This is a genomic window from Rhizobacter terrae, assembly GCF_003852895.1.
Taxonomy (GTDB): domain Bacteria; phylum Pseudomonadota; class Gammaproteobacteria; order Burkholderiales; family Burkholderiaceae_C; genus Albitalea; species Albitalea terrae.
Genome location: NZ_QUSW01000007.1, coordinates 110266 through 225608, shown reverse-complemented (window position 1 = coordinate 225608; position 115343 = coordinate 110266). Strand labels below are relative to the sequence as shown.

Here is a 115343-nt window from a genome sequence, read left to right as displayed (position 1 = left end):
TTCGTCGACGAAGACGATGCCGCGCTCGGCCCTTATGCGCACTACCTGATCCACCACGGCGTCTCGCGCGACGCCGCCGTGGCGGCGGCAAAGCGGGTGGACCGCTCGGCAACGCGCGTGGACGAGGTGTCGTCGCGCGAGGTGTCGCTGAGCCCGGTCGAGCTGTATCGCCGCGCCGTGCTCAAGGGCTGAACGCCCGCGCGCTCAGGCGCGCAGCGCGGCCGGAAAGTTCGTGGATGCCGAGAGCGATTCCCACGTCGCCATCTCGCGCTCCACGAAGGCATGCTTGTCGCGGATGGTCTGCAAGGTGTCGGTTCCCAAGGGGAGCCGCATCGCAGGCGCCTGCGATTCCACCAGCGTGATCAAGGCCTGAGCAAGACGCTCGGGATCGCCGGGCTGGTTGTGATTGATGCGCGTGGCCGCTTCGCGCACCGCTCCGCTGCTGGGCGCATAGTCGGCCAGCACCCGAGGCGATACCTCGAGCGAGCGGCCATCCAGAAAGTCGGTGCGGAAGTAGCCCGGTTGCACCGTGGTCGCATGGATGCCCAGCGGCGCCAACTCGGCGTGCAGTGCCTCGGTGATGCCTTCGACTGCAAACTTGGTCGAGCAGTACAGGCCGAAACCTGCGGACGACTGGTAGCCGCCCAGTGACGACACGTTGACCACATGGCCGCGGCGCCGCTGGCGCATCGATGGCAGCACGGCACGCGTCACGTTGAGCAGGCCGAACACGTTGGTCTCGTAGAGCCGGCGCACTTCGTCGGCGGTCGATTCCTCCACCGCGCCCAGCAAGCCGTAGCCAGCGTTGTTCACCAGCACATCGATGCGGCCGAAGCGCGCCAGCGCAGTCTCGACGGCGTGCGCCGCCTGGGCCTCGTCGGTCACGTCCAGCGTGACGGCCAGGAACGACGGATGCTCGCTGCTGAAGCGTTGCATGAGCGGCCGGGTGTCGCGTGCCGTGGCCACGACGATGTCGCCGTGGGCGAGCACGGCCTGGGCGATGCGCTGGCCGATGCCGCGCGATGCGCCGGTGATCATCCAGACACGCGGCGAGTGGGTTGGTGAAGCTGTCATGGCAGCCGGTTCCTTGGTGGTGGTCGATGGCCGTCAATGTAGGCATCGGATTGATCGTCGACTAGCCCATAATCGATTCATTGATCATCAAGTGAATCGTGACAATGGCCTTCAACGAACTGCGTGCGATCGCCACCTTCGCGAAGGCCGCGGAGCTGGGCAGCCTGCGGCGCGCCGCCGTCGCGCAGGGCATCACGCCGCAGGCCGCCAGCCAGGCGCTGTCGCAGCTCGAAGCACACCTGAACGTGCGGCTGTTCCATCGCACCACGCGCAGCCTGAGCCTCACCGAGGAGGGCAGCCGCTTCCTGGAAGCCGCGCAGCCGGGCCTGGCCGCATTGCATCGCGCGTTGCACGTGGTGCGTCGCGATCGGGAAGCCATCGCAGGGCCGCTTCGCATCACGGCGCCGCGCTCGGTCATGATCCCCGTGATCTGGCCGGTGCTCGACGAGTTCTGCCGCAGGCATCCGGGAATCGAACCCGACGTGCATCTTGACGACCGCATCGGCAACTGGGTGGACGACCGCATCGACGTCGGCTTCCGGGCCGGGTCGCCGCCGAGCGAGGGCGTGATCTCGCGTGAGCTGCTGCCCTTGCAGCTGGTGGTGTGTGCTTCGCCGTCCTATCTGAAGCAGCACGGCACCCCGCGCAGCATCGATGACCTGTCTCGCCACCGCTGCAGCGGCTTTCGGCACCCCGGCACCGGCAAGCTGATGCCCTGGGAATTCAAGGTGGGCCAGGAGGTCGTCGCCGTCGATGTCGCGTCGGCGGTGAACGTGAATGACGTGGACCTCGAGGCGGATGCCATCGTCGCGGGCCACTGCATCGGGCAACTGGTGGGCGTCACCGCGGCGCCGCTGGTGCGCAGCGGCAAGCTCGTACCCGTGCTCGCCGCGCACGTCACAGACCACCTGCGCTTGCACCTGTACTACGGCAGTCGCGTGGCGCAGCCCGCGCGCGTGAGGGCGTTCATCGACCTGGTGGTCGAGCAGGTGGCTGGCCGTGCAGGGTTGTTCGTGCTGGCGGACAAGGAGTTGTCGGTGCGCCGCGGCCGGGCGGGCGCGAGGAACTGAAGCCTGCGTGCCTCGTCCTCATGCATGATGGGCGGCGTTGCGAATCCTGCGAAGGACATCCGATGCCCTACGAACTCCTGGCCAACGCGGTGCTCACGCTGCACACCGCGCTGGTCCTCTTCGTCGTCGCCGGCCTGGTGATCATCGTTGCCGGCAACCTGCTGGGCTGGCGCTGGGTCAACGCGCTGTGGTTCCGGCTGCTGCACATCGGCACCATCGGCATCGTCGTCGCTGAATCGTGGCTGGGCATCGAATGCCCGCTCACGACGCTGGAGAGGTGGCTGCGCGTCCAGGCCCATGCCACTAGCTACCAAGGCAGCTTCATCGAGCACTGGCTGCAGGCGGTGCTGTTCTGGTCGGCACCGGCGTGGGTGTTCACGGTGGCGTACACGGTCTTCGCGCTGGCGGTCGCGGCCGCCTGGTGGTTCTTCCCGCCTCGGGTGGGGTTGCGCGCACCTCGCGCCGCCGTTGATGCCGAGTGCTGATCCTGGCCGCCCACCGCCTCCTGTCCGCGACCACGCAACGCGGCGTCAACACAACTTCACATCCGGAGACAGTGACCTGATAGCCTGCGCGTCCAAATCAAACCACCAGGAGGACCTGCATGCATCCCATCATCCAGAAGACGTTCGGCGGTCTGGCGCCGAGCTACTACTTCCGGCATTTCGTTTTCGGACTCATCTTTCCGGCGATGTTCTTCTTCGCCATGTCCAGGTCGCCGAACCCGCAACCGTTGGCGGCCTACGTGATCCTCGTCGTCAACACGCTGCTGTATCCGTATGCACGCTTCGTCTATGAAGGCGTGGTCGGCTTCTTCATGGGCGACACCGTGCTCATCGTGAACCTGTTCCTGATGCTGTTCGTGAAGGTCATGACCATGGCAGTCTGCTGGGGCGGGGCGCTGTTCATCGCGCCCATCGGCTTGCTGTACTTGTTCATCCACCACAGCCGCGCCGCCAGGGGCTAGCACGTCACGCGGTGATCTGGCCACCCAAGCCGAAGGCCTGCCTCATCCGATCGAGATAGCCAGCGTCGTCTGTCCCCGCGCGCATCGCCAGCAGGGCTTCGGCGTCTGCACCCGCGACATAGCGGACTTGCCGTGTGCCATCGGTCGCAGCGGTGAAGATCACTTCGGCGGTTTGCTCCGGCGAGGAATACCCGCCGCGGCGGCTGCCCCAGGCGGCCATGGCCTTGGCGACATTCGCGGCATAGGGGTGGCTGTCATCGGCGAAGGTCACCGACAGCGAGCGGCCAGCGAAGTCGGTGGCAACACCGCCGGGCGCGACGAACTTGGCGCGCACGCCGAAGTCCGCCAGCTCGTGATTGAGGGCCTCGGTGAAGCCGACCACGGCGTACTTCGCCGAGTGGTACAGCGAGTTGAACGGCAGCGTCGTGAGGCCACCGACCGAAGCGATGTTGACGATGACGCCAGCCCCCTGGGCACGCAGCGTCGGAAGCACCGCCCGGGTGACATTGAAGACGCCGAAGACATTGGTGGCGAACTGCCGCTCGATCACCGCATCGCTGGCCGGCTCGAAGGGCCCGAACAGGCCGAACCCGGCGTTGTTGATGACGACATCGAGGCGACCGAAGCGCGACAAGGTGGCGTCGACCGCCGCCTTGATCGAGCCCTGGTCCGTGACGTCAAGGGCGTGGACCAGGACCTTGGGCAGTCCGGCGAGATCGCCCGCTTGGTTGGGGTCGCGCATCGTGGCGACCACCTGCCAGCCCGCCTGGGCAAAGCGATGGGCGGCGGCTCGTCCGATGCCGGAGGAACAGCCCGTGATCAGCACAGTCTTGGGAGAGGAACGATCGGTGGTTTGCATTTACGCCTCCTTTTGGCGAAAAACAATTCGGTTAAAGATCAAAAAAAGCAGGGCTCAGGCCCTGATGGCATCCCAGCAGATCTGGAAGCCGCTCGCGCGAGTGTCTTCATCATCCGGCAGATGGCCTCTGCTGACGAGGACTGCCGTCTCCTTCGCCAGGCCCATGACCGTTGCCGCCAGCAAGGGCGGCGGCACCTGCTTGAGCTGCTCGCTCTTCTGTCCTCCGACGAGGAGTTCGAGGAACGGCGCCGTCATGCGCTGGCCGAGCGCACAGCTGGTTTCGCTGAGGTATTCGGAGTGGTAGTACTGCTCGAGGAACGCCACCTGCTGCTGGTTCTCGATGCGGTTGTCGACGATGTTGTTCCAGATCAGGCGCAGCCTGGACTTCAGAGAGGCCGCCGGATCGTCATTTCGGCTGTAGCGGGTGACGGTGGCGGTCTTCGCCTTCTGGTACACGTCGTCCAGCAGGTCTTCACGGGACTTGTAGTAGACGTACAGCGTGCTGGTGGCCACACCGGCCTCGCGGGCGATGTCGGCCAGGGTCACGGCCGCCAAGCCGTGGCGCGCTGCCAGCAGGTAGACCGCTGCAGCGATGGCCTCGACCTTTTTCTCGTCCTTGGGCTTCATGATGAGGTCATCATACATGAATTTTTATTCGGTTAAAAGCAATGCTGCTTTGCGCAGCGATGAAACCCGAAAGATGAGTGAGCCTGGGCGCAGTTCGTCGCCAGGCAAAGGCAGGCCAGAAATGCAAAGGCCAACCGACAATCGGTTGGCCTTGAAACTGGTGGCCAAGGGCGGAATCGAACCACCGACACGCGGATTTTCAATCCGCTGCTCTACCAACTGAGCTACTTGGCCGTGAGCCGGCGATTCTAGCAGGCTTTTTAGGCGATCCTTTTCAGCCCCCGCCGCGCTTGTTGCGGGACAAGTCCACGCCCAGCTGCTTGAGCTTGCGGTACAGGTGGGTGCGCTCCAGGCCGGTCTTCTCAGCCACGCGGGTCATGCTGCCGTTTTCCTGGGCCAGGTGGAACTCGAAGTAGCTCTTCTCGAAGGCGTCTCGCGCCTCGCGCAGCGGCCGGTCGAGGTCGAAGCTCTGCTCGGCCTGCGGGCCCAGCGACAGGGGAACCACCGGCGGCGTGGGCAGGCTGCCCACCAGCACGTTGTCCATGGGGTGGTGGTTGTCCAGCCGCGAGAGGCTGCCGGGCGCCGCAGGTGCCGGCCGCGCGCTGGGCTTGGCCAGGCCTTGCTCCACAGCGCGCAACAGCTTCTGCAGGGTGATGGGCTTTTCCAGGAAGGCCATGGCACCGTGCTTGGTGGCTTCCACCGCGGTGTCGATGGTGCCGTGGCCGCTCATCATGATGACGGGCATCGTCAAGAGGCCGCCCGCGCTCCATTCCTTCAGCAGCGAGATGCCGTCGACATCGGGCATCCAGATGTCGAGCAGGACGAGGTCGGGGCGCACCCGTTCGCGGCAGGCGCGGGCTTGCGCGGCATCTTCGGCAAGCTCGACGCTGTGGCCTTCGTCGGTGAGGATTTCCGACAAGAGGGCACGAATGCCCAGTTCATCGTCGACAACAAGAATGTTGGCCATGGACCTTTTCGTGGACTCAGTGCGCCGGGGCTTGCGCCCCCGGTGCGGCGGCCTGCGGCGCGGAGACGGCGGCGTCGGCAGGCGCGAATTTTGCGAATGATAGCGAGACTTGCGCCCCTGCCACCGCCGCCTCGGTGGGCTCCCCCTCCGAACGTGGGGCGCTGACGTTGGCCAGGCGCACCCGGGCACCGTGCTCGTCGGCGATCTTCTTGACCACCGCAAGCCCCAGGCCCGTACCCTTAGACTTGGTGGTGACGTAGGGTTCGAACGCGCGCTTGAGCACCTTGTCGGCGAAGCCAGGGCCGTTGTCCACCACCTGCAGGCGCACGGCGCGCACGTCGCCGCTCTCGGTGCGGGCGACCTCGGTGCGCACCAGCACGCGGCCCACCGGCTTGTCGGCCACGGCGTCCAGCGCGTTCTGCACGAGGTTGTGGATGACCTGGCGCAGCTGCGAGCCGTCGCCGAGGATGGCCGGCAGCCCCTGCCCCAGCTCGCAGTGCAGCACGCCCGACTCCTGCGCGGCGGCGTACAGCTGCAGCACCTCGCGCACCAGGGCGTTGAGGTCCAGCGGGCGCAGCTGGGCGGCCGGCAGGCGGGCGTAATCGCGGAATTCGTTGACCAGCGTCTTCATGGCCTGCACCTGCGCGACGATGGTGCCCACCGAACGCACGAGCATGGCCTGGTCGGTGCCTTCGAGCTTGGGTTCGAGCTTCTGCTGCATGCGCTCGGCCGACAGCTGGATGGGCGTGAGCGGGTTCTTGATCTCATGCGCCAGCCGGCGCGCCACCTCGCTCCACGCCGCGCTGCGCTGGGCGGACACGACCTCGGTGATGTCGTCGAACACCATCAGCCGGGCATGCTGCGGCATGGCCGCGCCGCGCACCAGCAGCGTCAGCGTGTCGCGGTCGGAGGCGGTCTGCAGCTCGAAGGAGTCCTGCCACTGGTCGCGCTCACCGGCCTCGGGACTGGCGGCATGCAGCTCGAAGCGCTGCTGGATGGACTGGGCGAAAGCCTCCAGGCCAGGCACCTCTTCCAGCCGCCTGCCGCGGTAGGCCGACAGCGGCAGCTTGAGGATGCGCGTGGCGCCCGGGTTCACCGTGTCGATGGCGCCCTCACGGTCGAACACGATCACGCCGGCGGTCAGGTTGTCGAGGATGGTCTGCAGGTTCGAGCGGGCGCTTTCCACCTGCGCCACGCTGCGCTCGACCATCACCCGCGCTTCCGAGAGCTGCTCGGTCATGTCCGCGAAGGACCGCGTGAGGCCGCCCAGCTCGTCGCGCGAGGCGAACACCGGCTTGGCACTCAGGTCGCCTTGCGCCACCTCGCGCACGCCCTGGGCCAGCAGCAAGAGCGGCCGGGCGAGCTGGTTCGACAGCGTCACCGCCAGCAGCAAGGCGCCGAACACCGCGAGGATGAGCGTGAGCGTGAGCGTGCCGATGTACATCTTGCGCAGGCCTTCGCGGCCCAGCGCGCGCTGCTGGTACTCGCGGTAGGCCGACTGCACCGCCAGCGCATTGGTGGACAGGGCCGCGGGCAGCGGCTGGGTGACCATGAGGTAGCGGTCCTGCTGCGCCAGGACGAAGTTGGTGCTGGGAATGAAGGCCAGCGCGCGGATTCGCGCACCGCCGGGCTGCGCATCGTCTTCCAGGCCTTCGAGCTGGCTCACGACGCGGGTGGTGCGTGCATTGCGCAGGAGCAGGCCGGACGGACGATCGGGCAGCAGCGACCCGGTGGCGCTGCCCGCCGAGAGGATGATCTGCCCGCCCGCGCCGACGATGGCCACGTCCTGCGCCGAGAGCTGCTCGCGCAGCCGTTCCAGCGCCAGCGGTGCGATGTCGCGCTGCTCGCTGCTGGGCCGGTCGGCCAGGCGTTCGGCGGCGATGCGGGTCTTGTTGGCCAGGTCGTTGACCATCGTGTCCAGCGTGCCGCGGCCCAGGTTCAGGCCGGCATCCAGCGCGCCTTCCACCTTCACGTCGAACCAGCTCTCGATGCTGCGCGACACGAACTGGTAGCTCACGGTGTAGATGAGCACGCCCGGCAGAACCCCCACGAGCGCGAAGATGGCTGCCAGCTTGAGCAGCATGCGGCTGCCGAACTTGCCGCGCTGCACCCGCACCAGGAGGCGCACGGCAGCGATGCCGATGACCAGCACCAGGAAGCCGGCCACCGTCACGTTCACCCAGAACAGCCACGGATAGTGCCGCTCGTAGAAGGCGCGGTTGTTGGTGGCGATGGACAGCAGGAACGACAGCACCAGCACTGCGCCGGTGATCGCGACCAGCGAAATGATCCAGGCCCAGCGGTTGGCTTTGGTCATTTCAATCCCGCTTCAGCGGAAGCGCTGCGTCTTCTCGACAAGAAGCGTCCATTCGGGCTGCCCGCCGATGCCGATCTGCATCGGCCGCGGCAGCAAGGTGGTGTCCAGGCGGTAGGTGAACTCGACGTAATGCCGTCCATCGTCGATGTCGCGCACGTCGGCGATCTTCCAGCCGCTGACCCGTCGCACGCTCAGCAAGGCATCGCCCAGGGAATCGAAGCTCTGGTTCAGGCCGCCGAAGCTCACCCGGTACTTGCGGGTGAGCGGCTGGTAGGCCAGGCGCCAGACGCGGTTGACGCTGACCACCTTGCGGTCGCGCCAGTACCAGCGGTCGCGGAAGACCTCGGCCTCGGCCACGAAATACAGGGGCACGCCCTTGAGCAGCGCGTCTTCCACGCCCTTGGGCAGATCGAACTTCACGCCGAAGCTGAGGGTCAGGCCCTCTTCGTTGTGGACAAGTTCGAATTCGCTGACCTCGGGCTGGTCGGCCCGGGCGGCTTGCGGCAGCAGCCAGGCCATGACGGCCAGCAGCAGCACGGAAAGCCACCACGCCCAGCCCGTGCGCATCGCACGGGGCCGGGTGCAGGTGACCGGTTCGAGGCGGTGCACGTCCAAGGCAGGCAATTCAGCGTTTCTGAAGGAGAGCGTAGAAGAAGCCGTCGGGTGACGCACCGAGGAGGGGCGTCGCGGCCTTGGAGCCATTGTCGGGCAGAGGCAGCAGGTGTCCGGGAGAAGGCGGGTGCTTCGCGAGGATGGCATCACTGCGGCGTTGCAAAAAAGCGTCGATCTGATGCTGGCCTTCGGCCTTGAACACGGAGCAGGTGCAGTACAGCAGCCGCCCGCCGGGCGCCAGGATCGGCCACAGGGCATCCAGCAGCCGTGCCTGGGTGTCGGACAGCGTGGTGATGTCGCTCGGGCGGCGCAGCCAGCGCACGTCCGGATGCCGGCGCACGATGCCCGAGGCGCTGCACGGTGCGTCCAGCAGGATGGCGTCGAAAGCCTGCCCATCCCACCAGGCCGCCGTGTCGCCGGCATCGGCAGCGACGGTGCGGGCTTTCAGCGAGAGGCGGCCAAGGGTGTCGTCGATCCGTGCCAGCCGCGCCGGGTCGCTGTCCAGGGCCAGCACGTCCAGGTCGGCCAGCTCCAGCAGGTGGGCGGTCTTGCCGCCGGGGGCGGCGCAGGCGTCGAGCACCCGGGCGCCCGCGGGCAGGCCATCGCCAATGAGCAGCGGCGCGGCGAGCTGGGCGGCGGCGTCCTGCACGGAGACATCGCCCTCGGCGAACCCGGGCAGGCGTGTGACGGGCACGGGCAGGTCCAGCACCACGGTGTGCGTGCCGAAGGCCTGGCCGCCCAGGCCGGCCTCGCGCAGCCGCTCCAGGTACTGCGCGGCGGTGCTGCGGCGGGCGTTGACCCGCAAGGTCATGGGCGCCCGGTGGTTGTTGGCTTCCAGCAGGGCCTGCCACTGTTCCGGCCAGTCGACCTTGAGCCGCTTGATCCACCAAGCCGGATGGTTGTGGGCCGCCGCCAAGTCGCGTCCCGCCGCTTCGACGATGGCGTCGCGCTCGCGCAGGAAGCGCCGCAGCACCGCGTTGATGAAGGGCGCGCTGGCCTTGTGGCGCTGGCGGGCGGCGCTCACCGCCTGGTCCACCAGGGTGTGCGCGGCATACGGCGCCTCGCCGCCGGGCCACAGCAGGGCCAGGGCGGACAGCACCAGCGCATCCACCGGCGGCGGTGGTGCCTTGGGCGCGAGCCAGGCACGGGCGGCCTGGGCGCAGCCCAGCCAGCGCAGCACCTGGAAGCTCAGCGCCTGGGTGCCGGGACGGGCGTCGGCCGGACAGCGGTCCAGCGCGTCGTTGAGCGAATGGCCCTGCCGCACCGCCTGGACGGCATCGGCGGTGTGGGACAGGAGTTCGGCCAGGGGCAGGGAAAGGTTGGCAGTCACGGACGGCAGTCTAGGCGCTCGCGGCCTCACCCCCGGCTCAGGCCCAGGCCGGCACCGGAATTGCCCGTCCTGTTACGCTCACGGACCCGAGGTCCGGGAGTCCGCAATGCTTCGAGAAACCACCCACCCCATCTTCAAGAGCGAGGAAGAACTCGCCGGCATGCGCGCGTCCGAGCGCATCCGCTACCGGCTGGTCGGCGCCAACTGCCGCTACCACGCCAACGACAACATCGCCGACTTCATCGCCGATGGCGAGCTCGACGAGCTCAAGGCAGAAGTCGAGGCCAAGATGCACGAGGTGCTCAAGTCGCTGGTGATCGACACCGACAGCGACCACAACACCAACGACACCGCCTCGCGCGTGGCCAAGATGTTCATCCACGAGGTGTTCAAGGGCCGCTACGTGCCCATGCCCTCGGTCACCGAGTTCCCGAACTTCTCGCGCCTGAACGAGCTGATGATCGTCGGCCCGGTGAAGGTGCGCAGCGCCTGCTCGCACCACCTGTGCCCCATCCTCGGCAAGGTGTGGATCGGCGTGCTGCCCAACGAGCACTCCAACCTCATCGGCCTGTCCAAGTACGCCCGCATCTGCGACTGGATCATGAGCCGCCCGCAGATCCAGGAAGAGGCCGTCACCATGCTGGCCAACGAGCTGCAGGAACGCGTCAAGCCCGACGGCCTGGCCATCGTGATGGAGGCCGACCACTTCTGCATGCACTGGCGCGGCGTGAAGGACGACGAATCGATGATGACCAACAGCGTGATGCGCGGCGCCTTCCTGAAAGATGCGAACCTGCGGCGCGAATTCCTCTCGCTGCTGAGCAAGAAGAACGGCTGAGGAGACGGCCATGCTGGTACGACTGATCTACGCAAGCCGGGCCGCCGAAGCGGTCACGCCCGAGAGCCTCGCGGCCATCACCAAGACGTCGCGCAACCACAACCTCGTGCAGGGCATCACCGGCGTGTTGATCTTCTCCGACGGTGTCTTCCTGCAGTTGCTCGAGGGCGGACGCGATGCGGTGAGTGCGCTCTACAACGCCATCACGCACGACAAGCGGCACAAGGACGTGGTGCTGCTCAGCTACGACGAGATCGGCGAGCGCCGCTTCGCCGGCTGGGCCATGGGCCAGGCCAACCTGTCGCGCCTGAACCCGGGCGTGCTGCTGAAATACTCCGACCGGCCTGTGCTGGACCCGTACACCATGTCCGCCAGAGCCACCATCGCGCTCTTCGACGAGCTGGTGGCCACCGCGGTGATCTCCTGCCCCGGGCAGTGATCTGGCTGGTTGCGTCGCGTTTCCTTGACGGTTTTTGGTGTCTGACCATCGATGGGATGGGCAAAGGCGCGGGTGGGCTGGCTGGGGCGCGCGGCGGAAGCGGTCGGCCGTTGGCCGACTCCGCTGCGGTGCTCGGGCTTGTGGTCCGGCGAGAAACTCGCTTCAGGCCCCTGCGGTGCGCTGCGCTCAAACAGCTGCGGCAAGTCAGATGACGAAGCGCGCTGCGCGCGCGACCACAAGCCCTGGCCTTGCAGGCCGCGCCGGGCCAAGGCCCGGCCGTTCGCAAGGCACAAGAGGTCTGGACCTCTTGTGTCCGTGCTCACCTCCTCGCCGCTTCCTGATGCGCGCCCCAGCCAGCCCACCCACGCCTTTGCTGTTGCAGCATTGGGTTTTCTCGTCGAGCACACCCATCGGTTGTTGAGCGGCAGGCGGCATGGGCCAGGGGCTGCGTCTGTGGCGGCGAGCAGCGCAGCACCGAGGGGTGGCGTGCGCAGCACGCTTCGTCCTCATACTCACGGGGACTGTCTGACCAGAGCGCACCGCAGGCGCGCGGCGGGAGTTTCCCCGTGCACCCCTCGGTGCGAGCAGCACAGCGCAGTCGGCCGCAGGCCGACCGCCACAGCCGCAGCCCCTGGCCCATGCCGCCTGCCGCGGAACCACCAGAACGAGGCGAAAGAAGAAAGAAAAAGGGCGCCCCAACGGACGCCCTTCCCAATCACACCAGCCCGTCTTACTTGAACTGGTACCCCAGCGACGCGTAGAAGAAGCGCTTGCGGGGATCCACGAACGAGGCCGCATAACCGGCGGCATGCGAGCCGTACGACGGCACCGCGGTGAACGGCGGCTCCTTGTCGAAGAGGTTGCGGATGCCCACGCGCACGGTCAGGTTCTTCACGCCGTTGTACATGCCCGAGATATTCCAGCGGCTGGAGTCCTTGACGTGGTAGTCCGTCGCGACGCCGATGTTGGCGTCCACCAGCGATGCGGCTTCCGTCCAGCCCTTCACGAACTGGTTCTCCAGCGTCACGCCCCAGGGGCCTTGCTGCAGGTCGAAGCTCAGCGTGTGCTGCCAGCGCGGATGCGGCTGCACGCTGCCGCCGTCGCCGGCGGTGCCCACGTAGCTGGTGTACGGGCCGTCCTTGTAGTTCTGCAGCTTGTACGTGTTGACGTAGGTGCCGGCCAGGCCAATGGTCAGGCGGCCCAGCGACTCCAGGTTCCAGCGCGTCTTGACGTCGATGTCGATGCCCGAGGTCTTGAGGTCGCCCAGGTTCTCGATCGGCGTGTCGATGTAGCTGATGAAGCCGTCCGGCGTGCGGTGGATGCGGCTGCCGAACTTGGCCAGCAGCGCCGGGTCCGTCAGGATGGCGTCACCGGTGATCACGCTGATCTGGTCCTTCTTGGCGATGTACCAGTAGTCCACCGCAGCGGAGATGCTCGGCGTGGGTTCGAACACCAGGCCCAGCGTGAACTGCTGCGACTTCTCGGGCTTGAGGTTGGGCGACGAGGCGAAGCGCTCGTTGAACTGGCTCTCGCAGCGCGAGTCGTCGGCGATCGGGCAGGCCGGGTCCACCAGCGAGTTCGCGGTGTTGGTCATCGACGGCGGGCTGTTCACGTCCCACAGCGACGGCGCCCGGAAGCCGGTGCCGGCCGAAGCGCGCAGCAGCATGGTCTTGTCCGGCTGCCAGCGCAGGCTGGCGCGCGGGTTGAAGGTCGAGCCGAAGTCGCTGTAGCGGTCGAAGCGCGCGGCAAGGCCGGCCTCGAAGCCCTTGGCGAAGGGCGCGCTCAACTCGCCGAACACGCCGATGACATTGCGGCTGGCGTTGGTCTCGGGCACCGAGCCTTCGCCGCCGATGTGCAGGCCGGCGCTGTAGTCGGCGTTCACCGGATGGTCGTTGGCCTGCTCGCGGCGCAGGTCGAAGCCCGCGGCCACGGCCAGGTTGCCGCCGGCCATGGGCATCAGCTCGCGGCTGGCCTTGCCGTCCAGCACGGTGGTGGTGCTGGTGGACTGGCGCATCGGACCTTCCATCAGCGTCGTGCGAAGCAGCGCATCACCAGCCGCGTCGTTCGGGCCGAAGGGGTTGATGTTGCCGGTGGCCAGCGCCGCGATGAACTTGGGCTCGTTGATGTAGCCGAAGTATTTCAGGTCGCCGGTGCCGCGGGCGTAGGTCAGCGCGGTGTCGTAGTCCCAGCCGCTGAAGGTGCCCTTGAAGCCGCCCTGCAGGCGCGTCTGCTGGTTGGTGTTGTCGTTGATGCGGTTGCCCACGGGCACGGCGCGCATCGAGACTTCGGCCATGCCGGTGGTGGGCACGGTGTAGCCCAGGCTGGTCAGCAGCGCGGCCGGGAAGTACTTGCTCGTGACCGGAATCGCGAAGCTCGGGTACAGCGCCGTCGTCGGGTCCAGGTGGCCGGCGGTGGAGTCGATGGGCACCGGCGCCACGCGGCCGATGTTGTGGTTCTGCGCGAAGGAAGCCTCCGCGAAGAACTCCATGTCGTTGCTGATCTTCTTGGTGAAGCGGCCGAAGATGTCGTACTTGTCCTGGTCGGGCAGGTTGTCCAGCGTGGCCGAGTAGATGAAGCGGCAGCGCTTGAGCGGAGCACCACTGGGCGTGGGTGCGGCTGCGGTCACGACCACGGTGTTCACCGGATCGCAAGGCGCGAAGGTGGGGTCGGTGAAGGTGGCGTCGCGGTAGGCACCAGGGCTCAGGTTGTAGTCCACCAGGCGGCCCGGGAAGGCGCGGCCCGAGGTCGGGGGATCGGAACCCGGGATCTCCTGGATGCCGCGGTTGTAGTAGCCCTGGTCCACCGCGCGGATGCGGGTGTTCTTCTGGTAGTTGCCGGTGAGCAGCAGGTTGTAGCCGTCGGAGGCGATGTCGCCCATGCCGTAGGACAGCGTGACGCCGCTTTCCTTGCCGCCGATGTTCTGCTGCGGCGCGCCGTAGCGCACGCTGAGTTCACCCTTGGTGTAGTCGCGGCGCGTGATGAAGTTGATCACCCCACCCACCGCGTCGGTGCCGTACACCGCCGAGGCGCCGTCGCGCAGCACTTCGATGCGCTCGATGGCGGCGAAGGGAATGCTGTTCAGGTCCACCGCCACCGTGCCGCCGATGCTGCCGAACGGATGGTTGGCCAGGCGGCGGCCGTTGAGCAGGACGAGGGTGGAGTTCGCGCCCAGGCCGCGCATGTTCGCGTTGGAGGTCGCGTAGCCCGCGCCCTGCGTGGTGTCGGACTGCATCGCCGCGCTGGCCGTGACGCGCTGCAGGAGGGCTTCGACGTTGGTGGCGCCGCTGCGCTCGATCTGCTCGCGCGTGATGACGGTGACGGGCAGTGCGGTCTCGGACTCGACCCGCTTGATGGAGGAGCCCGTCACTTCGACGCGCCCCAGCTGCTGTTCCTGTGCCGAGGCGCCCAGCGCGCACAGCGCGAGGCACCCTCCGAATGCGAGCGCAAGCCCGCGACACAGACGTGTCGTCTGGAACATGTATTCCTCCTGCTCCCTCGTGGGGAAGTGTCAGTTGATCGGTGGACCAGGCCGCGGTGCGCGTTCGTCTCGCCCGTGTCGAACGGTCGAAAGCTGCACCGAATCCCTGCGCGGGCGATTCTTGATGCAAGCCGCGTGCCGCGCAGGAAGGGTATTCCTTGATGTCGCGAGAAGGCGACTTCAACCGGCCTAGACCAGTTGTCGCCTGGGTGACAACTGGTCTAGGCTAGTTCGGCATTCAGGGCAGCCAGCACCGCGGAGCCGGGGCACAGCTCGGCTTCCGCCAGGCGGTTCAGCGGTGTATCCACGGTGCGCAAGTGGGCATGCAGGTCCTGCGAGTCGCCGCGCACGTAGAGCAGTCCGGTGAGGATCTCGCCGCGCGCCTCGTGCGCGTGGATGTGCGTCATCGCCGCGAGGCGGTCGCCGGCGTCGTAGCCCTCGGCCAGCTTGCGAAGGCGCAGCACGCTGCCATCGTGCTGCGTGACTTCGATGACCTCGCCCGGTGCGTAGCTCGCACTGACGGGGTCGCGCCTGGGCATGAAGTCCAGCCGGTTCACCGCTTCGTTGTGGGCCCGCACGTAGTCGTAACTCTTGGTGCTGCCCGCGTGGTTGTTGAAGGCGACGCACGGGCTGATGACGTCGATGAACGCCGCGCCGCGGTGCCTGAGCGCCCCCTTGATGAGCGGCACCAGCTGGTCCTTGTCGCCCGAGAAGCTGCGCCCCACATAGGTCGCGCCGAGCTGCAATGCAAGCGCCACGAGATCGATGGGCGCGTCGCTGTTGATCACGCCCTTCTTGGACTTGCTGCCCTGGTCCGCGGTGGCGGAGAACTGGCCCTTGGTGAGGCCGTACACGCCGTTGTTCTCCACGATGTAGGTCATGTTCACGCCGCGCCGCATGGCGTGCGCGAACTGGCCCAGGCCAATGGACGCGGAATCGCCGTCGCCCGACACCCCCAGGTACAACAGTTCGCGATTGGCCAGGTTGGCGCCGGTGAGCACCGAAGGCATGCGGCCATGCACCGTGTTGAAGCCATGCGAGTTGCCCAGGAAGTAGTCCGGCGTCTTGGACGAACAGCCAATGCCCGACAGCTTGGCCATGCGGTGCGGCTCGATGTCCAGTTCCCAGCAGGCCTGGATGAGCGCGGCCGAGATCGAGTCATGCCCGCAGCCGGCGCACAGCGTGGAGACCTTGCCTTCATAGTCGCGGCGCGTGAAGCCGAGGGTGTTCTTCGGCAGAGTGGGGTGGTGCAGCTTGGGTTTCGCAAGATACGTCATGCCACCAGCCCCTTCTTGATCGACTCCACGTTCGCGCCCGGCATGCGCTTGGCAATCGCATCCGTGATGAAGCGCGCGGTGATCGGCGTCCCATCGAAGTGCAGGATGGGAATGAGCCGCGCCGGATCGACCTCCTGCTCGGTCATCAACATCGTGCGCAGCTGCGCATCGCGGTTCTGCTCGATCACGAACACGCTGTCGTGTTCGGCGATGAAGCGATCCACCGCCTCGCTGAACGGAAAGGCGCGGATGCGCATCAGGTCCACATGCAGCCCCTTGGCCTGCAAGGCATCGAAGGCCTCGCTCATTGCGGGACTGGTCGAGCCGAAGTACAGCACCCCATGCCGCGTCGGCCTGGCCGCCTTGCGCTCCAGTGGCTGCGGCACCAGCTTCTTGGCGGTCTCGAACTTTCGAAGCAGGCGCTCGACGTTGTAGACGTAGTCCGGCCCTGCCTCCGAGTAGCGCGCATAGGCATCGCGCGTCGTGCCGCGGGTGAAGTAGGCACCGCGTTCCGGATGCGTGCCCGGCAGCGTGCGGTAGGGGATACCGTCGCCGTCCACGTCCAGGTAGCGCCCGAAGTCGCGTCCGCTGTCCAGGTCCTCGCGCGACATCACCTTGCCGCGGTCGTAGCGGCGGCTGTCGTCCCATTGCAGCGGCTCGCACAGGCGATGGTTCATGCCGATGTCCAGGTCGGTCATCAGGAACACCGGGGTCTGCAGGCGGTCCGCCAGGTCCAGCGCGGCGGCACCGAACTCGAAGCATTCGTGCGGGTCTTCGGGGAACAGCAGCACGTGCTTGGTGTCACCGTGCGACGCATACGCGCAGCTCAGCAGGTCAGCCTGCTGCGTGCGCGTGGGCATGCCGGTGGATGGCCCACCGCGCTGCACGTTGATGATGGTGGCCGGAATCTCGGCGAAATAGGCCAGGCCGATGAACTCGGTCATCAGCGACACGCCCGGCCCCGAGGTGCAGGTGAAGGCGCGCGAACCGTTCCATCCCGCACCGGTCACGATGCCGATGGAGGCGATCTCGTCTTCCGCCTGCACGATGGCGAAGCGGTTCTGGCCCGTCGCCTTGTCCACGCGGTAGCGGCTGCAGTACTTTTGGAAAGCCTCCGCCACCGAGGACGACGGCGTGATGGGATACCAGGCGCACACCGTCGCGCCGCCGTACACGCAGCCCAGTGCCGCGGCGGCATTGCCTTCCATGAAGATGCGCTTGCCCACCGCATCGCGGCGTTCCACCTTCAGCTCGATCACGTCGTCCAGCACGTCGCGGCCATGGTGCAGGCCCAGCATGAAGGCATCGAGGTTGGGCTCGATGAGCTTGGCCTTGCCCTTGTACTGCTCGCCCAGCAGCGTGGCGATGACCTCCGGCTCGATGCCCAGCAGCGACGACAGCACGCCCACGTAGACGATGTTCTTGAGCAGCTGCCGCTCGCGCGGGTCGGTGTAGCGGGTCGCGCACATCTCGGTGAGCGGCACGCCGATGAGGTTCAGGTCCTCGCGGAATTTCGAGGCCGGCATGGGCTTGCTGCTGTCGTACAGCAGGTAGCCGCCCGGCTCGATCTCGGCCACGTCCTTGTCCCAGGTCTGCGGGTTCATGGCGACCATCAGGTCCACGCCGCCGCGCCGGCCGAGGTAGCCGCGCTCGTTCACTCGCACCTCGTACCAGGTGGGCAGGCCCTGGATGTTGGACGGGAAGATGTTGCGCGGACTCACGGGCACGCCCATGCGCAGCAGCGACCGCGCGAACAGCTCGTTGGCCGAGGCCGAGCCCGAGCCGTTCACGTTGGCGAACTTGACGACGAAGTCGTTGACGGCGGCGATGCGATGCTTCTTCATCTCATGCCACCTTGCGCGGTTGATGCTGCCGGCAGGCGTGGCCCGCCTTCGCGGTGTCCAGCGCGAACTTCTGCATGTCCCAGGCGCCGGTCGGGCAGCGCTCGGCGCACAGGCCGCAGTGCAGGCACACGTCTTCGTCCTTGACCATCACGCGGCCGGTCTTGAGCAGGTCCGACACGTACAGCGCCTGATCCGCCTGCCGGGCCGGTGCCCGCAATCGCGTTCGCAGCTCGGGCTCCTCGCCGTTCTTGGTGAAGGTGATGCAGTCCATCGGGCAGATGTCCACGCAGGCGTCGCATTCGATGCACTGGCCGGTGGCGAACACCGTCTGCACGTCGCAGTTGAGGCAGCGCTGCGCTTCCTTGAACGCGGTCTTCGCGTCGAAGCCCAGCTCCACTTCCACCTTGATGTTGCGCAGCACCTGGTTCACGTCGCGCCACGGCACCTTGTAGCGCAGGTCGGGCGCCACCTCGTTGTCATAGCTCCATTCGTGGATGCCCATCTTCTGCGACACCAGCGTCACGCCCGGCGGCGGGCGCTGCGCCACGTCTTCGCCATGCAGGAACTTGTCGATGGAGATGGCCGCCGCATGGCCTTGCGCCACCGCCCAGATGATGTTCTTCGGGCCCAGCGCCGCATCGCCACCGAAGAAGACATCGGGCCGGCTGGCCTGCAGCGTCACCGCATTCAGCGCCGGCATGCCGTGCTCATCGAAGTGAATGCCGATGTCGCGCTCGATCCAGGGGAAGGCGTTCTCCTGCCCCACCGCCACCAGCACCTCGTCGCACTCGACCAACTGCTCGGGTTCGCCAGTGGGCACGAGCTGCCGGCGGCCCTTGTCGTCGCGCACGGCCTTCACCTTCTCGAAGCGCATGCCGGTGAGCTTGCCGTTGTCGTGCACGAAGGCCTTGGGCACGAGGCAGTCGAGGATGGGGATGCCCTCGTGCATCGCGTCTTCCTTCTCCCAGGGCGAGGCCTTCATCTCGTCGAAGGGCGAGCGCACGATGACCTTCACCTCCTCGCCGCCCAGGCGCCGGGAGGTGCGGCAGCAGTCCATGGCCGTGTTGCCGCCACCCAGCACGATGACGCGACGGCCGATGTGCGTGGTGTGGCCGAACGAGACGGAGGCCAGCCAGTCGATGCCGATGTGGATGTGCGCTGCGGCTTCCTGCCGGCCGGGCAGCGACAGGTCGCGTCCGCGCGGCGCACCGGAGCCCACGAACACCGCGTCCCAGTTCTCGTCGAGCAGCTGCTTCATCGACTCGATGCGCACGCCGCCACGGAATTCAACGCCCAGCCGCAACACGTGCTGCGTCTCTTCGTCAATGACTTCTTCGGGCAATCGAAAGCGCGGGATCTGCGAGCGGATCATGCCGCCGGCCTTCGGGTCCGCATCGAACACCGTCACGCTGTAGCCCAGCGGTGCCAGGTCGCGCGCGACCGTGAGCGCGGCAGGTCCCGCGCCCACGCAGGCCACGCGCTTGCCGTTCTTGTGCAGCGCCAGGCGCGGCATGCGCTCGGAGACATCGCCCTTCAAGTCGGCCGCCACGCGCTTGAGCCGGCAGATGGCCACGGGCTCGGGCTTGCTGGCCTGCGCTTCTTCGACACGGCCACGCCGGCAGGCCGGCTCGCAGGGCCGGTCGCACGTTCGTCCGAGGATGCCTGGGAACACGTTGGATTCCCAGTTCACCATGTACGCATCCGCGTAGCGCCCCGCGGCGATCAGGCGGATGTATTCGGGCACCGGCGTGTGCGCCGGGCATGCCCACTGGCAATCGACCACCTTGTGAAAGTAGTCGGGATGACGAATGTCCGTCGGCTGCAAAAGAGGCCCCCTTTCGTGCACGCAGACCTCGTGGGCCGCGGCGCGGGTTGTTTCGCTGGCAGTGCGGACGATGCTACTGCCGAGCGCCTCAGGTCACGCGAGGGTTTGTGCGAAGCCACCAGACGCAGCGGTGGATTTCAAAAGTCATGATGCGACGCAACATGACGTGGATGCGCTGCTTCCCTACTTCCAATCGACTTCGGTGAAGTGGCGCGCCAGCTCCGGTGGCAATGGGGAATCAAGCAGGTCCGCCACGATGCGCAGCGCATCGGCGGCCAGGGGCATGAGGCGCACGCGGCCACTGGTGTTGATGGCCGCATCCACCCATCCGCGCATCAGCACCGGCCGAAGCATCAAGGGCAAGGCCTCGACTTCATCCAGGGCATGTGCCAGTCCATCGCCATCGGGCGCCTTGCATGGCGGCACGTCGCCGGAATGGTCCAGCTGCGACATCACGTGCGCATACCAGGACAACCCGGCCTGCGCGTCCGGCCCCGGCACCATGCGCGCGAGGTAGGCGGTGACGCTCGCGATGCGGCCGATCATGTACTTCGACAGTTCGGCCAGGTCGTTGCGGGCCTGTGGCGGCAGTGGGATCGGCGGGCGGTCGCCCAGCCTGCGGCGCATCAGCAGCCAGTGCAGGCGGTCCAGCGGACGCAAGGGCGTGTGCACCGCCACCAGCCGCCGCGTGGCCTGCAGCAGGCCGCGACGCTCTTCCTTCGGATTCACGCGCATGCGGTCCAGGAAGACTTCGAGCACCGGCACGCGAAGCTCGTCAGGCAGCTTGGTGATGTCCTGCCGGATCAGCGAGGCATCGGGCGAGAACACCGTCTCGTGCGTCCACACGATGAAGGACTCGGCACTCTCGCGCGGCGAAATGAGCGCAAGGATGGCGGCATGCAACTCGCCCGGCCCGTTCAGGCGCGACAGGCGGTCCAGCGCCTCGCGCAGTTCCAGCGCGTCGAACACGCGCGTGGTGATCTCGGAGTCGCGGGAGGCGGCAGCGTTCACAGCGTCCCCGCGTTGCGAAAGCGAAAGAGCCCGGCGATGAGCCAGGTGGGGAACTGGTCCAGCGCGTCGTTGTAGGTCTGCGTGGCCTCATTGAACTGGCGGCGCGCAAAGCCCAGCGTGCTGTCGGCCGCCGCGAGTTCCTCGCCGAACACCGCCACGCCCAGGCCGGCCAGCATCTCGGGCTTGGCGGGCAGCTCGTTCTTCAGGCGGGTGCGGGCATCGGCCAGCGTCTCTTCGGCCATGCGCAGGCTGGCCATGGGGCGTGCGGCACTGGGCCGGGTGCGCACCACGTCGCAGGCGGCCTGCAACTGGCCGCAGGCAGCGAGCACGGCATCGAGCACCTGGCGGTTGTGTTCGAGCAGGGGGCGCAGGCCTTCGACCCATTGCTCCAGCAGCATGTGGCGCTGGCGGATCTGCGCGTCCACCGGGACGAAGGCCTTGGAGATGTCGTTGCGCAGGCTCACGAGGCGGTTGTAGGCGCCCACGGCCCAGAACACCAGGACCGCGGCAATGACCCACCCCACGATTTGCGCCGTCGTCATGGGAGCGAAGTCTACGAGAGGCGTGCGAGCCGGCCGCACGTGGCGCGACGAACGCGTCGCGCAAATGCGTCAACGGCAGGCGTCTTCGGCCGGTGTCAGCGTGGATTCAGAGATCGCCGCGATGGGTGTCGGCGAAAGAGGAGCCGTGCTCCTTCCAGCCGCGGTAGCCGCGCGCCCGCAGCGCGCAGGCCGGGCACTGGCCGCAGCCGTAGCCCCACTCGTGCTTCTGCCCCCGGTCGCCGAGGTAGCAGGTGTGCGTGTGCTCGACGATCAGCGCGTTGAGCTCCTCGCCGCCCAGCTGCGCGCTGAGGGCCCAGGTCTGGGCCTTGTCCAGCCACATCAGCGGCGTCTCGACGGTCATCTTCGCGTCCATGCCCAGGCTGAGCGCCACCTGCAAGGCCTTGAGCGTGTTGTCGCGGCAGTCGGGGTAGCCTGAGAAATCGGTCTCGCACATGCCGCCGACCAGCACGTTCAGTCCGCGCCTGTAAGCAATGGTTGCAGCGAAGGTGAAGAACAACAGGTTGCGGCCGGGCACGAAGGTGTTGGGCAGGCCGTTGGCGTTCATTTCGATCTCGCGCTTCTCGGTGAGCGCGGTGTCGGAAATCTGGCCCAGCAGCGACAGGTCCAGCAGGTGGTCGGGGCCGAGGCGGTCGCGCCACTGGGGGAAGTTCTCGTGGATCTGCGCCCGCACGTTGAGCCGGCACTCCAGCTCCACCACGTGCCGCTGCCCGTAGTCGAAGCCGATGGTCTCCACATGCTGGTAGCGCTCGAGCGCCCAGGCGAGGCAGGCGGTGGAGTCTTGGCCACCGGAAAACAGGACGAGGGCGTGTCGTGCGTCAGGCATCGGGCGATGGTAACGAAAGGTCAATGGAATCCAATGCGATGATCTTCACACGATGACCGTTTCCGATGCCCTGTTCGATGAAGTCCTGCCCCTGCTGGCCCAGGCCAGCGAGCAGGCAGTGATGCCGCGCTTTCGCCGGCTCCGCGAGGGCGAGGTGATCGAGAAGGCCAAGGACGAGCTGGTGACGGTGGCCGACAGGGAGGCCGAGCAGATCATCGAGCGGGGATTGCTGGCGCTGCTGCCAGGGTCGCGGGTGGTGGGAGAAGAGGCCTGTGCGGCCGACCCCTCCTTGTTGCAAGGGCTGGACCAGGGCCGGGTGTGGCTGGTCGATCCGCTGGACGGCACCGCCAACTTCGTGGCCGGCCGCGAGACCTTTGCGCTGATGGCCGCCCTGCTGCAGGACGGCGAAGCGATCGGGGCGTGGGTGCTGAACCCGGTAGCGGCCGAACGCTGGATGGCGGTTCGCGGCGGCGGCTGCCATCGCGACGGCCAGCGCATGCAGGTGCCTTCCCCTGCCGTGCCGCTGGATGAGGCCCGTGGCGCCGTGCTCACCAAGTTCCTGCCGCCCGACCTGCGCAGCGCTGTCGAGTCGCGCATGCCGCGCATCGGCGAATGCCTGCCGGGCCTGCGATGCGCGGGCATCGAGTACCCGGCCATCATCACGGGCGCACAGCACTTCGCCATGTTCTACCGCACCCTGCCCTGGGACCATGTGCCCGGCACCTTGCTGCTGCAGGAGGCGGGCGGGCATGTGGCGCGGTATGACGGGTCGCCCTACCTTGCGGACGATGGTGGCGTGGGCGTGCTCTCGGCACGCAGCGAGGCCCTGTGGCAGGAGATCCGCGACGCGCTGCTGCGCGATTGACGCGCCTCAGCCCCGCACTTCCCCCTGCCCCAGCACTACCCACTTCATCGATGTCAGCCCCTCGAGCCCCACCGGCCCGCGGGCGTGGAACTTGTCGGTGCTGATGCCGATTTCCGCGCCCAGCCCGTACTCGAAGCCGTCGGCGAAGCGGGTCGAGGCATTGACCATCACGCTGGCCGAATCCACCTCGCGCAGGAAGCGCATGGCGTTCGGATGGTTCTCGGTGAGGATGGCGTCGGTGTGGTGCGAGCCGTAGCGGTTGATGTGGGCAATGGCTTCGTCCAGCGAGTCGACCACCTTCAGGCTGACGATGGGCGCGAGGTATTCCTCGCTCCAGTCCTGCTCGGTGGCGGGCACGACCTGCAATTGCGGCACGTCCTTCAAGAGGGCCTGCCCGCGCGGATCGCAGCGCATCTCCACGCCCTTGGCGGCCCACATCGCGCCGATCTTCGGCAGGAATTCGCCGGCCACGGCGGCATGCACCAGCAGCGACTCGGCCGCATTGCAGGGGCTGTACTTCTGCGTCTTGGCGTTGTCGGTGACCTTCAGCGCCAGCGCCATGTCGACCTGCGCGTCGACGTACACGTGGCAGTTGCCGTCCAGGTGCTTGATGACCGGCACCTTCGCCTCGCGGCTGATGCGCTCGATCAGGCCCTTGCCGCCGCGCGGAATGATCACGTCCACCGCCTCGGGCGAGGCGATGAGGTGGCCCACGGCGGCGCGGTCGGTGGTCTGCACGAGCTGCACGGCATCGGCCGGCAGGCCGGCTTCCACCAGCGCAGCCTGCACCAGCTTCCACAGCGCGAGGTTGGAATGGATGGCCTCGGAGCCGCCGCGCAGGATGCAGGCGTTGCCGCTCTTGATGGCCAGCGACGCGGCCTCGATGGTCACGTTCGGGCGGCTCTCGTAGATCATGCCGAACACGCCCAGCGGCACGCGCATCTGGCCCACGCTGATGCCGGTGGGCCGGCGCCGCAGGTTGGTGATCTCGCCGATCGGGTCGGGCATGGCGGCGATCTGCTCGCAGCCTTCGGCCACCGTCTCGATGATCTTGGGGGTGAGCTTCAGGCGGTCCACCATCGGGGCCGACAGGCCGGCCGCCTGGGCGGCCTCCACGTCCTTGGCGTTGGCCGGCTGCAGGGCGGCGGCTTCGCTGCGCAGCAGGCGGGCGAGCGCCAGCAGGGCCTGGTTCTTGGCCGCCGTCGGGGCGGCGGCCATCTTCGTGCTGGCCGCGCGCGCGGCTGCGCCCATGTGGGCGACGACGGCCTGGAGATCGGTGGAAGTCATAGGCGCGATTGTCGCAAATCGGCCCTTCCACCGCTCCCGGCGGGCCGGCTCAGGCCAGCGCCGCCGGCTCTCGCCCGAGCTTGAAGACCGACACCGCTTCGACGAGCTGCTGCGCCTGCGACTTCAGGCTGCCCGCGGCCGCGGCGCTGTGCTGCACGAGCGACGCGTTCTGCTGGGTCGCACGGTCCATCTCCGTCACCGCCTGGCCGACCTGCGCGACGCCCGCGCTCTGCTCGGCGCTGGCGGTGCTGATCTCGCCCATGATGGCCGTGACCCGCGAGATGGCGGCCACCACCTCCTGCATGGTCTCGCCGGCCTGGTCGACCAGGGCGCTGCCCTGCTCCACCCGTTCCACGCTCGCGCCGATCAGCGCCTTGATTTCCTTGGCCGCCTGCGCCGAGCGCTGGGCGAGGTTGCGCACCTCGCTGGCCACCACCGCGAAGCCGCGGCCCTGCTCGCCCGCGCGGGCGGCCTCGACGGCCGCGTTCAGCGCCAGGATGTTGGTCTGGAACGCGATGCCGTCGATCACGCCGATGATGTCCGCGATCTGGCGCGAGCTGTCGTTGATGCCCTTCATGGTGTCCACCACCTGCGCGACCACCTCGCCGCCGCGCACCGCCACGGTGGATGCGCCCAGCGCGAGCCGGTTGGCCTGCTCTGCATTGCCGGCGTTCTGGCGCACCGTTGCCCCCAGCTGCTCCATGGACGACGCGGTCTGTTCCAGCGCGGCGGCCTGCTGCTCGGTGCGGGCGTTCAGGTCGTTGTTGCCGTTGGAGATCTGCGTGCCGGCCATGGCGACCTGCTCGGCATTCGTGCGCACGCTGGCCACCGTGGCGGCCAGGCTGGACTGCATGTCGCGCAAGGCCGCCAGCAGGTGGCGCATGGGGCCCTCCTCCACCTCGATGTGGTTGGACAGGTGGCCTTGCGCAATGCTGTGGGCCAGCTCGGTCGCGCGAGCCACCGGTGCAGTCAGCACACGGATGATCCAGGCCGCCAGCCACGCCGCGGCGCCCAGTGCGATGGCGCACACGCCGATCACCAGGCTGCGCACGCGCATCGCGCCGGCATCGAGCTCCTGGTGGGTGAGCGCTGCGGCCCGCGTCTGCAGGTCGATCTGGGCGCCAATGGCCTTGACCAGCGCGGCGCCGGCCGGTGTGGTGTTGGCCGCGCGGTAGGCCTTGGCCTCGTCGTCCTTGCCTTGCAGCCGCAGCTCGAACCACTGCGGCCTGACGGCGGCATAGCCCTTCACCCGGTCGCGCAACTCCACGAGCGCCTGCGCCTCGCTGGCATCCAGGTCGGTGCCGGCGTACCGGTCCAGCGCCTCGTTCAGCGCCTTGAAGTGCCGCGCCTCGTCAGCCGCGGCCTTGCGGACACCCGCTTCATCCGCCGTCGCGGCCATGGCCAGCGAGTAGCGCAGCTGCCACAGCGCGCTGTCGGCCTTGCCGAGCTCGCCCGAGCCCAGCGTGTTTCCGTAGAGATTGCGGAAGTCCCTCTGCGTCTTCCAGGTGAACCATCCTGCGACGCTGCCCACGGTGGCAACGAGCACGATGATGAGGGCGAAGGCGGCCAGCAGGCGCCGGTTCAAGGCGTTCTTCATGACAAGCTCCCTTTGTTGGTTCGAACCGCTGCTATCGGCAGGATCGAACGCAACTGCAGGGCTTTTGAAAGCGCTTGATCGCTAATCGCATCGACAGCAAATGCCGCACGGACGTGCGGCGCGCCTCACAGCGGCAGGCGCATCTGCATCTGGTGAATGTCCAGCGCGACGAATCCGGCACGCCGCCAGGCCTCGGCCGCGCAGTCGTCACGCATGAGCTGGGGCACACGCACGTGGTGCTGTGGATGGCGATGCAGCAAGGTGTTCACGAGGCGCAGGGCGTCGGCCTGTGCCGGATTGGCATCAACCAGCAAGGGCACCGACAGCCGCTGCGGCGAGGTCTCGGTGAATCCCATCAAGGCATCGCCCAGACGCCAGAACGTGAGGCCCGGATCGGCATGCTGCAACGCATAGCCGCTGGTCTGGTAGGGCAAGCCGGGCTGGCCGTGAGTGATCAGCCAGTCGGCCGCCTGCGAGGTGGTGAGGGTCTGCGGCGAGTCCGCATCACCCGCGAGCTTTCCGCCGGGTTCGCGTGTGAAGCCCCACAAAGGCGGGCCGTCGATGAAGCCTGTCTTGCGGTACAGCGCCACGGCTGGCGCATTCTGAACGAACACCTCCAGCTCCATCGCAGCGATGCCTGCCGCACGCGCATCCTCGATCACGCGCGACAGCAGCAGGCGCGACGCCCCCGTGCCCCGCGCCGAAGGCAGCACGCCCATGCCACCGATGCGGCGACGCCGCTCGTACTCGCCCACGAAGGTCAGGCCCGCCAGGGCCCCGTCGCTCACCACGCAACGGCTGAGCGCGAGGTCCGCGCCCTGCCGCGCGAGGAAGCGTGGCAGGGTCGCTTCGGTCAGAAGCATCGACCCCGCGAGGTAGCCTTCGAATGCCTGAGTGAAGCAGCCGGCGATGTCCTCGTGCGAGAACGCGGTGGCGGGAACGATGCGCAGCGTCAAGTGTGTCCTCAGTAGGTGTTGCCCGTGAGCCAGGCCTTGCGGATGAGCCGGCCGCACTTGACCGATTCGATGGCCGCGCCGCCGACGGACTCGCGTGCCACGATGCCGTAGTAGGTCTTGCTCGCGTCGACCCACGGGTAGAAGCCGAAGGCACCCGGGCTGCTGAAGGCGCCGTCGCCCACGGTGGGGTCGTCCTCCACCCAGTGGCCCAGCGAGTAGTGCCAGCTCTCGTCGGTGGGGATGGGGGTGCTCACCGCGGTCGCGCAGGTGGTGGGGTTGGTGCACACCGCCTGCGTGCCGAGCACGCTGCCCATGCGCAGGTCGCCGGTGATGATCTTGCGCAGGAACTTGGCGTACTCGTCGGCATTGGTGCGCACGCCGCCAGCCGGCTGCGGCTGCGTGTAGGTCATGGCGATCTCGGTGCCGATCTGGCTTTTCACCTCGGTGACGAGTGCCGCGTTGTCGGCGCCGTCCAGGCCCATGAGGCTGGCCTGCTTCTCCATGTGGCCGCCGTTGTAGAAGAACTTGCCGTCGGTGGCGGAGGTGTAGGTGCCGTTGCTGCCGCTGGCCAGGCAGCTGCCCACGGTGTCGCCCACCGCGCAGGTGTCGAAGCTGCTGTAGCCGCTGGTGAAGGTGAGGTGCTTGATGTCGGTCGAGTTCAGGATGCCGTTGCGCTTTTCCACCACGTAGGCCCCCCACATCCACTTCGAGGCCGAGGCAATGCTCAGGTTGGTGGACGAGGTGTAGGTGAGGATCGCGCCCGACTGGTGCACCGAGCCGCTGGCGATGCGCGCAGCCCGGTCGCCGATCTCCCAGTAGAACGAGGGCAGCGAGGCGCAGGCGTTGGTGGTGCTCTGCGCGGTGGCGGTGGCGGCGGCCGTTCGGGCGGCGTCGTTCAGGCCGGGGGCCGGGGCGGGAGGCGGAGGTGGCGGTGTTCCTGCGCTGCCACCACCGCCTCCGCAGGCGGTGACGATCGCGCAGGCGCCCATGAGCGCAGCGATGTGGCGAAGCGTCGTGGCGGTGTCTTGTTCCCTCGGCATGTTCATTCCTTTGAAGCCTTGTATGCCCTTATTTGGCGGCAGCTTCGAAGAGACAGTGTGTCGAGTTGGTAAACAAATACAAACGCCTAGGCGATGGTCTCCGCGAAGTGGCAGGCCACCAGGCCGATGGTCTTGCCGTCCGTCGGCTGCCGCAATGTCGGCACTTCGACCTTGCAGCGCTCCTGCGCGTAGGGGCACCGCTTGTGGAAGGCACAGCCGGGCGGCGGGGCCAGCGGCGACGGCAATTCGCCCGACAGCACCTGCCGAGTCTGCCGCGCCGACTTGTCGATGCGCGGCGTGCTCGCCAGCAGGGCCCGGGTGTACGGATGCCGCGGCATCGCGAACAACTCCTTCTTGCTCGCCTGCTCCACCACCTTGCCCAGGTACATCACCAGCACGTCGTCGGCGATGAGCTCCACCACCGCGAGGTTGTGCGAGATGAACACGTAGGCGACCCGGGTCTCCTCCTGCAGGTCCATCAGCAGGTTGAGCACCTGGGCCTGGATGGACACGTCCAGCGCGGACACCGGTTCGTCGGCCACCACGATCTTGGGCTGGAGCATGAGCGCGCGGGCAATGGCCACGCGCTGGCGCTGGCCGCCGGAGAACATGTGCGGGTAGCGCTGGTGGTGCTCGGGCCGCAGGCCGACGCGGGCCATCATCGCGCGCGCCTTCTCCTCGCGCTCGGCCTTGCCCAGCGTGGTGTTGATGACCAGCGGCTCCTCCAGCGCGTGGCCGATCTTCTTGCGCGGGTTCAGGCTGCCGAACGGATTCTGGAAGACCATCTGCACTTCCTGGCGCAGGCGCTTCTTCGCGGCGTCATCGGCGGTGGCGGCATCGACGCCGCCCAGGTGCAGCTGGCCCGAGGTCGGCGTCTCGATCATCGTGATCTGCCGCGCCAGCGTGCTCTTGCCGCAGCCGGATTCGCCCACCACCGCCAGCGTCTTGCCGGCGTGCAGCTGGAACGACACGCCATCGAGCGCGCGGGCCACGGCCTTGGGCTTCATGAAGCCCTGGGACACGCTGTAGTGCTTGGCGAGCTCGCGTGCGTCGAGGACGATGTCGGTGTTGGACGTGCTCATGCCTTCACCTCCATCGACTCATGCTTGACCAGCGGGAAGAAGCAGCGCGCCTGCGCGCCTTCCACGCCGAAGAGATCGGGTTTCATCTGGCGGCACTTGTCCTGCACGTAGGGGCAGCGCGGCGACAGCAGGCAGCCACTGGGCCGGTCGTAGGCGCCCGGCACCACGCCCGGCAGCGAGCGCATGCGGCGCTGGCCGATGTTGTGCTCGGGCAGGGCCGACAGCAGCGCTTCGGTATAGGGGTGGTGCGGCGCCTCGAAGATGTCGGGCACGCGCGAGGTCTCCACCACCTGGCCGGCATACATCACCATCACCCGCTGCGCGATCTCGGCCACCACGCCCAGGTCGTGGGTGATGAGCATGAGCGCCATGCCGCGGTCGCGCTGCAGCTTGAGCAGCAGTTGCAGCATCTGCGCCTGGATGGTCACGTCCAGCGCGGTGGTGGGCTCGTCGGCGATGAGCAGGCGCGGGTTGCAGGCGATGGCCATCGCGACCATCACGCGCTGGCTCATGCCGCCGGAGAGCTGGTGCGGGTAGGCGTCGAGCCGGCGCTCGGCGTCGGGAATCTCCACCAGCTTGAGCAGCTCCAGGGCGCGCGAGCGCAAGGCCTTGCGCGAACCGCCTTCGTGAATCCGCAGCGTCTCGGTGAGCTGGTACTCCACCGTGAAGCACGGGTTGAGGCTGGTCATCGGGTCCTGGAAGATCATCGCGATGTCGCGGCCGAGCATGGCGCGGCGCTCCTTCACGGGCATCTTCAGCAGGTCGCGGCCATCGAACTCGAGCTTGTCGGCGGTGACGCGGCCGGGTTCGTCGATGAGGCCCATCAGCGCGAGCGAGGTCACGCTCTTGCCGGAGCCGGATTCGCCCACGATGCCGACGACTTCGCCGGCATCGATGCTGAGGTCGACGCCATCGACGGCGCGAAAGGGCGACGCGGTGCTGCCGAATTCGACAGCGAGTTTCTTGACTTCGAGCAGTGCCATGGTCAGCCGCCGATCTGCGGGCAGGAATGCGACGTGGAGGTCGACATGTCTTATCTCTTGAGCTTGGGGTCCAGCGCATCGCGCAGGCCGTCGCCCATCAGGTTGAAGGCCAGCACGGAGACCAGGATCGCGAGGCCCGGCAGCGTGACCACCCACCAGGCGCTCTGGATGTACTCGGTGGCGCTCGACAGCATCGACCCCCACTCCGGCGTCGGCGGCTGCGCGCCCAGGCCGAGGAAGCCGAGCGCTGCCGCGTCGAGGATGGATGACGAAAAGCCCAGCGTGCCCTGCACGATCAGCGGCGCCGCGCAGTTGGGCAGCACGGTGTTGAACATCAGGCGCAACGGCCCGGCGCCGGCGATGCGCGAGGCCTGCACGTAGTCCTTCGACAGCTCGGAGATGACGGACGCCCGCGTGAGGCGCACGAAGTGCGGCAGCATCACGATGGCGATGGCGTACATCGCGTTCATCAGGCCGGGGCCGAGGATGGCCACGATGGCGACTGCCAGCAGCAGGCTCGGCAGCGCGAGCATGATGTCCATCAGCCGCATGACGAACACCTCGAGCATGCCGCGGTAGAAGCCCGAGAGCAGCCCCAGCAGCACGCCCACGCTCATTGACAGTCCCACCGACACGAGGCCGATGAGAAGGTCCAGCCGCGTGCCGTGGATGAGCCGCGAGAGGATGTCCCGGCCCACCGGGTCGGTGCCCAGCAGGAAGCGATGCCCGTCCTGCGGCTGCCATGACGGCGCACGCAGGAAGGCGTCGCGGTATTGCTCCGACGGCGAGTAGGGCGCGATCACGTCGGCGAACACCGCGATGAACACCAGCAGCGCGACGATGGCCAGGCCGATCACCGCGCCGCGGTTGCGGCGGAAGTCACGCCACAGCTCCACGGCCGGGGACGGAGGCGTCTGCAATTCAAAGGTGGCACTCATGATGGATCAATGCCGGATGCGGGGGTTGATCGCGCCGTACAGGACGTCCACGACGAGGTTCACGACGATGATGATCGTGGCGGTCATGAGGATGCCGCCTTGCACGATCGGGTAGTCGCGCTGGTGGATGGCTTCCACCAGCCACTTGCCCACGCCGGGCCAGGCGAAGGTGTTCTCGGTGAGCACCGCGCCCGCCATCAGCGTGCCGACCTGCAGGCCGATGGTCGTCACCACGGGAATCAGCGCGTTGCGCAGCGCGTGGATGCCCACCACGCGGAAGGTCGAGGCCCCCTTGGCACGCGCGGTGCGCACGTAGTCTTCGCGCAGCACTTCGAGCATCGACGAGCGCGTCATCCGCGCGATCACCGCGAGCGGGATGGTGCCCAGCACGATGGCCGGCAGGATCAGGTGGCGCAGCGCACTCTTGAAGGCACCGGCATCGGACGACAACAGCGAGTCGATCAGCATGAAGCCGGTGACGCTGGGCACGTCGTACTCGATGGCGATGCGCCCGGCCACCGGCGTCCAGCCGAGGTTGACCGAGAAGAAGAGGATGAGCAGCAGGCCCCACCAGAAGATCGGCATCGAATAGCCGGTGAGCGACGCCCCCATCACCGAATAGTCGGCGATGGTGTTGCGCCTCACAGCCGCGAGGATGCCGGCGGGAATGCCCACCACGAGCGCGAACAGCATCGCGACGATGGACAGCTCCATCGTGGCCGGAAAGCGGCCGATGAATTCCGCGAAGACCGGCTCGCGCGTCTTGATCGATTGCCCGAGGTCGCCGTGCAGCGCCTTCCAGACGTACTCGCCGTACTGCACGTACATCGGCCGGTCCAGGCCGAATTCATGCACGAGCCGCTCGTAGCGTTCCTGCGTCATGCCGCGCTCGCCCGACATCGCTTCCACCGGGTCGCCGGGGATGAGGCGGATGAGCCCGAACACGAGCAGCGTGATGCCCAGGAAGGTCGGGATGACCAGCGCGAGGCGTTTGAAGATGAACGAAAACATGGTGCCTGGGCCGCAGCAAAAAGAATGGGGGCGCCCGCCCCCATTGCGCGCTGTGCAGCGCCCTTTCTCTTACTTGCCGGCCATGTCCACTTTGTGGAAGAAATGGTGCGCCGTCGCATCCATCTTGTAGCCGATCACTTCCTTGCGCACCGGGTCGAAGCGCACGCTGTGGGCGATGGGAATCCACGGCGCTTCTTCATGCGCGATCTCCTGCGCCTTCTGGTAGAGCGCTGCGCGGTCCGCCTGCTTGGTGGCGAGCTTGGCCTTCTGGACGGCGTCCTCGAAGCCCTTGTCGCACCAGCGCGAGACGTTGCCGCCGCCCTTCACCGCGGCGCAGCCGAGCAAGGGCACGAAGAAGTTGTCGGGGTCGCCGTTGTCGCCGGACCAGCCGAACATCATCGAATGCTGCTCGCCGGTCTTGCTGCGCTTGCGGTACTCGCCCCACTCGAAGGTGATGAGCTTGGTCTTCACGCCGATCTTTTCCCAGTCGGCCTGGATGAGCTCGGCCATGCGCTTGCCGTCAGGGTTGTACGGGCGGGTCACGGGCAGGTACCACAGCTCGACTTCCGTGCCGTTGGGGTAGCCGCCCTTGGCGAGCAGCTCCTTGGCCTTGGCCGGGTCATAGGCGTACTCGGCCACCTTGTCGTTGTAGCCCCACAGCGTCGGCGGGATCGGGTTCTTGGCCGGCTGGCCCGCGCCCTGGAACACCGAGTCGAGGATGGCCTTCTTGTTGACGGCCATGTTCAGCGCCTGGCGCACCAGCTTGTTGTCGAAGGGCTTCTTCTCGACGTTGAACGCGATGTAGCCGACGTTCAGGCCGTTCTGCTGGATGAGGTTGATGTTCGGATCCGCCTTCATCGACGCCACGTCCGCAGGCTTCGGGAAGGCCATCACGTGGCACTCGCCCGTCTTGAGCTTGGCGTAGCGCACCGACGCGTCGGTGGTGATGGCGTAGACCAGGTTGTCGATCTTCGGGCGGCCGCCCCAGAAGTGGTCGAAGGCCTTGTAGCGGATGATCGCGTCCTTCTGGTAGGACACGAACTGGAACGGGCCGGTACCGATGGGTTCCTTGTCGATCACGTCCACCGTGCCGGCGGCCTTCATCTTCTCGGCGTACTCGGCCGACAGGATGGAGGCGAAGTCCATCGCCATGTTGGCGAGGAAGGGCGCCTCGGGCTTCTTCAGCACGAACTTCACCGTCATCGGGTCGACCTTCTCGACGTGGTCGACGATGTCCTTCATGCCCATGTCTTCGAAGTACGCGTAGGTCTGGCCCGGCGTCGTCGTGCGGAACGGGTGGTTCGGGTCGGCCTGGCGGTTGTACGAGAAGAGCACGTCGTCGGCATTGAAGTCGCGCGAAGGCGTGAACTTCGCGCTGCTGTGCCACTTCACGCCCTTGCGCAGCTTGAAGGTGTAGCTCAGGCCGTCGGGAGCGGCCGTCCAGCTTTCGGCAAGGCCGGGGACGATGTTCGTGCTGCCGAGTTCGAATTCCACGAGGCGGTTGAACATCGGGACCGAGCCCGCGTCAGCCGTGGTGCCGGTGGTGTAGTACTGGGGGTTGAAGCCTTCGGGGCTGCCCTCGGAGCAGTACACGAGGGTCTTGGCCGCGAAGCTGGTGCCGGCGCAGGCGATGAGCGCGGTGGCCGCCAGGGTCTTGAGGGTGAAGCCGCGAGTCGTCATTGGTGTTCGTCCTCGGAGTTGCGTGGCGAGTGATCAGTCAGCCGCCTTGTGGGCAGCGAGCGCGGCATGATATCTCCGCGGTCCTTCGATTTTCTTCGGTAAAACGCCGGGTTAACGCGTAGTTTCCAAAGTGGTCTAGGTCACTGCGTCACCGTGGTGACATCACAAGGCTTAACACCGCCAGCCACAGTGGTGCAGTGAGCACGAAAGCGAAGGTGGAGAACACGATGGCCGCGGTGGCCTCGGCCTCCTGCGTCTCGTAGCGCTGCGCGAAGATGAGTGCGTTGGAACCGACAGGCAGCGAGGCGGCCATCACCACCACCGCGAGCGGCGTGCCGGACAGGCCCATGCCCCAATGTCCGGCAACCAGCACCACGGCGGGGAGCACCAGCAGCTTGAGCACCGAAATGGCGATCGCGCCCTTGGCCGCGCCGCGCACGCCGTAGTAGGCCAACGACATGCCGATGAGCACCAGGCACAGCGGCACCACGGCCTGCGACATGGTCTGCAGGGTTTCATCCACCACTGCCGGCAGCGGCGGGAAGAGCGCGTTCCACACCAGCCCGGCCAGCACCGGCAGCACCACGGGGTGGATGATGGTGTTGCGCGCCGTCTTGGCCACCGTCTGCAGCAAGTGCGTGTTCGAATGACCCTGCTGGCGCTTCTCACGCGCCAGGTCCAGCTCCACCAGCGCGGTCAGCACGCTCAGCAGCGTGAGCGCATGCAGGCTGATGATGGTGATGTGGATGGACAGCCCCGCCTCGCCGAAGAGCGCGGCCATCATCGGCACGCCGATCTGCAAGGTGTTGCCGAAGGTGCAGGAGATGGCGCGCACGCTGGGCGCGGCCACCGGCAGGCGGCCGGTGCGGTTCCAGCGGCGCTGCCAGAGGTAGACCAGGCCCATCATCGCCAGCACCGGCACGAAGAAGGCGGCGAGGATCCCCCAGGGCAGGGTCGAGAACTGCACCCGCGCCGTGGTGCGAAACAGCAAGGCTGGTATGAAGATGTAGAAGGCCGCGTTCGACAGGGTGCGGGCGGGGTCGTTGTCGCCCAGCCACCGCAGCCGGCCTGCCACCCAGCCCAGCGCGACGATCAGGAAGATCGCCACCAGCTTGAGGAACACCAGGGTGGTCATGCGGGGGGCCTCGGGTGGACAGGGGCCGGGCGCACGGCTTGCTGCATGGGGCCTGTGGGGGTGAGGAAGCGGCCAAGGATAGCCGTCCGCCGCGGCACTTCCCTTCAAAAACAAACACAAAAGCGAACAGACACCTACATGGGAGGCGACTTAAGCTGAGTCAGCAGTAGGGATTCCGAGCCATGAACCATCCACGTCCCCCCTGGGCAGATCCGCCCATCCCGTCCGGCGCCCGGCCTTCTTTCGAGGCTGCGGGCGATATGCGCGCGTCTGCGCCATCCGGCATGGGGGCGACGCCTGTGGAACCGGCCGGTCTTGAGGCCAACCGGGCAGACGCGCTGGCCGAGGGCTCGCGGCTGGACATCTACGAGATCGAGCGCGTGCTGGGCGCCAGCGGCTTCGGCTTCGTCTATCTGGCCTACGACCCGAGCACGCGGCAGCGGGTGGCGATCAAGGAATACCTGCCCGACACGCTGGCCGTGCGCGACGAGGACGGCATGCAGGTGCTGGTGCGGGCGGATTCGCACATCGAGGCCTTCGAGCGCGGGCGCTCGGCCTTCATCGAGGAATCGAATCTGCTGGCGAAGTGTGAGCATCCGTCACTGGTGCGGGTGCTGCGCAGCTGGCAGGCCAAGGGCACGGCGTACCGCGTGATGCCGTACTACCCGGGCAACTCGCTGTTCAGCCTGCGCGAGGCGATGGAGGCGCCGCCGGACGAGGCGTCGCTGCGTGCGCTGCTGGATGGGTTGATGGGTGCGCTAGAGACGCTGCACAAGGCCGGTGCGGTGCACCGCGAGGTGTCGCCGTGGAACATCCTGCTGCTGCCGGATGACACGCCCATCCTGCTGGACTTCAATGCGGCGCGGCGGGCGATGGTGGGGGATCGGGCGAGGGCCTTGATGTCGCTGCTGTCGCCGACGTTTGCACCGCCGGAGCTGATGGACCCGTCGTCGGAGAAGCCGGTGGGGCCGTGGACGGATGTGCATGCGCTGGCGCAGGTGGTGGTGTATTGCTTGACCGGGCAGATGCCGCGGTCGTCGACGTCGTCGTCTTCGCAGCGTGAGCCGATGGCGGTGCTGGTGCGGCGGATGCAGGCGCGGTTTCCGACGCTGCACTTCAGCGACTCGTTCATGCGCGCCATCGATGCGGCGCTGTCGCCGGATCCGGCGCATCGGCCGAAGGTGATGGCGGAGTTGAGGAAGCGGCTGGATGATCATCCGGTGCCGATGGTGGTTGGGATCCGGGAGGATGAGCCGGTGGTGTCGGCTTCATCTGACGAGGCTCCTTCGGTGGAGGCTGTGCAGACACCGTCTGCAGACGCTGATTCGTTGACAAAGGACGTGCCGGTGAAGAAGTACACGCAACCGCATGGGCCTGCGGCGCCCGACGAATCAGCATCGGCCTCCGAAGGGTCGGCGCAGGATGCGCCTGGTGCCGACGATCGTCCCTTGATGGACTTGTTCCGTGAAGCCGTGGCGCGGGCGGATGCGACGTCCAGTCGGGCGGAGCCTGCACGGCCGAAGGATGCTGGCTCGGTCGCAGGCGAGTCTCGGTCTGAGGAGCCGTTCTATTCGGTGCTGTCGGCGAGTGAGGGGCGTGACGCGGCGAGCCCGCCTGTCGTGCCCTCTAGCAAACCGGTGGTGACGTCGCGCTCGCCGAGCAGCTTCGCGATGTATCCCGAGGAGAGGGTACCGACCTTTGACTTTGCTGCGCGCAATCGCCGTGTGAGGCGTCGCTGGACCGCGGCGACGGTGGTGCTGGCGGTGAGTGCGATGGCGGGTGCTGCGTGGTGGGTGCTGCAGGAGCGATCGGCGACGGAACTGAGGTCGGCGTTCGAGCAGGCGGTGTCGCGGGAGGTGGGTGTCAAGGCGCCGGTGGCGGATGCGTCGCCTGCGCCAATTGCCGAACATGCTGCGGCCGCCTCGGCCGTGCCTGCAGCGACCAATCCGCCTGCGCCGACCGCATCGGTGCCTTCGGTAGTTTCCGTCCCTGCGAACGAGCCGCCAAATGCGTCAACCCGTCCGGGTCCTGCGAACGTGACGGCCGTGGCGCCAGAACCCACGGCTGCGCTGAGCTCAGGCACGAGCGCCCAGGCCGCTACTGCGGCGACAGCACCGGTCGATGCCGATCAGCACAACGAAGCCCCGGCACCAAAGAAGCCCGTCAAGCAGACTCACGCCAGCGTCAAACCCACCATCACCAGCCCTCGCGAAGCCTGCGGCGCCCGCACCGATTTCTCGCTCTACCGCTGCATGCAGAACCAGTGCGCCCAGGCGCAGTGGAAGCAGCATCCGGCCTGCAAGCGTCTCAAGGCAACTGACGAAATCAGCTAAGACGATGACAGTACGAGTCAATGTTGCGAGCCATACGTACACATTTCGGCCTATTCAAGGTTGAACCGTTAATCCTTATCTTTCCGTGGCTCGTTCGTTCAAACTAGCCATTCGACTTTTGAGATGCATAAATTGTCAATTTACTGAGCATGGCCTTTTGCTCTGCATCGAACATCTCCGACAGCTCCTCGAAATCCGCATCCAAGGAGAACTTAGAAAGATTCCTTAGGCATGCGCCTAGGAGGGCCAGCATCCCGTTAGCGTCGTACACGAATTCATCCCCGTTGACCGAGCGCCACTCCTCGAGAAATAAGAGTAGCTGATCCAACGTCTCTACTTGATCCAGGCTCATACCAAAACTCCTCACTAAGGCTTGCTCGATTTGTGGCGCGAGATCCTATCAAAGGCAATCGATAGAAGTTCACGCCCAGCCTCATCAAATTCACTGTCAGCTGCGACTATTCGAGCGTGGAAAATGTTCTTTTCAGTGGGTGCATATAGAATGTCAAAACCCGCAGCCCGAATGTCTTCAACAAAAGAGCCTGACAGCGTATCGCCCCGCACCATAGCACGCTGAGCGCCAAACATCTTTTTAAATTCACCCGAGATCTCCAAGTCAGTAGCAATAGAAACAGACTTACCAGGAGCACTCACTTCCCCTATCGGCCGATCATCAATCCCGGGTCTTAGTATGAAATTCCCTGGCTTGTTCGTGTTGCCCAGCACAACAATTTCCAGTCCATCTGGAATAGGCTGACCAGGGACCAAGCCCTCCAATTGCGGTGGCAACGCTTTGACCGGCTCTGCATAACGTCGAACTACTGACGCAAAAGTCCCATCTTGTCCAGATAGTACGGTCCGATAGTCAAATGCCGGCCCAGCCTTTGCCAGAATCGGATCAAGTTCCGTTGCGATACTGAATGCACCTCGCTCAGCCGTCCAAAGAGGAAACTGACTTGTGGCAGTGCCACGGGTGACTCCAGCCCCGAAGAGTCCCTTGGCCGCCATGACCAAGGTCAGACCATCGAACGTTGCAGCTCCCGAGCGTTCCGCTCCATTGATGTTTGTTCGGATGTAACTCCAGTCTGTTTTTGGCTCGAATGCACGAAACAGCGTCTCTCCCGTGTCGACCAAAAGGGTGTTGTAGGCCCTTTTCAAGAATCCAATGGTCGGCGCATCGTTGCCTGCAGTTGAGGGAGTGTCGGAGCCGAGGCTGTTGTAGTACAGGCTACCCGTACCCGATACCTTGTCCCTAAAGCTGCGATCGCTCGCCCACAGCGCTTGCAGCGGCGATGGCATGCGAGCAGCCGCCAGCTCGGCTAAGGCCTGCGGGTTGTACGGCGGCACGATGTAGCGCGATTGCTGTGCCGCAAAATCCTTCTGCGCACGATCCAGAGCCATGGCCTCATCTAAGGTCATGCCAGTGCCGCCTGCGAAGCTTCCGCCACCTCGACTTGCATTGAAGTTCGCAGGTACCAACTCAATGCCTTGTGATTTTCGAAGAGACAGGGCCTTGCCATATGCGTCGGCTCGTGCGTTCTGCTGCACCAGCGCCGCCTTGGCACTCACGGCTGCCTGCGCATCCTCTGCCCCCCACACCCTGCCCGCCGTGGCGTTGAAGTTCTCCCAAGCACGCGCCCTGTCCTCGGACCGATTGAGCCGTGCGCTCTCAGCCGTCGTCTGGTCGGGCATAGGCCTGCGGTAGTAGTCCACATCGGCCGCCATGTTGGCCTCGTTGAGCGCCGTGCGATTGTTCGCCCTCCCGTACTGCTGCACGTGCTCCGATTCACCACCGACTGGCCACGGCTCGGGCTCATGCATCGCACGTTCGTAGGCACTGCTCGACTGCGCAGTCAGGCTTTCGCCCAACGCATTGCCAAACGCATCAGCCGCAACTCTGCCGAGCGACACCCGTCCCGATTTCGCCAACGATGTCGTTACCCCGCTGGAGATTCCGGTCACACTCTTCCTGGCAAAGTCAGCGCCGAAATTGCCCAGTTCCTTGAAGGCTCCCGCCTTGTCCAGTCCGTCACCGATCTGCTGCCCGACAAGTGATCCCAAGCCAGCAGCCGCAACAGCCTTCCAGTTGAAGTCGTCCTGCAAGCCCAGGGCGATGCTCATGCCCTGGCTCACGGCATTGTTGATGACTCCTCGAATGATGGTGTTGGCGATCGGACTCCCAGTCAGAGGATTCAGCTGCAGGCCCGACCCAACTGCCCCCGTGACTGCCGCCAACGCCACCTGCCTCCAGTCGAACTTGTCGATGATTCCAAGTTCCTTGCCGACGACCTGGCTGGTGATCGAGCCCAGGACTGCACCGAGGGCGCCACCGCCGGTATAGGCGGCCACCGCCACGGCAATGACCACCATGACCAGTTGGCCAAGCGCCCCGCAGTCATCCTTCTTCAACGCCGGCAGATTCGGCGTCGTGTCGCCAATCACCGAACTCACATCAAAGGGCTTGAACGTCCCGCTGTTGTTGTGGATCGTGCCGACCTTGCTCGGGATGCTGATCGTCTGCCCCACGCGCAGGTCACGGTCGCCGGTCAGGCCGTTGGCCTGGGCGATCTGGAACCACAGCGATTCGTCGCCGAAGGCACTGCCGGCGATGCTGCGCAGCGTGTCGCCGGTACGCACGGTGTACATGCCCACCGATGCCGCCGGGTAGTTGCCGGTGATGCTCTGGAAGCCGAAGTTGAAGTCGGCCACCGGCGCGAAGCGCGGGCTGCCGTCGCCGTTCTTCGGCGTCACGCGGTCGACGCCCACGCCGTAGGTGGCCAGCACCTCGCCGTTGACCACCATCTCTCGCTGCACGTTGGTGTTCTGGGTCACCATCAGTGCGCGGCCGTTGGCGTCGTTGATGAAGGTGCGGTTGTTCGCCGCCATCGTGCTGTCGGTGATGCCAACCAGGAAACCGTTGGCATCGTAGGTCTCCGTCGTGGTGCCCGGCGAAGAACCAGAGGACGCGTAGCCCGAGATGGTCGACTCCTTGTACCCGTCGAACTTCTTCAGTGTGTAGTTGTAGGTGTAGTTGATGCCGCTGGCAGCGTCCAACATGCGGTAGTTCAGTACGTTGCCGGCGGCGTCATACGATGCAGCCGCGTCGTAGTACAAGTCCGCCTTCGCGCCGTTGTCGCTCTTGAGCAGCTTCTTGTGCACCAGCCGGCCGGTGGTGGCGTCGTACTGGTTCCGCTGGGTTTCCAGGCCGATGGCTTGACCCGAAGGCGTGTTGGCATTGAGCGCAGCGGAGTAGCCCGTGGGCAGCGTGCCATTGGGGCCGCTTTGCACCACGCGATTGTCGGCCGCGTACATGCGCAGGTCCAGGGTCACGTAGGCTTCGTTGCTGTCGTTCGGACCTTGCAGCAGCCGATCCACGCGCGTGAGCCGGTCCAGCGCGTCGTACTTGTAGGTCTCGGTAACGTATCCCGGATCGGTGGTGTAGGTGGGCGGTACGTCGTATTGATAGGTCGGATTGCCAGAGTCGTCGTAGTTGACGATGGTGTATCCCGCCGTGGTCTTGATTCTGTTGCCCCAGAACTGGTCGCTGGTCCGGTTGCCATTCTTGTCATAGGTGATCTTGTGCCCTTGGGCAATCACCTTGGCCCCGTCCGCCGGGTCCACCACGGTGCCGATGGTTCCAGCCGGGTTCAAGCCGTCCACCACCGTCTGCCGGTTCATCTCGTCGTACTGGAACCAGCGCTCCGCATCGCGCGACGTGTCTGCGTCCTGCCGCGTCGTGCCCGAATTGACCAGGCCGGTGTTCACGTGCGTCTTGATGGACCTGCGGTTGCCCACGCTGTCGTAGGTGATGGCGATGCGTGCGCGCTCGTCGGTCACCAGGGCCAGGCGGCCCAGGGTGTCGTAGGCGAGGTGGTCGTCCTGCGCGACCGTCGAGCCCTGCATCGTCTTTTCACGTGTGTGGTGACCGGCCATGTCCCAGTCGTAGGTGGTGACCTTCGTGCTGGCCGGATCGCTGGCATCGACGATCTTCACCAGTTGGCCCGCGGCGTCGTAGGTGTTGGTCAGGTTCTGGCCGCGTGCGTTTGGCCGCACGCTGGTCTGCGCGGTCAGTTGCTTGGCGTTGTCATAGTTGTAGAGGCAGAGAGCGCCACCGATGTCCGTAGACGCCAGCACCCGGCCGAAGTAGTCGTAAGTCCACAGCGAAGCATTGGTGTTCGCGTCGATCTCACTGATCTTGTGGCCGAAGGAGTCGTAGGTGGTGCGGGTTGTGGCACCCAGCTGCACCGTCTCGATGACGTGCCCGGCCAGATCCAGCTTGTACTTGGTCTGATGGCCCGCAGCATCGGTCTGCTTGATCTTGCGGCCGGCCCAGTCGTATTCGATGGTCTCGCGCAGCGTCTGCTTCGAGCCGATGACAGCCGACATGTCGGCATTGAGCGAATACACGTCCACGCCGGTGTGCTGGGTGGCCGACAAGCGGTCCAGCTTGTCGTACTCGTAGACGGTGGTGTGAAGCGCCTTGAATGCCGCGCTCGAGGATGCGTCGTTGCCCATCGCATCGACCATGCTGGTACGGTCGCCAAAGGCGTTGTAGCGGTAGGTCACCACGCCGCGGTCTGCGTGCATCTCGCTGATCACGTTGCCGGAGCTGTCGTACTGCTGGGCATTGATGTGGCCGTTCGCATCCTGCACCGCCACCTGCCTGCCCAGGCGGTCGTAGTAGGTGAGCGTCATCGGGCTGCTGCCGTCGAAGCCACCGGCACTACCGGGCTTGAGTTCGGAGATGCGCTGGTTGTTGGCGTTGTAGGTGGAACGGGTGATCCAGTTCAACGAGCGCGGGTCGTTCACCTCCAGCACGTTGCCCCAGCGATCGAGCAGTTGTCGGATCATCGGCCGCGGCGACACGATATCGGTGGTCGAGTTCGTGGGCGTGCCGGTGTTGAAGCTCAGCGTGGGGCCTGGGACTTCCTGACCGTCCTGCCCAGTCGTCAGCACCTGGTATTCGTAGGTGGTGTTGGCCGACAACGGGATGCGGCTGCCATCCACGCGCACGGCGTCGCCAAAGTTGACGAGGTTGTCCGTGGCAACTGCGGTCCATCCAGTGCCCCCCTGCACGCGGTACTTGAAGCCGGTGATGCGGCTCACCCCGTCACGCGGCGTTCCGGCCTCGATGCCGATGCCGTACGCAACGCCGAAGCCTGCGGCATACCGCTCCATCACCGGCTGCCAATTGCCCTCCGCGTCCTGCTTGTAGACGACGATGTGGTTGATCTTGGAGATGCCGTCCGCGCCCGCCGGGTATGTCACGGGGGTGTACCAGCTCACCGTGGCACCCGAGAGCGCCTCTTCGTTGGTGAGGATCTGCGTGGCCGTGCGCGACACCGATTGCTTGCTGGTGTAGTCGACCTGCACCTTCACGCCACCCGCGCCCAGGCCTTGCAGCGTGGTCCAGCTGACGGAGATCTTGTCTTTCGCTCCGGTGGTTGTGCCGACTTCAAGGATCGAGGCCGTCAGCGACAGGGAACGCGTGGCCACGCCGGTGCGCAGCTGGTTGCGGGTGGGGTCCAGCCGCTCCACCAGGCGTCCCGCAGAGTCGTAGCGCATGTCGACGCGGCGGGTATCGGTCCAACCCGCCACAGTGGCGATGTCGTTCAGGTTGAAAGCGTAGTGGCCGAAGTCGCGATTGCTGGCACTGGCCGAGCCGGCGCTGCGGATGTCAGCGGTCTGGTGATCCTGCAGGTCGTACAGGAACACCTTGTCGATGCCGTCACCGCTGTTGGTGTGCCACAGGCGACCGGCGTTGTCGTACTCGAAATACTCCTGCTGCCCTTCATTGATGCCCTTGGAGGTCATCTCGCCGAAGGCGTTGTATTCGTAGTTGGTTCGGGTCGTGCCGGCAGCGCTCTGCGTCATGAGCGTGACACCATTGCCGACCGCCTGCGACGCGGTGCCACTCCAGCGAACCACCCAGGAACCGGCCACCAGCTGCCGGATCTGCACGTTCTTCAACTGCTGGATGTATTGCGCGGTCACAGCCACGCCAGCGGCCGCGTCAGCCGCTGTGTAGGTGTAGGTGGAGTTCGCCGGGGAGAGCTGGTAGACGCCCGTTCCGGGGACGGTCTGCCCCTGCATGTAGTCGACGCTGACTTCGACAGTGCCGCCCGCGCGATCGATCAACCCAGCCCAGGACAAGTTCACCACCGAGGTACCCAGCGTGGCCAGCACCCCGGCCTGGTATGTGGTCGTTGGTGCCGGGTCTTCGGTCTTGATCAGGCGGCCTAGCTTGTCGTACTGGTTGATCTGGAACAGAGTGCTGACGCCACCGTCGTTGCTGTTGACAGACTGCCAGGTGCGGGCCAACTGGCCGCGCTGGTTGTACGAGTTGAAGCGGAAGACACCGTTGGCGTCCATCGTCTGGGTCGCGTGCCCCAGGCTGTCATAGATCGTGTAGGTGGATCGGTCGGCGCCATCGGCCACGATGGCCGGATACCCCCAGGATCCCGCCTGCGAGACGTCCTTGTATTCGGCGGCCGCGCTGGCGCCCTTGGCGTAGTCGATCTTGACGACCACGTTCCCCAGCGCGTCGCGGCGGAAGACCGTCAAGGGCGTCAGGTCGGCTTCGGTCGATGTCCCGGAACCTGCACGCGTCGGCGCTGCGACAGCCGTGACGCGCCCCATGGCGTCGTAGTAGCTGTAGGTCGAATTGCCGTAGGTGTCTGTCGTGCGGGTGAGGTTGCCCACGGCGTCGTAGCCGTAGTAGGTGGTGACTGCACCGCGGACGGTGGTCACGGAGGTGACTTGCGGATTCTCGGTGTACCCAACGTTCAGCCGCGACTCGGAGACCTTGCGGCCCATCGCGTCGTAGGTCGTGTCGGTGCGGCGGTCGTCGCTGCTCGTCGATGGATTGCCGTAGTTGGGATCCGCGAAGTTGCTCGTCTCGCTGTACGAGTTCACCGCCTGCGCATTGGCGTACTCCAGCACGCTCACCTGCTCACCGAACGCGCTGAAGCTGCGACGCGTCAGGTAGCCCAGTTCATCGATGCTGGCCACCTGGTGACCGGCGCGGTCGTAATAGTTGTAGACGTAAGTCCACGGATTGACCGTCGCATTTGGATTGCGCAGGCGCGCCACCTTGATGAGCTGGCCAAAGGCATCGTAGGTGTTGCAGGTCGTCTTGCCCGCCGTGGCGTTGCCCTGCTTCGTGTCACCGTCGAAGGTGTAGGCGGCTGATTCGCGCGCCTGGGTCAGCAGGCCCCGTCCGTCGTAGGTGTTGGTGATGGTGCGGTCTTTGCTGTGGTCGCCAGCGTTCACGATGGCCGCGATCTGCGCCACCGTCGGCGCCTGCCCGGCGTTCGCCGGCGTGCTGTTTGCCAGCGACGTGCCCACCCAGTAGCGCGTCACGGTCAATGCCTGGCCGAAGACGTCGCGGTCGTAGCCGGTAACGAAGCCCATGGCATCGACTTCATAGCGCACGCGGCCCAGCACGTCGTAGGCCTTGTAGCTTGTGCTGCCTGCAACGTCGATGTTCGCCACCGCGTTGCCGAAGGCGTCGTAGAAGGTCTGGGTCGTCAGCGGGAGGTCGTCTTCCTGCACGACCGACAGCGTGGATGCGGTGGCGTTGTAGTACTTGACCTTCGGATAGGTCACCTTCGTCTGGCGACCCAGCGCGTCATAGGCGTAGCTGGTGGTGCGCTCGTTGGCGGTGCCAGTGGCTTCGGTGCGAGAGAGCAGATTGCCGAAGGCGTCATAGCGCAGCGTGGTGACGATGGCGGCCGTCTTGCTGGCAACGTCATCGACGACGAGGTTGCCTTGGTCCATTTTCAGGACTGTGAGCGCGACCGTAGGTGAGATCTCGGTGACCATCCGGCCCAGCCTGTCATAGGCGTAGGTCCAGACGCTGCCCTTCTCGTTGGTGAAGGTCAGCTTGTCGCCGAAGGCGTCGTAGGTGAAGGATTGGTTCTTGCCGGCTGCGTCGGTGGTTTGGGCGACTCGGCCGAGGTGGTCGTAGGTCGTCTGGGTGGTTCGATCAACACCCGGCTGGAGTTGGACCCGGGCGGCAATGTCCGATGCGCGGACGACCGAAGGCAGGTCCTGCAGCGAGATTGTTTTGGCGTAGGCCGTGGCCGCGGCAACCTGGCCGGCCTGGTTGTATTGGCTCTGGGTGATCGTGAAGGCCTTGGCCGTTCCGTTGATCGACACCGACATCGCCTTGTAGATCACTCGCCCGTCCTGGTCACGGGCATAGATGGTCTCGTGGGCATTCAGGGTCGAGGCCGGCAGCAGGTTGCGAACGTCGCTGGGGCGGGTTGTCGACGTCACGCTCGACGCATTGATGACCGTGTCGTAGGCAACCGTCCGAGCGACTTGGCCGTAGGCGTCATAGATCGTTTCGACCACCGCACCGGCTGCATCGACGGCGAACCGGACCAACCCGTCCAGGTCTCTCACCAGCTTCGTGCTGCGGTCTTGCGCCGTCTGGTTCGCGGCCTGGTCATAGAAGGCGTTCATGGACACGTTGTCCACGGCACCGGTGTATCGCAGCCCATACTGGATGGTCTCGGATACCCGGTCGAATGCGTCGTAGCGCTGGCGGGTGACTGCGCCGGAGGCATCGATGGCGTAGGTCTGGCGGCCGTCTGCGTCGTAGACCATGCGCGAGACCTGCGCGTCCGGCCCGCTCTCCACCAGGTTGTCCACGTACGCCGTGGTCTCGCTGGGAACGCTTGGGTAGCGTTGCGTCGCAAAGAACGTGTGGAAGCTCGTCCAGGCAAACTGCTGGTCGCTGCTCTTGTACACATACCCGCTCGTGCGTGCACTGCCCTTGGCATAGAAGTACAGCGTCGCTCCCGCCTGCTCCGTGGTGATCTCCACCACGTACGTCGTGCCCGGCGTGTACACCCCAAGATCCACCAGCTGCCCATCGTTGAGCAGCCCGTACGTCAGCGCGTACACGTGGCCGTCCGGCTGCAGCAGCGCCACCAGGCGCGAGTACTTGCCCCCGGCCACCATCTCGATGCCCGCGTGCAGCGTGTTCTGCAGTTGCGTGGGCGTCAGCTCGAACTTCACCGAGCTGCCTGTCGCCAGCGTGCGCGTGCCCACCGTCGTGGCCCACGAGTTGCCCGCCTCCGGACGACTGATCAGCTTCAGCCGGCCGCCCTCCCACACCCCCGCGTTCCCGCTGACACCCTCCAGCCCGCTGTCGAACGTCGTCGTCGTGCTCTGCGTGGCCGCTGCCAGCTCGGCTTCCGTCGGACTCGCGCTCACGCTGATGCGTCGCTCGTACCTCAGCGTGGACACCACTTGCCCCAGCGCGTCGTACTTCGTCTCGCTCACGTACCCTTCAGCATCCACGCTGTACCGCGCCCGGCCTGCCTTGTCGTACACCACCCGCGTGGTCTGTGCATCCGGTGCGCTCTCCACCAGGTTGTCCACGTAGGCCGTGGTCTCGCTGGGAACGCTGGGGTAGCGTTGCGTCGCAAAGAACGTGTGGAAGCTCGTCCAGGCAAACTGCTGGTCGCTGCTCTTGTACACGTACCCGCTCGTGCGTGCACTGCCCTTGGCATAGAAGTACAGCGTCGCTCCCGCCTGCTCCGTGGTGATCTCCACCACGTACGTCGTGCCCGGCGTGTACACCCCAAGATCCACCTGCCCATCGTTGAGCAGCCCGTACGTCTGCGCANCTTCCGTCGGCGCCGCGCTCACGCTGATCCGACGCTCGTACCTCAGCGTGCTCACCACCTGCCCCAGCGCGTCGTACTTCGTCTCGCTCACGTACCCTTCAGCATCCACGCTGTACCGCGCCCGGCCTGCCTTGTCGTACACCACCCGCGTGGTCTGTGCATCCGGTGCGCTCTCCACCAGGTTGTCCACGTAGGCCGTGGTCTCCGCAGCCACCGTGGGTTCGCGGTGCGTGCAGAAGTACGTGCGGAAGCTCGTCCACGCGAAGTCCTGGTCGCTCTTGAACACGTACCCGCTCGTGCGCGCACTGCCCTTGGCGTAGAAGTACAGCGTCGCCCCGGCCTGCTCGGTGGTGATCTCCACCGTGTACGTCGTGCCCGGCGTGTACACCCCCAGGTCCACCAGACCGCCGTTGCTCACCAGCCCATACGTCTGCGCGTACACGTGCCCGTTGGGCTGCAGCAGCGCCACGATGCGCGAGTACTTGCTGCCACCCACCATCTCGATGCCTGCGTGCAGCGTGTCCTGCATCTGGTTGGGCGTCAGGTCGAACTTCACCGAGCTGCCGGGCACCAGCACCCGCGCGCCCACCGAAGCCGCCCATGTCCCGCCCGACTCGGCCTTGCTCACCAGCTTGAACCGCCCCGCATCCCACACCCCAGCGTTGGCCGTGAACCCGTCCAGCCCGCTGTCGAACGTCGCCGTCGTGCTCTGCGTGGCCGCTGCCAGCTCGGCCTCCGTCGGCGCCGCGCTCACGCTGATGCGACGCTCGTACCTCTGCGTGGACACCGCCTGCCCCAGCGCGTCGTACTTCGTCTCGCTCACGTACCCTTCGGCATCCACGCTGTACCGTGCCCGCCCAGCCTTGTCGTACACCACTCGCGTGGTGTGGTCCGCACCTGCCGTCGGCGTGATCCACGCATAGTTGTTGGAGACGATGCCATTGGCCTGGACGGCAGTGTTGATACCCATCTGCCTGGCGGCATAGCGGATGGTCTGCGTGACGTGTCCAGCCGCGTCGTAGATGTTCTCCGTGAGGCCGTATTCCGGATCAAGGCTGTACTTCAGCCGGTTCCCCCGGTCGTAGGTGTAGCGCGTGTGCTGCAGGTTCGCATCGATGATCCGCGCGAGGTTGCCGCCGGCGTCGTAGGCGTACTGCGTGACCTGGTTCAGCCCCGCCGGGTCCACCGTCTGGGTGCTCTTGCGCCCCGCCTTGTCATAGGTGAAGACGGTGACCTGATCCACGGCAGGATTGGCGCTCACGATCGCTGCCACACCTGCCTTGCCGACGATCATGTCGGCCGGCGTCGTCGCATCCGCCAGCAAGGCGCGGTTGACCGCCGTGCCGTAGACGATCGTGCGCTCTACATTGCCCGCGTAGTCGTAGCGCGTCTCGTTCACGCTGCCGTTGGCGTCGATGGTGAAGCGCAGCCGGTTCAGCGCGTCGTATACAAACCTCGTGCTTCGGTCGGCCGTCGTACTGGCCGTGATCGCAGACGCCACGTTCTCCGGCTTGAGCGCCGCCGGCACCACAATCGTGTTGGCGTAGCGGATCGTCTCCACCACCCGACCCAGCGCGTCGTAGCGCTGCTGCGTCACCGCATTCGTCGGGTCGATCGTGTAGACCACCCGACCGTCCTTGTCATAGGCGTAGCTGGTGACCTGGTCCTTGTCCGCGTTCGGCGTGAAGTACGCGAAGCTGTTGGCGATGGTCCCGTTGGCCTGCGGGAAGGTCTGGATGCCCATCTGCCGCTCGGCGTAGCGGATGGTCTGCTTGACCTGCCCGAGCTGGTTGTAGACGTTCTCCGTCAGCCCGTACTCCGCATCCAACGTGTAGCGCAGGTGGTTGTCCGCGTCGTACAGGTAGCGCGTGTGGTTGCCAGCCGCATCGATCGTGCGCGCCAGGTTGCCCGCCGCATCGTAGAAATACTGCGTGGTCAGGTTCAGCCCCGTGGGGTCCACCTGCACGCTGGCCTTGCGGCCCAGCGCGTCGTAATTGAACCTGGTGACCGTGCCGTTGGCATCGGTGGTGGTCAGCACCCGTCCGGCGTTGTCGTAAGTACTGCTGGACTGAATATTCAGGCCCGACGGGTCCAGCGTCACGTTGAGCACCTGCCCCTTCAAGTCAAAGGTGGTCACGCTCACCGTGCCCGCCGCATCGGTCACCGTCAGCTTGTTGTTGACGTCGTCATAGACGCTGCTGGTGGTGATATTCAGCCCCGCCGGATCGATGCGCTTGGTCAGCACCCGGTTGATGGCGTCGTAGGTGTAGCGCACCAGTTCTTCGGACGACCCCGGCCGCACGTTGGCCAGGCTCGCACCGGCGTTCACCGGGTTGCTCACGCGGGTGGCGTAGCGCAGGCTGCGGTCCACGTTGCCGTTGGCGTCGTACACCGTCTCGGTGAGATAGCCCTCAGCGTCCAGCGCGGCTACCGCCTGGCCCTTCGCGTTGTAGAAGAACACCGTGCGGCTGTCGCCGGCGGCGTCCTGCGGACGGACCTGTCCCAGCAGGGCGCCTGAACCCGCTGCGGCGTTCGCATGACGCACGCTGCCGGTCAGCTCGCCGGCCGCGTCGTATTGGTTCTCGGTGAGGCTGCCGGCGGCATCCAGCGTGCCCAGCAGGCGACCGTCGTTGTCGTAGAAGCTGCGCTCGGTGCGGTCCCAGGCAGTACGCGCCGGGGCAATGGAAGCCGGGGACGGGTTGGACCCCAGGCCGCTCACATCGATGGTGGCGGAGTAGCGCGTGGTGGCCACCACGCGCGAGGCGGCGTCATAGCTCAGTTCGGTGACTTCGCCCAGCGCGCTGATCGTCTTGACCAGCCGGTTGGCACTGTCATACGCCTTCCAGCTCTTGCGGTCGGTGGACGAGCCCGCCGGGCGGATGCTCGCCAGGCTCACGTTCAGCGGATTGCCGGAGCCGTCGACCAATGCACTCACGCTCACGGCGTTGGTGTAGCCGATGATCTGCGTGACCTGGTTGTTCTTGTCATAGACGTACTCGGTGAGCTGCCCGAGTGCATCCACCTCGGCCACCATGCGGTCAGCCTCGTCGTAGATGAACCAGTGCCGCACGCCGGTGGCGTCCACGCTCATGCGCAGGCGGTTGTCCGCATCGTAGTAAGACTTGGCCTCGCCCAGGTTGGTGCCGCCAGCGTTGGACTGCAGCACCGACACCAGCCGTCCGGCCCGGTCGTAGGTGCTGGTGGTCACCAGGCCATTGGCCGCCGTGATCTTGGTCTTGTTGTTGGCGTCGTCGTACTCGGTGGTGGTGGTCTCGCCCAGGGCGAGGTTGCTCACCGTGCGCACGCGACCCAGGCCATCGTAGGTGTACTGCGTCGTCGCGCCCTTGGGCGTGATCGTGCTCAGCAGGCGGCCGCGCGGGTCGTACACGTACTGCGTGAGCGATTGCGTGCCGTCGGTCACCCCGACACCGTTCACGTCCACGCTGGCATAGGTGGTCGTGCTCGACAGTTGGCCGATGGCGTCGTAGGCGTAGTCCTGGCGCAGCGTCTTGCTGCGGTCCTGTCCTGCCGCCCAGGCGGCCATCTGCGCCTCGGTGGGGACGTCAGCCTCGCGCAGGCGGTTCACCGCATACAGGCTGGCGGCGTACTGGATGCTCGCCGTGCGCTCGCCGCGGCTGTTGTAGACGTACTCCGTCACCCGGCCTTCGGGGCTGATCGTGTAGCGCAGTTGGTTCTTGCCGGAGGCGTCGTAGACGTAGCGGCTTCTGGCAGCCGGCAATGCGCCGAACTTCAGGTCGGTGACTTTCGAACCGATCTGGTAGAAAGACGCGTCCGCATACAAAGGCTGGGTGATCGTCGCCGCCACCGTGCGCAGCACCACGCCATTCTTGATGTAGCGCACATTGGCGCCGTCATAGGTCACAGCGAGCGAGTCTCCGGCGGCATAGCTGCCAAGCTCCTGCGCCGGGTTGCCGTTCTCGTAGGCGCACAGCGAACCTCCGGCACGGCAATACATCGCCCAGTCCAGCGATGCGTAGCTGTTGTCGGCCAGGGGGTCGGTGTTCAGACCCACCATCAGGTACCGGTCGTTCTGCGGCGTGACGAAGCTGACCGCGGCGCTGCCCACGGAGCTGGTCGCACTGTGGAAGCCTGCATCCCACACGTACTCCGAGCCGGACACCTTCGTGGCCGAGCCACCCACCAGCAGCACGTTGGCATCGCCAATGAACGGCGTCGCGCCGAATTGGAGCCCGATGACCTTGGCGCCCAAGCTGTAGAAGGCTGAATCCGCGTACAAAGGCTGGGAGATGGTCGCGGTCACCGAGTAGACGATCGCCCCGTTCTTCAGGTAATAGACCGTCGACCCGTCATAGGTCACCGAGAACCGGTCGCCAGCGGCGTAGCTGCCTAGCTCCAGCAATGCCGACCCATTGCGCGTGGCGCAGGCCGTTCCGTTTCCGCGCAGGTAGATGCCCCAGTCAACGTTGTTGGAGTCCTTGGGCGCGCCTGGATCGGTGTTCAGGCCGACCATGAGGTACTTGTCAGCCTGTGCAGCCACGAAGCTCACGTAAGCTCCGCCGGCATACCCTTCCTTGCTGTTGAAACCGGAGTCCCAGACAGCCGTGGCGCCACCGACCTTGACTGCGGTGTCGCCCATGAGCAGCATGCCAGCACCGTTGCTGAACTGCGTGCCGCCAAACGCCAGGTTCGTCACCTTGGCGCCCATGCTGTAGAACGACGCGTCCGCGTACAGCGGTTGGGCAATGGTGGCCGCGACCGTCCGCACCACCGTGCCGTTCTTGACGTAGTAGACCGTCGCACCGTCGTAGGTGACGGCAAAGGAATCGCCGGCTGCGTAGCTGCCCAGCTCCTGTGTAGGATTGCCGGACTGGACGGTGCAGGCTGTTCCGTCGCCTCGCAGATAGATGCCCCAGTCGACCAGATTCGAATCCTTGGTCGACCACGGGTCTGTGTTCAAGCCAACGATGGCGTACTTGTTGTTCTGCGTGGCGGTGAAACTCACCGACGCACCACCCGAGTAGCCCGTCTTGCTGTGGAAACCGGCGTTCCAGGAATCACCTCCAGCCGTCTTGGACGCAGTCGTTCCCAGCAGGCTGATGCCGGCGTCGTTGACGAACTTGCAGTCGCCGTATTCCAGGTTGGAGATCTTTCCTCCGACATGGAAGAACGAGGAATCCGCATACAACGGCTGGGTGATCGTGGCCGCCACCGTACGGATGACCACGCCGTTCTTCATGTAGACGACATTGGTGCCGTCATAGGCCACTGACAGCACATCGCCCGCCGAATAGCTGGCCAGGGAGCTGTACGCCACGCCGTTCTCGAAGGCGTCGATGATGCCGTCGGCCCGCGCGTAGATCGCGTAGTCGATGGTGGCGTAACCACTGTCGGTTCCCGGGTCGGTGTTCAGACCGACCATCAAGTACTTGTTGTTCTGCGCCGGTACGAAGCTGACGTACGCGCCGCTGGTGAAGCCTTCTCGGCTGCTGAAGCCGGCGTTCCAGCCGTCCACGCCACCGGTCTTGGTCACCGTGTCGGCCACCACGCTGATGCTGTTGTCCGCAATCAACCCGCCCGGCGCTGGCGCAATGCCGCTGCTGTCCCCATTGCTCGGCACCGACTCGGTCAACAGCTGATTCGCAGCGTTATAGGTCCGCACGAGCGTATTGCCCGCCGAGTCGCGCTGCAGCGTGAGGTTGCCGCGCGCGTCGTACTGCATGTCGACCGTGCGGCCTTCCGCATCCATCACCTGCGTCACGTCGCCGTTGGCGTTGTAGGTGTAGCGGGTGATGGCGGACACGCCGTTGACAGCCGGCCCCGTCACCTGGGTGAGCTGCCCTTGCGCGTCGTAGCTGTACACCGTCGCCTGGGTCAACGCATCGGTCACCGTCGTCTTGCGGTTGACGGTGTCATAGCTGAAGCTGGTGGTGTTGCCCAGCGCATCGGTCAGGGTCCGAACGCGGTAGTCGGAGCCCACCAACTGGTAGGTGATGCCCAGGCTGGTGCCGTCGCTCTGGGTGATGGTCGCGACCCGCGCGCTACCGCCTTCGTAGGTGTAGGTGGTGGTGTAGACCTTGCCGTCGGCGATGCTGCCGTCTTCGGGCGTGAGGTCCACCGTCACGTGGTACAGCCGGTTGCTGGTGTCGTAGTCGTAGCGCACGCGCACCACGTTCGCGCCACCGGCCACCACCGTGCGCACCTGCGTGAGCTTGGTCCCGCTGTAGTCATAGAACGTGCGGCGATCGCCGTTGGGGTCGACGATGCTTTCAATGCTGCCGCTGGCGCCGTAGGTGTACTGCAGCGTGTTGCCCGAGGCGTCCTTGGTAACCATCAACCGGCCGGTGGCGGCGTCGTAGCGCTCGGTCAGGCCGGTGCTCCCGTCCGTCCAGACGTAGGGGTAGGTGGTGCCGCTTTCGTAGCCGAAGCTGTCGTAGGCGCCGGCACCGGCAGTGCTCAGGTACTTGCCGCTCGCCGCATCCCAGGCATAGGTCGCCTGGGCGCCGTCGCGCTCGGTGCGAACGATGGTGCTGCCCGCCGTGTTCAGCGTGCCCGTGAGCCGCATCTGGTTGACGTAGGTGCCCAGCGACCAGTTGTCTCCGTTGTCGTCGGTGAGTTGCCCCAGGCTGTTGTAGGTGCGCAGCGTCTGGGTGGTCAAGCCGTGACCGGCCCAGCTCTCGTCAAGGTCCTGCAGCACCAGGTTGCCGGTGGCTGTGTTCACATAGGCGGATTCGCCTGAGCGGCCATTGCCCGCGTTGCCGATCGCCCCGCGTTGGCCCAGCGTCGTCAACGAACTCAAGCTCACGCCCAGGCTGTTGCCGCTGACGATTGCCACCATGTCTCTTTCTCCCGGAGTTCTCTCTGATGCCCGGTCGCCACCTCTGGCAAACCTTCGAGCCACAAGACAATCTGTCCGAGGGAAACGCCGGCGGTTTAGCCGGGCTGTGCGCATTGCGCGCAAGTCACATTGAGTTACATCGGGGTTGGTGGGTGAGGAGCATTAATCCGGGGCCTGGGCACTAGCGCGAACCAAACATCATCTGCCTTGCCAGCGCCGACTTCACCGGCTTCAGCGCCTGCAGGGCAACCATGCCCAGGCCCCGCGCCGCCCCCGCCCCCGGCAGATGCCAGGTGAAGCTGCGCGCCAGGAAATCCGTCGCGGCAATCATGGCCCAGCGGTCAGGCCCGCGGGTCCATTCGAGCCGGCGCAAGACCGCATCCACATCTGCCGACTTCGACAAGGCCCGCACCAGCTCGAACGCATCGCGCAGGCCCAGGTTCAGCCCCTGCCCCGCCACCGGGTGCAAGGTCTGCGCCGCGTTGCCGATGCGCACGGTTCGCCCCTGGGTGAGCGTGCGCTCGGCGTTCAATCCCAGCGCAAATCGCTTGAGAGGCGACACCGCTGCAATCGCACCGACCTCCGGATGGAAGAGGGTATTGAGCACCACCAGCCGCTGCTCGTCCGACAAGGGATCGACCGGATCGTCGTCGCTGTTGACGCACCACACCAGGCCCGCCTTGCCGTCCTTCAAGGGCAGCAGCGCGGCCGGCCCGTGGCGGGTGAAGCGCTCGAAAGCGACGCCCGGCTTCGGGTCGGCCAGCGTCACCGTGCCCACCCAGGCGGTCTGCCGGTAGTCGTGCGTCACCGACTTGCGCACCTGGTCGGAAAACACCCCGCCTTCGGCCACCACGGCCAAGTCGAAGATCTCCGCAATGCCCGCATCCACCTCCACCCCGCCAGCCACCGGCTTGAGCGCCTTCACCGGCGACCCGAAACGCGTGAACAACCGCTGCGGCGCCTGCGCCACCGCCTCGAACCACGCCTTCTGCAAGGGCGCGACGATGGCGCCGTAACTCAGCACCGCCCCCAGCATCGGCACCGCCTCGTCGATGGCCCGGATGCGCACTTCCGGCTCCGGCACCAGCCCGCCCAGGATGGCCGGCAGCGACGGCGGCTGCTGCGACACATGCACCTCCAGGATGCGTTGCGCCGCCGCGTCGTTCCAGGCGCCCACGCGCTGCAGCATTTGCACACTGCCCAGCGACAGCGCCAGCGTGCGCGGATCGCCCGAGACGTCCTTGTCGGCCGGGCGGGCGTCGAAGACGGAGATGCGCGCCCCGGGCAGGGCACGGGCTGCATGCAGGGCCAGCGCCAGCCCCACGGGGCCGGCGCCGATCACCGCCAGGTTCAGGTTTTTCGCCGCCGCCGATTCCAGCACGGCACTTCCGCTCGCATTCGCGGTCAACTCACACCTCCGGGGGTATTCATTTCAATGGCGCGTCGTATTATTCGCCGCACCCGGGGTTCCGGGGTCATTTGGAAGGGAAATCGCCATGGGGCTGATGGATTTCATCAAGAAGCAGTTCATCGACGTTCTGGAGTGGACGGAATCCGGCGACGGCACCCTCGCCTGGCGCTACCCGATGGCCGGCAACGAGATCCAGTACGGCGGCTCGCTCACGGTGCGCGATTCACAGATGGCCGTGTTCGTCAACGAAGGCAAGATCGCCGACGTCTTCGGCCCGGGCCGCTACACGCTCAACACCAGCACCCTGCCGGTGCTCACCTACCTGCAGAACTGGGACAAGCTCTTCCAGAGCCCGTTCAAGAGCGACGTCTACTTCTTCAGCACGCGAATGCAGATCGACCAGCGCTGGGGCACCACCCAGCCGGTCACCATCCGCGACAAGGACTTCGGCGCCGTGCGCCTGCGCGCCTTCGGCAACTACAGCTATCGCATCGTCGACCCGAAGCTCTTCTACCAGCAGATCTCCGGCACGCGCGACATCTACACCACCGCCGACCTCGACGGCCAACTGCGCGCGCTGATGCTGCAGCACATCTCCGATGCCGTCGCTTCCAGCGGCCTGGCCTTCCTGGACCTCGCGGCCAACCAGGTCGAGTTCGCCAACCAGCTGCGCCTGGCCACCGGGCCGGCCTTCGAGGCCATCGGCCTGAAACTCGAAGGCGTCACGCTGCAAAGCGTGTCGCTGCCTGAAGAGCTGCAGAAGATCCTCGACCAGAAGATCGGCATGGGCATGGTCGGCAACGACATGGGCAAGTTCATGCAATACCAGACGGCACAAGCCATGCCCCAGCTGGCCGCCGGTGCGGGCGGTGGCGGCATGGCCGGCGACGCCATGGGCCTGGGCGCCGGCGTGGCCCTGGGCCAGGTGATGGCCAGCCAGCTCGCGCAAGGCCTGCAAGGCAGCATGCATCCCCAGCAGGCGGCACCTGTTGCTGCCGCCGCGGCCGCGGGCGTGAAGCCCGAGGACGTGATGGCCACGCTGGAAAAGCTGGGCGACCTCAAGGCCAAGGGCATCCTCACGCAGGAAGAGTTCGATGCGAAGAAGGCCGAGCTTCTGAAGAAGCTGGTCTGACGTCACCGGGCGGGCTTCGGCCCCGCGCGGCGCGCCTGAGCAGGACGCGCGCCGCGTGGTGCTGACGCCCCCCCCGACGAGAGCTCGCATCGCCTTGGCGACCGAACCCACCTCCCAGCGCGTCTACCGCGCCGCCTGCCCCAACTGCGGCGCGCCCGTCGAGTTCCGATCGGCGGCATCGGCATTTGCTGTTTGCAGCTTCTGCAAGAGCACCATCGTCCGCGAGGGCGATGCGCTGCGCAAGACCGGCCAGAGTGCCGAGCTCTTCGACGACCACTCGCCGCTGCAGCTGGGCGCCGGCGGCAAGTACCAGGGCGCGGCCTTCACGCTGGTGGGCCGCCTGCAGTACCGCTACAACGAAGGCACCTGGAACGAATGGCATGCGCTGTTCGACAACGGGCGCAGCGGCTGGCTGTCGGAGGACAACGGCCGCTACGTGATGGCCTTCGACGCGCCTCTGTCGTCCGCACCGCCGGCCCCGGCGAACCTGAAGGTCGGCACACAGGAAATCATCAACGGCCTGGGCTTCGTCGTCGCCTCGGTCACCGTCGCCAAGCTGATCGCTGCGCAGGGCGAGCTGCCCCGCCCGCCCGAGACGCAGCGCGGCTTCGTCGTCTCCGACCTGCGCAGCACGCGCGGCGAAGTCGGCACGCTCGACTACAGCGACCCGAAGTCGCCCACCTGGTCGGTGGGCCGGCCGGTGGCCATCAGCGAGCTGGCGATGAGCGGCCTGGCCGACTCGCCGGAGAAGTCGCTCCAGGCGCGCAGCATCGAGTGCCCGAGCTGCGGCACCTCGCTGGAGGTCACGCTCTCGACCACGCAGTCCATCGTCTGCCGCCAGTGCCATGCGGTGGTGGACGTGTCCCAGGGCGTGGGCGGCGACCTGAAGCACTATGCCCAGGAAAACGGCATGGAGCCGCAGCTGCCGCTCGGCCGCGTGGGCACGCTGGCGCTCACGCGCGGCCAGGCACTGCCCTGGCAGGTGGTGGGTTACGCCGAGCGTTGCGAGGTGCCCGGCAGCTCCGACGACGAGCAGAGCTTCTGGCGCGAGTACCTGCTCTACAACCGCATGGAGGGCTTCGCCTTCCTCGTGGATGCCGAGGACGGCTGGAGCTGGACTGCGCCCATCACCGGCGTGCCGCAGAAGTCCGGCAGCGGCGTCACGCTGGACGGCGTGAGCTACAAGAAGCTCTACGACTACACCGGCCAGATCACCTACGTGCTGGGCGAGTTCTACTGGCAGCTCACGCGCAACCAGAAGACGGCCAACACCGACTACATCGGCACCGGCGGCAACAGCAAGAAGCGGCTGAACCGCGAGTCCACCAGCGGCAGCGACACGCAGGAGATCGTCTGGTCGGCCGGCGAAACGCTGAATGCCGACGACGTCGTGAAGGCCTTCCGCCTCGCGCCCGAGCAGCGTGCGGCGCTGCAGCGCGACGCGTCGCCAAGTTCGACATCCTCGTCGATGGTGGTGAAAATCTTCGTGGTGCTGGCCGTCATCATCATCATCTTGCTCATCGCGCGCTGCAGCCGCAGCGATCGTGAACAATGCGAGCAGCTTCGCGCCCAGTACGGCGACACGTCCACCGAGTACCAGAATTGCCTGTCCAGCGGCAGCGGCAGCGGTTCCCGCACCGGCGGCGGTTCGTACGGCGGGTTTTCCAGCGGCGGCGGCCACAAGTAGCCGCCGTGCACACAAGGAGAGAGCATCATGATGGGCATCGAATGGCTCAAGCCGGCCATCTTCTTCGGGTCGATCCTCTACGCGCTGATCGGCGTGTTCGTGTTCTGGATCTCCTTCCTCATCGTCGACAAGATCACGCCCTACGACCTGTGGGGTGAAATCGTCGAAAAGAAGAACGTGGCGCTGGCCATCGTGGTGGGTGCGATGGCGATCGCCATCGGGCTCATCGTGTCGGCGGCCATCCACGGGTAGCGGCTTGCTCACGGCCTGCCTGCGTCGCTTCGGCCTGTGGCCGGTGGTGGCCGGCGTCACGATCATCTCCGTCGTGGTGTCGGTCCTCATCGGGCTGGCCGTGCACGCCTTCGCGCTGGGCATCGCGATGCCGCCGGCGGCATGGGCGATGTGCGTGGGCTGCCCGCTGGTCATCGCGCCGCTCATGTCCACCCACAGCTTCCGGCTGCTCATCAAGCTCGATGAAGCGCACCGGCAGCTTCGCATCGTGAGCAACACCGACCACCTCACGGGCGCATCGAACCGCCGGCATTTCATGGAGCAGCTGCAATCCGAGGTGGAGCGCAGCCTGCGCAGCGGCCGCAGCTTCTCGGTGGCGCTGATCGACATCGACAACTTCAAGACCGTGAACGACCGCCACGGCCACCTCGCGGGCGACATGGTGCTGGTGCGCCTGGCCCACGCGTGCATGGCACAGGTGCGCGAGGGCGACCTCTTCGCGCGCTTCGGCGGCGAGGAGTTCGCCGTGCTGCTGCCCGAAACCGGCGTGGACGACGCGCTGCACTGGCTGGAGCGGCTGCGCCAGCAGGTGGCCGACCTGCGCGTGGACCTGCCCGACACCACCTTGTCCATCACCGTCAGCATCGGCCTGGCGGCGCCGGCCGTGGTGTCGCACCACGCGCCCACCCACATCAACACCGCGCTGCGCCTGGCCGATGAGGCGCTGTACCGCGCCAAGCGCGAAGGAAAGAACCGCGTGAGCCTGCCCGTGCCGGTGGCGGCCTGAGCGATGACTGACGACGACACCCCGGGCGGCATCCGCCCCGCCGAAGTCGCGCTTCTCGCCTCGGTCTTCGTGGTCGCCGCCTGCGGGCTGGTCTACGAACTCGCGGCCGGTGCACTGGCCAGCGTGCTGCTGGGCGACTCCATCCTGCAGTTCTCCACCGTCATCGGCACCTACCTCTTCGCGATGGGCGTGGGCTCCTACCTGTCGCGCTTCTTCGAGCGGCAGCTGGTGGCGCACTTCCTGCGCATCGAGCTGCTGGTGGGCGTCGTCGGCGGGCTGATGCCCGCGGCCCTGTTCGCGCTGAACACCGTGGCGGCCCCCTCGTTCCGCTTCACGCTGTACCTGCTGGTGCTGGCGGTGGGCGTGCTGGTGGGGCTGGAGATTCCGCTGGTCATGCGCATCCTCAAGCGGCATTTCCAGCATCGCTATGCGCTCAAGGACCTGGTGTCGCAGGTGCTCACCTTCGACTACCTCGGCGCGCTGGCCGTGGCGGTCGCGTTTCCGCTGCTGCTCGTGCCTCACCTCGGGCTGATCCGCACCGGCGTGTTCTTCGGGCTCTTGAATGCGGCCGTGGCGCTGTGGGCGCTGTGGCTGTTCCGCGCCGAGCTGCGCCGCTTCAAGTCGCATGCCGTGGCCTGCGCCGGAACCGTGCTGGTGCTGCTGGCCGCCTTGCTGGGCGCCGACCGCGTCACCACCTGGGCGGAAGACCGCTTCTATGGCGACCACATCGTCTATGCCGAATCGAGCCCGTACCAGCGCGTGGTCATCACCGCGAGCAAGGTGGGCGTGCGGCTCTTCCTCAACGGCAACCTGCAGTTCCACTCGCGCGACGAATACCGCTACCACGAGGCGCTGGTGCATCCGGCGATGTCAGCGCACGGCGCGCCGCGACACGTGCTCATCCTGGGCGGCGGCGACGGCATGGCCGCCCGCGAGGTGCTCAAGTACCCGAGCGTGCAGGACGTGACGCTGGTGGAGCTGGACCCGCACATGACGCAGCTCTTCTCGCAGGAACCGATGCTGCGGCAGCTCAACGCCGATTCGCTTCGGTCACCGAAGCTGCGCATCGTCAATGCGGATGCCTTCTCCTGGCTGGAGAAGAGCGAGACGCACTTCGACGTCGTCATCGTCGACTTCCCCGACCCGACCAACTTCTCCATCGGCAAGCTCTACACCACGAGCTTCTACCAACTGGTCGACGAGCACCTGAGCGCCGGCGGCTTCGCGGTGGTGCAGACCACCTCGCCGTTGATCGCGCGCCAGAGCTTCTGGACAGTGGCCACCACGCTGGAGGCGGTGGGCCTGGGGACCACGCCGTATCACGCGCACGTGCCGAGCTTCGGCGAATGGGGCTTCATCCTCGCCAGCCGTCGGCCATTCCAGCCGCCGGCCACGCTGCCTTCGGGGCTGCGCTTCCTCGATGCCGGCACCGTGAAGTCCATGTTCGAGTTCCCGCCCGACATGTCGCGCATTCCCGCGGAGGTGAACCGCCTGTCCAACCAGGTGCTGGTGCAGACCTTCGAGCGCGAATGGGGCAAGGTGCACCAGTGAACGAGGCACGCCGCCGGCTGCTGGCTGCAGCAGCGTGGGCGCCGCTGGCTGGTTGCAGCCGCCGCGAGCCCACCTACGACGGCGGCTGGGTCGGCGCGCAGCATGAGCGAGGGCATCGGCTTCACGAGCTCAAGAGCGGTTCGCTGCCTGCACCGGCCGTCGAGCGGCGTGCGGGTGTGCTCATCGTCGGCGCGGGCATCGCCGGCCTGAGCTGTGCTCGCACGCTGGCCCGGCAGGGTGTGGATGACGTGCACCTGCTGGAACTCGAAGACGTGGCCGGCGGCAACAGCCGCGGCCACCGCATCGCCGGCATGGGCTGCCCGCTGGGCGCGCACTACCTGCCCGTGCCCGGCGAGCATGCCGAGGAAGTCTCGGCGCTGATGGACGAGTTCGGGTTGCGCCGCCAAGCCGCCGGCCAGTGGGTCTACGACGAGCGCCACCTGTGCCACAGCCCGCAGGAGCGCCTGTTCATCCACGGCCAATGGCACGAGGGCCTGCTGCCCCCGGTGGACGCACTGCCCGCAGCCGAGCGCGACCCGACCCTCGCGCATTACCGCCGGTTCGCGCAACTGGTGAATGAGGCCGGTGCCAACCAGGCGTTCACCATGCCGACCTGGCGATCACGCTGGACGGACGCACTGGCTGCGCTGGATGCCCTGACATTCGCGGCGTGGCTGGACCAGCATCAACTCACCGCCCCCGCATTGCGCTGGTACCTCGACTACTGCTGCCGCGACGACTACGGCGGCAGCGCAAGCGACGTCTCCGCCTGGGCCGGCCTGCACTACTTCGCCAGCCGCCATGGCTTCCACGCGCCGGGCATGGATCACGAAGAGCGCGACGGCATCCTCACCTGGCCGGAAGGCAATGCCTGGCTCGCGCAGCGTCTCATCCAGCCGCTGGGCGATCGAGTCCACGCGGGCATGCTGGCGATGAGGGTGAGCCCGGGACGAGAGGAGGTCGTGGTGGATGCCTGGAATGCCAGGCAGAACCACATGGAGCGATGGACTGCCCGGCACGTGGTGATGGCCGTCCCGCTCTTCCTCGCCGTTCGCCTCATCGACGCGCCGCCACCGGCTCTGGCCCAGATCGCGCCGCGCATGCGCTACGCCCCCTGGCTGGTGGCCAACCTGCACATCGACCGCGCACTGGATGACCATCCTGGCCCCGAGCTGTCCTGGGACAACGTGCTCTACGGCTCGGCCAGCCTGGGTTATGTCGACGACATGCACCAGAGCACACGGCCCTACCCCGATGCCACGGTGCTGACCTCCTACTGGTCCTGGAGCGACCAGCGTGCGCACCGCGAGACCTTGCTGGCGATGCCCTGGCGCGAACGCAGCGCGCGGGTCATCGCCGAACTCGCGACGGCCCACCCCGACCTGCCGGGCAAGGTGCGACGCGTCGACCTGATGCGCTACGGCCATGCGATGAGCATCCCCGCGCCGGGCATCCGCAGCCATCCCGCCTTGCGCGCGCTGCAATCGCCCGCAGGTCGCCTCTCATTCGCTCATGCCGACCTGTCGAGCTACTCGGTGTTCGAGGAAGCCTGCTTCCACGGCGTGCGGGCCGCCAAGGCCCTGAGATCCTGAAACAGGCTCGGCTACAGGTGCTTGTAGAAGAAGGTCGTGCCGCAGAAAGCACCGTCAGGCATCAACGCGTACTTGGGCACCACGCCCACCCGCTGCCATCCGCCGCGCTCGTACAGGCGCTCGGCATCGCCACCGGTCACCGTGTCCAGCACCAGCACCGTCTTGCCTTCCTTGCGGGCCTGCTCATCGATGGCCGCCATCAGCCGCTGCGCGATGCCTTGGCGCCGCGCCTTTCGATGCACCAGCATCTTGGCGATGTCGCCGCGGTGCGGCTGGTTGTCGGGCATGGACATGATGAGCTGCACCGTGCCGACGATCTGCCCCTCGCTGTCCTCGGCCACCAGCAGGACGCGCTCATGGCGGGCCACGCCCTCGGCCACGCCGCGCCAGAAAGCCACTGCACGTTCGCGAGTGAGATCGGCCATGAAGCTCACCGAGGCGCCGCCGCGCACGCAGTCCAGCAGCACGTCGGCCAGCGCCTCGGCACACACGGCGGCTTCGTTGGCGCCCAGCCTGCGGATGCTCACATCCTTGCTCATCAGGTCCTCCGGTTCGGAATGAAAGGCAGCGACACCAGCGCGACCATGTAGCGCGCCGGCTTGCGGGTGGGGTTGCGGTAGACGATGGGACGGTCCAGCCGCATGGCGAGGCAGTCGCCGGTCTCCAGGCGCCATTGCTCCTGGCCGAGGGTGAGCTCCATGGTCCCGTCGATCATCCACACCTGCTGATGGATCTCGACCTCGCGGGCCACGCCGTCATAGGCCACGCGCTGGCCGGCCGGGAAGATCACGTCGACGAGCTGGATGGGCGAGCGCGCCGCGGGCGAGAGGTTGCGGCGGATGTAGCCCGAGGCGGGGTCGGTCCACACCGGCTGGTCGGCCACGCGCGCCATGGGCGAGGGCTCGGCCGCCTGCGTGGACTCGTCCTCGAACAGCGAGGCCAGCGTGACGCCCAGGCCCGCGGCCAGCTTGTCCAGCACGGCGGCGGTGGGGCTGCTCTGGCCGCGCTCGATGAGCGAGATGTTGGAGCGGCTCACGCCGCTGCGTTCAGCGAGCGCATCGAGCGTGAAGCCTTGCGCGTCGCGCAAGTCGCGCACGCGCTTGGCAATTCGGGCGGTGATGTCCATTCATCCAGTTTAATGGAAAAGTCATCCATAAAACAAGACGAATGATCGGCAAGGTTCAGGACATCAGTTCGTACGGCCCGCCCTTGTCCAGCGCCCGCTTGTAAGCCGGCCGCTCGTGGATGCGCTTGAGGAAGTCCATCAGCCGCGGCCGGCTGTCATTCAGGCCGGCCCGCGCCGCCGAGGCCTCGACGGGAAAGCTCATCTGGATGTCCGCCGCAGTGAACTCCTTGCCCGCGAACCACGGTCCATCGGCCAGCGAGGACTCCATGAAGTCCAGGTGACGTTCGATGTTGGGCGTGATGAACGCCCCCTTCACCTTGGCCGAGATGCCGCGGGTGATGGGCTTCACGAAGAAGGGCACGCGTGTGTTCTCGATGCGGTCGAACACCAGCTTCATCAACAGTGGAGACATGGCCGAGCCTTCGGCGAAGTGCATCCAGTAGCGGTAGCGCAGCTGCTCGGGCGTACCCACCGGCGGCGCGAAGCGGCCATTGCCGTAGCGCTCCACCAGGTACTCGAGGATGGCCCCCGATTCGGCGAGCGTCGCGCCGCCATCGGTGATCACCGGCGACTTGCCCAGCGGATGCACCGCCAGCAGCGAGGCCGGCGCCAGGCCGCTCTTCTCGCGCTGGTAGTGCTTGATCTCGTAGGGCAGGCCCAGTTCTTCGAGCAGCCACAGCACGCGCTGCGAACGGGAGTTGTTGAGGTGGTGGACGGTGATCATCGCAGCCCGCGGTTGAGGTGGTACCGCACAGTATCACCGTCACGAAGGTGTGACGAATTGAAAGTCAACGAGTGTTGCTGGCGCATTGCCTTCGTGTTGCGCTCCCTCTGGAGGACTCGCATCGGCGGTCAACCGCACGGCGCTGACCGCACAGTCACGCCCCCTCCTGTGGGGGATGCAGCCCGGCAGGTCTCCCCCTAGCATCCGCCCCGCGTCACAGACGCCATCACATCACAGGGAGTCCTCGAGATGAATTCAATCCGCAGGTGGAGCCTGGCGGCAGGCATGGCCATCGCTTCTTTCTTGTCGGGATGCGGCGGGTCCGATCCTGACCCCATCGTTGAACCGCCCGTGGTGTTCGCCACGGTGCAAGGCACGGTCCGCGGCACCGACGGCACGGCGGTGTCCGGCGTGCACGTGGACATCGCCGGCGTGACCGCCGACACCGATGCCAGCGGGCACTACAGCGTGCAAGTGGACAACGCCACGCCGAACACCACCGCGCGATTCACCAAGTCCGGCTTCGCGTCTCAAGTGCGCCCGGTGCGCTCGCTGCAATCGCAAGGCCAGCAGGTGGTGGACGCCACGCTGAATGCCGTCACCGCGACCACCAGCTTCAACCCGGCCGCATCGGCGACGCTGACCGTCACGGGCAGCACGGCACAGGTGACGCTGGCCGCGAACGCCCTGGTGCGAAGCAACGGCACGGCCGCGACCGGCCCGGCCAACGCGCAGATCACCCTCCTCGACGCCAGCCAGGCCACCGGCGTGATGCCCGGCGACTACCTCGCCAGCAATGGCAACGCCACGCAGCCCATCGAATCCAACGGCGCCATCCAGGTCGAGTTCAGCGACGCCGACGGCAGCAAGCTGCAACTGGCCAGCGGGCAGACGGCCACCATCCGCATTCCCGCGGTCAAGCGTGGGTTGTCGACGCTGCCGGCCACCATCGCGCTGTACTACCTCGACGAGACCAGCGGCCTGTGGGTTCAGGACGGCAGCGCCACACTCCAGGGAACGGCGCCTTCGCAGTACTACGAAGGCACGGTCACGCACTTCACTGCGTGGAACGCCGACAAGCCCTACGACACCGTCTACATCAACGGCTGCGTGCAGGATTCGGGCGGAACCCGCATCACCTCTGGCGCCTTCGTGCTGGGCGAAGGCGTGGACTACATCGGCAAGTCCTACGCCACCGTGGACAGCGCCGGCAACTTCCGCATGGCGGTCAAGAAGAGCGCCACCACCCGACTGTTCGGCCAGCAGATGATCCCGGCGCGCTACAGCGCAACGGCGGATGTGGCGGTGGCCGATGTGGACATCACCATGTCCGGCTGCCTGGTGCTGAACAAGGACGGCTTCGCGCCCGTGCTGGGCTTCCCGCCGGTGTCCGAACCGCCGCCTCCTCCGCCGGTGGGCGCCTACGCGGGCCACTACACCGGCACCTTCAGCGGCACCGAGACCGGCACCTTTGACGTGAACATCAGCGACACCGGACGCGTGTCGGGCAGCGGCCACAGCACCACCTACAACCTGGACTTCGTCGTCAATGGCACGGTGGCCGCCGGCGGCGCCCTGTCGCTGGATGCGGCCAGCGGCACGGCGGGTGCGTCGCTGTTCAGCGGCAACATCGACGTGACCACAGGGGTGGTGACCGGGACGTGGCGGTATGTGACGACCCCGGTGAGCAGCACCAACGGCACGTTCTCTGGAAACAAGGTGCCCCCCAGTCGCTGACGCTCCTGCCCCAGGGGCCACGCAGGGGCCCCTTCGTGGCCCTTGGGCGCCACCCTGCGGGCTGGCAAAGCCAGTCCCGCGGGCGTTGCTTGATGGGATGCCTACCTTGCGGAGGCATCGCTCTTTCAGCCTCGCATCAGCGCTTCGATTTCTGTGGCCTCCACGGGCACGCCGCGCGAGATCAGCTCGCAGCCGTTGGCGGTGATGACCGCGTCGTCCTCGATGCGGATGCCGATGTTCCAGTACTTCTGCGGAACGCCTTCGGCCGGGCGCACGTAGATGCCGGGTTCGATGGTCACGGCCATGCCCGGCTCCAGGATGCGCGAGGGCTTCTTGACGATGGTGCCGCCCATGCCGTCGGCATGTTCGAAGGGCTGCTCGCCCAGCGAGAGGTACTCGCCTACATCGTGCACGTCGCGGCCAATCCAGTGGCCGGTGCCGTGCATGTAGAACTGGCGGTAGGCCGCGGTGCGGATCACGTTGTCGACGTCGCCGACCTTGTTGCGATCGAGCAGGCCGAGGTCCAGCATGCCTTGCGCGAGCACGGCCACCGCGGCCTTGTGCGCATCGCGCTGGCGTGCGCCGGGCCGCGTGGCGGCAACAGCCGCCACCTGCGCCTGCACCACCAGCTCGTACAGCTCACGCTGCGCGGTGGTGAAGCGGCCATCGGCCGGGAAGGTGCGCGTCACGTCGCTCGCGTAGCCGTCGAACTCGCAGCCCGCGTCGATGAGGCACAGTTCGCCGCGGCGCAGCAGCGCGTCGGCGGCCGCGTAGTGCAGCACGCAGGCATTGGCGCCCGCCGCGACGATGCTGGTGTAGGCCGGACCGTGCGCACCATGGCGGCGGAATTCATGCAGCAGCTCGGCCTCGATCTCGTACTCGCGCACACCGGGTGCGCCATGGCGGAAGCGGTCAGCGCAAAAGCGCATCGCGCGGGCATGCGCACCGGCGCTGATCTGCGCCGCGCGGCGCATGGTGGCGATCTCCACCTCGTCCTTCACGAGGCGCATCTCGTCGAGCAGCAGGTTCAGGTCGCGCTGGACGAACGGGCATTCGACACCGTCGCGTGAACGTCCACGCACCGTGGCCAGCCAATGCTCGATGCGCTGCGGCAGTGGTGCGTGGATGCCGAACGGAAACCACACGGCCGGCTGGTTGCCCAGCAGGCCGGGCATGCGCGCATCGAGTTCACCCACGGGCCAGGCCTCGTCCACGCACAGCACCGCGGGCGCGGCCTGCGGGCCCAGGCGGAAGCCGTCCCAGATCTCGCGCTCCATGTCCTTGTCGCGGCAGAACAGGGTGCTGCGCCCGTCGCTGCGCAACACGAGCCAGGCGTCGGGCTCGGCGAAGCCGGTGAGGTGGTGGAAGTGGCTGTCGAAGCGGTAGGGATATTCGCTGTCACCATTGCGAAGCTGCTCGCTCGCGGTGGGAATGATGGCGACGCCACCACCCATGCCGGCCATGGCTTGCGCCAGGCGCGAACGCCGCTCGACGTGGATGGCATGGTCAGCGAGGGGAGACACGGGGAGAGTGGAGTACAGCGCGTTCATCAATCCATTCTCCCATCGGCCTTGCGGCGGGCACACCCCAAAGAGAAGGGCCTCGAGGTGGACCTCCGGTGCGAACTGCGTTCGCTGGCCGATCAGTGCGACGGGCGCTTGTTGGAGCCTTGGGCCGCCACCAGCCGCAAGCGGGCCAGGTCGCGCTGCAGCGCGTCATCGTCCTTGGATGGTGGCTCCACAGGTTCATCCGATGGCGGCAGGTCCAGCTGCGACTTGAGCGCGCGGCGACCGCGCTGGGTCTCCTGGTCGCGCAGTTGCTGCAGCCGCATGCGCAGGTAGTTGCTCACCGATTCGACGGATTCCAGTCCGCCGTAGCCATCGGTCTTCGGCAAGGCCACGACGCGCTTGTCGCTCAGCCGCACGTTCAGCCGCACCAGCCGGTTGTGGGTGCCATGGCGCAGCGTGAAGCCGCGGACGTCGGTCTCCTCGATGCTGCCGTCGCGGATGTTCTCCATCGCCACCTGGTGGACCTTGCCGCGAAAACCCCGCTGGAACCACAGGTAATGCCCGCTGACGGCCACGCGCTCCCAGGACAGCACGTCGAAGGCGGCCACGGCGGCCAATGCCAGCACGCCCAGCCACCACCACAAGGCGCCGCCGCCGGCCAGGCCAACGAGCCAGGGCAAGCCGCTCAGGGCTGCCGCGCCAGCGACCTGCATCATGCGTTTCTCGGCGGAGTGGTAGACCCGGCGGTCGTAGGTGGCAGCCTCGGGCTCGCCTGTCGCCAGCGGCGACCACGCCCACAGCACGAGCTTCACGCCACGGGAAATGCCTGCATGCGCCGCCAGGCCAAAGGCCAGGGCGAAGGGAAAGGCAAAAACGATCTGGTACGGCTTCACTCGCGAACGATAACCAAGCGGGACCCGCATGAAAAGCCAGGAAGGCCCTGTCGGCTGTGCGGAGACTGGCCAAGCGGTGCAATCCAGGCGCTGAACGGTTCCCCTCGCGTGGCTAACATGCCTAAGCCACAAGCCCAACCAACCCAAAAAGTTTTCACCATGAACTACCGACGTCTGGGCCGCAGCGGCCTGAAGGTGAGCGAGTTGTCGCTCGGCTCCTGGGTGACTTATCACAACCAGGTCAATGAAGGCGCAGCCCAGGAGATGATGGCCGCGGCCTTCGATGCCGGGGTCAACTTCTTCGACAACGCCGAGGCCTATGCCGGCGGCAAGAGCGAAGAGGTGATGGGCGCGGCGCTCCGCGCGCTCAAGTGGCCACGGCTGAACTACGTCGTGTCCACCAAGTTCTTCTGGGGCCTCGATCGCGAAGGCGATGCGATCAACCGCAAGGACACCCTCAACCGCAAGTACCTCACGCAGGCCATCGATGGCTCGCTCAAGCGCTTCGGGCTGGACTTCATCGACCTCGTCTACTGCCACCGCCCCGACCCGCACACGCCCATCGAAGAGACCGTGTGGGCGATGAGCGACATGATCAACCGCGGCAAGGCCTTGTACTGGGGCACCAGCGAGTGGAGCGCGGCCGACATCCGCGCCGCCTGGGACATCGCCGAATGCCACCACCTGCACAAGCCGGTGATGGAGCAGCCGCAGTACCACCTCTTCCACCGCAAGCGCGTCGAGGAAGAGTACGCGCGGCTGTACGAGGACATCGGCCTGGGCCTGACCACCTGGAGCCCGCTGGCCAGCGGCCTGCTCACCGGCAAATACAGGAACGGCATCCCCGGCGACAGCCGCGGCGCGATGAAGGGCATGGGCTTCCTGGAGAAGAGCCTGACCGATGACGCCAAGAACGCGGCCGTCGGCAAGCTGGAGACCATCGCGGCGGATCTGGGCTGCAGCGTGTCGCAGCTGGCCATTGCCTGGGTGGCGAAGAACCCGCGGGTGAGCACGGTCATCACCGGCGCATCGAAGCTGAGCCAGCTGCAAAGCAACCTCGGCGCGGCGGCCGTGATTCCCAAGCTCACGCCCGAAGTGCTGGCCCGCATCGACGACGCGACGCTCGCCCTGGCCGTCTGACGCCAGACGGCATGCGCCGTCCGCCGGCCCCGGATGACTCCGCGGCCGGCGAGGTCTATAGTGGCCCAGGTCACCGGAGCACCTCGCATGGGTTCTGAGATCAACGGCAGCCACGGCGCGCGGCACATCCGCCTCACGTCCCACCCCGGCCAGGGCGCCACCGGCGCGCCCGCCATCCATTGGGGTGCGCCCACCGCGGCCGAACGCGGGCCGGTGGTGGGCACCACGGTCAATCGCAGCCAGCGCAACGTCATCGGCACGCATTCGGGTTCGTACGGCGTGTACCGGGCCCTGGCCGTGGCCGCGGGCAACCTCGTCAAGGGCCACCGCGCCGACCTCACCAACACCTCGCCCACCGACCTGATCGGGCCCTATCCACAATGGGGCGATGCGGACAAGATCGTGTCCATCGACCCCTGGGGCGCCTCGGTGGCCGATGTGTTCTCCGAGCACCTTGCGCAGGGCTACGACATCCGGCCCACCATCGCGGTGACCAAGGCGCACATCCACCTGCCCGAGGTGCGCCAGGCGATCGCCTTCCAGCGCCTGCAGGTGGACGGCAAGGTGCTGCTGGATGATTCCTCGGCCGTCGTCACCAAGGTCGCGATCGAACCGGTGTGGTGGCTGCCCGGCGTGGCCAAGCGCTTCAACGTGACCGAGGCGGACCTGCGCCGCGCGCTCTTCGAAGAGACCGGCGGCATGTATCCCGAGCTCGTCACGCGCAGCGACATCGAGGTCTTCCTGCCGCCCATCGGCGGGCAGACGCTCTACATCTTCGGTGACGCACGCGACCTCGCGAACCCGAACGTCACCCTCACCGCCCGCGTGCACGACGAGTGCAACGGCTCGGACGTCTTCGGCTCCGACATCTGCACCTGCCGGCCCTATCTCACGCACGCCATCGAGGAGTGCATCCGGGGCGCGCAGGCCGGTGGCGTGGGGCTCATCGCCTACAGCCGCAAGGAAGGCCGCGCGCTCGGCGAAGTGACGAAGTTCCTCGTCTACAACGCCCGCAAGCGGCAAGAAGGCGGCGACCGCGCCGACAAGTACTTCCTGCGCACCGAGTGCGTGGCGGGCGTGCAGGACATGCGCTTCCAGGAGCTGATGCCCGACGTGCTGCACTGGCTGGGCATCCGAAAGATCCACCGGCTGGTGTCGATGAGCAACGACAAGTTCGATGCCATCACCGGCAGCGGCATCGAGGTGGGCGAGCGCGTCAAGATTCCCGACGAACTCGTGCCCGCCGATGCACGCGTGGAGATCGAAGCCAAGATCGCCGCAGGCTATTTCACCGACGGCAGCGTGCCCGATGAAGTCATGCTCGCGGCTGTGAAGGGGCGCGGCCTTGAATGACACTGCCAGCGGCGCACTGCACGAAGCGGTGCGGATCCTGCGTTCACCCGCCACGGTGCGCGAGCGCTGCGCATCGATCGCGCGGGCCGTGAGCGAGGGCACCTCGCCGCATTTCCGCATCGACCGCTCTCGACTGCCGGCCGTCGCCGACCTCGTCGCCAAGGTCACCCGCGAACGCTACCCGACGCTCGCCATCCCGTACCACAGCCGCTGGCGGCACTTCGAGGCCGGCGGCGTGGACCGCAAGGCCGGGCTGGATGCTCACCTGCGCGACCGCAGCACGGTGGCGGTGGCCCGCTCGCACATCGACCTCACGCTGGTGAGCGTGCTGCTGGACGCCGGCGCCGGCCCGGACTGGAAGTTCACCGAGGACGGCCGCAGCTACACGCGCTCCGAAGGCCTGGCCGTGGCGAGCTTCCGCGCCTTCATGGCCGGGCGCTTTTCCTCTGACGCAGGCGACCCCTACCGTGTCGACGCCGCTGCGCTGCTGCGGCTGAACACGCAGGCGCTGGCCGACATCTTCCAGGTGAGCGAGGGCAATCCGCTGGTGGGCCTGGATGGGCGCGCCGCGCTCATGCGCCGGCTGGGCGAGGCGCTGCGAAGCCTGCCGGAGATCTTCACCTCCATCGGCCAGCCCGGCCATCTGTTCGATGCGCTGACCCACCACGCCCATGCGCCCAAGCTGCGCCACCACCGGCCCACGGTGGGCTCGCAGCGGCACCACCACATCAAGGCCTCGCGCATCCTGGGCAGCCTGCTGGATGCCTTCAGCGGCATCTGGCCCAGCGGCCAGTCGCTGGACGGGGTGCCCCTGGGCGACGTGTGGCTGCACCCGCATGCCGGCGGCCATGGCGCGAGCGAGGGCCGCGTGCCCTTCCACAAGCTCTCGCAGTGGCTGACCTACTCGCTGCTCGAGCCCTTCGAGTGGGGTGGCGTGCAGGTGACGGACCTTGACGAACTCACCGCCCTGCCCGAGTACCGCAACGGCGGGCTGCTGATCGACGGCGGCGTGCTGGTGCCGCTGGATGGCGGCTACGCGTCGCGCAGCTTCACCCCGGGCGATGAATGGATCGTCGAATGGCGTGCGCTCACCGTCGCACTCATCGACGAGATGGCGCCGCTGGTGCGTGAGGCACTGGGCCGGGCGGACCTGCCGCTGGCCTGCATCCTGGAAGGCGGCACCTGGGCCGCCGGGCGCGCCCTGGCAGCAGACAAGCGCGGCGGCACGCCGCCCGTGAAAGTCGACAGCGACGGCACGGTTTTCTGAGCCGGTTACAAATTCACAGCGACAGGATGTCGATCCTGCCGAGTCTGCTTCGTCGTGGAAATGAGCAGCAAGCTCTTCTTCATCCAACCCAACGGAGGTTCGACATGCGATTCATGGTCATCATCAAGGCAGACAAGAACAGCGAAGCCGGCGTCCTGCCCAACGAGAAACTGCTGGCCGACATGGGCAAGTTCAACGAGGAGCTGGTCAAGGCCGGCGTGATGCTGGCCGGCGAAGGCCTGCAGCCCAGCAGCAAGGGCGCACGGGTGCGCTTCTCCGGCAGCAAGCGCTCGGTCGTCGACGGTCCGTTCGCCGAGACCAAGGAACTGGTGGCGGGCTTCTGGCTGTGGCAGGTGAAGTCGCTGGAAGAAGCCATCGAATGGGTCAAGCGTTGCCCCAACCCGATGGAAGGCGAGACCGAAGTGGAAATCCGCCAGGTGTTCGAGGCCGACGACTTCGGCGAGGAGTTCACGCCGGAACTTCGCGCCCAGGAAGAACAGCTGCGCGCACAGATCGCGAGCCAGGCCGCCAAGACCGCCGTCCAGGCCGTGCCGACGCCCAGCGGCGCCACGCCCTACCTGGTGGTGCGCGGTGCGGACGACGCCATCGCCTACTACCAGCGCGTGTTCGGCGCCGAGCTGCTGGTGCGCCTGAACGACCCGACCGGTGCGGTGCTGCACTCCGAGCTGAAGGTCGGCCCCGCGCACTTCATGCTCACCGAAGAGCGCCTGGACATGGGCTCCAAGGGCCCGCTCGCCCTGGGCGGCTCAGCGTCGAGCGCCGTGCTCTTTGTGCCGGATGCCGATGCCGTCTTCGAGCGCGCGGTCAAGGCCGGTGCCAAGGTGCTGATGCCCATGGCCGACCAGTTCTGGGGCGACCGCTCGGGCTGCCTCACCGACCCGTTCGGCCACAACTGGTTCGTCTCCACCCACAAGGAAGACCTGGACCACGAACAGATCCAGGCCCGCCTGGCCAAGCTGTTCCAGTCCGGCCAGCCCGGCTGATCAGGCGGAGGTGTTCGCCCTTTGGGGCAACACGGCGGCAGGCGGGTGCGGCGCATGCACGCCTGCCGCTTCCGCCCCGCCCTGCGCCCGCCGGCGCAGGTCTTCGGTGGTGCTGCCGTTGCCGTCGGGCGACCAGCCCGGCGGCATGAACAGATGACCCAGCACCGCGCGCAGGCTGCGCGCCGAGACGAGGTCGCGCACGAGCTGCATCCACTGGTGGAACTCGATGCGCAGCGGGTTGTAGGTGGTCAGCGGCGTGACCAGGCCGTAGCGGCACGGCAGGTCGTCGCGCTCGGGCGTGTAGGTGCCGAAGAGGCGGTCGAACACCAGCAGCACGCCGCCGTAGTTGGCATCCAGGTAGTCGAGGTTGGCGGCATGGTGCACGCGATGCGCCGAGGGCGTGTTCAGGATGCCTTCCAGCCAGCCGAGCTTCGGAATCCAGGTCGCGTGGATCCAGAACTGGTACAGCAGGTTCAGCGACAGCACTTCGAACACCACCTTCGCCGGAAAGCCCAGCCACACCAGCGGCGCATAGAAGAGCGCGTTGCCCGTGAGCCTCCCGAACATGCCGATGCGGTAGGCCGCGCTCAGGTTCAGCTCATTGGGCGAATGGTGCACGGCATGGTTGCACCAGAACCAGCGCACGCGGTGTGCCGCGCGGTGGAACCAGTAGTAGCAGAACTCCTGGCCCAGGAAGAGCGCGATGAATGCGGTGGCGTTGTCCAGCGGGACGTTGCCTAGCCGGTGCATGTAGGCCCAGGTGATGATGGGCGCGGCCAGCGACAGCGGCATCACGATCTGCACGCCCACACGGGCGAAGAGGTCGAACATCGACACCGCCATTGCGCGCCAGTCGTAGGCCCGCCGCCGCGACAGCACGAAGGCCTCGACCAGCGACACCAAGGCCACGCCGGGGACGGCAACGAACAACAGGAACTTGTCGAGCTGGTTCATGAAGGGACCAACGCTGCGTCGGGAAAGGCATTGTGCGGCCGGCGTGTTGCTGGCAGATTGCGCGAGTTCGCGGCCATCGTCAATTTGCGTGGGTCCGCTGCGCTTGACCCTCCCTGCGCATCAGGTCTTCGCGAGGCGCCGCACCATCGCTTCGGCCGTCGGGTCCAGCACCGCGCCGCGCGATGCCAGCGCGTCGAGCATCGCCAGCGCCGCCGACGGCGTGTGGAGGTAGCCCGGCACCAGCTGCGGCAGCAAGGCGGCGAGTTCGGGCTGGCGCTTCTCGATGCGGCGGTCCACGCTGAACACGTCGCCCGGCGCCGGCGAGTTGCGCAGCGCATCCAGCTCGATGAGCCGGTCCAGCGCGTAGCTCTGCACGAAGCGCGCGGCGCTCATGCGCTCGCCCCGGTGCCAGCGCAGCAGGCCCACCAGGAGGCAGCTCAGCGCTTCACCAACGATCCAGGTCTCGCCTTGCGAACCCGGCGGCGTGGGCAGCTTGCCGTACTCGACGATGTCGTCGCCGACGTCATCGCGCTTCCACACCACGCGCGCGGACAAACGCGGCACGGCATCCATCTCCTTCGGCTCGAACACCGCGAACTCGCAGAACACGCCGTCGGCCATCAAGGCCTTGTGGCCATCGGCGGTGTTGCGGAAGTGCCAGGCCAGGGGATGCGCATCCGACAACCAGCCGAGGTCGTCGATGAAGCGGGCCTTGGCGCCAGGCTCGACCACGACGAAGAAGTCCAGGTCCGACCAGTCGTCCAGCCGGTGCGTCTCGGTGCCGCAGGAACCGACGCCCAGCAGGGCCAGCACGCCGGGCCGGCACGAGAGGGAGTCACCGATGCGGTCCAGCCGCTCAAGCAAAGGATGGGTCATGCGCGGATTCTCCCGCGCAGCAGTTACACCCTCACTTCACGTTGAGCACGCGCATGCCCAGCTGGCGGCCATCGGGCTTGTCGAGCACCTGCAGCGTCACCTGCTGCGGGTCGAAGCCTTCGGGCAGCGGCAGTGCGCCGCGCACGCTCTCGACACTGCCGACCTGCACGGCCACGGGCTGCAGCTTCACGGTGGACGTGGTGCCATGCCGGCTGCCGCTCACCACCAGCTGGAGCACGCCTGCCAGTGGCCGCGACGCACCGCGGTCGCGCGACAGCACCGCGTCGTAGTGCAACGAGCCAGACTCGGCATTGAACTTTGCCGCACGCACCTGCACGGCACCGCCGCGCGGGTCGGGCGGCAGCGCCGCGGCCAGCGCGCCCACGCTTTCGCGCAGACGGTCCGCGCTCTGGCGCGAGCCGGCCAGCTCGTCGGCCAGGGCCTTCTTGTCGGCCAGCGCCACGTGCAATTGCCTTGCGGTTTCTTGCAAATCGTTGCTCAGGCGCTGGCGCTCGGACTCGGCGCGCTCGAAGGATGCACGCAGGCTGGCGGTCTCGCCGGCGGACAGCCGCGGCGGCAGGTAGCGCTCCTGCACGAACAGCACGCCCGCGGCGCCCGCCCCCAGCCCAATGAGCAGCAGGACCAGCCAGCGCGGCACGCGGCGCGGCTTGCGGCGGCTGCCATAGGGGTTGAAGGCGACGGGCTTGAAAGAGGCAGCGAGCATGGAAACAGCGCTCGAGGAAATGCAGGGGAGGCGCAGGGTAGCGCCATCGGCATGGCCCCTTGAAACACGATGTCTCCGCTCTCGCGCGGACGTGTCGGGCAGAAACGGGGGTTTACACCAGGGCAATCAAAACCCGGAACAGCCCTGGCTACAGTGGGTTCATTGCGACTCGCACCGTGACCGCATGCGCACCTCCAAGCTGATCACCCACCTGCTCCTTCTGGCCTGTAGCATGGCCGGCGCCAGCCATGCCGCAGCCGCCGACAAGTTCCAGCGCGCGAGCCAGGCCGCCCATGCCGCTGCGACAGCCAACCCAGCCTGCTTGGCCTCGCGCATGGGCGACTTCTACTGGGAGATCGGCGATGCGAGCGGCGTGATCGCCAGCGGCTCGACGGGCCGCGGCCACGTCACCGCCAACAGCGAGTTCGCCATCGCCTCCGCCTCGAAGTGGGTGTTCGGCGCCTACGTGCTGGAGAAGAAGGGCATCTCCGCCGTGAAGGCCGACGCCTCGCTGCTCAATGGGCTGCGCTTCACCTCGGGCTACACCGACTTCCACCAGTTCCGCTGCATCGGCCAGCGCACGGTCGGCGCGTGCATGAAGGCCGGCTTCAAGGGCGACGCGGATCCGTCGCCCAACCCGGACACGCAGGGCCGCTTCGTCTACCAGGGCGGGCACGACCAGAAGATTGCCGCCATCGACATGGGCCTGGGTGCGCTGGACGCCCCGGCCTTGATGCAGGAGATGCGCAGCGTGCTGCACCTGGACGAGCGCCTGGACATGGCCAAGCTGGACGTGCAGCTCGCCGGCGGCATGAAGGGCAGCGCCGCCAGCTACGCGCCCTTCCTGCAGCGCATGCTGCGGCGCGAGCTGGTCATCGGCTCGCACCTGGGGGAAGACGCCGTCTGCGCCCAGCCGGCCACCTGCCCGCGCGAGGCCATCAGCTCGCCCGTCGAACCGCTGGGCGAGCCGTGGAGCTACTCGTACAACCATTGGGTCGAGACGCCCACGCCGGGGCGCGTCGAGGCGTATTCCAGCCCGGGGCTGTTCGGCTTCTATCCGTGGATCTCGGCCGACCAGCGCTTCTACGGCATCGTCTCGCGCCACGACCGCAAGCCCAAGGCCTACGTGGAGTCGGTCGAATGCGGGCGCGCCATCCGCCGGGCGTTCGTCGGCGCGCTGTGAGGGGTCAGCGCTGCGATGACGAGGTCCTGAGGCCGGGGCCTTCGGCGCGCAGGCGCTCGATCTCCGCCCCTGCCCTGGCCTTGTCGCACTGGTAGCGGATTTCCATCGACATCGCCAGGTCTGCGGCCCGCTTGGCCTGCGAGAGTTCCGAGGCCGCCACGGCTGCACGCTCGTGGTCCAGCGCACGACGCAGGTCGCCGGCCGCTTCGTAGGCCAGGGACATCTCATGGTGCAGGTCGCTGGAAACGACGTAGCCCTCCAGCGTCTTCGCGGTGGCGATGGCCTGCTCCAGGTAGTGCACCGCCGCGGTGGGCGCGTGGCTGCCCGGCGGTGGCGGCAGGCCGGCTCCGAGCGCGATCTGCCCCAGCACGCGCAGGGAATCGATCTCGGGCTTGGCCGCCTTGCGTGAACGCGAGATCGCCATCGACGCCTCGATGGCCGCCTGCGCCAGCCCCGTCTGGCCGAGCCGGTGCAGCGCCAGGGCCTGCCCGCGGTAGGCGTCTTCCAGGTGCACGCCGTAGTCCAGCTTGTGGGCGAGGGTCTGCACCTCGCGGTACTTGTCCAGCGCCGCCTGGTGGTCGCCTTCGTGCAGCAGCAGGTCGGCGATGTGGCTGGTGAGGATGAGCATCTCCGAGGTCGGCTGCTCGCCCTTCACCAGCGCCAGCGCCTCGTCGAACATCTGCCGCGCAGCCTCCTTGCGGCCCAGGCGGCGCAGCACGTCGCCCAGTTGCATGGTGGCGTAGCCCACGTCCTTGGTCCAGCCGACCTGCTGTGCCAGGGCCAGGCCGCGCTCCACCCAGTCGAGCGCGTCGGCGAAGGCGCCCAGGGCGACGTAGTTGTCGGCCACGTTGAGCAGCATGTAGATCGCGGTGCGGATCTGCCCGCTGGCGATGGCGTTCTCGTAGTGGTCCATCAGCAGCCGGGTGCCGGCCACGAGGTCGCCGCGCAGGTAGCACTGCCAGCTGCGCGCCCGTGCCAGGCTGGCATGCAGGCCCGGGTGGTCGAGCTGGGCGGCGCGGGCGAAGGCCTCGTCCCAGTCCAGCGTGTCGGCCGTGAGGTTGTTGTCGGCCAGCGCCCGGTAAGCCCGCGCGGTGCGCCAGCGCAGTTCGTCGCCGCAGTCCTTGAAGACCTGGGCCGCCTCCTCGTTGCAGCGGATGCGGCGGGCCATGTCGCCGCCCATGCCGGCCACGCCCTGCTCGATGAGCAGGCTGTCGCCGACGCCCACGGCGTCGGCCACGGATTCAAAGCCCTGCCGCCCGGCCTGCACCTGCGCGTCGGCCTCGGCCAGGCGCATGCGAAGCCGCAGCACCTCGGCGCGCACCAGCGCGAAGCGGGCATGGGCGCGGACGGCGTCGGGCGAGGTGGCAGCCAGCGCCGCAAGCGCCGGCTGCGACTGCAGGATCAGCTCCAGCGCCCGGTCCGGGTCGCGCTGGCGCAGGTACCAGGCCAGGGCCACGTTCTCGCGCAGGCCGCGCGAAGCCTTCTCCAGCCTGCGGAGGTCGGGCTCCAGGCCGAAGAAATCCAGCTCGCGGTCCGTGGCGGTCAAGCGGTCTCCTGGGGGGCGGGGGCAATGACGACAAGCAGCGGCGCCCGGCCATTATTCGGAAATTCGGCGCGGCCACAACCCACGGCCGGATTGCCCGCGTGCGGCCCGCGGCGCTATGCTGGCCGTCAGCTTTCAGGAGCCATCATGTCGCCTCAGGTGCACCACGTCACGCATCCGCTGATCCAGCACAAGCTCACGCTGATGCGCCAGAAGGACCGCAGCACCAACAGCTTCCGGCGGCTGCTCAATGAAATCAGCATGCTGATGGCCTACGAGGTCACGCGCGACATGCCCACTTCGATGATCGAGATCGAGACGCCGCTGGAGACCATGCAGGCGCCGGTCATCGACGGCAAGAAGACGGTGTTCGTGAGCATCATGCGCGCCGGCGCCGGCTTCCTGGACGGCATGCTCAACGTGGTGCCCGGCGCGCGCATCGGCCACATCGGCCTGTACCGCGACCCCAAGACGCTGGTGGCGGTGGAGTACTACTTCAAGATGCCCGCCGACATGCACGAGCGCGATGCCATCGTGCTGGACCCGATGCTGGCCACCGGCAATTCCGCCGTGGCGGCGGTGGACCGGCTGAAGGAGACCCGGCCCAAGTCCATCCGCTTCGTGTGCCTGCTGGCCGCACCCGAGGGGCTGGCGAACTTCCACGCCAACCACCCGGACGTGCCCGTCTACGTGGCCGCCATCGACCGGCAGCTCAACGAACACGGCTACATCGTGCCGGGGCTGGGCGATGCGGGCGACCGCATCTTCGGCACGAAGTAGCGTTCCCGCTCAATGCCTGAACGGATTGGCCGTGGCGAACCACAGGCCGATGCCGGTGGCGATGATGAAGGCACCGTCGAGCACGCCCACCATCAGGAAGACCTTGGTCTGCAGGCTCTCCATGAGCTCGGGCTGGCGGGCTGACGATTCGAGGAACTTGCTGCCCAGGAAGCCCACGCCCAGGCAGGAACCGATGGCTCCCAGTCCGATCATGTGGCCCACCGCGAGGGGGAGAAGGTCGATGCCGTTCACTTGGCGCTCCTTGTTGGCTGTTGAGGATCTGTGCTGTTGACTGAATCCTCGGGTCTTCGGTGCGCAGCGTCCATGACCTCAGAGGTCATGGCGTAGAGTGCGAGCATGGGTGCGCTTCTTCTGAGAAACGTCGCGTTTGCCGACGGCCGGGCGGGTCAGGATGTGCTGGTGCAGGCAGGGCGCATCGCCGCCATCGGGCCGGCGCTGGCAGCGCCTGAAGGCGTGGAGGTCATCGACGGCGGCGGGCAACTGCTCGCGCCGCCCTTCGTCGATTCGCACTTCCACATGGATGCGACGCTCTCCTACGGCCTGCCGCGCGTCAACAACAGCGGGACGCTGCTCGAAGGCATCGCCTTGTGGGGCGAGCTCAAGCCGCAGCTCACGCAGGAGGCGCTGGTGGAACGCGCCATGCGCTACGGCGACTGGGCGATTGCCAAAGGGCTGCTGGCCATCCGCACGCATGTGGACGTGTGCGACGACCGCTTGCTGGCGGTGGAGGCGCTGCTGCATGTGAAGCAGCGCCTGGCCCCCTTCATCGACCTGCAGCTCGTCGCCTTCCCGCAGGACGGGCTGCTGCGTTCACCCACGGCACTGGCGAACCTGGAGCGCGCGCTGGACCTGGGCGTGGACGTGGTGGGAGGCATCCCGCATTTCGAGCGCACCATGGCCGACGGCGCCGAGTCGGTGCGCATCCTGTGCGAGATCGCCGCCGAGCGCGGCCTGATGGTGGACATGCACTGCGACGAGAGCGACGACCCGCTGTCGCGCCACATCGAGACGCTGGCTTTCGAGGCGCAGCGGCTGAAGCTGCACGGGCGCGTCACCGGCTCGCACCTCACGTCCATGCATTCGATGGACAACTACTACGTGTCCAAGCTGCTGCCGCTGATGGCCGAGGCCGGCGTGAACGCGGTGGCGAATCCGCTCATCAACATCACCTTGCAAGGCCGCCACGACACCTACCCCAAGCGCCGCGGCATGACCCGCGTGCCCGAGCTGATGGCCGCCGGCGTGACCGTCGCCTTCGGCCACGATTGCGTGATGGACCCGTGGTATTCGCTGGGCTCCGGCGACATGCTGGAAGTGGCGCACATGGGACTGCACGTGGCGCAGATGACCTCGCAACAGCAGATGCGCGCGTGCTTCGATGCGGTGACGGTGAACGGCGCGACGGTGCTGGGGCTCGCGGACTACGGCATCGAGGTGGGCAAGCCGGCGGATTTCGTGCTGCTGCAGGCGCGGGATGCGATCGAGGCAATCCGGTTGAGGGCCACGCGATTGCTGGTGGTCCGGCGCGGCAAGGTCGTGGCACGCACAGCGCCGCAGACGGCGCAACTGAGCGTTCCGGGCCGGCCTTCCGTCATCGATTGGAAGCTCTGACCCGGCCCCGGCCTTGCCGGGTTCACGGCTTGACCAGGACCACCTTCCCCGTGATGTGATCCATCGGCACGAAGCCCCAGAACCGACTGTCGGCGCTGTTGTCCCGGTTGTCGCCAAGCACGAAGAAGTGACCCGCGGGGACACGGCAGGACAACTCGCCCTGGTTGCTCGTGCATTGCTCATGCATCGGAAAGTCAAGGTGTCCCACGCCCGGATCGATGCGCGCCTTGTCCAGCAGGATCGAATACTCGCGTCCCATCAGGGATTCGGTGTGGACCGCCCCGGAGCCCAGCGTTTCGGCATCAAGCTCATCCCTCACGAAATGCTGCTCGGCAGGCATGTCGTTCACGAAGAGCATCTTGGCCTTGTAGGTGACCTTGTCGCCGGGCAGGCCGACCAGCCGCTTGACGAAGTGGACAGCCCTGTCCTTCGGGTATTCGAAAACGAGGATGTCACCTCGTTCCAGCAACGCGGAGACGGGGCGCCGAACGCCATGGACCCCGAAGGTCCCGTAGTTTCCGTAGCCCCACTTCTGCACCACCAGCGTGGCGCCCATCGGCAGCGTCGGGCGCATCGACTGCGAGGGCTGGCGGAACGGCTCGAAGAAAAAACTGCGGACCGTCAGCGACGCCACCACCAGGCATGCGATGGCGCCCATCACGCCATACCATCGACTGAACCAGCGGCGCGGCTGCTGTGATTCGGACTTCGCGGCGAGCCAATAGGCGTGGATGGCGCCACCCACGAAGTACACAAGGCTCAACACATCCGTGACCCACGGGCTTGCTGGCGAAACCAGCAGGAACGCCAGCAGTCCCAGCGCGGCCAACAGGTACACCGCAGCCCATCGCGCACGGCCCACGTACAACATGGCGATGGGGGTGAAGATGAAGCAAAGCAGAACCGCCAGCCACTTCCGGGGTTGGGTGTGCATGATCAGATCACGTGGTTGTTGATGTCGATGCTCGCCGAGCTGCTTCAGCCCTTGCGCAGCTCAGCGATGTAGGCGCACAGCATATCCGCCATGGCATTGGAGTACGCCTTGATCTGCGCCGAAGTGCGCGGACGTTCCGAGTATTGCTTGCCCACGGCACTGAGCGTCGAGGTGACCAGGTTGGCCGCCAAGGCACGCCGGGCGGCCGGCACACCAGGCAGCACCTCCCGCATGAACGCCTGGACTGCACGCTCACCGGTGGACTTCACCTCACGTGCCTCCGGCGCATCCCGATAGAACGGCGCCGCATCGCTCAGCGCCGTGCGCACCTGCGCTTCCTCGCATTCCGAACGGATGAAGGCATGCACGAGAAGGCGCAGGCGCTCCATCGGCGGCTTGCTCTTGTCTTGCAGGATGCCGCTGAGCATCTCCGTCGTCTGCTGCCATTCGTCGCTTTGCAGCCGGAAGAGGATCGAGGCCTTGTTCGGGAAGTACTGGTAGACCGACCCGACGCTGACGCCGGCCCGTTCGGCGACGCGCGTCGTGGTGAAGCGGCGAGCTCCTTCCTTGGCCAGAACCTGAACAGCCGCTTCAAGGATCGCGCTGACGAGCTCGTTGGAGCGGGCCTGTTTCGGCTGCCTTCTCGAGGTGATGGAGGGGCTCTTGCGCTCGGTCATGGATGGGGTCCGCAATGCGAATAGGAAATCTGAATGTTCCTTCATATTATGCCGACACGCATTCCTCAACACACACACAGATGAACACCCTGACCACCTCGCCACTTGCTCCGTTGCTCGATCGCCTGTTCAAGGAAGCCGATGCCGCATCACCCCTGTCCAGCCCCGTGTTCGCGAACGTCTCGCATGAAGAGCGCACCCGCCTCATGCGCAGCAAGACCGACTACCTCGACCTCTACGGGCGGTTGAAGGACTTCCCGCTGCCCGTCTCGCGCGAGACGGGCACGCTGCTGTACATGCTGGCGCGAAGCTGCGGCGCACGCACCATCGTCGAGTTCGGCACCTCCTTCGGCATCTCCACCTTGCACCTGGCCGCGGCCTTGCGCGACAACGGCGGCGGCCGGCTCATCACCAGCGAGTTCGAGCCGTCGAAGGTGGCCCGGGCTCGCGAGAACTTCGCGTCCGGCGGCTTCAGCGACCTGGTCGACATCCGCGAAGGCGACGCGCTGCAGACCCTGAGTAGCGGCCTGCCGTCGTCCGTCGACCTGCTGCTGCTCGACGGCGCCAAGGCGCTCTACCCCGAGATCCTCGCGCTGGTGCAGCCTCACCTCAGGCCGGGTGCACTCGTCGTGGCCGACAACGCCGACTTCTGCCCCGAGTACCTGGACCTCGTGCGCTCGCCCGGCAGCGGCTACCTGTCGATTCCCTTCGGCGACGACGTGGAGCTGTCCATGCGCCTGGGCTGACGCACCTCCGCACCGCAGGTCCACACCGCACGTCAGCGTTTCACGTCAGCCAACGCACTCACCGATCCTCGTCGATCGGCGTGCGTGGCTGCACGCACGCGTCGAGCGAGGAATGCCTGGAGAACCCCTTGACTTTCTCATCGACACGCGACCCCGCCCGGGGCCGCCTCCTTCGGCTGACCGCCGTCCTGTTCATCGCCTACCTGTGCGTCGGGCTGTCTCTTCCGGTCGTGCCGGTCCACGTCATCGGACGGCTCGGCCTGGGCAACGCCTGGGCCGGACTGGCCGTGGGGACAGCGTTTTTCTCCACCATCCTGACCCGTGGGTTGGCCGGCAGCCTGTCGGATCGCCGCGGCGCCAAGGTCGCCCTGGTGCGTGGCCTGGCCTTCTACATCGCAGCGGCACTGGCCTCGTGCCTGGCCGGGCTGTTGCATGAGCCGTCGCTGGCCTTGGCGGCGCTGCTCATCGGCCGGCTGCTTCTCGGGCTCGGCGAGAGCCTGGTGGGGGTCGGCGTGGTTGCCTGGGGCATCGGCCTGGTCGGCCCGGCCCGCTCGGGCCAGGTGCTGGCGCTGGTGGGTGCCGCCATCTACGGGGCGCTGGCGGTCGGCGGACCGGTCGGGCTGGTGCTGCTGGACCGGCTGGGCTTCACCGGCACGATGGCGGTGAGTGCCGTGCTGCCGGTCCTCAGCCTGCTGGCCGTCTGGCGCATGGCGGGTGTGGCCGCGCATCCCGGCGCACAACGCCCGCCGCTGTGGCGAGTGGTCCGCATGATCCGCTGGCATGGTGCCATCGTCTGCCTGCAGGGCATCGGCTTCGCCGCCATCGGGGCGTTCTTCACGCTGCACTTCATGGCACGGCACTGGAACCATGCGGGCCTGGGACTGACAGCCTTCGGCACGGGTTTCGTGCTGGTCCGCGTGCTCGGCGGCCGCCTGCCCGATCGCATCGGCGGGCTGCCGGTGGCGATCGGTTCGCTGGCCATCGAAGCCATGGGCCAGGCACTGATCTGGCGTGCGGACCATCCCGCCTGGGCCTTGGCCGGCGCATTCCTCACCGGCCTGGGCTGTTCGATGATCTTCCCCGCCATGGGCCGGGAGGTGGTGCGCCTGGTGGAGCCTCATCTGCGAGGCACGGCCCTGGGCGGGTTCTCGGCCTTCCAGGACCTCGCGTACGGCCTGACGGGGCCCCTGGCCGGCCTGCTGGCCGACCATGCCGGCGAAGACAAGGTCTTTCTCATCGGCGCGGGAGCGGCAGCCGCGGGATGGCTGGTGGCGATCATCCTGCATCGCAGGAATGCGCCTGCGTCATCGGCTCCGCAGGCGGCCGCCGCCTCGTAGCGCCTCCGATGCCCAGGCATGGCCCTTGCCGGTTGTTCTGCATGTCATCGATGGGCCGGACGCTGTGTGCATGGCTTGGCATCGCATGGATTGCCGCGGGCACTGCCGTGCACGCGCAGGACAAGCCCAGGCAGGATCTGCCACCCGTCACCGTGACCGGCAAGGCCTCGCCGTCGGTGGAGAAATCCTTTCGCAAGATGGTGCAGGGCATGGACTATTTCGAGAAGATGCGGCCCGTCCTCGCGCCCGGTGCCACGCTGCGCTTCAAGCTGCTGCCGCGCAAGCCGGGCACGGACATGGACCACATCCTGCTGGAGGTCATCGGCACCAGCTTCGACCACGAAGTGCCCATCGCGGCGGACCACACCTTCGTGCTCCAGCGCGATGCGAAGGCCATGCAGGAGAACGCCGTCGTCACGCCCAACCGCCGGCGCCTGAGCATGACCTGGCGCACCGAGATCCGCACGCCGGAATGGCCGCCGGGCACGCGGCGGCTGGGCGACCTGCGCCTGGAGTGCCTGGTGGGCCTGGAGGCCGACCTGGTGTCCAACAGCAATCCGTTCGGCCGCCTCGCCGAGCTGTTCACCGACAAGCAGGGCTACTGCAACAAGAAGGAAGCCAGGTACCTCTTCTTCGCCGAGCGGCCGCTGTTCAGCGTGACGCTGGTGGCGGGCGAGCGGCGCGAAGTGATGCCCATCGACCAGCTGTACGCCGCGGCCAGCGACGACCCAGGCCTCAAGAGCGACCTGCCGTATTGCGATTGCGAGGTGCTGGTCGACCGCACCTACTTCCTGCCGCTGGGTGACCGCAGCTGGCCGGACGACACGCGGGTCGAGTTCGAGTACATGGACGAACGCCCATGAAGCGCGTGGGCTGCATCACCGTCTTCACAGCTTGCCTGTGTGTGGCTTGCGCGAGTCCGCCCGACGCTGCAACCGATGGCGCAGGAACGGCCCGCACGCCGGCAGGCCAGGCGCTCACGCCGCAGGCCGCGATGGACATGATTGCCATCGGCAGGAGCCGCAAGGCCGATGTCTCCTCAGCCCTCGGCACCGCCGTCGTCGTCCCGTTCGACAGCGGCTATGAAGTCTGGGTCTACCGATGGGCGGGCGCCGACAGGACGCCGCGTGCCGCGACCGAACTCGTCGTGCTGTTCGCGCCATCGGGCGTGGCCACCAAGGCCAGGATTCGACCGGGCCTTGCGCCTGTCGACTAGCGTGTGAAGCGGAAACGTCTGCTTCACAGTCGTCCGGCACCATGCATTGCATGAAACGTCTTTCCGCCTGCATGGCCGGCGCGCTCTTCATGGTGGGCGCCGCCACGGCCTCCCCTGATGAAGACCTCCTTGGCAAGCAACAGGGTTACCCACGCGCACCGAGGCTGTCCTCGATCCACGATCCGGCCTACATCGTGGGTTCGTTCAGCGGCATGGACCGCATCACGTCCCACTGCGAACTGGCTCCCGCCGAACAGCCTTCGTCGCTCAGGGCATCGGCCACGCAGGCGGCTGTGCGGTATCGGTTCGGCGGGCGCGAACACACCCTGGCCGACTACATGGAACACCAGCGCGCCACGGCCGTGCTGATCGTCAAGGATGGAGAAATCATCGCCGAGCGTTATGGCTACGGCCGCACGGCGGCCATGCGCATGCTGTCCAACTCCATGGCCAAGACGCTGGTCGCGCTGGCCGTGGGCCAAGCGCTCGAAGACGGCAGCATCAAGTCGCTGCAGGACACGGCCGATCAGTACGTCCCCGGGCTCACGGGCACCTTGTACGGCGGCACGCGGCTGGTGGACCTGCTGCGCATGGCCTCCGGCGCCAAGTATGTGGAGGACTACACCGACACGGATGATCGCAAGCGTTTCCTCGTCACCGCGGCGACACGAGGCGTGCTCGCGGCGGCCGCCCAGGTGAAGGAGCGGTCCGATCCGCCGGGGTCGCGATTCAACTACGCCGGCGCGCAGACCGAGGTGCTGGGGCTGGTGCTGCGCGCCGCCACGCATCGCAGCCTGTGCAGCTTCATCGACGAGACGATCTGGAAGCCGATGGGGGCGCAGTCCAAGGCGACGTTCCTGGTCCGTGCGTCAGACGATTCCGAGATCGCGCAAGGCGGCTTCAATGCGACGGCGCGCGACTATGCGCGCCTGGGGTGGATGCTCGCCAACGATGGCATGGCGCAGGACCGGCAGGTCATCTCGCGCGACTACCTGCTGGACATGACGGACCCCGCGCGCCAGCCCGAGGACTTCCGTCCCGGCCGCATGGACTACCACGGCCGAACGTACTACGGCTATGGCTTTCAGACCTGGCTTCTTCCCGGCAAGACAAGGCAGTTCGCGCTGCTGGGCGTGTACGGCCAGGCCATCTACGTCGACCCGCAGCTCAAGCTGGTGATGGTGCACCTGGCCGTCGGCAAGGACGCCTCCGGCGACGCGAGCGGTGCCCACCTGGGAGCAGAGCGCGATGCCTTGTGGCGAGGGCTGGTCGCCGGCATGGCTCGCTAGCTGGCTAGCAAGCCTTGGCCCCGTCGGCATCCACCTCGCTTGGCGCATGCACCCGTCCGCCGCGGGCCAGCACTGAATGCTGGCGCCGCGACTGGAACAGCGGGTAGAACATCTCCACGAACCAGCGCTCCTTGCCGAAGACGAGGTCGTCCTGCAGGCCGACCTTGGCCGGATAGCGCCGGGTGATCTTCGCGGTGCCGAAGACCATGTCCCACACGAACAGCAGGTTGCCGAAGTTGCCCTTGTAGTGGCCGATGCCGTCGTCGTTCGTGAGCGCATGGTGCGCCCAGTGCGTGGCCGGCGTGGAGATGGTGCGTTCCAGCACCCAGGCCAGTGGATGCAGCCAGCGGATGCGGTACAGCGGCTCGTCCCACCGCACCGCGCTGTGCGCGCCCAGGATGACCGTGAGCTTCACGACGATGTACACGAGGTAGACCGTGCCGAAGCCGAGGTAGACGAGCACGCCGGAGATCCACAGGCCCGGCATCATCAGGTAGTAGAAGAAGTTGTTGCGGTAGGTGATGCGGATGCTCATGTAGTGCGCCGTGTGGTGCGCACGGTGCAGCGGCCACAGCAGCGGCGTGTGCGACACGCGATGCCACCAGTACTGCGTCATGTCGTCGCCCACCAGCAAGATGGCCGTCATCGCCCACCACGGCAATGACGACCAGGCGCCACGCTGGTCCGGCATGAGCCATGCGCACAGCTTGCCGGTGAGCATGAAGGCCAGTGGCTGCGAGATCGCGATGAGCGCGATGAACATGAAGAGTTCGAGCCGGGTGTCGTCGGCCGTCGCATGGAAGTTCCTGTGTCGTCCGGAAGCGACTTCCAGCACCGCGAAGGTGAGGATGATCGTGGCGAGCACGATGTTCTGCACGGGATTCACGTCGCTTGTCTCCTGTCATGCCAGACCGTGGACGCATTCTTCGGAGAAACTCGCATTGAGTCCAATGCATTCTGACGCCAGGATCGATGCATCGCCTGCAATTGCCTGTGGCAATCGGAATCCATGGACCTCAGACGCTGGACCCACGTCGTCGCCGTCGCGGACTGCCGCAGCTTCGTGCGCGCCGCCGAGCGCGTGCACCTCAGCCAGCCGGCGTTGACCCGCAGCATCCAGGCGGCGGAAGCCGAGCTGGGTCTGCGGCTGTTCGACCGCGGCACCCTGGAGGTGGTGCCCACGCCAGCAGGCGAGTTCGTGATCGCGCGGGCGCGGCAGTTGGTGTTCAACAGCCATTGCCTGGAGCGCGACGTCGAGCTCTACCGCAACCGCAGCCTGGGTGACACGGCATTCGGCGTCGGGCCGTTTCCTGCGGCGACCTTCCTGTCGCCTTTGCTGGCCGGCTTGCGACGCGAGTTCCCGCAGGTGAGATTGAGGGTGGAAGTGAGCAACTGGCAGCAGCTGTTCAAGCGATTGCTCGAGGAAGACATCGAGTTCTTCGTGGCCGACACGCGTGACTTGCCGGTGCAGCCGAACGTCCAGATCCGCAAATTGCGCAGGGAACCGGGCGGGTTCTTCGTGCGGGCCGGGCATCCGCTGGGCCGGAAGAAGCCGGTGACGATTCAGCAGGTGTGGGAGCACGGGGTCGCGTCGGTGCGCTTGCCGGTGGGGGTGCGGGAGGTCATTGCTCGGCTGCTGGATGCAGCGCCGGGAAACGGCCCGCCCGTGGCCTTGGAGTGCGATGACGTGGAGACCCTGAAGCGTGTCGCGCTGGACAGCGACACGGTGCTCGGAGCCCCGCTGGCAGCCGTGGAGCCGGAGGTGGCGGCGGGCACCCTGCGGCGGCTGGCGGTGACGGGCCTGCCCGAGATGGTGTCGGAGATGGGAGTGGTGAGCCTGCGGGGAAGAACGCCGTCGCCGATGGCGGAGCTGGTGATGGCCCGGTTGCCGAGGTGACCCGCGGACGCGAGCCTCACCCGCCGCTCAGCGTGCCGCGTCGCGGAAGAACGCGATGCGCTCTTCATCCGCCGGATGCGACGCGATCGCGATGCCCAGCCACGATGACTCACGTCGCCGCGCACCCTTGGCGGCCTTGGGCTCCGAGGCCGCCTTGGGCGCGGACGCCGCCTCGCTGCCCTCGGGCTCGTAGGTGGCGATCAGCTCGAAGAACTTCACCATTGCCGAGGGCGGAATGCCGGCCGCCTTCATGAGACGCACCGACTCCACGTCCGCTTCGCGCTCCGCATCGCGCGAGTAGCTGGCCTGGCCCAGCCACACCGGCGCCGCCGCCAGCAGGCCGTTGAAGTCGCCGAAGACCAGCGAGGACACGGCACCCAGCGCGCTCACCTGCGCCAGCATGCGCATGCCGTGGCGCTTGCGCACGTGGCCCAGTTCATGGCCCAGCACGCCCACGATCACCTGCTCGTCGCCCTTGACCAGCTTGACGAGCTCGTCGGTCAGCACCATGGTGCCGCCCGGCAGCGCGAAGGCATTGGGGCCGATGCTGCTCTTGCGGAACACGAGCTGGTAGCGCGGCGCCGTGCCCGGCGGCAGCGTGGCCACGGCACGTTCAAACGCCGTGCGGATGCGTGCCTGCTGCTCGGCCGGCAGTTGGCTGGGCGACATGAGTTGCCCGTCCACCGACGCGAACGCCGACTCGCCGATGGATTCATCCACGCTGAGCGGGATGAAAGCCACCGACTTGCGCGCGGCCCACGGCAGGCCCCATTGGTAGCCCGCGGCGAGCACCGCCACCGTGACGAAGAGGCTGGCCACCACCCAGCGCCAGCTCTGCTGCACCTTGACCACGAAGGACTCGTGGTGCCCGCCGGCCTGCGTCCAGGCGTCCCAGGCGCCGGCGTCACCGCATTGGATGGACGCACCATCGCTCAGGTGCGCCACGCGCATGCCATGCCGGGTGCGTTCGGGCCACATGACCTGCCGGCACGGCACGCGGCGCGACACGCCCTCGCCTTCGATGGCGAGCGAGTCGCCCTCCAGCGAGAGCATGACGGGATGCGCACGGGCACTGCGGCCGTCGAAGTAGTCCGCCGCCAGCGGAACGCGCGCGTCGCTCATGGCTGTGTCACAGGCCGATGTCGATGCCGAAGAAGTCGCCGGCCGCATCGCCCGCCGCATCGGTCTCGGCCACGCGCAGCTGCTGGTGCAGGTCGTCGAGGTCGAGCGAGGTGGCGATGGAGACCGCCTGCAGGCGCAGCCGGGTCACCGCCACGCGGGCGAAGGGCCAGTACAGGCCGAGCGTCAGCACCATCAGCAGCCAGTTCTTCAGCGTGAGGCCGAGCAGGGCGCCGAAGCCCAGGCGGCTCTTGAACTGCAGGCGCTGCGCGTCGGTGCGGTTCCACACCAGGTTCTGCAGCTGCGACTCGAAGTAGGGGCGCGGCAGCAGCTGGACGACCAGCAGCATGACCGCCATGACCACGAACGTGGCAATGATCACCGCCAGCTGGTTGGGGTTCGGGTTTCCCTTGCCGAACGCCATGCTCGCAAAGCCGACCGCCGCCAGCACGATCATCACGATCACCATCACCACTCCGGCCAGCAGGCTCACGCCGAAGGTCTTGGCGAAGACGCCGTAGAACGAGACAAGGCGCGCCTTGAAGCCGGTCTGCACCTGGCCGATGGCGTAGTGGTCGTGCTGGTACTTCTTGAAGTTCCACAGCAGCCACGGGCCGCTCACCAGCAGAGACAGCATGATCACGCCATAGGCCGGGAAGAACCATGACGGAATCTCCTGCGGCTTCTCCGGATGCAGCCCCATGCTGAGGATCACGAACGCCAGGCCGGGAACGAACAGGGGAATCATGGCCTTGTAGGCACCGGCCATGTCGCCCTTGAACTGGAAGCGCAGGCCGCGCCAGCTGGTGTTGGCCAGGCGGAACTTCATCGATGCGCGCAGCAAGGCGGGCCAGATGGCCCCGAGGATCAGAAAGGCCACGAGCGTGGCGATGGGCGACACCTTGGTCGCGGCCACATACAGCCCCGACAGCACGGCCACCAGGATGTAGCCGCGCAGCATCTTCGCAGGCTTGCCGTGGAAGTCCAGCGCGTGGCCGTCCACCACGGTGTTGCCGTAGAAGTAGCGCAACCGCCGCACCTTGGCCCAGGGGAAATACAGGCCCACGGTGACGATGGTCAGCAGCAGGTTGACGATCCAGATGCGGAAATATTCGCTGCCCGAACCGGTGAAGCGGATGTCGATCGTGCGCTCGCGGGGCGCGGCGGCAGGATCGAAACTGGGCTCGACGGTCGCCGAGCCGGTGAATGACGATGTGCTCATCGTTGCTTGCCCGCCGCATGAGGCGGCGGGTCTCCTCCCGCGTCAAACTCTATCATCCTGTGCGACAGGCCCCTTCGCTAGAATCAAATCGAACAGGGACACCCACAATGAAACTCATCGGCTCGCTCCTCAGCCCCTACGTGCGCAAGGTCCGCATCGTGATGGCGGAAAAGAGGCTGGACTACCAGCTCGAACAAGAAGACGTCTGGGGCCAGGACCGCATCCTGGATTCCAACCCATTGGGCAAGGTGCCCGTGCTGGTGATGGAAGGCGGCGAGGCGGTGTTCGATTCGCGCGTCATCGTCGAATACGTGGACACGCTCTCGCCGGTGGGCCGCCTCATTCCCGAACGCGGCCGCGAACGCGCCGAGGTGCGCACCTGGGAAGCGCTGGCCGACGGCCTGTGCGACGCGGCCATCCTCGCGCGGCTGGAACGCACCTGGGTGGGGCGCACCGACGGGCAACGCAGCCAGGCCTGGATCGACCGCCAGATGGTGAAGGTGAACTCCGCCCTCGAAGCCATGAGCCTCGGCCTGGGCGACAAGGCCTTCTGCTCGGGCATCCATTTCTCGCTGTCGGACATCGCGGTCGGCTGTGCCGTGGGCTACCTGGACCTGCGCTTTCCCGAGATCGACTGGCGCAGCCCGCATCCGAACCTCGCCAAGCTGTTCGAGAAGCTGTCGCAGCGGCAGAGCTTCATCGACACGGCGCCGGTGGCGCCCTGAGCCGCCACCCTGAGCCGCTTCAACCGGCCGCGAACGAGAAGTTGGCCGAGCGCACGTCGAACTGCAGCTTGCGGTAGATGTTGCGCATGCGGGCACCGACGGCCTGCGCCGTGAGCTGCAGGCCGCGCGCCACTTCGTTGGGCAGGTAGCCTTCGGCGGTCCACTGCAGCAGCAGGCGGTCCGTCTCGGTGAGCTGCATGGGATTGCGGTTCGACCCCGCAAAGTCGCTCGCCACCCACTCGGCCTTCGCGAAATGCTTCCTCACATGCCGCGCGATCTGCGGGGACATGCTGGATTCACCGCGCAGCAACTGCTGGATCGCCGCGATGAGCGGCACCGTCGGCCGCGCATCGGCGTAGTAGCCGTCCGCGCCGTGGCACAGCGCATCGATGAGGCGCGGATCATCCACCGACACCGCAAGCGCGAGGATGAGCGGCTTGCCGAAGCTGCCCTGGCTGCGAAGGCTCTGCAGCAGCGACTTCAGGTGCGTGGGCGGCAGCATCAGGTCGACGATGACCAGGTCCGGCAGGCCTTGCTTGAACACCTCACGCAAGGCGGGCAGGCTGTCGGCCACGCCGGTCACCTCCAGGTCCGGAGCCTGCGAGATTTCCTCGCGCAGGCGATGCGCGAGCTTCATGTCGCCATGCATCAGGACCACAGTGCTCATTTGCGCGCCATCCCTTGTTCTTTTGAAGAGTGCGGGGGATTCTTCCAGCGCGCCCGCCGCACCACACCCCCGCGATTCCGGGGTGTGCGCCGGCCCACCCCTCGGTTCAGGGGGACGCGGCGAAGCTGTGCGCGCTGGCCATGGGCCAGTAAAGGCGAAAGACCGCGTGCGGCATGTCGCCTTCCAGCAAAGCCCCCGGTCGCACGAAGGGCAAGAGGTTGGCCAGCAGCTTGACCTCATGGTCGGCGGTGCGCCGCACGATGTGCGAGGCCGTCACGTCGCCGGGGTGGGTGAGGCCGGCGGCCTGCACCAATTCCTTCAGCGCCTTGAGGGTGTTCTCGTGGAACTGGTAGACACGCTCGGCCTTGGTGGGCACGTGCAGCGCCTTCTGGCGCGTCGCGTCTTGCGTCGTCACGCCGGTGGGGCAATGGCCGGTGTGGCAGCTCTGCGCCTGGATGCAGCCCAGCGCGAACATGAAGCCCCGCGCCGCGTTGCACCAGTCGGCGCCCAGGGCCATCATGCGGGCGACGTCGAAGGCGCTGACCACCTTGCCGGCGCAGCCCACCTTGATCCTGTCGCGCAGGTTCAGTCCGGTGAGCGTGTTGTGCACCAGCAGCAGCCCTTCCTGCAGCGGCGCGCCGACGTGGTCGGTGAACTCCAGCGGCGCGGCGCCCGTGCCGCCCTCGGCGCCGTCAACCACGATGAAGTCCGGCACGATGCCCGTCTCCAGCATGGCCTTGGCGATGGCGAACCACTCCCACGGATGGCCGATGCACAGCTTGAAGCCGGTGGGCTTGCCGCCCGACAGCTCGCGCAGCTTGTCGATGAACTGCATCATGCCCACGGGCGTCGAGAACGCGCTGTGCGCCGCCGGCGAGATGCAGTCCTCCCACACCGTCACGCCGCGCGCCTCGGCGATCTCGGGCGTCACCTTCGGGCCAGGCAGCACACCGCCATGGCCGGGCTTGGCGCCCTGGCTCAGCTTCAGCTCGATCATCTTCACCTGCGGGTCGCGCGCGTTGGCGATGAAGCGTTCCTCGTTGAAGCTGCCGTCGGCGTTGCGGCAGCCGAAGTAGCCCGAGCCGATCTCCCAGATGAGGTCGCCGCCGTTCTCGCGGTGGTAGCGGCTGATGGAGCCTTCGCCGGTGTCGTGCGCGAAGCCGCCTTTCTTCGCGCCCTGGTTGAGCGCGAGGATGGCATTGGCCGACAACGCGCCGAAGCTCATCGCCGAGATGTTGAACACGCTCGCGCTGTAGGGTTGCGCGCGGCCGGCGCCGATGGTCAAGCGGAAGTCGTGCGACGGCAGGTGCGTGGGCACCAGGGAATGGTTGATCCATTCGTAGCCGAGCGCGCCCACGTCCATCTGCGTGCCGAAGGGCCGCTTGTCCTGCTCGCCCTTGGCTCGCTGGTAGACCAGCGAGCGCTGCTGGCGCGAGAAAGGCGCGGCCTCGTTGTCGCCCTCGATGAAGTACTGGCGGATCTCCGGCCGGATGAACTCCAGCAGGAAGCGCAGGTGGCCAATGACGGGGTAGTTGCGCAGGATGGAGTGCCGTGTCTGCACCGTGTCGCGCACGCCCAGCACCACCAGCGCGAGGAACAGCACCGCGAACACGCCGCCGGTGTGGAAGGCCACGAAGGTGAACAGGCTGAGCAGGAAGCCGAAGCCGCAGATCAGCCACACCATGTAGCGGATCGGAAACTGTTCGTTGAGCTTGAGCAGCCAGGCAGGCATGGGCATCCCCTCCCGATGGAAAGCAGGTGCATGGTAGCCGCGCGACGGCACGGCCGGGCTGGCGGCAGACCGGTGTTTGCCCGGCCTTCGCGGCGCGCCAGCGCGCGCTACGCGTCCATCATCGACACGATCTCTCGCGTCGTGAGCTCCGGCAGCTCCTCGGGGATGAAATGCCCCGCGTCCACGTGGCGTCCCGTCACACGGCCCGCACATTGCGCCTGCCACATGCCGATCGGGTCGAACAGTGCCTCGATGACGCCGCGCGAGCCCCACAGCAGCCGCAGGTTGCAGCCGATCTTCTCGCCGCGTTCGCGCGAGGCGCGGTCATGGTCCAGGTCGATGCCGGCCGAGGCGCGGTAGTCCTCGCAGGCGGCGTGGATGGCTTCGGCACGGCAAAAGCAGCGGCGGTACTCGGCGATGGCATCGGGCTCCATGAACGCATGCCCGTTGGAGCCCCAGGCGCCCAGCTTCCAGTGCAGGTAGAAGGCCGGATCGCCGCCGATCATCTTCTCCGGCAGCGGCGCAGGCTGGATGAGGTGGAACCAGTGGTAGTAGTAGCTCGCGAAGCGCATGTCGGTGGCGTCGTACATGTCCAGCGTGGGCGCGATGTCGATGAGCATCAGCTTGTCGACCGCCTGGCGATGGTCCAGTGCCAGGCGGTGCGCCACGCGGCCGCCGCGGTCGTGGCCCACCACCGCGTATTGCGTGTGGCCGAGCGACTGCATCAGCGCCGCCATGTCTGCCGCCATCGCGCGCTTGCTGTAGTTGAAGTGGTCCGGCAGTCCGTCGGGCTTGTCGGAGTCGCCGTAGCCGCGCAGGTCGGGCATGACGAGGAAGAAGCGGTCCTGCAGCTCCTGCGCGATGCGGTGCCAGATCGCATGCGTCTGCGGGAAACCGTGCAGCAGCAGCAGCGGCTGCCCTTTGCGCTTGCCGCCGGTGCGGGCGTAGATCTGCACGCCGTTGACCTCGTGGAAGCCTTCGTCGAATCCTTCGAACCAAGCCACGGTCGTCTCCTGATTTCTAGTCGAGTGTCTGACGATACCTCGCCAGCGCCACGGCGCCTGCCACCGCCAGGAAGGCCAGCATCGGCCACAATTCCGGCAGCAGCTGCGCCGCGTCGTTGCCCTTGAGCATGATGCCTCGAACCACGCGCAGGAAGTGCGTGAGCGGCAGGATTTCCCCCAGCCATTGCGCCCATGGCGGCATGCCGCGGAAGGGAAACATGAACCCTGACAGCAGCATGGACGGCAGGAAGAAGAAGAACGTCATCTGCATGGCTTGCAGCTGGTTCTGCGCCAGCGTGGAGAAGGTGAAGCCCACGGCCAGGTTGGCCAGCATGAACACGCCGATCATCGCCATGAGCAGCACGAAGCTGCCCACCATGGGCACGTCGAACAGCGCGAAGGCGGCGATGAGGATGACCGCGAGCTGGATGTAGCCGATGACGATGTACGGCAGGATCTTGCCGATCATCACTTCCACCGGCCGCACCGGCGTGGCCAGCAGGTTCTCCATGGTGCCGCGCTCGCGTTCGCGGGTCATCGCCAGGCCCGTGAGCATCACCATGGTCATGGTGAGGATGGTGCCGATGAGCCCCGGCACGATGTTGTAGCGCGACAGGCCCTCGGGGTTGTAGCGGCGGTGCACGCGCAGCTCGAAGGGCTGGGCGCCGGGCTGCAGGTGCTGCAGCGGGCCGTGCAGGTCGTTGTTCAGCGCCTGTTGCGCGACCTGGCCGAGCGCCGCGATGGCATTGCCCGAGGCGGACGGGTCGGTCGCATCCACCGCGATCAGCAGCGCCGGCTTCTCGCCGCGCACGACGCGCGTGCCGAAGTCCGGCGGGATGCTCAGCATGAACTGCACCTCGCCGGTCTCGATGAGCGCTTCGGCCTGCGCCTCGCTCGCGCTGCGGTGCGTGATGCGGAAGTAGCCGGTGTTCTGCAAGGCCGCCGCCAGGCTGCGTGCCATGGGGCTGTCGTCGTAGGACACGATGGCCGTGGGCAGGCCCTTGGGGTCGGTGTTGATCGCGTAGCCGAACAGGACCAGCTGCAGGATGGGCACGCCGATCGCCATCGCGAAGGTGAGGCGGTCGCGCAGCATCTGCTGGAACTCCTTGATGAAGATCGCCAGCGTGCGGTGCGTGGAGAAGGCCTTCATCGCGCGGGCTCCGGCGGCCTGCCTTGCGCGAAGTTGTCCTGCGCCTGGCCGATGAGGCTGATGAAGACGTCCTCCAGGTTGGGTTCGGCGCGATGCCAGCGCAGGCCCTGCTGCTCACGGTAGGGCGCGATGGCGGACTCGAGCTGCGCGTCGTCCTGGCCGGCCACGTGCAGGGCATTGCCGAAGGCCGCCACGCTGAGAACGCCCGGCGCCTTCTTCAAGGGCTCGACCAGCTGGGACACCTCGCCCTCCACCGCCCACACGTGCAGCTTCGACGCCTCGATGATCTCGCGCTCCGTGCCGCGCGCGAGCGTCTTGCCGTAGGCGATGTAGGCCAGTTCGTGGCAGCGCTCGGCCTCGTCCATGTAGTGCGTGGACACGAGCACGGTGATGCCCTGCGCGGCCAGGCGGTGGATCTCGTCCCAGAAGTCGCGGCGCGCCTTGGGGTCCACGCCGGCGGTGGGTTCATCGAGCAGCAGCAGGCGGGGCTCGTGGATGAGGCAGGACGCGAGCGAGAGGCGCTGCTTCCATCCGCCCGACAGCGAGCCTGCCAGTTGCTCCTGGCGTTCGACCAGGCCCAGGCGTTCAAGTGCGGCGTCCACCGCGCGTTTCCTCTCGGGCAGTTCGAACAGGCGCGCCACGAAGTCCAGGTTCTGGCGGATGGACAGGTCGTCGTACAGGCCGAACTTCTGCGTCATGTAGCCGACTTGGCGGCGGATCTCCAGTGGCTGCTTGCGGATGTCCAGGCCCAGGCAGGTGCCGTCGCCCTCGTCGGGCGTGAGCAAGCCGCACAGCATGCGGATGGTCGTCGTCTTGCCGCTGCCGTTGGGCCCGAGGAAGCCGCAGATGCGGCCGGTGCGCACCTGCAGGTCCACGTGGTCCACCACGGTGCGCGGGCCGTAGCGCTTGGTCAGGCCGCGCACGTCGATGGCCCAGTCGGTGGCCTGATTCACGACCGGGTCCGCTGCACGTCGATGGGCTGGCCGGGCTTGAGCTTCGCGCCCTCGTCGCCTTGCGGGCGGGCCTCCACCATGAACACCAGGCGCGAGCGCTGCGAGTTCGAATAGATGATCGGCGGCGTGTACTCCGGCTGCGTGGCGATGAACTCGATGCGTGCATTGATGCGCGACGGACAGCCATCGCAAGACAGCGACACCGCCTGCCCCACGGCCAGCGAGGCGATCTCGCTCTCAGGCACGAAGAAGCGGGCCTTCGTCGAAGCCGGCGGCAGCAGCGACAGCACCGGCTGACCCGGAGGCACCCATTCGCCCACCCGGAAGAAGGTGTCGGCCACCTGCGCTTTCGCGGGCGCAGCCTGCTGCTTCTGCTGCGTGCGCCACTCGCTTTGCTTGAGCGAATGGCGGGCTGCCTCGGCCGATGCAGTGGCCGCGGCGCGCTCGTCTTCTCGCGCCGGCAGCCTCGCCACGCGCAAGGCGGCGTTGAGTTCGCTGACGCGCTGGTTCGCTTCGGTGACCGCGGTGCGCGCATCGTCCAGCCGCGATTGCGAGATGAAGCCTTGCGACAGGAGTTGCTGCTGACGAGTGAGCTCGGTGGATGCGCGCTGCGCTTCGGCTTGCGCCTGCTTCAGCTGTGCTTCGGTGACGGCGATCTCATCGGGCCGGCGGCCCTTGGTGGCGTTGGCTGCCTGTGCCTGTGCGCCGGCGAGCCGTGCCGCCGCTTCTTCGCGTGCCGCCGTCTCGCTGCCCGACTCCAGAAGGAACAGCGGCGCTCCCGCATCCACGGCCTGCCCGCGCCGGACGGCCAGTGACTGCAAGGTACCGCCGACCGGCGAGCTCACATAGACGTAGTCGCCCTCGACATAGCCGGACCAGCCGGCGGGTTCCTTGTGCGTGCAGGCAACCAGGGTCATCACGGTGAGTGCGACGACGGTGCGTGGACTGGGCTTCATGCAACCTCCTTCGTTCAGGCGCGTGCCAGCGTCTCGATGGCCAGGTCGACGCGCTGCGCGATGGCTTCATCGCTGAGCACCTGCTGGTCGAACATCTTGCGAAACGGCGTGCCTTCCAGGGCCACGTCCGCCAGGCCGGCCGCGAAGATGATGGGCAGCAGCACCGAGCCCATGAGCATCACGAAGCGCTGCAGCGGCGGCAGCTCCCGCAGCACGCCCTCGGCCTGCGCCTCTTGCAGCAGGCCCAGCAGCAGCCCCAGGTGGCGCGGCGCGTTGCCGCGCATGAAATCCACCGCCACCGCTTCGCCGCTGACGGCATCCATCCACACCCGAGCGAACACCTTGCGGTGCTCGCGCAACAAGCCCCCCACGACGATCAAGGCCTCGCGCAGCCGGTCCAGCGCCGCGCCTTCGTGCTCGATCGCGTGCGACAGCCCGTCGAACATCTCCTCGTACACCTGCTGAAGCACGGCGCGCAGGAAGTTGTCCTTCGTCTTGAAGTGGTAATGGAACATGCCCTGGTTCACACCCGCGTGCTCGGCCACGGCGCGAACCGACAAACCGGCACAGCCCACCGCAGGAAACAGCTCGCGCCCGGCTTGCAGCAAGGCGAGGTCGACGTTCTTGGAAGGGCGTGGCATGCCGCATTATTAGTCGATTGACTAGTTTTGTGCAAATCCCTGAAGCTATACTGCCCTTCAGCGCTGATTTGTTCCGGCTTGCGGGCGCTCTATAAAACCAGCTAAAGACAGGACCCACACGACCGGTGTCCCGCTTTGGCGGCGCCGGTTTTTTTGTTGGGTCTTCACCTCCGATGCAATCTGTTGGAACCGTCGCGCCCCAGTCGCTGCACTTCGCGCAGGCCCTGCCGCTGCGCAGCGGCGCGCAGCTGCGCGACTACACCCTGGTCTACGAGACCTACGGCACCCTCAATGCCGACAAGAGCAATGCGGTGCTCGTGTGCCATGCGCTCAATGCCTCGCACCACGTCGCGGGCGTTCACGCCGGCGTCGAGAAAAGCACCGGCTGGTGGGACAACCTGGTGGGCCCGGGCAAGCCGCTGGACACCAACCGCTTCTTCGTCATCGGCGTGAACAACCCGGGCTCGTGCTTCGGCTCGACCGGCCCCATGCACACCAACCCCGACACGGGCCGGCCCTACGGCGCGGACTTCCCGGTGGTGACGGTGGAAGACTGGGTCGACGCGCAGGCCAGGCTGCTCGACGCGCTGGGCATCCGCCAGCTCGCCGCGGTGCTGGGCGGCAGCCTGGGCGGCATGCAAGCGCTGAGCTGGTCGCTGCGGCACCCGGACCGCCTGCGCCACTGCATCGCCGTGGCCACCGCGCCCAACCTCTCGGCACAGAACATCGCCTTCAACGAGGTGGCACGGCGCGCCATCATCACCGACCCCGACTTCCATGGCGGGCACTTCTACGAGCACGGCGTGGTGCCCAAGCGCGGACTGCGCGTGGCGCGCATGATCGGCCACATCACCTACCTGAGCGACGACTCCATGGAGGCCAAGTTCGGCCGCGGCATGAAGGCCGACACGCTGAACTACAGCACGCAGGACATCGAGTTCGAGATCGAAAGCTACCTGCGCTACCAGGGCGACAAGTTCAGCGACTACTTCGACGCCAACACCTACCTGCTGATCACCCGCGCGCTGGACTACTTCGACCCGGCGCGCGATTTCGGCGGCGACCTGAGCGCCGCCTTCGCGAACGCCAGGTGCCACTTCCAGCTCGTGAGCTTCACCACCGACTGGCGCTTCTCGCCGGCACGCTCGCGCGAGATCGTGAAGGCGCTGGTGGACAACAAGCACAAGGTGGCCTACGCGGAGATCGACGCGCCGCACGGACACGACGCCTTCCTGCTGGACGACTCGCGGTATCACAACGTGCTGCGTGCGCGCTTTGACAACATCGCGAAGGAGTCCGAGGCGGGCAAGCCGGTGTTCAAGGGAGTGGCCGTATGAGCCCCGCCCGGCCGCCCGAAGGGGCTCGCACCGCAGTGCGCAGCACGGAGGTTACCCAATGAGCGAGCGCAAGGACATGGAGCTGATTGCGCAGCTCGTTCCCGAAGGGTCGCGCGTGCTCGACCTCGGCTGCGGCAACGGCGAGCTGCTCGCGCTCTTGCGCGACACACGACGCTGCACGGGCTACGGCGTGGAGATCAGCGACGAGAACGTGCTGGCCTGCACCAGGCGCGGCGTGGACGTGATCCAGCTCAACCTCGAAGACGGCCTCGCGATGTTCGAGGACCAGAGCTTCGACGTGGTGCTGCAGCTGGACACCATGCAGCACCTGCGAAACACCGAACGCATGCTGCGAGAGACGGCGCGGGTCGGCCGCATCGGCATCGTGAGCTTCCCGAACTTCGCGCACTGGCGCAACCGGCTGCACATCGCGGCCGGGCGCATGCCGGTGACGAAGGCGCTGCCCTACGAGTGGTACAACACGCCGAACATCCGCGTGGGCACCTACGCGGATTTCGAGGTGCTGGCCGGCAAGTGCGGTTTGCGGGTGCTGGACTCGTTCGGCATCCAGGGCGGCGACGCGGTTCGCAGCTGGCCGAACCTGCGCGCCAGCGTGGCGGTGTTCAAGTTCGAGCGGACTTGAAACGGCACGTCATGCCCGCGCATCCAGCGACGGGTTGAGGCGGTCCTTCCAGGCCTGCTCGAAAATCCGGTTCAGCTCCGGCTGCGGGATCTGATCTCTGGCGTAAGAGACGGTGCCGGCATCGCGCAACTCACGCGCCGCGCGCCGAACCAGGCCAAGCGCCGCACGGGCGATCGATCCGCCGACGCTCACCCGGCGGACGCCGGCATCAATCAGGTCCCGCGCGCTCGACCCGGCCTCGTTCAGGCCGACGACCAGATTCACCGGCGCACCGATGTTCTGCACGAGATGCCTGGCTCGCACGGCATCCGCCACGCCCGGCACGAAGATGCAATGCGCGCCGGCTCGGATGAAGCGTTGCGCGCGTTCGATCGCGGCGTCCAGTCCACGGGCCGGGTCGCACTGCACGGCGTCGGTCCTGGCGTTGAGCACGAAGGTCCTGCCGCTGGCGATCGCTGCTTCGTGCGCGGCCAGGAGCCGCTCGGCCGCCAGGCACAGGTCGTACAGGCGACCGGTCGCCCGGTCCACGTCCTCGATGTTGGCGCCGGCGGCGCCCGCATCGATGGCCATCCTCACTGTTTGCGCCACCTCCTGCGGCGTTCTTCCGTAACCGGATTCGAGGTCGGCATTCACCGGGATGTCGACAGCGTCGACGATCTGGCGCAGGCGGTCGATGGCTTCATCGCGTGAGACCGCGAAGCAGAACTCGCTCACCGCGTAATCCGGCTTGCCCAGCGAGAAGGCGATGCCGGCACTCGTGGTGCCGATCGCCTCGAAGCCTTCCGATGCGAGCAGCACCGCACTGCCGGCATCCCAGGCGTTGGGCATCACGAAACCGGCCTTGTCCTCGTGCAGTTCAAGAAAGGACTGGCCTCGATCACGGGCGGTCTTGCTCATCGCGCATCTTCCGTTGGCTGTGGACAGGGGCATGTTCTTCTTGGCGAAGTCTTGCGTCAAACGCATAATTTCGAACTCAGACATGCGAATGACGCATCAGATGCCGATGGACTCCGAAGGCCTCGAGACATTCCTCTGCGTGCACCGCACGGGCAGCGTGTCCGCCGCGGCGTTCACGCTGTCGCGCACCCAGTCGGCCATCAGCCGCCGGCTGACCGTGCTCGAAGAACAGGCCGGCGTGCCGCTGTTCGAAAGGGTGGGGCGCCGGCTTGTCATGAGCGATGCCGGCAAGGCGCTGCTGCCGTACGCGGAGCGGGTCGCGGCGGCTGTGGCCGATGCGCGGTCAGCGGCGCAAGGGCTGCGCTCGGGCAAGCTGGGCGCGCTTCGGATCGCCGCGGTGGGCACCTTGGCGGACAGCCGGCTCACCGCCGCACTCCACGAAGTCCGGCGTCAGTTCCCTGGCGTCGACCTGCAACTCAGGACCGCAACGAGTGCGCAAGTGAGCGACCTGGTGAGGACCGGGGAAGCCACGGTGGGCCTCAGGTACTTCGACGAGCGCAGCCCGGACCTGTCAGCCCAACGGGTCGTGACCGAGCGACTGGTCGTGGCCTGCTCGAACGACCATCCCCTGGCGCGACGCCGGGTCCCGAGCCTGGCGAAGCTGGCGGGAGAACGTTGGCTGGCGTTCCCGGTCATCGATCGCCACGAGGAGTTCTTTGCGGGCTCCGTCTTTGCCCAATTCATGTCCCGTGGCATTGCCCAGGTGGAATGGACGGCGATCGACAGCCTCACCGCGCAAAAGCGCCTCGTCGAGGCGGGCCTGGGCATCGCGCTGATGCAAGACAGTGCCATTCGCGAAGAGGTTGATCGCCGACAGCTCGCAACCATCCGGGTGGACGACCTGCAGGTGGAAGTGCCCGTCGTCGGCATCACTCGCCGCGGCGCCGGCGTCAGCCCGGCGGCAAAGGCACTGCTCGCGGCGGTTCGTGCCGCATGCAAGCAAGGTATCGCATGACATCACTTGATCGAACGGTTCCTGCATTAGGCAGGCGCGCCATGTTGCAACGAGCCGGCCTGGCACTCTTGGGCGTGGCGCTGGGCGGCTGCGGCGGAGGAGGAGGCGGGCCGCCGCCCCCGCCGATGCAGGGCTCGCTCGACACCCGAAGCATCACCTCGAACATCAACGGCAACACCTACCCGCTGAACATCTACCTGCCGCCCGCCAGCGCCGGGCCGCGCAGCGGGTTGCCGGTCGTGTACGCGCTGGATGGCGACACCTGGTTCGACATCCTGGTCGACATCGCCGAATCGAGCCACGCCCACGCCATCATCGTCGGCATCGGCAATTCGAGGGCACTGCGCAACACCGACTACGTGCCGGTCAACCTCTGCACGCCCAATGGCGGCGGCGAGGTGGCGTTTCTCGATTTCATCCGCCGGGAACTGACGCCTTACGTCGAGACCACCATCGGCGGCGATCCGGCGCGGCGCGTCCTGCTGGGCCACTCGCATGGCGGCAGCTTCGTGCTGTACGCGCTCTTCGCGCAGGCACCGGCCGACCATCACTTCAGCGCCTACCTGTCCAGCGACGCCTCCATCGGCTGCATGCCCTCCACGGTCTCCGCCTGGGATCAGGCCTATGCCACGGTGTACACCGAACTGCCCGTCCGGCTGCACATGTCCTATGCCACCGGGGGCAACATCGAGGCCAATGTCAGCTTCATCCAGGTACTCCAAGGACGCCACTACGCTCGCCTCGACATGCAGCAGCAGTCCTACCCGGGCAGCCACACCGGCATCATCCCTGCGGCATTCGCCGACGCGATCGCGTTTGCGATTGCGATTGCGTGAGTGGTGTCAGGCCGCCAGGGCTTGCCGCATCGAACCAGTCAAACTCATCAAAGGGCACCTCTTGCTCGCCATCCATCAAAGCCATCTTCAGGTTCGCGACGGGCTCGCACTTCCCATGCGATCGGTCACCTGGACCGGCGCCCCCATCCTGGATGCCTGCGCCATCCAGGCAAGACACGGCCACCTGCTCGTGTTGACCGCCGACGGTGCTCTGACGGGCATCAACGTCGAGGCCGGAACTGTGGCGTGCCTGTGCACCGTCGAACTGCATGAGCTCACGGCTGCCCACGACGGCAGCCACTTCGGTGCACCCGCACATCGATTGCACGCCTCCCTGGATGGGCAATACGCAGCCGTCGTCACGGATCACGGCCGCCACGGAACGGTCGTCGATCTCGGTTCCGGAACGGTCACCATGCGCTTGGACGGCGGGAACTACCACGAAGACACCGTGCCTTTCAGTGCATGCTTTGCCCGCTTCGAGGAGCGCAACGTCTTCATCCACCGCAGCGACTGGAATCGACTCGATGTAGCCGACCCGGCAACCGGCCGATCGCTGACGGATCGCCACATCGCTCCTTGGTCATCCACCAGCGGCCGGCCTGAGCACTACCTCGACTATTTCCATGGGCGTCTTCGACTTAGCCCGAAAGGAACCCGCTTGTTCGATGACGGCTGGGTCTGGCAGCCGGTTGCAATACCTCGAGTCTGGTCGGTGCAGGACTGGCTGGGTTCGAATCCGTGGGAGAGCGAAGACGGCGCCTCAATCGTCGAACTCATCTATCGTGACGACTGGACCATTCCCGCCTGCTGGATCAACGAACAACATCTGGCGCTTTGGGGACTGGCCGATTGGGACGAAGAAGAATTCTCGGAAGCGGGCCAGGGGCCTGGCGTGCGCATCATCGACGTGACGCAAGACAAACGCTCGCCGGGCGAGCGCTGGCCGATGGAAGTCCATGCAGGCGGCGTCCTCGAACTGTTCAGCGATGGCACACGCCTGTACGCTGCGACACCGACCGGAACCACCGTGTGGGACATCGCGTCCCGCACCCAGCTGGCCGAGTTGCCCGGCTTCACTGCGCGCCTGCTTCACCCGGCGCGGAACTCCCTGGTGGCGTTCGGAGCCGGTCAAATCGCGGAGCTTGCGGTTCCATAGCCTCCGGGCGAACACGCGACGAGGCAAGCGTGACACCCTCGGATCATGCCGCCAACGCCACCTTGGCAGGCTCACGCTCGATCAGCACCGAGTCGCCGAACTCATGCGTCAGGTAGCCCTGGCGCTCCAGCGCATCGGTGGCGCGGTACAGCACCGCATCGCTCGTGAACGCCCGCAGCAGTTCGAAGTGGCTGGTGCCTGGTTCGTGCGTGCCGCTCACGATGCCGTCGACCACGCGCAGCTGGGTCTGCGGCCCCAGCCGCTGATCCGCCAGGCCTTCGCCCGCACGCAAGCCGCCGGGCCGTGAGGCCGCGTGCTCCAGCGCGCGGGCGACCGTCGTGCCCAGCGCGATCACACGCCCGCCACGCTGCCTCGCCTGAGTCACCGCGCGCACCGTGGCCGCCGGCAGGTGATAGGGCTCGTCCAGCGGCAGCCGCCGGTCGAGCACCTCGTCGCCCGTCGACGAAATGCCGGCCGCATGCGTAAGCGTGGCGAACACCACGCCGCGTGCCTTCAGTGCCGACAGAAGGCGCCAGTCGATCACGAAGCCGGCCGACGGCGGCTCGAAGGCCACGGGCAATGCGGCCACACGGGTCCACACATCCCACAGTGCCAGCGGCTCTCCGACGTGCGCGTACTGGATGGGTTTGCCGTGCCGCGCGATGCCGGCCCAGATGTCGTCCACCACGCCCTCGAAGCGCAAGGCGATGAGGCGCGGATGGTCCAGCAGCCGCAGCACGGTGGCGGTCAAGGGCCCCAGGCGAAGCACGTCGCCCGCGCGAAGCTCGGGTGGCAACGCGCGGTCTTCGGTGCGGGTGTGGAAGTCCCCCGCGCCGAACACGATGGCGGTGAACTCGCGCACGTCGTCGACCGCGAGCGATCGGCGGCCGGCCAGGCGAACCTCGATCGATTGACCCGTGCGCGCATGCAGGCCGCTCAGGCTCGCCGGCAAGGTGGCGGCATCGTTGGCCACGAGCACGTCGCCGGGTTGCAGGAACCCGGCCAGCTCGGCCCGCGGCGCATGCCGCAATCCACCTTGCGAATCCACCACCAACAGCTTCGCGTCGCGCGGACGCTGGCTGGGCACATGGGCGGCTTTCATACGGTCACCTCCTCCTTCGCCACGATGTGGCGGATGCGTTCGATCAGTTCCTCGGCCGACATCGCCGGCCGCTTGAGCGTGGCGGGGTCCGCGTCGGGCAGGGCCAGGGCATGCATGGGCGTGTCCATGTCGCCGGGGTCGTGGGCGATCACGCGCACGCCGTGCTCACGCAGTTCCTCGTCCCAGATGCGGCTCATGTGCGCCAACGCGGCCTTGCTCGCGCCGTAGGCACCCCAGTTCGGGTAGGCCGACACGGCGGCATCGCTCGTGATGTTCACCACCAGCGCCGTGCGGCCTTCACGGGCCGACGACGCGAGCGAGCCGAGCAAGGCCTTGGTGAGCCGGAACGGCCCGACCACGTTGGCCGCGAGCGCGGCCTCGAAGTCCTCGCACTCGGTGTCGGCCAGCGGTGCGAGTGGCACGGGGCCGAGGCTGGAGGCGTTGTGGATGAGCACGTCCAGCCCGCCCAGCGCCGAGTTGACCTGGATGGCCAGCGCGTGCGTGGTGAGCTTCCACGACACGTCGCCGACGATGCCGTGGGTGCCCGGCAGGCGCGAGGCCAGCGCCCCCACGCGCCGCGCATCGCGGGCGATGAAGGCGACCTTGGCGCCTTGTTTGTGCAGCGCCTCGACGAGGGCGAGGCCCAGTCCCGAAGTGCCGCCGGTGACGGCCACGCGAAGGTTCTTGAGGGTGTTCATGTGATCTCCGATGTCTTTGACTGCGATGGGGTGATGATGGAGATCGGCTCCTTGCGCGGCGAGGCGCTTGTCCAGCGGATTGGCAGAAGGTTGGCGTGGCGGACACGCCCAGCGCAGAATCCGCGCCATGGCCGATTCCGAATCCACCGACAACAAGACCGCCGCCCACCTCGCCCGCAACCTGGTGAGCCTGCGCCACACCCGCTCGCTCACGCAGGACGGCCTGGCCAAGGCCGCGGCGGTGCCACGCTCCACCATCGCCAACCTGGAATCGGGCGAGGGCAACCCGTCGCTGTCTGTGCTGGTCAAGGTGGCCGGCGCCCTGGGCGTGCCCATCGATGAGCTGCTCGCCTCGCCGCGCGCCATGGTCCGCCGCTGGAATGCCGACGAGGTCGCCACGCACACCAAGGGCCGCGGCGTCACCATCCGGCCGCTGGTCCCCGAGCCCGTGCCCGACGAGATGATGGAAGTGATGGACTTCGCCCCCGGCGCGGTGATGGGCGGCACGCCGCACCTGCCGGGCACGCGCGAGTTCTTCACCTGCATCGACGGTCGCGTGAACCTGATGGTGGCCGGCGAACGCTACGCGCTGAACACCGGCGACGTGCTGGCCTTCCCGGGCAACCTGCCGCACTCGTACCAGAACGGCGACGGCGTGGCGCCGGCACGCGGCGTGTCGGTGGTGGTGCTGGCCAAGGCCGGGGTCTGACACCCCGCCCCTACCGAGACAAGGGGAAACCCTCCGCCCCTATTCTTCGCGCCGCTCACAAACGCAACAGTCACGCAACAGTCCCTGGAGGAATCCCAATGAACCGCATCAATCATGGGCTGCTGGCCCTGGCCGGCGCCCTGGCGTTCGCGCACGCTGCCCACGCCGAAGCCCCGATGGTCAAGACCCAGGCGCCCGGTTACTACCGCATGATGCTCGGCGACTTCGAGGTCACCGCGCTGTTCGATGGCGCCATCGACCTCAAGCCCACCGAGCTGCTCACCAACGTCAAGAAGGATGACGTCACGAAGATGCTCGCGCAGCGCTTCCAGAAGGAGCCGGTGCCGACCTCGGTGAATGCCTTCCTGGTGAACACCGGCAGCAAGCTGGTGCTCATCGACACCGGCACGGGCGCACTCGGCGGCCCGACGCTGGGCGGCATCGTCAACAACCTGAAGGCCGCGGGCTACCAGCCCGAGCAGGTGGACGAGATCTACATCACCCACATGCACTTCGACCACGTGGGCGGCCTGATGAGCGGCGACAAGCTGGCGTTCCCGAACGCCGTCGTGCGCGCCGACCAGCATGACGCCGACTTCTGGCTGAGCCAGGCCAACCTGGACAAGGCGCCCGAGGCGATGAAGGGCTTCTTCAAGGGCGCCCAGGCCTCGCTGAACCCGTACGTCGCGGCCGGCAAGTTCAAGTCCTTCACCGGCAACACCGATCTCGTGCCGGGCGTCAAGGCGGTGAGCACCTACGGCCACACCGCGGGCCACACGGTCTACACGGTGGAGTCTCAGGGCCAGAAGCTCGTGCTGTGGGGCGACCTGATGCACGTGCCCGCGGTGCAGTTCCAGCGGCCTGAGGTGACCATCCAGTTCGACAGCGACTCCAAGTCCGCAGCGAAGGAGCGCAAGAAGGCCTTCGCCGAAGCTGCCAAGCAGGGCTACCTGGTGGGCGTGGCGCACCTGCCCTTCCCGGGCATCGGCCACCTGCTCCGCGAGGGCAAGGGCTACAGCTACGTGCCGGTGGACTACGCGCCGGTGAAGTAAGGCCAGCCGGGACTACCCGACCAGCGCCTTCTCCATGAAGACGCTGTGCGGGTCGTCCCAGTAGTCGGCGAACGGCCCCCGCCGCACGAAGCCCTGGCGCTCGTAGGTGCGCAGTGCCTCGGGCTGCTTGGGGCCGGTCTCCAGGCGCAGCAGCGTGCAGCCGCGCGCCAAGGCCATGGCCTCCAACGCATCCAGCAAGGCCCGGCCCAGTCCGCGACCGCGGCTCGCCGGGTCCACGTACATGCGCTTGATCTCGCCGTAGCCGTCGGCCAGCATCAGTCCGGCACAGCCGACGGCGCTGCCGTGTTCATCGCGCGCCACCACGAACAGCACGTTGGGCTGCATCAGCGTGGCGATGTCCACGCCATGGTGGCTCTCCGCCGGGTACATGGGCTTCTGGTAGGCATCCAGCGCTTCGATCAGCGCGACCACGTCGGGCTGGTCGGCGCGTTCGGGCGCGATGCGCGGGGCAGGGTTCATCGGGGCACTCCAGGCGGGTGATGCGGCGAATGGGCCTTGCGCACGACGACGAGGTAGTGCGCGGTGCCCTGGCCGGGGTTCTCGAAGATGTGGTCGGCATCCAGCGGCATGCGGGTGCAGTCGCCAGGGTTCAGTTCCAGTGCCTCGCCGCCCACCGTCAGGCGCAACCGCCCTTGAAGCAGCAGAACCTGCTGTTCATAGGGCGCGGTGTGCGCGTCGTAGCGCACCTTGGCGCCGGCCGGCAGGTCGATGGCAACGATGTCGGTGTCGTGTTCGCCGCCGGCTGGTGAGACCAGCCGGCGCAGGTAGCCGGTCTGCGGGTCGCGCCACTGCGGCTGCGCATCGCGCCGGCTGACCTGATGCCGCGGCGCCTGCGGCCCGCTCATCAGGCCCGACAGCGTCACCGCCAGCGCATCGGCCAGCTTGGACAACAAGCCTGCCGTGGGGCTGGCTTCCTGCCGCTCGATGCGGGAAATCATGGCGCGGCTCACGCCGGAGTGCTGGGCCAGTTCGTCCAGCGACCAGCCCCGCTCGGTCCGCAAGGTCTTCAGGCGCTGGGCGATGACGGCTTCGATGTCCATTCGTCCACTATAAGAGAAATTCCTCCACCAAAGGAGATTAACGTGCGGAGTGCGCCCGCCGGCGTGGCCCCCTTTGCCATGGTTTGGGCCGCATCGGCCATTGAGCCCACCCCGCCGATCGGCCTACGCTTGCTTCATGTTCCGCCCCTTCGTCGCTGCCCTGGCCGCCTGGTTCGCCGTCGCGCCCTGCTTCGCGCAGGAGGCGCCCACGCACGACGCCATCCAGCTGGACGAGGTCTTCGCCCAGTTCGACAAGGCCACCAAGGACGAAGAGCCCGGCATCACGCTGGTGCAGCCGCGGCACGTTCGCTTCGTTGCCAAGCTCGTGGAAGCGCCGGCCAGGTGCAACACGCAGGCGCTGCAGGCCATCCTCGAGGCGATGGGCCAGCCGGACTTCCTGCAGAAGGCGCCGGTGGAGCACTGCATCCGCCTGAGGTCCGACGGCGGCCACGACCTCACCGCCTGGGTGCAGGACGTGCTCGTGGCCGACCTGAACACCGACGCCAGGCCCGGCGGCGCGATCGAGGTGTATGCCGACTTCCTGGCCTATGGCGTGGGAACGGACCGTGCCCGCAACATGCCGCTGATGCTGGTCAGCCGCTTCGAGCCGAAATGAGCGCTTGACATCGAGTGCGCTCTAGCAATTTCAATGGGACCACCCTCCCTTTGAAAACTGACTGGAAAGGTGCATTCGATGAACACGGAACTCAACAAGCAAGTCGCCCGCCGCTTCTACGAGCGCTTCGACGCGAACGACATCGACGGCGTGCTCGACACCATGGCCGAGGACTCGCGCTTCTGGATCGCGGGCAAGGCCGGCAGCAACAACACCGTCGGCTGGCACACCAAGCCGGAGATGGCGCGCATGTTCAAGGCCATGACGGCGCAGATGCCTCGCGGCCTGCGCATGTCGGTGGACAGCCTCATCGCCGAAGGGGACAAGGTGGCGCTGGAGGTGCATTCCTACGGCGAACTGGCGAACGGCCGGGTCTACGAGAACGAATACCACGCGCTCATCACCGTGCGCGACGGCAGGATCGCCGAGGTGAAGGAGTACATGGACACGCAGCACGTGCACAACGTGTGGTTTGTCTGAAACCTGGATGAAACCACGGCGCCATCGCATCCAGGCGCCGTATTTCGCACTGATGACTGGCAAAGACCCCGAGGAACGGACCAGAATCTCCTTGCGATAGTCTGCGCGCTCGGACGCGTGCGAGCCGCGTCCACCAACAATCTTTCCATGGCGCCAAGTCCGGGCGCCGACCACCTCGAGGGTTTGCGCATGTCTGTGTCTGGCCAGACCGATGCTTCTTTGGCGCCGTCGTTTTCAGGCGTCCGTTCCAACCACCGCTTGACCATCGCACTGGCCTGCACGGCCGCGCTGCTCGTCGCCTGCGGCAACAAGGACCAGGCGGCCGGCGGCGGCGCCCCGGGCGGCGGCATGCCGCCACCGGAAGTCGGCGTGGTCGTGGCCGCGCCGCACGAGGTGGGCCTGCAGACCGAATTGCCCGGCCGGCTCGAAGCCTCGCGCGTGGCGCAGGTGCGCGCCCGTGCGGCGGGCATCCTGCAAAAGCGCCTGTTCCGTGAAGGCAGCGACGTGCGTGCCGGCCAGCCGCTGTTTCAAATCGACCCCGCGCCTTACCGCGCCGCCTCGATGAGCGCCCAGGCGAGCCTCGCCCGCGCACAAGCCAACCTGACACAGGCCGCTGCGCAGGCCGAGCGCTACAAGCCGCTGATGGAAGCCAACGCCATCAGCAAGCAGGACTATGTGAACGCAGTGGCCGCGCAGAAGTCCGCGCAGGCCGACGTCGCCGCCGGGCAGGCCGCGGTGCAGACGGCGCAGATCAACCTGGGCTATGCCAACGTCACTTCGCCCATCAGCGGGCGCATCGGCCGCGCGCTGGTCACCGAAGGGGCGCTGGTGGGACAGGGCGAAGCCACGCAGCTCGCGGTGGTGCAGCAGATCAATCCGATGTACGTGAACTTCACGCAGTCCACCACGGACGTGCTGAAGCTGCGCCGTGCGCTGGCCGGCGGACAGCTCAAGCGCGCAGCGGGCACGGAGTCCGCCAGCGTGCGCGTGGTGCTGGACGACGGCACCGAGTACGGCCAGGCTGGCAAGCTGCTGTTCTCCGACCTGACCGTGGACCCGACCTCGGGCCAGATCACGCTGCGCGCCGAAGTGCCCAACAACGATGGCCTGCTGCTGCCGGGCATGTACGTGCGCGTGCGGCTGGAGCAGGCGCAGGTGGACAACGCCATCACCTTGCCGCAGCAGGCGGTGAACCGCTCCAACCAGGGCGACACGGTGATGGTGGTGGGCGCAGACGGCAAGGTCTCGCCGCGTCCGGTGAAGGTGGGCTCCGCACAAGGCGGGCAGTGGGTGGTGCTCGAAGGCATCAAGCCCGGCGAGCAGGTGATGGTGGACGGCTTCCAGAAGTTGCGCGGGCCAGGGCCGGTGAAGCCGGTGCCCTGGTCGGCGAGCGCCGCGTCCAGGCCTGCCGCTTCCGCCTCGGCCGCGTCGGCTGCCGGGTCGGCGGCTTCCCGCTGAGACAGGACGCCACCCCATGGCCAAATTCTTCATCGACCGCCCCATCTTCGCCTGGGTGATCGCGATGTTCATCATCGTGATGGGCGCCGTCGCCATCACGCAGTTGCCGATCTCGCAGTACCCGCCGGTGGCCCCGCCGTCCATCGTGGTGACGGCCGTCTACCCCGGCGCGTCCGCGCAGACGCTGGAAGACTCGGTCATCAGCGTCATCGAGCAGGAGATGAACGGGTCGCCCGGCCTCATCTACATGGAGTCCGTGAGCCAGGCCAACGGCTCGGGCACCATCACGCTGAGCTTCGAGCCGGGCACCAACCCCGACCTCGCGCAGGTGGACGTGCAGAACCGCCTGAGCCGCGCCACCCCGCGCCTGCCGCAGGCGGTGACGCAGCAGGGCGTGCGAGTGGACAAGGCGCGCTCGAACTTCCTGCTGTTCACCATCCTGTCTTCCGACAACCCGGCCTACGACCCGATCGCGCTGGGCGACTACGCCTCGCGCAACGTGCTGCCGGAAATCCAGCGCATCCCGGGCGTGGGCCAGGCACAGCTGTTCGGCACCGAGCGCGCGATGCGGGTGTGGATCGACCCGGCCAAGCTTGCCGGCTTCAGCCTGTCGCCCTCCGACGTGACGGCGGCCATCCGCACGCAGAACGCGCAGGTGTCGTCCGGCACCATCGGCGAGCTGCCCAACCTGCCGGGGCAGTCCATCTTCGCGACGGTGGTGGTCAACGGCCAGCTCGCCAACGTGGAGCAGTTCGGCAACATCGTGCTGCGTGCCAACGCCGACGGCTCCGCGGTGCGGCTGCGTGACGTGGCGCGGCTGGAGCTGGGCGCGCAAACCTACGCCACCTCCGCCCGGCTGAACGGCAGGCCCTCCACCGGCATCGGCGTGCAGCTGTCGCCCACCGGCAATGCGCTGGCCACGGCCACGGCCATCAAGAACCGCATGGAGGAGCTGTCGCACTACTTCCCCTCGGGGGTGAAGTACTTCATGCCCTACGACAGCTCGCGCTTCGTGAAGATCTCGGTGGCGCAGGTCGTCGAGACGCTGCTCGAAGCGGTGGCCCTGGTGTTCCTCGTGATGTTCCTGTTCCTGCAGAACTGGCGCTACACGGTCATCCCCACCATCGTCGTGCCCATCGCGCTGCTGGGCACCTTCGGCGTGCTGCTGGCGCTGGGCTTCTCCATCAACGTGCTGACGATGTTCGGCATGGTGCTGGTCATCGGCATCGTGGTGGACGACGCCATCGTGGTGGTGGAGAACGTCGAGCGCATCATGAGCGAGGAAGGCCTGCCTCCGCGCGCCGCCACGCGCAAGGCGATGGGGCAGATCTCCGGCGCCATCGTGGGCGTGACGGTGGTGCTGATCTCGGTGTTCGTGCCGCTGGCCTTCTTCACCGGCTCCATCGGCAACATCTACAAGCAGTTCTCAGCCGTGATGGTGTCTTCCATCGCGCTGTCGGCCTTCATGGCGCTGTCGCTCACGCCGGCCTTGTGCGCCACGCTGCTCAAGCCGGTGGAAGCCGGCCACCACCACGAGAAGAGCGGCTTCTTCGGCTGGTTCAACCGCGGCTTCTCGAAGACGGCCAAGCGCTACGAGGGCTGGGTGGCGCGCATCCTCAAGCGCGCGGGACGCTTCCTCATCGTCTACCTGGCCATCATCGCCGCGGTGGTGGCGATGTTCAGGCTGCTGCCCGCCTCCTTCCTGCCGCAGGAAGACCAGGGCTACATGATCGTCAACGTGCAGCTGCCTCCGGGCGCCACCTTCAACCGCTCGCTGGAAGTGGTCAAGCAGGTGGAAGGCTTCATCCTCAAGCAGCCCGAGGTGGAGAGCATGGTGGGCGTGATGGGCTTCAGCTTCTCGGGCCAGGGCCAGAACGCAGGCCTGGCCTTCGTGACGCTCAAGCCCTGGGACGAGCGCAAGGGCAAGGACCACACGGCGCAAGCCATTTCGGGCCGCGCCTTCTTCGCGCTGTCGGGCATTCGCGATGCCTTCATCTTCGCGCTGAGCCCGCCGCCGATTCCGGAACTGGGCACGTCCTCGGGCTTCAACTTCCGGCTGCAGGACCGCGGCGGCCACGGCCATGCCGCGCTGCTGGCCGCGCGCAACCAGCTATTGGGCATGGCCTCGCAAAGCAAGATCGTGACGGGCGTGCGGCCCGATGGCCTGGAGGATGCCTCGCAGCTGCAGCTGGACATCGACCGCGACAAGGCCAACGCGCTGGGCGTGAGCTTCGATTCGATCAACGCGGCCATCTCCACCGCGCTGGGCTCGGTCTACGTGAACGACTTCCCCAGCGCCGGCCGCCTGCAGCGCGTGATCGTGCAGGCCGATGCGCCCACGCGCATGCAGCCCGAAGACCTGCTGCAGCTGAACGCGCTCAACAGCAAGGGCCAGCCCGTGCCGCTCTCGGCCTTCGCGAGCACGAGGTGGATCACCGGCCCGATGCAGACCATCCGCTACAACGGCTACCCGACCATGCGCATCGGCGGCGACGCAGCGCCCGGCCGCAGCACCGGCGAAGCGATGGACGAGATGGAGCGCCTGGCCGCGCAACTGCCTGCGGGCTTCGCCTTCGAGTGGACCGGCCAGTCGCGCGAGGAAAAGCTGTCGGGCTCGACGGCGTTCATCCTGCTGGGCTTCTCGCTGCTGGCGGTGTTCCTGTGCCTGGCCGCGCTGTACGAGAGCTGGTCGATCCCGCTGTCGGTCATCCTCGTGGTGCCGCTGGGGGTGCTGGGCGTGGTGCTGGCGGCGAGCTTCCGCGGCCTGGCCAACGACATCTACTTCAAGGTCGGCCTCATCACCGTGATCGGCCTGTCGGCGAAGAACGCGGTGCTGATCATCGAGTTCGCCAAGGACTTGCATGCGCAGGGCAAGGGCCTGGTCGAGTCCGTGCTGGAAGCCGCGCACCTGCGCTTCCGGCCCATCCTGATGACCTCGCTGGCCTTCGTCCTCGGCGTGATGCCGCTGGTGGTGGCCACCGGCGCCGGCTCGGCCAGCCAGCGCGCCATCGGCACCGGCGTGATGGGCGGCATGCTCAGCGCGACCTTGCTGGCGGTGTTCTTCGTGCCGGTGTTCTTCGTGGTGGTGCGGCGCGTGTTCAAGGGCAGCGAACGGCAGAGGAAGATGTATGCGCATGAGCTGGACAACAACGGCAACGGCGCGGGCGGTCCCGCGGCCAAGCCGGTGGAGGATGCGCATGAGTAAGCGACTTGCGCTCAGCGTGGTGATGTCAGCGGCACTGGCCGGCTGCATGTCGCTCGCGCCCAAGTACGAACGGCCGGCGGCCCCGGTGCCCGAGCGTTTTTCGGGTGACGGGACGGCCGTGTCCGGTCCGGTTGCAAGCGACCTCGAATGGCAGTCCTTCTTCGCGGATGAACGCCTCAAGCGGCTCATCGGCATCGCGCTGGCCAACAACCGCGACCTGCGCATCGCCGCGCTGAACATGGAGCAGGCGAGGGCGGCGGCCGACATCCGCCGCGCGGACCTGTGGCCCACCGTGAACGCCGGCGCCAACGCCTCGCGCGGGCCCAGCGCCGCCGCGGGCGGGGCCGTCACCAGTCTCTACACCGTGGGCCTGGCGGTCACGGGCTACGAGCTCGACTTCTTCGGCCGCGTGCGCAACCTGAACGATGCGGCGCTGGCGCAATACCTCGCAACGGACGAGGCGCGCAAGACCGCGCAGATCTCGCTCATCGCGCAGGTTGCCACCACCTACTTGAACCTGCTGGCGGACGAGCAGTTGCTGGAGGCGACCAAGCAGACACTCGTCAGCCGCGAGGAGTCGCTCAAGCTCACCAGGCTCAAGTTCGACAACGGCGCGGCGTCCGAGCTGGACTTTCGCCAGGCCGAGTCACTGCACCAAGCCGCACGCGTGGCCTTCGCGCAGCAGACGC

Annotated in this window: 94 protein-coding genes, 1 tRNA gene, 1 pseudogene and 1 riboswitch (2 of these 97 only partly in view); of the genes and pseudogenes, 42 read left to right on the top strand and 54 right to left on the bottom strand. The window is 67.0% G+C overall.

Annotated elements, in window-relative coordinates; genetic code table 11:
• Window positions 1-192, top strand: the 3' portion of a protein-coding gene (locus DZC73_RS22820; RefSeq protein ID WP_124542688.1) for a hypothetical protein. Its footprint begins 153 nt before the window's first position; 192 of the gene's 345 nt are visible here — the last part of the coding sequence; its start codon lies beyond the left edge, outside the window; its stop codon occupies window positions 190-192.
• Between the two features lie 12 nt (window positions 193-204).
• Here the strand turns inward: DZC73_RS22820 and DZC73_RS22815 are convergent, their stop codons facing one another.
• Window positions 205-1074, bottom strand: coding sequence for an oxidoreductase (locus tag DZC73_RS22815; RefSeq protein WP_124542687.1), 870 nt, complete (start codon window positions 1072-1074; stop codon window positions 205-207).
• A gap of 104 nt (window positions 1075-1178) precedes the next feature.
• Between DZC73_RS22815 and DZC73_RS22810 the strand changes: the two genes are divergently transcribed.
• From DZC73_RS22810 to DZC73_RS22800, 3 genes are all read left to right on the top strand, one after another.
• Window positions 1179-2144 carry a LysR family transcriptional regulator gene (locus DZC73_RS22810; protein WP_124542686.1) on the top strand — a complete coding sequence of 322 codons (966 nt, stop codon included), beginning with the start codon at window positions 1179-1181 and terminating at the stop codon, window positions 2142-2144.
• Window positions 2145-2206: 62 nt separating this feature from the next.
• Window positions 2207-2629, top strand: a complete 423-nt coding sequence (locus tag DZC73_RS22805) for a DUF2784 domain-containing protein (RefSeq protein WP_124542685.1) — start codon at window positions 2207-2209, stop codon at window positions 2627-2629.
• A 119-nt stretch (window positions 2630-2748) separates the two neighbouring features.
• Window positions 2749-3111 (top strand): hypothetical protein, encoded by a 363-nt coding sequence (locus DZC73_RS22800; RefSeq protein WP_124542684.1) that lies wholly within the window; start codon window positions 2749-2751, stop codon window positions 3109-3111.
• Window positions 3112-3115: 4 nt separating this feature from the next.
• Here the strand turns inward: DZC73_RS22800 and DZC73_RS22795 are convergent, their stop codons facing one another.
• From DZC73_RS22795 to rsmB, 7 genes are all read right to left on the bottom strand, one after another.
• Window positions 3116-3970: an SDR family oxidoreductase gene (locus tag DZC73_RS22795; RefSeq protein WP_124542683.1), complete on the bottom strand. Its 855-nt coding sequence runs from the start codon at window positions 3968-3970 to the stop codon at window positions 3116-3118.
• Between the two features lie 54 nt (window positions 3971-4024).
• Window positions 4025-4615, bottom strand: coding sequence for a TetR/AcrR family transcriptional regulator (locus tag DZC73_RS22790; RefSeq protein ID WP_124542682.1), 591 nt, complete (start codon window positions 4613-4615; stop codon window positions 4025-4027).
• A 140-nt stretch (window positions 4616-4755) separates the two neighbouring features.
• Window positions 4756-4831 (bottom strand) — tRNA-Phe (locus tag DZC73_RS22785).
• 40 nt (window positions 4832-4871) lie between these two features.
• A complete protein-coding gene (locus tag DZC73_RS22780; RefSeq protein ID WP_124542681.1) occupies window positions 4872-5564 on the bottom strand; it encodes a response regulator in 693 nt (230 codons plus the stop codon).
• Between the two features lie 16 nt (window positions 5565-5580).
• Window positions 5581-7881, bottom strand: coding sequence for a sensor histidine kinase (locus DZC73_RS22775; RefSeq protein ID WP_124542680.1), 2301 nt, complete (start codon window positions 7879-7881; stop codon window positions 5581-5583).
• A 12-nt stretch (window positions 7882-7893) separates the two neighbouring features.
• A complete protein-coding gene (locus DZC73_RS22770; RefSeq protein ID WP_235835246.1) occupies window positions 7894-8505 on the bottom strand; it encodes a DUF4390 domain-containing protein in 612 nt (203 codons plus the stop codon).
• Window position 8506: 1 nt separating this feature from the next.
• The gene (gene rsmB / locus DZC73_RS22765) at window positions 8507-9823 is read right to left on the bottom strand and encodes a 16S rRNA (cytosine(967)-C(5))-methyltransferase RsmB (protein ID WP_235835245.1); all 1317 of its coding nucleotides are present in this window, start codon (window positions 9821-9823) and stop codon (window positions 8507-8509) included.
• A gap of 160 nt (window positions 9824-9983) precedes the next feature.
• Between rsmB and folE the strand changes: the two genes are divergently transcribed.
• Together folE and DZC73_RS22755 are read left to right on the top strand one after the other, a co-directional pair.
• Window positions 9984-10661: a GTP cyclohydrolase I gene (gene folE / locus DZC73_RS22760; RefSeq protein WP_407924124.1), complete on the top strand. Its 678-nt coding sequence runs from the start codon at window positions 9984-9986 to the stop codon at window positions 10659-10661.
• Between the two features lie 10 nt (window positions 10662-10671).
• The gene (locus DZC73_RS22755; RefSeq protein ID WP_124542678.1) at window positions 10672-11100 is read left to right on the top strand and encodes a BLUF domain-containing protein; all 429 of its coding nucleotides are present in this window, start codon (window positions 10672-10674) and stop codon (window positions 11098-11100) included.
• A gap of 730 nt (window positions 11101-11830) precedes the next feature.
• On the opposite strand, the gene DZC73_RS22750 is transcribed toward DZC73_RS22755, so the two are convergent.
• The 7 genes from DZC73_RS22750 to queC form a co-directional block, all read right to left on the bottom strand.
• Entirely contained in the window at window positions 11831-14578 is a 2748-nt protein-coding gene (locus DZC73_RS22750; RefSeq protein ID WP_124542677.1) for a TonB-dependent receptor plug domain-containing protein, read from the bottom strand.
• A gap of 221 nt (window positions 14579-14799) precedes the next feature.
• Entirely contained in the window at window positions 14800-15855 is a 1056-nt protein-coding gene (locus DZC73_RS22745; RefSeq protein ID WP_124542676.1) for a 2-oxoacid:ferredoxin oxidoreductase subunit beta, read from the bottom strand.
• A complete protein-coding gene (locus tag DZC73_RS22740; protein WP_124542675.1) occupies window positions 15852-17699 on the bottom strand; it encodes a 2-oxoacid:acceptor oxidoreductase subunit alpha in 1848 nt (615 codons plus the stop codon). The genes DZC73_RS22745 and DZC73_RS22740 overlap by 4 nt, the downstream gene beginning before the upstream one ends.
• Before the next feature lies 1 nt (window position 17700).
• Window positions 17701-19524, bottom strand: coding sequence for an FAD-dependent oxidoreductase (locus tag DZC73_RS22735; RefSeq protein ID WP_124542674.1), 1824 nt, complete (start codon window positions 19522-19524; stop codon window positions 17701-17703).
• A 183-nt stretch (window positions 19525-19707) separates the two neighbouring features.
• Complete coding sequence (locus DZC73_RS22730) at window positions 19708-20535, bottom strand: hypothetical protein (RefSeq protein ID WP_124542673.1); 828 nt, start codon at window positions 20533-20535, stop codon at window positions 19708-19710.
• Window positions 20532-21077: a LemA family protein gene (locus DZC73_RS22725; RefSeq protein ID WP_124542672.1), complete on the bottom strand. Its 546-nt coding sequence runs from the start codon at window positions 21075-21077 to the stop codon at window positions 20532-20534. Before DZC73_RS22725 ends, DZC73_RS22730 begins: the two co-directional genes overlap by 4 nt.
• Before the next feature lie 106 nt (window positions 21078-21183).
• Entirely contained in the window at window positions 21184-21921 is a 738-nt protein-coding gene (gene queC / locus DZC73_RS22720) for a 7-cyano-7-deazaguanine synthase QueC (protein ID WP_124542671.1), read from the bottom strand.
• 52 nt (window positions 21922-21973) lie between these two features.
• On the opposite strand from queC, the gene DZC73_RS22715 reads away from it, so the two are divergent.
• Window positions 21974-22786, top strand: coding sequence for an inositol monophosphatase family protein (locus DZC73_RS22715; protein WP_124542670.1), 813 nt, complete (start codon window positions 21974-21976; stop codon window positions 22784-22786).
• A 6-nt stretch (window positions 22787-22792) separates the two neighbouring features.
• On the opposite strand, the gene DZC73_RS22710 is transcribed toward DZC73_RS22715, so the two are convergent.
• The 10 genes from DZC73_RS22710 to DZC73_RS22665 all read right to left on the bottom strand — a co-directional run bounded on the left by DZC73_RS22710 (window position 22793) and on the right by DZC73_RS22665 (window position 34495).
• Entirely contained in the window at window positions 22793-24073 is a 1281-nt protein-coding gene (locus DZC73_RS22710) for a glutamate-5-semialdehyde dehydrogenase (protein WP_124542669.1), read from the bottom strand.
• A gap of 49 nt (window positions 24074-24122) precedes the next feature.
• Window positions 24123-25670, bottom strand: a complete 1548-nt coding sequence (locus DZC73_RS30625; protein WP_124542668.1) for a methyl-accepting chemotaxis protein — start codon at window positions 25668-25670, stop codon at window positions 24123-24125.
• A 125-nt stretch (window positions 25671-25795) separates the two neighbouring features.
• Window positions 25796-26626, bottom strand: coding sequence for a GNAT family N-acetyltransferase (locus DZC73_RS22700; RefSeq protein WP_124542667.1), 831 nt, complete (start codon window positions 26624-26626; stop codon window positions 25796-25798).
• 8 nt (window positions 26627-26634) lie between these two features.
• A complete protein-coding gene (locus DZC73_RS22695; RefSeq protein ID WP_124542666.1) occupies window positions 26635-27666 on the bottom strand; it encodes a hypothetical protein in 1032 nt (343 codons plus the stop codon).
• A gap of 86 nt (window positions 27667-27752) precedes the next feature.
• Window positions 27753-28748: a dipeptide ABC transporter ATP-binding protein gene (locus tag DZC73_RS22690; protein ID WP_124542665.1), complete on the bottom strand. Its 996-nt coding sequence runs from the start codon at window positions 28746-28748 to the stop codon at window positions 27753-27755.
• Window positions 28745-29731: an oligopeptide/dipeptide ABC transporter ATP-binding protein gene (locus tag DZC73_RS22685; RefSeq protein WP_124542664.1), complete on the bottom strand. Its 987-nt coding sequence runs from the start codon at window positions 29729-29731 to the stop codon at window positions 28745-28747. Before DZC73_RS22685 ends, DZC73_RS22690 begins: the two co-directional genes overlap by 4 nt.
• Before the next feature lie 50 nt (window positions 29732-29781).
• The gene (locus DZC73_RS22680; protein ID WP_124542663.1) at window positions 29782-30669 is read right to left on the bottom strand and encodes an ABC transporter permease subunit; all 888 of its coding nucleotides are present in this window, start codon (window positions 30667-30669) and stop codon (window positions 29782-29784) included.
• A 6-nt stretch (window positions 30670-30675) separates the two neighbouring features.
• A complete protein-coding gene (locus DZC73_RS22675; RefSeq protein ID WP_124542662.1) occupies window positions 30676-31680 on the bottom strand; it encodes an ABC transporter permease subunit in 1005 nt (334 codons plus the stop codon).
• A gap of 69 nt (window positions 31681-31749) precedes the next feature.
• Window positions 31750-33360 (bottom strand): ABC transporter substrate-binding protein, encoded by a 1611-nt coding sequence (locus tag DZC73_RS22670; protein ID WP_124542661.1) that lies wholly within the window; start codon window positions 33358-33360, stop codon window positions 31750-31752.
• Between the two features lie 148 nt (window positions 33361-33508).
• On the bottom strand, window positions 33509-34495 hold the full coding sequence (locus tag DZC73_RS22665) for an AEC family transporter (protein ID WP_124542660.1): 987 nt from the start codon (window positions 34493-34495) through the stop codon (window positions 33509-33511).
• A 284-nt stretch (window positions 34496-34779) separates the two neighbouring features.
• On the opposite strand from DZC73_RS22665, the gene DZC73_RS22660 reads away from it, so the two are divergent.
• Window positions 34780-36828 (top strand): serine/threonine-protein kinase, encoded by a 2049-nt coding sequence (locus tag DZC73_RS22660; protein ID WP_161974706.1) that lies wholly within the window; start codon window positions 34780-34782, stop codon window positions 36826-36828.
• 103 nt (window positions 36829-36931) lie between these two features.
• Here the strand turns inward: DZC73_RS22660 and DZC73_RS22655 are convergent, their stop codons facing one another.
• Both DZC73_RS22655 and DZC73_RS22645 read right to left on the bottom strand, forming a co-directional pair.
• Window positions 36932-37180, bottom strand: a complete 249-nt coding sequence (locus tag DZC73_RS22655) for a hypothetical protein (RefSeq protein ID WP_124542658.1) — start codon at window positions 37178-37180, stop codon at window positions 36932-36934.
• A gap of 16287 nt (window positions 37181-53467) precedes the next feature.
• Window positions 53468-54694 (bottom strand): FAD-dependent monooxygenase, encoded by a 1227-nt coding sequence (locus tag DZC73_RS22645; protein ID WP_235835244.1) that lies wholly within the window; start codon window positions 54692-54694, stop codon window positions 53468-53470.
• 88 nt (window positions 54695-54782) lie between these two features.
• On the opposite strand from DZC73_RS22645, the gene DZC73_RS22640 reads away from it, so the two are divergent.
• The 6 genes from DZC73_RS22640 (at window position 54783) to DZC73_RS22615 (ending at window position 61677) form a co-directional block, all read left to right on the top strand.
• Window positions 54783-55829, top strand: a complete 1047-nt coding sequence (locus DZC73_RS22640; RefSeq protein ID WP_124542656.1) for an SPFH domain-containing protein — start codon at window positions 54783-54785, stop codon at window positions 55827-55829.
• A 94-nt stretch (window positions 55830-55923) separates the two neighbouring features.
• Window positions 55924-57516, top strand: coding sequence for a DUF4178 domain-containing protein (locus tag DZC73_RS22635; protein WP_124542655.1), 1593 nt, complete (start codon window positions 55924-55926; stop codon window positions 57514-57516).
• 30 nt (window positions 57517-57546) lie between these two features.
• Window positions 57547-57768, top strand: a complete 222-nt coding sequence (locus DZC73_RS22630; RefSeq protein ID WP_124542822.1) for a DUF350 domain-containing protein — start codon at window positions 57547-57549, stop codon at window positions 57766-57768.
• A gap of 4 nt (window positions 57769-57772) precedes the next feature.
• Entirely contained in the window at window positions 57773-58534 is a 762-nt protein-coding gene (locus tag DZC73_RS22625) for a GGDEF domain-containing protein (protein ID WP_124542654.1), read from the top strand.
• A 3-nt stretch (window positions 58535-58537) separates the two neighbouring features.
• Window positions 58538-60085: a polyamine aminopropyltransferase gene (locus DZC73_RS22620; RefSeq protein ID WP_124542653.1), complete on the top strand. Its 1548-nt coding sequence runs from the start codon at window positions 58538-58540 to the stop codon at window positions 60083-60085.
• Window positions 60082-61677: a flavin monoamine oxidase family protein gene (locus DZC73_RS22615; protein ID WP_235835243.1), complete on the top strand. Its 1596-nt coding sequence runs from the start codon at window positions 60082-60084 to the stop codon at window positions 61675-61677. The genes DZC73_RS22620 and DZC73_RS22615 overlap by 4 nt, the downstream gene beginning before the upstream one ends.
• An 11-nt stretch (window positions 61678-61688) precedes the next feature.
• On the opposite strand, the gene DZC73_RS22610 is transcribed toward DZC73_RS22615, so the two are convergent.
• Genes DZC73_RS22610 through DZC73_RS22600 form a run of 3 tightly spaced genes read right to left on the bottom strand, consistent with a single transcriptional unit; the run spans window position 61689 to window position 63527 of the window.
• A complete protein-coding gene (locus DZC73_RS22610; protein ID WP_124542651.1) occupies window positions 61689-62216 on the bottom strand; it encodes a GNAT family N-acetyltransferase in 528 nt (175 codons plus the stop codon).
• The gene (locus DZC73_RS22605) at window positions 62216-62803 is read right to left on the bottom strand and encodes a helix-turn-helix domain-containing protein (protein ID WP_124542650.1); all 588 of its coding nucleotides are present in this window, start codon (window positions 62801-62803) and stop codon (window positions 62216-62218) included. The genes DZC73_RS22610 and DZC73_RS22605 overlap by 1 nt, the downstream gene beginning before the upstream one ends.
• 55 nt (window positions 62804-62858) lie before the next feature.
• The gene (locus DZC73_RS22600; RefSeq protein ID WP_124542649.1) at window positions 62859-63527 is read right to left on the bottom strand and encodes a glutathione S-transferase family protein; all 669 of its coding nucleotides are present in this window, start codon (window positions 63525-63527) and stop codon (window positions 62859-62861) included.
• Window positions 63528-63812: 285 nt separating this feature from the next.
• Between DZC73_RS22600 and DZC73_RS22595 the strand changes: the two genes are divergently transcribed.
• A complete protein-coding gene (locus DZC73_RS22595) occupies window positions 63813-65264 on the top strand; it encodes a carboxypeptidase-like regulatory domain-containing protein (RefSeq protein ID WP_124542648.1) in 1452 nt (483 codons plus the stop codon).
• A gap of 125 nt (window positions 65265-65389) precedes the next feature.
• Here the strand turns inward: DZC73_RS22595 and DZC73_RS22590 are convergent, their stop codons facing one another.
• Both DZC73_RS22590 and DZC73_RS22585 read right to left on the bottom strand, forming a co-directional pair.
• Window positions 65390-66814: an aminopeptidase P N-terminal domain-containing protein gene (locus tag DZC73_RS22590; protein WP_124542647.1), complete on the bottom strand. Its 1425-nt coding sequence runs from the start codon at window positions 66812-66814 to the stop codon at window positions 65390-65392.
• 92 nt (window positions 66815-66906) lie between these two features.
• Complete coding sequence (locus tag DZC73_RS22585) at window positions 66907-67665, bottom strand: hypothetical protein (RefSeq protein ID WP_124542646.1); 759 nt, start codon at window positions 67663-67665, stop codon at window positions 66907-66909.
• Between the two features lie 159 nt (window positions 67666-67824).
• Between DZC73_RS22585 and DZC73_RS22580 the strand changes: the two genes are divergently transcribed.
• The 5 genes and pseudogenes from DZC73_RS22580 (at window position 67825) to DZC73_RS30355 (ending at window position 72429) form a co-directional block, all read left to right on the top strand.
• Window positions 67825-68805 carry a potassium channel beta subunit family protein gene (locus tag DZC73_RS22580; RefSeq protein ID WP_124542645.1) on the top strand — a complete coding sequence of 327 codons (981 nt, stop codon included), beginning with the start codon at window positions 67825-67827 and terminating at the stop codon, window positions 68803-68805.
• 87 nt (window positions 68806-68892) lie between these two features.
• Window positions 68893-70158: a GTP cyclohydrolase II gene (locus DZC73_RS22575; RefSeq protein WP_124542644.1), complete on the top strand. Its 1266-nt coding sequence runs from the start codon at window positions 68893-68895 to the stop codon at window positions 70156-70158.
• Entirely contained in the window at window positions 70151-71425 is a 1275-nt protein-coding gene (locus DZC73_RS22570) for a URC4/urg3 family protein (protein ID WP_124542643.1), read from the top strand. The genes DZC73_RS22575 and DZC73_RS22570 overlap by 8 nt, the downstream gene beginning before the upstream one ends.
• Before the next feature lie 104 nt (window positions 71426-71529).
• A pseudogene (locus tag DZC73_RS30360) lies at window positions 71530-71958 on the top strand (YciI family protein); the annotation flags it as partial.
• A 15-nt stretch (window positions 71959-71973) separates the two neighbouring features.
• Window positions 71974-72429, top strand: coding sequence for a VOC family protein (locus DZC73_RS30355; RefSeq protein WP_235835255.1), 456 nt, complete (start codon window positions 71974-71976; stop codon window positions 72427-72429).
• Here the strand turns inward: DZC73_RS30355 and DZC73_RS22560 are convergent, their stop codons facing one another.
• The 3 genes from DZC73_RS22560 to DZC73_RS22550 all read right to left on the bottom strand — a co-directional run bounded on the left by DZC73_RS22560 (window position 72430) and on the right by DZC73_RS22550 (window position 74983).
• Window positions 72430-73383: a sterol desaturase family protein gene (locus tag DZC73_RS22560; protein WP_124542641.1), complete on the bottom strand. Its 954-nt coding sequence runs from the start codon at window positions 73381-73383 to the stop codon at window positions 72430-72432. It lies immediately after the preceding gene.
• A gap of 120 nt (window positions 73384-73503) precedes the next feature.
• Window positions 73504-74259 carry a hypothetical protein gene (locus tag DZC73_RS22555; protein ID WP_124542640.1) on the bottom strand — a complete coding sequence of 252 codons (756 nt, stop codon included), beginning with the start codon at window positions 74257-74259 and terminating at the stop codon, window positions 73504-73506.
• 31 nt (window positions 74260-74290) lie between these two features.
• Entirely contained in the window at window positions 74291-74983 is a 693-nt protein-coding gene (locus DZC73_RS22550; protein ID WP_124542639.1) for a DUF6776 family protein, read from the bottom strand.
• 184 nt (window positions 74984-75167) lie between these two features.
• Here DZC73_RS22550 and DZC73_RS22545 point away from each other — a divergent pair, with 184 nt between their 5' ends.
• The gene (locus DZC73_RS22545; RefSeq protein ID WP_124542638.1) at window positions 75168-76166 is read left to right on the top strand and encodes a hypothetical protein; all 999 of its coding nucleotides are present in this window, start codon (window positions 75168-75170) and stop codon (window positions 76164-76166) included.
• Window positions 76167-76170: 4 nt separating this feature from the next.
• Here DZC73_RS22545 and DZC73_RS22540 read toward each other — a convergent pair whose 3' ends face one another.
• A complete protein-coding gene (locus DZC73_RS22540; protein WP_124542637.1) occupies window positions 76171-77712 on the bottom strand; it encodes a tetratricopeptide repeat protein in 1542 nt (513 codons plus the stop codon).
• Window positions 77713-77856: 144 nt separating this feature from the next.
• On the opposite strand from DZC73_RS22540, the gene upp reads away from it, so the two are divergent.
• Entirely contained in the window at window positions 77857-78489 is a 633-nt protein-coding gene (gene upp, locus DZC73_RS22535; protein ID WP_124542636.1) for a uracil phosphoribosyltransferase, read from the top strand.
• Window positions 78490-78498: 9 nt separating this feature from the next.
• Here the strand turns inward: upp and atpE are convergent, their stop codons facing one another.
• Window positions 78499-78741, bottom strand: coding sequence for a F0F1 ATP synthase subunit C (gene atpE / locus DZC73_RS22530; RefSeq protein WP_124542635.1), 243 nt, complete (start codon window positions 78739-78741; stop codon window positions 78499-78501).
• Between the two features lie 105 nt (window positions 78742-78846).
• On the opposite strand from atpE, the gene DZC73_RS22525 reads away from it, so the two are divergent.
• Complete coding sequence (locus DZC73_RS22525) at window positions 78847-80121, top strand: amidohydrolase family protein (RefSeq protein ID WP_124542634.1); 1275 nt, start codon at window positions 78847-78849, stop codon at window positions 80119-80121.
• Between the two features lie 22 nt (window positions 80122-80143).
• On the opposite strand, the gene lepB is transcribed toward DZC73_RS22525, so the two are convergent.
• The gene (gene lepB, locus DZC73_RS22520) at window positions 80144-80950 is read right to left on the bottom strand and encodes a signal peptidase I (protein WP_161974704.1); all 807 of its coding nucleotides are present in this window, start codon (window positions 80948-80950) and stop codon (window positions 80144-80146) included.
• A 149-nt stretch (window positions 80951-81099) separates the two neighbouring features.
• Window positions 81100-81732: a TetR family transcriptional regulator gene (locus DZC73_RS22515; RefSeq protein WP_124542632.1), complete on the bottom strand. Its 633-nt coding sequence runs from the start codon at window positions 81730-81732 to the stop codon at window positions 81100-81102.
• 80 nt (window positions 81733-81812) lie between these two features.
• Between DZC73_RS22515 and DZC73_RS22510 the strand changes: the two genes are divergently transcribed.
• From DZC73_RS22510 to DZC73_RS22490, 5 genes are all read left to right on the top strand, one after another.
• On the top strand, window positions 81813-82478 hold the full coding sequence (locus DZC73_RS22510) for an O-methyltransferase (protein ID WP_124542631.1): 666 nt from the start codon (window positions 81813-81815) through the stop codon (window positions 82476-82478).
• A 128-nt stretch (window positions 82479-82606) separates the two neighbouring features.
• Complete coding sequence (locus tag DZC73_RS22505; RefSeq protein ID WP_124542630.1) at window positions 82607-83815, top strand: arabinose transporter; 1209 nt, start codon at window positions 82607-82609, stop codon at window positions 83813-83815.
• A 41-nt stretch (window positions 83816-83856) separates the two neighbouring features.
• Entirely contained in the window at window positions 83857-84678 is an 822-nt protein-coding gene (locus DZC73_RS22500) for a hypothetical protein (protein WP_235835242.1), read from the top strand.
• Window positions 84675-85031 (top strand): hypothetical protein, encoded by a 357-nt coding sequence (locus DZC73_RS22495; RefSeq protein ID WP_124542628.1) that lies wholly within the window; start codon window positions 84675-84677, stop codon window positions 85029-85031. Before DZC73_RS22500 ends, DZC73_RS22495 begins: the two co-directional genes overlap by 4 nt.
• 50 nt (window positions 85032-85081) lie before the next feature.
• A complete protein-coding gene (locus DZC73_RS22490) occupies window positions 85082-86320 on the top strand; it encodes a serine hydrolase domain-containing protein (RefSeq protein WP_235835241.1) in 1239 nt (412 codons plus the stop codon).
• Window positions 86321-86324: 4 nt separating this feature from the next.
• On the opposite strand, the gene DZC73_RS22485 is transcribed toward DZC73_RS22490, so the two are convergent.
• Window positions 86325-87197, bottom strand: coding sequence for a sterol desaturase family protein (locus DZC73_RS22485; protein ID WP_407924123.1), 873 nt, complete (start codon window positions 87195-87197; stop codon window positions 86325-86327).
• Between the two features lie 132 nt (window positions 87198-87329).
• Between DZC73_RS22485 and DZC73_RS22480 the strand changes: the two genes are divergently transcribed.
• Window positions 87330-88217, top strand: coding sequence for a LysR family transcriptional regulator (locus tag DZC73_RS22480; protein ID WP_124542626.1), 888 nt, complete (start codon window positions 87330-87332; stop codon window positions 88215-88217).
• A 27-nt stretch (window positions 88218-88244) separates the two neighbouring features.
• On the opposite strand, the gene DZC73_RS22475 is transcribed toward DZC73_RS22480, so the two are convergent.
• Window positions 88245-89339: a M48 family metallopeptidase gene (locus tag DZC73_RS22475; RefSeq protein WP_161974703.1), complete on the bottom strand. Its 1095-nt coding sequence runs from the start codon at window positions 89337-89339 to the stop codon at window positions 88245-88247.
• 7 nt (window positions 89340-89346) lie between these two features.
• The gene (locus DZC73_RS22470; protein ID WP_124542624.1) at window positions 89347-90558 is read right to left on the bottom strand and encodes a YjgN family protein; all 1212 of its coding nucleotides are present in this window, start codon (window positions 90556-90558) and stop codon (window positions 89347-89349) included.
• A 107-nt stretch (window positions 90559-90665) separates the two neighbouring features.
• Between DZC73_RS22470 and DZC73_RS22465 the strand changes: the two genes are divergently transcribed.
• Window positions 90666-91283, top strand: coding sequence for a glutathione S-transferase N-terminal domain-containing protein (locus DZC73_RS22465; RefSeq protein ID WP_124542623.1), 618 nt, complete (start codon window positions 90666-90668; stop codon window positions 91281-91283).
• 19 nt (window positions 91284-91302) lie between these two features.
• Here the strand turns inward: DZC73_RS22465 and DZC73_RS22460 are convergent, their stop codons facing one another.
• The 7 genes from DZC73_RS22460 to DZC73_RS29800 all read right to left on the bottom strand — a co-directional run bounded on the left by DZC73_RS22460 (window position 91303) and on the right by DZC73_RS29800 (window position 98386).
• On the bottom strand, window positions 91303-91950 hold the full coding sequence (locus tag DZC73_RS22460; protein ID WP_124542622.1) for a LuxR C-terminal-related transcriptional regulator: 648 nt from the start codon (window positions 91948-91950) through the stop codon (window positions 91303-91305).
• A gap of 106 nt (window positions 91951-92056) precedes the next feature.
• Window positions 92057-93682, bottom strand: a complete 1626-nt coding sequence (locus DZC73_RS22455; protein ID WP_124542621.1) for an FMN-binding glutamate synthase family protein — start codon at window positions 93680-93682, stop codon at window positions 92057-92059.
• A 107-nt stretch (window positions 93683-93789) separates the two neighbouring features.
• A complete protein-coding gene (locus DZC73_RS22450) occupies window positions 93790-94686 on the bottom strand; it encodes an alpha/beta fold hydrolase (protein WP_124542620.1) in 897 nt (298 codons plus the stop codon).
• Between the two features lie 16 nt (window positions 94687-94702).
• Window positions 94703-95836 carry an ABC transporter permease gene (locus DZC73_RS22445; protein ID WP_124542619.1) on the bottom strand — a complete coding sequence of 378 codons (1134 nt, stop codon included), beginning with the start codon at window positions 95834-95836 and terminating at the stop codon, window positions 94703-94705.
• Window positions 95833-96789: an ABC transporter ATP-binding protein gene (locus DZC73_RS22440; protein WP_124542618.1), complete on the bottom strand. Its 957-nt coding sequence runs from the start codon at window positions 96787-96789 to the stop codon at window positions 95833-95835. The genes DZC73_RS22445 and DZC73_RS22440 overlap by 4 nt, the downstream gene beginning before the upstream one ends.
• Window positions 96786-97745, bottom strand: coding sequence for an HlyD family secretion protein (locus DZC73_RS22435; RefSeq protein WP_235835240.1), 960 nt, complete (start codon window positions 97743-97745; stop codon window positions 96786-96788). The genes DZC73_RS22440 and DZC73_RS22435 overlap by 4 nt, the downstream gene beginning before the upstream one ends.
• Before the next feature lie 14 nt (window positions 97746-97759).
• A complete protein-coding gene (locus DZC73_RS29800; protein WP_161974702.1) occupies window positions 97760-98386 on the bottom strand; it encodes a TetR/AcrR family transcriptional regulator in 627 nt (208 codons plus the stop codon).
• Window positions 98387-98436: 50 nt separating this feature from the next.
• Window positions 98437-98509, top strand: a riboswitch (SAM riboswitch).
• Between the two features lie 50 nt (window positions 98510-98559).
• Between DZC73_RS29800 and metX the strand changes: the two genes are divergently transcribed.
• Both metX and metW read left to right on the top strand, forming a co-directional pair.
• Window positions 98560-99723 (top strand): homoserine O-succinyltransferase MetX, encoded by a 1164-nt coding sequence (gene metX / locus DZC73_RS22420; RefSeq protein ID WP_124542617.1) that lies wholly within the window; start codon window positions 98560-98562, stop codon window positions 99721-99723.
• 58 nt (window positions 99724-99781) lie between these two features.
• Window positions 99782-100366 carry a methionine biosynthesis protein MetW gene (gene metW, locus DZC73_RS22415; RefSeq protein ID WP_124542616.1) on the top strand — a complete coding sequence of 195 codons (585 nt, stop codon included), beginning with the start codon at window positions 99782-99784 and terminating at the stop codon, window positions 100364-100366.
• Between the two features lie 9 nt (window positions 100367-100375).
• On the opposite strand, the gene DZC73_RS22410 is transcribed toward metW, so the two are convergent.
• Window positions 100376-101263, bottom strand: a complete 888-nt coding sequence (locus DZC73_RS22410; RefSeq protein WP_124542615.1) for an isocitrate lyase/PEP mutase family protein — start codon at window positions 101261-101263, stop codon at window positions 100376-100378.
• A 31-nt stretch (window positions 101264-101294) separates the two neighbouring features.
• On the opposite strand from DZC73_RS22410, the gene DZC73_RS22405 reads away from it, so the two are divergent.
• The 3 genes from DZC73_RS22405 (at window position 101295) to DZC73_RS22395 (ending at window position 104273) form a co-directional block, all read left to right on the top strand.
• Window positions 101295-102278, top strand: coding sequence for a LysR family transcriptional regulator (locus tag DZC73_RS22405; RefSeq protein ID WP_198414924.1), 984 nt, complete (start codon window positions 101295-101297; stop codon window positions 102276-102278).
• Between the two features lie 41 nt (window positions 102279-102319).
• Window positions 102320-103114 carry an alpha/beta hydrolase gene (locus tag DZC73_RS22400; protein ID WP_161974701.1) on the top strand — a complete coding sequence of 265 codons (795 nt, stop codon included), beginning with the start codon at window positions 102320-102322 and terminating at the stop codon, window positions 103112-103114.
• Window positions 103115-103175: 61 nt separating this feature from the next.
• Entirely contained in the window at window positions 103176-104273 is a 1098-nt protein-coding gene (locus tag DZC73_RS22395) for a hypothetical protein (RefSeq protein ID WP_124542613.1), read from the top strand.
• A gap of 43 nt (window positions 104274-104316) precedes the next feature.
• Here DZC73_RS22395 and DZC73_RS22390 read toward each other — a convergent pair whose 3' ends face one another.
• Window positions 104317-105375, bottom strand: coding sequence for an S-adenosylmethionine:tRNA ribosyltransferase-isomerase (locus tag DZC73_RS22390; RefSeq protein WP_124542612.1), 1059 nt, complete (start codon window positions 105373-105375; stop codon window positions 104317-104319).
• Window positions 105372-106073 (bottom strand): SDR family NAD(P)-dependent oxidoreductase, encoded by a 702-nt coding sequence (locus DZC73_RS22385; protein WP_124542611.1) that lies wholly within the window; start codon window positions 106071-106073, stop codon window positions 105372-105374. The genes DZC73_RS22390 and DZC73_RS22385 overlap by 4 nt, the downstream gene beginning before the upstream one ends.
• Before the next feature lie 127 nt (window positions 106074-106200).
• Between DZC73_RS22385 and DZC73_RS22380 the strand changes: the two genes are divergently transcribed.
• Together DZC73_RS22380 and DZC73_RS22375 are read left to right on the top strand one after the other, a co-directional pair.
• Window positions 106201-106782: a helix-turn-helix domain-containing protein gene (locus DZC73_RS22380; RefSeq protein ID WP_124542610.1), complete on the top strand. Its 582-nt coding sequence runs from the start codon at window positions 106201-106203 to the stop codon at window positions 106780-106782.
• Between the two features lie 98 nt (window positions 106783-106880).
• Window positions 106881-107834 (top strand): MBL fold metallo-hydrolase, encoded by a 954-nt coding sequence (locus tag DZC73_RS22375; RefSeq protein ID WP_124542609.1) that lies wholly within the window; start codon window positions 106881-106883, stop codon window positions 107832-107834.
• Between the two features lie 12 nt (window positions 107835-107846).
• Here DZC73_RS22375 and DZC73_RS22370 read toward each other — a convergent pair whose 3' ends face one another.
• Window positions 107847-108314 carry a GNAT family N-acetyltransferase gene (locus DZC73_RS22370; RefSeq protein ID WP_124542608.1) on the bottom strand — a complete coding sequence of 156 codons (468 nt, stop codon included), beginning with the start codon at window positions 108312-108314 and terminating at the stop codon, window positions 107847-107849.
• Entirely contained in the window at window positions 108311-108895 is a 585-nt protein-coding gene (locus tag DZC73_RS22365) for a helix-turn-helix domain-containing protein (RefSeq protein ID WP_124542607.1), read from the bottom strand. The genes DZC73_RS22370 and DZC73_RS22365 overlap by 4 nt, the downstream gene beginning before the upstream one ends.
• 136 nt (window positions 108896-109031) lie before the next feature.
• On the opposite strand from DZC73_RS22365, the gene DZC73_RS22360 reads away from it, so the two are divergent.
• From DZC73_RS22360 to DZC73_RS22340, 5 genes are all read left to right on the top strand, one after another.
• On the top strand, window positions 109032-109511 hold the full coding sequence (locus DZC73_RS22360; RefSeq protein WP_124542606.1) for a hypothetical protein: 480 nt from the start codon (window positions 109032-109034) through the stop codon (window positions 109509-109511).
• A gap of 78 nt (window positions 109512-109589) precedes the next feature.
• Window positions 109590-109991 carry a nuclear transport factor 2 family protein gene (locus tag DZC73_RS22355; RefSeq protein ID WP_124542605.1) on the top strand — a complete coding sequence of 134 codons (402 nt, stop codon included), beginning with the start codon at window positions 109590-109592 and terminating at the stop codon, window positions 109989-109991.
• Between the two features lie 189 nt (window positions 109992-110180).
• Window positions 110181-111449, top strand: coding sequence for an efflux RND transporter periplasmic adaptor subunit (locus DZC73_RS22350; protein WP_124542604.1), 1269 nt, complete (start codon window positions 110181-110183; stop codon window positions 111447-111449).
• A 16-nt stretch (window positions 111450-111465) separates the two neighbouring features.
• A complete protein-coding gene (locus tag DZC73_RS22345; protein WP_124542603.1) occupies window positions 111466-114654 on the top strand; it encodes an efflux RND transporter permease subunit in 3189 nt (1062 codons plus the stop codon).
• Window positions 114641-115343 carry the beginning of an efflux transporter outer membrane subunit gene (locus DZC73_RS22340; protein WP_161974700.1) on the top strand. The gene runs 707 nt beyond the window's last position, so only the first 703 of its 1410 coding nucleotides appear in the window; the start codon lies at window positions 114641-114643; its stop codon lies off the right edge, out of view. The genes DZC73_RS22345 and DZC73_RS22340 overlap by 14 nt, the downstream gene beginning before the upstream one ends.

Bases quoted from the DNA above. Each gene is read 5' to 3' on its own strand.
- DZC73_RS22815 (WP_124542687.1), bottom strand. From the start codon at position 1,074: ATGACAGCTTCACCAACCCACTCGCCGCGTGTCTGGATGATCACCGGC.
- DZC73_RS22810 (WP_124542686.1), top strand. From the start codon at position 1,179: ATGGCCTTCAACGAACTGCGTGCGATCGCCACCTTCGCGAAGGCCGCG.
- DZC73_RS22805 (WP_124542685.1), top strand. From the start codon at position 2,207: ATGCCCTACGAACTCCTGGCCAACGCGGTGCTCACGCTGCACACCGCG.
- DZC73_RS22800 (WP_124542684.1), top strand. From the start codon at position 2,749: ATGCATCCCATCATCCAGAAGACGTTCGGCGGTCTGGCGCCGAGCTAC.
- DZC73_RS22795 (WP_124542683.1), bottom strand. From the start codon at position 3,970: ATGCAAACCACCGATCGTTCCTCTCCCAAGACTGTGCTGATCACGGGC.
- DZC73_RS22790 (WP_124542682.1), bottom strand. From the start codon at position 4,615: ATGTATGATGACCTCATCATGAAGCCCAAGGACGAGAAAAAGGTCGAG.
- DZC73_RS22780 (WP_124542681.1), bottom strand. From the start codon at position 5,564: ATGGCCAACATTCTTGTTGTCGACGATGAACTGGGCATTCGTGCCCTC.
- DZC73_RS22775 (WP_124542680.1), bottom strand. From the start codon at position 7,881: ATGACCAAAGCCAACCGCTGGGCCTGGATCATTTCGCTGGTCGCGATC.
- folE (WP_407924124.1), top strand. From the start codon at position 9,984: ATGCGCGCGTCCGAGCGCATCCGCTACCGGCTGGTCGGCGCCAACTGC.
- DZC73_RS22755 (WP_124542678.1), top strand. From the start codon at position 10,672: ATGCTGGTACGACTGATCTACGCAAGCCGGGCCGCCGAAGCGGTCACG.
- DZC73_RS22750 (WP_124542677.1), bottom strand. From the start codon at position 14,578: ATGTTCCAGACGACACGTCTGTGTCGCGGGCTTGCGCTCGCATTCGGA.
- DZC73_RS22745 (WP_124542676.1), bottom strand. From the start codon at position 15,855: ATGACGTATCTTGCGAAACCCAAGCTGCACCACCCCACTCTGCCGAAG.
- DZC73_RS22740 (WP_124542675.1), bottom strand. From the start codon at position 17,699: ATGAAGAAGCATCGCATCGCCGCCGTCAACGACTTCGTCGTCAAGTTC.
- DZC73_RS22725 (WP_124542672.1), bottom strand. From the start codon at position 21,077: ATGACGACGGCGCAAATCGTGGGGTGGGTCATTGCCGCGGTCCTGGTG.
- queC (WP_124542671.1), bottom strand. From the start codon at position 21,921: ATGCCTGACGCACGACACGCCCTCGTCCTGTTTTCCGGTGGCCAAGAC.
- DZC73_RS22715 (WP_124542670.1), top strand. From the start codon at position 21,974: ATGACCGTTTCCGATGCCCTGTTCGATGAAGTCCTGCCCCTGCTGGCC.
- DZC73_RS22710 (WP_124542669.1), bottom strand. From the start codon at position 24,073: ATGACTTCCACCGATCTCCAGGCCGTCGTCGCCCACATGGGCGCAGCC.
- DZC73_RS30625 (WP_124542668.1), bottom strand. From the start codon at position 25,670: ATGAAGAACGCCTTGAACCGGCGCCTGCTGGCCGCCTTCGCCCTCATC.
- DZC73_RS22695 (WP_124542666.1), bottom strand. From the start codon at position 27,666: ATGCCGAGGGAACAAGACACCGCCACGACGCTTCGCCACATCGCTGCG.
- DZC73_RS22690 (WP_124542665.1), bottom strand. From the start codon at position 28,748: ATGAGCACGTCCAACACCGACATCGTCCTCGACGCACGCGAGCTCGCC.
- DZC73_RS22685 (WP_124542664.1), bottom strand. From the start codon at position 29,731: ATGGCACTGCTCGAAGTCAAGAAACTCGCTGTCGAATTCGGCAGCACC.
- DZC73_RS22680 (WP_124542663.1), bottom strand. From the start codon at position 30,669: ATGAGTGCCACCTTTGAATTGCAGACGCCTCCGTCCCCGGCCGTGGAG.
- DZC73_RS22675 (WP_124542662.1), bottom strand. From the start codon at position 31,680: ATGTTTTCGTTCATCTTCAAACGCCTCGCGCTGGTCATCCCGACCTTC.
- DZC73_RS22670 (WP_124542661.1), bottom strand. From the start codon at position 33,360: ATGACGACTCGCGGCTTCACCCTCAAGACCCTGGCGGCCACCGCGCTC.
- DZC73_RS22665 (WP_124542660.1), bottom strand. From the start codon at position 34,495: ATGACCACCCTGGTGTTCCTCAAGCTGGTGGCGATCTTCCTGATCGTC.
- DZC73_RS22660 (WP_161974706.1), top strand. From the start codon at position 34,780: ATGGGGGCGACGCCTGTGGAACCGGCCGGTCTTGAGGCCAACCGGGCA.
- DZC73_RS22655 (WP_124542658.1), bottom strand. From the start codon at position 37,180: ATGAGCCTGGATCAAGTAGAGACGTTGGATCAGCTACTCTTATTTCTC.
- DZC73_RS22640 (WP_124542656.1), top strand. From the start codon at position 54,783: ATGGGGCTGATGGATTTCATCAAGAAGCAGTTCATCGACGTTCTGGAG.
- DZC73_RS22630 (WP_124542822.1), top strand. From the start codon at position 57,547: ATGGGCATCGAATGGCTCAAGCCGGCCATCTTCTTCGGGTCGATCCTC.
- DZC73_RS22620 (WP_124542653.1), top strand. From the start codon at position 58,538: ATGACTGACGACGACACCCCGGGCGGCATCCGCCCCGCCGAAGTCGCG.
- DZC73_RS22610 (WP_124542651.1), bottom strand. From the start codon at position 62,216: ATGAGCAAGGATGTGAGCATCCGCAGGCTGGGCGCCAACGAAGCCGCC.
- DZC73_RS22605 (WP_124542650.1), bottom strand. From the start codon at position 62,803: ATGGACATCACCGCCCGAATTGCCAAGCGCGTGCGCGACTTGCGCGAC.
- DZC73_RS22600 (WP_124542649.1), bottom strand. From the start codon at position 63,527: ATGATCACCGTCCACCACCTCAACAACTCCCGTTCGCAGCGCGTGCTG.
- DZC73_RS22595 (WP_124542648.1), top strand. From the start codon at position 63,813: ATGGCCATCGCTTCTTTCTTGTCGGGATGCGGCGGGTCCGATCCTGAC.
- DZC73_RS22590 (WP_124542647.1), bottom strand. From the start codon at position 66,814: ATGAACGCGCTGTACTCCACTCTCCCCGTGTCTCCCCTCGCTGACCAT.
- DZC73_RS22580 (WP_124542645.1), top strand. From the start codon at position 67,825: ATGAACTACCGACGTCTGGGCCGCAGCGGCCTGAAGGTGAGCGAGTTG.
- DZC73_RS22575 (WP_124542644.1), top strand. From the start codon at position 68,893: ATGGGTTCTGAGATCAACGGCAGCCACGGCGCGCGGCACATCCGCCTC.
- DZC73_RS22560 (WP_124542641.1), bottom strand. From the start codon at position 73,383: ATGAACCAGCTCGACAAGTTCCTGTTGTTCGTTGCCGTCCCCGGCGTG.
- DZC73_RS22555 (WP_124542640.1), bottom strand. From the start codon at position 74,259: ATGACCCATCCTTTGCTTGAGCGGCTGGACCGCATCGGTGACTCCCTC.
- DZC73_RS22550 (WP_124542639.1), bottom strand. From the start codon at position 74,983: ATGCTCGCTGCCTCTTTCAAGCCCGTCGCCTTCAACCCCTATGGCAGC.
- DZC73_RS22545 (WP_124542638.1), top strand. From the start codon at position 75,168: ATGCGCACCTCCAAGCTGATCACCCACCTGCTCCTTCTGGCCTGTAGC.
- upp (WP_124542636.1), top strand. From the start codon at position 77,857: ATGTCGCCTCAGGTGCACCACGTCACGCATCCGCTGATCCAGCACAAG.
- DZC73_RS22525 (WP_124542634.1), top strand. From the start codon at position 78,847: ATGGGTGCGCTTCTTCTGAGAAACGTCGCGTTTGCCGACGGCCGGGCG.
- DZC73_RS22515 (WP_124542632.1), bottom strand. From the start codon at position 81,732: ATGACCGAGCGCAAGAGCCCCTCCATCACCTCGAGAAGGCAGCCGAAA.
- DZC73_RS22510 (WP_124542631.1), top strand. From the start codon at position 81,813: ATGAACACCCTGACCACCTCGCCACTTGCTCCGTTGCTCGATCGCCTG.
- DZC73_RS22500 (WP_235835242.1), top strand. From the start codon at position 83,857: ATGTCATCGATGGGCCGGACGCTGTGTGCATGGCTTGGCATCGCATGG.
- DZC73_RS22495 (WP_124542628.1), top strand. From the start codon at position 84,675: ATGAAGCGCGTGGGCTGCATCACCGTCTTCACAGCTTGCCTGTGTGTG.
- DZC73_RS22490 (WP_235835241.1), top strand. From the start codon at position 85,082: ATGAAACGTCTTTCCGCCTGCATGGCCGGCGCGCTCTTCATGGTGGGC.
- DZC73_RS22480 (WP_124542626.1), top strand. From the start codon at position 87,330: ATGGACCTCAGACGCTGGACCCACGTCGTCGCCGTCGCGGACTGCCGC.
- DZC73_RS22475 (WP_161974703.1), bottom strand. From the start codon at position 89,339: ATGAGCGACGCGCGCGTTCCGCTGGCGGCGGACTACTTCGACGGCCGC.
- DZC73_RS22470 (WP_124542624.1), bottom strand. From the start codon at position 90,558: ATGAGCACATCGTCATTCACCGGCTCGGCGACCGTCGAGCCCAGTTTC.
- DZC73_RS22465 (WP_124542623.1), top strand. From the start codon at position 90,666: ATGAAACTCATCGGCTCGCTCCTCAGCCCCTACGTGCGCAAGGTCCGC.
- DZC73_RS22460 (WP_124542622.1), bottom strand. From the start codon at position 91,950: ATGAGCACTGTGGTCCTGATGCATGGCGACATGAAGCTCGCGCATCGC.
- DZC73_RS22455 (WP_124542621.1), bottom strand. From the start codon at position 93,682: ATGCCTGCCTGGCTGCTCAAGCTCAACGAACAGTTTCCGATCCGCTAC.
- DZC73_RS22445 (WP_124542619.1), bottom strand. From the start codon at position 95,836: ATGAAGGCCTTCTCCACGCACCGCACGCTGGCGATCTTCATCAAGGAG.
- DZC73_RS22435 (WP_235835240.1), bottom strand. From the start codon at position 97,745: ATGAAGCCCAGTCCACGCACCGTCGTCGCACTCACCGTGATGACCCTG.
- DZC73_RS29800 (WP_161974702.1), bottom strand. From the start codon at position 98,386: ATGCCACGCCCTTCCAAGAACGTCGACCTCGCCTTGCTGCAAGCCGGG.
- metX (WP_124542617.1), top strand. From the start codon at position 98,560: ATGCAATCTGTTGGAACCGTCGCGCCCCAGTCGCTGCACTTCGCGCAG.
- metW (WP_124542616.1), top strand. From the start codon at position 99,782: ATGAGCGAGCGCAAGGACATGGAGCTGATTGCGCAGCTCGTTCCCGAA.
- DZC73_RS22410 (WP_124542615.1), bottom strand. From the start codon at position 101,263: ATGAGCAAGACCGCCCGTGATCGAGGCCAGTCCTTTCTTGAACTGCAC.
- DZC73_RS22405 (WP_198414924.1), top strand. From the start codon at position 101,295: ATGTTCTTCTTGGCGAAGTCTTGCGTCAAACGCATAATTTCGAACTCA.
- DZC73_RS22400 (WP_161974701.1), top strand. From the start codon at position 102,320: ATGTTGCAACGAGCCGGCCTGGCACTCTTGGGCGTGGCGCTGGGCGGC.
- DZC73_RS22390 (WP_124542612.1), bottom strand. From the start codon at position 105,375: ATGAAAGCCGCCCATGTGCCCAGCCAGCGTCCGCGCGACGCGAAGCTG.
- DZC73_RS22385 (WP_124542611.1), bottom strand. From the start codon at position 106,073: ATGAACACCCTCAAGAACCTTCGCGTGGCCGTCACCGGCGGCACTTCG.
- DZC73_RS22380 (WP_124542610.1), top strand. From the start codon at position 106,201: ATGGCCGATTCCGAATCCACCGACAACAAGACCGCCGCCCACCTCGCC.
- DZC73_RS22375 (WP_124542609.1), top strand. From the start codon at position 106,881: ATGAACCGCATCAATCATGGGCTGCTGGCCCTGGCCGGCGCCCTGGCG.
- DZC73_RS22370 (WP_124542608.1), bottom strand. From the start codon at position 108,314: ATGAACCCTGCCCCGCGCATCGCGCCCGAACGCGCCGACCAGCCCGAC.
- DZC73_RS22365 (WP_124542607.1), bottom strand. From the start codon at position 108,895: ATGGACATCGAAGCCGTCATCGCCCAGCGCCTGAAGACCTTGCGGACC.
- DZC73_RS22360 (WP_124542606.1), top strand. From the start codon at position 109,032: ATGTTCCGCCCCTTCGTCGCTGCCCTGGCCGCCTGGTTCGCCGTCGCG.
- DZC73_RS22355 (WP_124542605.1), top strand. From the start codon at position 109,590: ATGAACACGGAACTCAACAAGCAAGTCGCCCGCCGCTTCTACGAGCGC.
- DZC73_RS22350 (WP_124542604.1), top strand. From the start codon at position 110,181: ATGTCTGTGTCTGGCCAGACCGATGCTTCTTTGGCGCCGTCGTTTTCA.
- DZC73_RS22345 (WP_124542603.1), top strand. From the start codon at position 111,466: ATGGCCAAATTCTTCATCGACCGCCCCATCTTCGCCTGGGTGATCGCG.